Source organism: Parabacteroides sp. An277 (assembly GCF_002159645.1).
Lineage (GTDB): Bacteria > Bacteroidota > Bacteroidia > Bacteroidales > Tannerellaceae > Parabacteroides.
Genome location: NZ_NFJB01000004.1, coordinates 1 through 115343 on the forward strand (window position 1 = coordinate 1; position 115343 = coordinate 115343).

The 115343-nt window shown below is 45.9% G+C and carries 84 protein-coding genes and 1 pseudogene (1 of these 85 running past the window's edge); 52 read left to right on the forward strand and 33 right to left on the reverse strand.

Annotated elements, in window-relative coordinates; genetic code table 11:
• Positions 1–665: 665 nt before the first annotated feature.
• On the reverse strand, positions 666–1559 hold the full coding sequence (locus B5F77_RS02310; RefSeq protein ID WP_087327076.1) for an NAD kinase: 894 nt from the start codon (positions 1557–1559) through the stop codon (positions 666–668).
• Entirely contained in the window at positions 1556–2221 is a 666-nt protein-coding gene (locus tag B5F77_RS02315; RefSeq protein ID WP_087327364.1) for a CBS domain-containing protein, read from the reverse strand. The genes B5F77_RS02310 and B5F77_RS02315 overlap by 4 nt, the downstream gene beginning before the upstream one ends.
• An 86-nt stretch (positions 2222–2307) precedes the next feature.
• Between B5F77_RS02315 and B5F77_RS02320 the strand changes: the two genes are divergently transcribed.
• The 8 genes from B5F77_RS02320 to B5F77_RS02355 all read left to right on the forward strand — a co-directional run bounded on the left by B5F77_RS02320 (position 2308) and on the right by B5F77_RS02355 (position 9528).
• Entirely contained in the window at positions 2308–3021 is a 714-nt protein-coding gene (locus B5F77_RS02320) for a pyridoxine 5'-phosphate synthase (protein ID WP_087327080.1), read from the forward strand.
• On the forward strand, positions 3018–3737 hold the full coding sequence (locus B5F77_RS02325) for a MotA/TolQ/ExbB proton channel family protein (protein ID WP_087327084.1): 720 nt from the start codon (positions 3018–3020) through the stop codon (positions 3735–3737). The genes B5F77_RS02320 and B5F77_RS02325 overlap by 4 nt, the downstream gene beginning before the upstream one ends.
• A 6-nt stretch (positions 3738–3743) precedes the next feature.
• Positions 3744–4151 carry a biopolymer transporter ExbD gene (locus B5F77_RS02330; RefSeq protein ID WP_087327087.1) on the forward strand — a complete coding sequence of 136 codons (408 nt, stop codon included), beginning with the start codon at positions 3744–3746 and terminating at the stop codon, positions 4149–4151.
• Positions 4152–4154: 3 nt separating this feature from the next.
• Complete coding sequence (locus B5F77_RS02335) at positions 4155–5006, forward strand: energy transducer TonB (protein ID WP_087327090.1); 852 nt, start codon at positions 4155–4157, stop codon at positions 5004–5006.
• A gap of 10 nt (positions 5007–5016) precedes the next feature.
• The gene (locus B5F77_RS02340) at positions 5017–5565 is read left to right on the forward strand and encodes a DJ-1 family glyoxalase III (protein ID WP_087327093.1); all 549 of its coding nucleotides are present in this window, start codon (positions 5017–5019) and stop codon (positions 5563–5565) included.
• A gap of 361 nt (positions 5566–5926) precedes the next feature.
• Positions 5927–6883, forward strand: coding sequence for a homoserine O-succinyltransferase (gene metA / locus B5F77_RS02345; RefSeq protein WP_087327095.1), 957 nt, complete (start codon positions 5927–5929; stop codon positions 6881–6883).
• Positions 6880–8700, forward strand: a complete 1821-nt coding sequence (locus B5F77_RS02350) for a U32 family peptidase (RefSeq protein WP_087327099.1) — start codon at positions 6880–6882, stop codon at positions 8698–8700. Before metA ends, B5F77_RS02350 begins: the two co-directional genes overlap by 4 nt.
• Positions 8701–8712: 12 nt before the next feature.
• Positions 8713–9528, forward strand: coding sequence for a peptidylprolyl isomerase (locus B5F77_RS02355; protein ID WP_087327100.1), 816 nt, complete (start codon positions 8713–8715; stop codon positions 9526–9528).
• A gap of 168 nt (positions 9529–9696) precedes the next feature.
• Here B5F77_RS02355 and B5F77_RS02360 read toward each other — a convergent pair whose 3' ends face one another.
• The 3 genes from B5F77_RS02360 to B5F77_RS02370 form a co-directional block, all read right to left on the reverse strand.
• Positions 9697–9885: a hypothetical protein gene (locus tag B5F77_RS02360; RefSeq protein ID WP_087327103.1), complete on the reverse strand. Its 189-nt coding sequence runs from the start codon at positions 9883–9885 to the stop codon at positions 9697–9699.
• 27 nt (positions 9886–9912) lie between these two features.
• Positions 9913–10116: a hypothetical protein gene (locus B5F77_RS02365; protein WP_087327105.1), complete on the reverse strand. Its 204-nt coding sequence runs from the start codon at positions 10114–10116 to the stop codon at positions 9913–9915.
• A 173-nt stretch (positions 10117–10289) separates the two neighbouring features.
• Positions 10290–10691, reverse strand: coding sequence for a hypothetical protein (locus B5F77_RS02370; protein WP_087327108.1), 402 nt, complete (start codon positions 10689–10691; stop codon positions 10290–10292).
• Between the two features lie 82 nt (positions 10692–10773).
• Between B5F77_RS02370 and B5F77_RS02375 the strand changes: the two genes are divergently transcribed.
• Positions 10774–11664 carry a 1,4-dihydroxy-2-naphthoate polyprenyltransferase gene (locus B5F77_RS02375; RefSeq protein WP_087327367.1) on the forward strand — a complete coding sequence of 297 codons (891 nt, stop codon included), beginning with the start codon at positions 10774–10776 and terminating at the stop codon, positions 11662–11664.
• 230 nt (positions 11665–11894) lie between these two features.
• On the opposite strand, the gene B5F77_RS02380 is transcribed toward B5F77_RS02375, so the two are convergent.
• Entirely contained in the window at positions 11895–12695 is an 801-nt protein-coding gene (locus B5F77_RS02380) for a mechanosensitive ion channel domain-containing protein (protein ID WP_239445714.1), read from the reverse strand.
• Positions 12696–12864: 169 nt separating this feature from the next.
• On the opposite strand from B5F77_RS02380, the gene B5F77_RS02385 reads away from it, so the two are divergent.
• The gene (locus B5F77_RS02385) at positions 12865–13659 is read left to right on the forward strand and encodes a tetratricopeptide repeat protein (RefSeq protein ID WP_087327111.1); all 795 of its coding nucleotides are present in this window, start codon (positions 12865–12867) and stop codon (positions 13657–13659) included.
• Positions 13660–13764: 105 nt separating this feature from the next.
• On the opposite strand, the gene rpmA is transcribed toward B5F77_RS02385, so the two are convergent.
• The 4 genes from rpmA to B5F77_RS02405 all read right to left on the reverse strand — a co-directional run bounded on the left by rpmA (position 13765) and on the right by B5F77_RS02405 (position 15779).
• Positions 13765–14031, reverse strand: a complete 267-nt coding sequence (rpmA, locus tag B5F77_RS02390; RefSeq protein ID WP_087327113.1) for a 50S ribosomal protein L27 — start codon at positions 14029–14031, stop codon at positions 13765–13767.
• Between the two features lie 25 nt (positions 14032–14056).
• Complete coding sequence (rplU, locus tag B5F77_RS02395) at positions 14057–14374, reverse strand: 50S ribosomal protein L21 (protein WP_087327116.1); 318 nt, start codon at positions 14372–14374, stop codon at positions 14057–14059.
• Between the two features lie 173 nt (positions 14375–14547).
• A complete protein-coding gene (locus B5F77_RS02400; RefSeq protein WP_239445711.1) occupies positions 14548–14925 on the reverse strand; it encodes a hypothetical protein in 378 nt (125 codons plus the stop codon).
• A gap of 44 nt (positions 14926–14969) precedes the next feature.
• Positions 14970–15779, reverse strand: a complete 810-nt coding sequence (locus B5F77_RS02405; protein ID WP_087327123.1) for a peptidylprolyl isomerase — start codon at positions 15777–15779, stop codon at positions 14970–14972.
• A 121-nt stretch (positions 15780–15900) separates the two neighbouring features.
• Between B5F77_RS02405 and B5F77_RS02410 the strand changes: the two genes are divergently transcribed.
• Positions 15901–17574, forward strand: a complete 1674-nt coding sequence (locus B5F77_RS02410) for a putative transporter (RefSeq protein ID WP_087327126.1) — start codon at positions 15901–15903, stop codon at positions 17572–17574.
• Positions 17575–17762: 188 nt separating this feature from the next.
• Here B5F77_RS02410 and B5F77_RS02415 read toward each other — a convergent pair whose 3' ends face one another.
• The 5 genes from B5F77_RS02415 to B5F77_RS02440 all read right to left on the reverse strand — a co-directional run bounded on the left by B5F77_RS02415 (position 17763) and on the right by B5F77_RS02440 (position 26500).
• Positions 17763–18860 carry a DUF6261 family protein gene (locus B5F77_RS02415; RefSeq protein ID WP_087327129.1) on the reverse strand — a complete coding sequence of 366 codons (1098 nt, stop codon included), beginning with the start codon at positions 18858–18860 and terminating at the stop codon, positions 17763–17765.
• 1044 nt (positions 18861–19904) lie between these two features.
• Positions 19905–22094, reverse strand: a complete 2190-nt coding sequence (locus B5F77_RS02425) for a leucine-rich repeat domain-containing protein (RefSeq protein ID WP_162607940.1) — start codon at positions 22092–22094, stop codon at positions 19905–19907.
• A gap of 469 nt (positions 22095–22563) precedes the next feature.
• The gene (locus B5F77_RS02430) at positions 22564–23682 is read right to left on the reverse strand and encodes a TlpA disulfide reductase family protein (protein ID WP_087327136.1); all 1119 of its coding nucleotides are present in this window, start codon (positions 23680–23682) and stop codon (positions 22564–22566) included.
• A 19-nt stretch (positions 23683–23701) separates the two neighbouring features.
• Positions 23702–25195, reverse strand: coding sequence for an FGGY family carbohydrate kinase (locus tag B5F77_RS02435; protein ID WP_087327139.1), 1494 nt, complete (start codon positions 25193–25195; stop codon positions 23702–23704).
• A gap of 15 nt (positions 25196–25210) precedes the next feature.
• On the reverse strand, positions 25211–26500 hold the full coding sequence (locus tag B5F77_RS02440; protein WP_087327142.1) for a hemolysin family protein: 1290 nt from the start codon (positions 26498–26500) through the stop codon (positions 25211–25213).
• 126 nt (positions 26501–26626) lie between these two features.
• Between B5F77_RS02440 and B5F77_RS02445 the strand changes: the two genes are divergently transcribed.
• Both B5F77_RS02445 and B5F77_RS02450 read left to right on the forward strand, forming a co-directional pair.
• A complete protein-coding gene (locus B5F77_RS02445) occupies positions 26627–28378 on the forward strand; it encodes a DNA polymerase III subunit gamma/tau (RefSeq protein WP_087327145.1) in 1752 nt (583 codons plus the stop codon).
• The gene (locus B5F77_RS02450) at positions 28375–29139 is read left to right on the forward strand and encodes a phosphatase PAP2 family protein (RefSeq protein WP_087327148.1); all 765 of its coding nucleotides are present in this window, start codon (positions 28375–28377) and stop codon (positions 29137–29139) included. The genes B5F77_RS02445 and B5F77_RS02450 overlap by 4 nt, the downstream gene beginning before the upstream one ends.
• On the opposite strand, the gene B5F77_RS02455 is transcribed toward B5F77_RS02450, so the two are convergent.
• On the reverse strand, positions 29127–29672 hold the full coding sequence (locus tag B5F77_RS02455; RefSeq protein WP_239445715.1) for a GNAT family N-acetyltransferase: 546 nt from the start codon (positions 29670–29672) through the stop codon (positions 29127–29129). The genes B5F77_RS02450 and B5F77_RS02455 overlap by 13 nt on opposite strands.
• A gap of 362 nt (positions 29673–30034) precedes the next feature.
• On the opposite strand from B5F77_RS02455, the gene B5F77_RS02460 reads away from it, so the two are divergent.
• The 5 genes from B5F77_RS02460 (at position 30035) to B5F77_RS02480 (ending at position 36676) form a co-directional block, all read left to right on the forward strand.
• Entirely contained in the window at positions 30035–30226 is a 192-nt protein-coding gene (locus B5F77_RS02460; protein ID WP_087327150.1) for a DUF6722 family protein, read from the forward strand.
• Between the two features lie 294 nt (positions 30227–30520).
• The gene (locus B5F77_RS02465; RefSeq protein ID WP_087327152.1) at positions 30521–32260 is read left to right on the forward strand and encodes a glutamine--tRNA ligase/YqeY domain fusion protein; all 1740 of its coding nucleotides are present in this window, start codon (positions 30521–30523) and stop codon (positions 32258–32260) included.
• Between the two features lie 32 nt (positions 32261–32292).
• A complete protein-coding gene (locus B5F77_RS02470; protein ID WP_087327157.1) occupies positions 32293–33762 on the forward strand; it encodes a hypothetical protein in 1470 nt (489 codons plus the stop codon).
• A 9-nt stretch (positions 33763–33771) separates the two neighbouring features.
• On the forward strand, positions 33772–34950 hold the full coding sequence (locus B5F77_RS02475; protein WP_087327161.1) for a Xaa-Pro peptidase family protein: 1179 nt from the start codon (positions 33772–33774) through the stop codon (positions 34948–34950).
• 22 nt (positions 34951–34972) lie between these two features.
• Positions 34973–36676 carry an alkaline phosphatase gene (locus B5F77_RS02480; RefSeq protein WP_087327164.1) on the forward strand — a complete coding sequence of 568 codons (1704 nt, stop codon included), beginning with the start codon at positions 34973–34975 and terminating at the stop codon, positions 36674–36676.
• Positions 36677–37112: 436 nt separating this feature from the next.
• On the opposite strand, the gene B5F77_RS02485 is transcribed toward B5F77_RS02480, so the two are convergent.
• From B5F77_RS02485 to B5F77_RS02495, 3 genes are all read right to left on the reverse strand, one after another.
• Positions 37113–39518 carry a PQQ-binding-like beta-propeller repeat protein gene (locus B5F77_RS02485; protein ID WP_087327375.1) on the reverse strand — a complete coding sequence of 802 codons (2406 nt, stop codon included), beginning with the start codon at positions 39516–39518 and terminating at the stop codon, positions 37113–37115.
• A gap of 165 nt (positions 39519–39683) precedes the next feature.
• Positions 39684–41486 (reverse strand): RagB/SusD family nutrient uptake outer membrane protein, encoded by a 1803-nt coding sequence (locus B5F77_RS02490; RefSeq protein ID WP_087327169.1) that lies wholly within the window; start codon positions 41484–41486, stop codon positions 39684–39686.
• A gap of 58 nt (positions 41487–41544) precedes the next feature.
• The gene (locus B5F77_RS02495) at positions 41545–44874 is read right to left on the reverse strand and encodes a TonB-dependent receptor (RefSeq protein ID WP_087327172.1); all 3330 of its coding nucleotides are present in this window, start codon (positions 44872–44874) and stop codon (positions 41545–41547) included.
• 416 nt (positions 44875–45290) lie between these two features.
• Here B5F77_RS02495 and B5F77_RS02500 point away from each other — a divergent pair, with 416 nt between their 5' ends.
• From B5F77_RS02500 to ltrA, 10 genes and pseudogenes are all read left to right on the forward strand, one after another.
• Positions 45291–46232 carry a helix-turn-helix domain-containing protein gene (locus B5F77_RS02500; RefSeq protein WP_087327175.1) on the forward strand — a complete coding sequence of 314 codons (942 nt, stop codon included), beginning with the start codon at positions 45291–45293 and terminating at the stop codon, positions 46230–46232.
• A gap of 131 nt (positions 46233–46363) precedes the next feature.
• Positions 46364–47482 carry a site-specific integrase gene (locus tag B5F77_RS02510; RefSeq protein ID WP_087880204.1) on the forward strand — a complete coding sequence of 373 codons (1119 nt, stop codon included), beginning with the start codon at positions 46364–46366 and terminating at the stop codon, positions 47480–47482.
• A gap of 245 nt (positions 47483–47727) precedes the next feature.
• Positions 47728–48576: a transposase gene (locus tag B5F77_RS02520; RefSeq protein WP_087327178.1), complete on the forward strand. Its 849-nt coding sequence runs from the start codon at positions 47728–47730 to the stop codon at positions 48574–48576.
• Between the two features lie 182 nt (positions 48577–48758).
• Positions 48759–49133, forward strand: coding sequence for an excisionase family DNA-binding protein (locus B5F77_RS02525; RefSeq protein ID WP_087327181.1), 375 nt, complete (start codon positions 48759–48761; stop codon positions 49131–49133).
• A 5-nt stretch (positions 49134–49138) separates the two neighbouring features.
• Entirely contained in the window at positions 49139–50278 is a 1140-nt protein-coding gene (locus B5F77_RS02530; RefSeq protein WP_087327184.1) for an AAA family ATPase, read from the forward strand.
• A gap of 182 nt (positions 50279–50460) precedes the next feature.
• Positions 50461–51570, forward strand: a complete 1110-nt coding sequence (locus B5F77_RS02535) for a DUF6371 domain-containing protein (RefSeq protein WP_087327187.1) — start codon at positions 50461–50463, stop codon at positions 51568–51570.
• A 283-nt stretch (positions 51571–51853) separates the two neighbouring features.
• On the forward strand, positions 51854–53320 hold the full coding sequence (locus B5F77_RS02540) for a mobilization protein (RefSeq protein ID WP_087327189.1): 1467 nt from the start codon (positions 51854–51856) through the stop codon (positions 53318–53320).
• 88 nt (positions 53321–53408) lie between these two features.
• A complete protein-coding gene (locus B5F77_RS02545) occupies positions 53409–54521 on the forward strand; it encodes a PDDEXK nuclease domain-containing protein (RefSeq protein ID WP_087327192.1) in 1113 nt (370 codons plus the stop codon).
• A gap of 68 nt (positions 54522–54589) precedes the next feature.
• Entirely contained in the window at positions 54590–55297 is a 708-nt protein-coding gene (locus tag B5F77_RS02550) for a CPBP family intramembrane glutamic endopeptidase (RefSeq protein ID WP_087327195.1), read from the forward strand.
• A gap of 1158 nt (positions 55298–56455) precedes the next feature.
• A pseudogene (gene ltrA / locus B5F77_RS02560) lies at positions 56456–57861 on the forward strand (group II intron reverse transcriptase/maturase).
• A 121-nt stretch (positions 57862–57982) separates the two neighbouring features.
• Here the strand turns inward: ltrA and B5F77_RS02565 are convergent.
• The 8 genes from B5F77_RS02565 to B5F77_RS02605 all read right to left on the reverse strand — a co-directional run bounded on the left by B5F77_RS02565 (position 57983) and on the right by B5F77_RS02605 (position 71216).
• Complete coding sequence (locus tag B5F77_RS02565) at positions 57983–58585, reverse strand: Crp/Fnr family transcriptional regulator (RefSeq protein WP_087327198.1); 603 nt, start codon at positions 58583–58585, stop codon at positions 57983–57985.
• Positions 58586–58594: 9 nt separating this feature from the next.
• Positions 58595–60211: a RagB/SusD family nutrient uptake outer membrane protein gene (locus B5F77_RS02570; RefSeq protein WP_075318037.1), complete on the reverse strand. Its 1617-nt coding sequence runs from the start codon at positions 60209–60211 to the stop codon at positions 58595–58597.
• A 12-nt stretch (positions 60212–60223) separates the two neighbouring features.
• Positions 60224–62920, reverse strand: a complete 2697-nt coding sequence (locus B5F77_RS02575) for a SusC/RagA family TonB-linked outer membrane protein (protein ID WP_087327202.1) — start codon at positions 62918–62920, stop codon at positions 60224–60226.
• A gap of 1254 nt (positions 62921–64174) precedes the next feature.
• Positions 64175–65974, reverse strand: a complete 1800-nt coding sequence (locus B5F77_RS02585; RefSeq protein ID WP_087327204.1) for a RagB/SusD family nutrient uptake outer membrane protein — start codon at positions 65972–65974, stop codon at positions 64175–64177.
• Positions 65975–65984: 10 nt separating this feature from the next.
• Complete coding sequence (locus tag B5F77_RS02590) at positions 65985–69197, reverse strand: TonB-dependent receptor (protein WP_239445712.1); 3213 nt, start codon at positions 69195–69197, stop codon at positions 65985–65987.
• A gap of 211 nt (positions 69198–69408) precedes the next feature.
• Entirely contained in the window at positions 69409–70536 is a 1128-nt protein-coding gene (locus B5F77_RS02595) for a DUF6261 family protein (RefSeq protein WP_087327207.1), read from the reverse strand.
• Positions 70536–70937, reverse strand: a complete 402-nt coding sequence (locus B5F77_RS02600) for a hypothetical protein (RefSeq protein WP_140392797.1) — start codon at positions 70935–70937, stop codon at positions 70536–70538. The genes B5F77_RS02595 and B5F77_RS02600 overlap by 1 nt, the downstream gene beginning before the upstream one ends.
• A 6-nt stretch (positions 70938–70943) precedes the next feature.
• Positions 70944–71216 (reverse strand): hypothetical protein, encoded by a 273-nt coding sequence (locus tag B5F77_RS02605; RefSeq protein WP_087327214.1) that lies wholly within the window; start codon positions 71214–71216, stop codon positions 70944–70946.
• A 76-nt stretch (positions 71217–71292) separates the two neighbouring features.
• On the opposite strand from B5F77_RS02605, the gene ilvD reads away from it, so the two are divergent.
• The 6 genes from ilvD to B5F77_RS02635 all read left to right on the forward strand — a co-directional run bounded on the left by ilvD (position 71293) and on the right by B5F77_RS02635 (position 78802).
• The gene (ilvD, locus tag B5F77_RS02610; RefSeq protein WP_087327217.1) at positions 71293–73125 is read left to right on the forward strand and encodes a dihydroxy-acid dehydratase; all 1833 of its coding nucleotides are present in this window, start codon (positions 71293–71295) and stop codon (positions 73123–73125) included.
• 10 nt (positions 73126–73135) lie between these two features.
• Positions 73136–74833, forward strand: a complete 1698-nt coding sequence (ilvB, locus tag B5F77_RS02615; RefSeq protein ID WP_087327220.1) for a biosynthetic-type acetolactate synthase large subunit — start codon at positions 73136–73138, stop codon at positions 74831–74833.
• 10 nt (positions 74834–74843) lie between these two features.
• On the forward strand, positions 74844–75404 hold the full coding sequence (ilvN, locus tag B5F77_RS02620; protein WP_087327223.1) for an acetolactate synthase small subunit: 561 nt from the start codon (positions 74844–74846) through the stop codon (positions 75402–75404).
• A 73-nt stretch (positions 75405–75477) separates the two neighbouring features.
• Positions 75478–76230, forward strand: a complete 753-nt coding sequence (locus B5F77_RS02625) for an acyl-ACP thioesterase domain-containing protein (RefSeq protein WP_087327224.1) — start codon at positions 75478–75480, stop codon at positions 76228–76230.
• Between the two features lie 39 nt (positions 76231–76269).
• The gene (gene ilvC / locus B5F77_RS02630; protein ID WP_087327225.1) at positions 76270–77313 is read left to right on the forward strand and encodes a ketol-acid reductoisomerase; all 1044 of its coding nucleotides are present in this window, start codon (positions 76270–76272) and stop codon (positions 77311–77313) included.
• A gap of 148 nt (positions 77314–77461) precedes the next feature.
• Entirely contained in the window at positions 77462–78802 is a 1341-nt protein-coding gene (locus tag B5F77_RS02635) for an MATE family efflux transporter (protein WP_087327226.1), read from the forward strand.
• 306 nt (positions 78803–79108) lie between these two features.
• Here the strand turns inward: B5F77_RS02635 and B5F77_RS02645 are convergent, their stop codons facing one another.
• The 4 genes from B5F77_RS02645 to B5F77_RS02660 all read right to left on the reverse strand — a co-directional run bounded on the left by B5F77_RS02645 (position 79109) and on the right by B5F77_RS02660 (position 84085).
• Positions 79109–80653 carry a PD40 domain-containing protein gene (locus B5F77_RS02645; protein WP_087327231.1) on the reverse strand — a complete coding sequence of 515 codons (1545 nt, stop codon included), beginning with the start codon at positions 80651–80653 and terminating at the stop codon, positions 79109–79111.
• On the reverse strand, positions 80611–82119 hold the full coding sequence (locus B5F77_RS02650; protein ID WP_087327234.1) for a DUF6057 family protein: 1509 nt from the start codon (positions 82117–82119) through the stop codon (positions 80611–80613). Before B5F77_RS02650 ends, B5F77_RS02645 begins: the two co-directional genes overlap by 43 nt.
• A 29-nt stretch (positions 82120–82148) precedes the next feature.
• Positions 82149–82625, reverse strand: coding sequence for a pyridoxamine 5'-phosphate oxidase family protein (locus B5F77_RS02655; RefSeq protein ID WP_087327237.1), 477 nt, complete (start codon positions 82623–82625; stop codon positions 82149–82151).
• Between the two features lie 152 nt (positions 82626–82777).
• Positions 82778–84085, reverse strand: coding sequence for an inositol-3-phosphate synthase (locus tag B5F77_RS02660; protein WP_087327385.1), 1308 nt, complete (start codon positions 84083–84085; stop codon positions 82778–82780).
• Between the two features lie 325 nt (positions 84086–84410).
• On the opposite strand from B5F77_RS02660, the gene B5F77_RS02665 reads away from it, so the two are divergent.
• The 8 genes from B5F77_RS02665 to purD all read left to right on the forward strand — a co-directional run bounded on the left by B5F77_RS02665 (position 84411) and on the right by purD (position 94681).
• On the forward strand, positions 84411–85085 hold the full coding sequence (locus tag B5F77_RS02665; protein WP_087327240.1) for a succinate dehydrogenase/fumarate reductase cytochrome b subunit: 675 nt from the start codon (positions 84411–84413) through the stop codon (positions 85083–85085).
• Between the two features lie 21 nt (positions 85086–85106).
• The gene (locus B5F77_RS02670; protein WP_087327242.1) at positions 85107–87050 is read left to right on the forward strand and encodes a fumarate reductase/succinate dehydrogenase flavoprotein subunit; all 1944 of its coding nucleotides are present in this window, start codon (positions 85107–85109) and stop codon (positions 87048–87050) included.
• Between the two features lie 28 nt (positions 87051–87078).
• Entirely contained in the window at positions 87079–87831 is a 753-nt protein-coding gene (locus tag B5F77_RS02675) for a succinate dehydrogenase/fumarate reductase iron-sulfur subunit (protein WP_087327246.1), read from the forward strand.
• A gap of 312 nt (positions 87832–88143) precedes the next feature.
• Entirely contained in the window at positions 88144–88638 is a 495-nt protein-coding gene (locus B5F77_RS02680) for a collagen-like protein (protein WP_087327249.1), read from the forward strand.
• An 11-nt stretch (positions 88639–88649) separates the two neighbouring features.
• On the forward strand, positions 88650–89555 hold the full coding sequence (locus tag B5F77_RS02685; RefSeq protein WP_087327252.1) for a serine acetyltransferase: 906 nt from the start codon (positions 88650–88652) through the stop codon (positions 89553–89555).
• 24 nt (positions 89556–89579) lie between these two features.
• Positions 89580–91001: a THUMP domain-containing protein gene (locus B5F77_RS02690; protein ID WP_087327255.1), complete on the forward strand. Its 1422-nt coding sequence runs from the start codon at positions 89580–89582 to the stop codon at positions 90999–91001.
• Positions 90991–93195: a DPP IV N-terminal domain-containing protein gene (locus B5F77_RS02695; protein ID WP_087327258.1), complete on the forward strand. Its 2205-nt coding sequence runs from the start codon at positions 90991–90993 to the stop codon at positions 93193–93195. Before B5F77_RS02690 ends, B5F77_RS02695 begins: the two co-directional genes overlap by 11 nt.
• Positions 93196–93409: 214 nt before the next feature.
• Positions 93410–94681, forward strand: a complete 1272-nt coding sequence (gene purD, locus B5F77_RS02700; protein ID WP_087327260.1) for a phosphoribosylamine--glycine ligase — start codon at positions 93410–93412, stop codon at positions 94679–94681.
• Between the two features lie 79 nt (positions 94682–94760).
• On the opposite strand, the gene B5F77_RS02705 is transcribed toward purD, so the two are convergent.
• Both B5F77_RS02705 and B5F77_RS02710 read right to left on the reverse strand, forming a co-directional pair.
• On the reverse strand, positions 94761–95966 hold the full coding sequence (locus tag B5F77_RS02705; protein WP_140392798.1) for a hypothetical protein: 1206 nt from the start codon (positions 95964–95966) through the stop codon (positions 94761–94763).
• 425 nt (positions 95967–96391) lie between these two features.
• Complete coding sequence (locus tag B5F77_RS02710; RefSeq protein ID WP_140392799.1) at positions 96392–97843, reverse strand: hypothetical protein; 1452 nt, start codon at positions 97841–97843, stop codon at positions 96392–96394.
• A gap of 560 nt (positions 97844–98403) precedes the next feature.
• Between B5F77_RS02710 and B5F77_RS02715 the strand changes: the two genes are divergently transcribed.
• The 10 genes from B5F77_RS02715 to B5F77_RS02765 form a co-directional block, all read left to right on the forward strand.
• Positions 98404–99405, forward strand: a complete 1002-nt coding sequence (locus tag B5F77_RS02715; protein ID WP_087327388.1) for a hypothetical protein — start codon at positions 98404–98406, stop codon at positions 99403–99405.
• Entirely contained in the window at positions 99390–99839 is a 450-nt protein-coding gene (locus B5F77_RS02720) for a VTT domain-containing protein (RefSeq protein ID WP_087327270.1), read from the forward strand. Before B5F77_RS02715 ends, B5F77_RS02720 begins: the two co-directional genes overlap by 16 nt.
• 42 nt (positions 99840–99881) lie before the next feature.
• Positions 99882–100775 (forward strand): YitT family protein, encoded by an 894-nt coding sequence (locus tag B5F77_RS02725; RefSeq protein WP_087327273.1) that lies wholly within the window; start codon positions 99882–99884, stop codon positions 100773–100775.
• A gap of 40 nt (positions 100776–100815) precedes the next feature.
• Positions 100816–101640: a 3-methyl-2-oxobutanoate hydroxymethyltransferase gene (gene panB / locus B5F77_RS02730; protein WP_087327276.1), complete on the forward strand. Its 825-nt coding sequence runs from the start codon at positions 100816–100818 to the stop codon at positions 101638–101640.
• Between the two features lie 14 nt (positions 101641–101654).
• A complete protein-coding gene (locus tag B5F77_RS02735; RefSeq protein ID WP_087327281.1) occupies positions 101655–104144 on the forward strand; it encodes an ATP-binding protein in 2490 nt (829 codons plus the stop codon).
• A gap of 948 nt (positions 104145–105092) precedes the next feature.
• Positions 105093–105749: a MarC family protein gene (locus tag B5F77_RS02745; RefSeq protein WP_087327287.1), complete on the forward strand. Its 657-nt coding sequence runs from the start codon at positions 105093–105095 to the stop codon at positions 105747–105749.
• 460 nt (positions 105750–106209) lie between these two features.
• Positions 106210–109638 carry a SusC/RagA family TonB-linked outer membrane protein gene (locus B5F77_RS02750; RefSeq protein ID WP_087327289.1) on the forward strand — a complete coding sequence of 1143 codons (3429 nt, stop codon included), beginning with the start codon at positions 106210–106212 and terminating at the stop codon, positions 109636–109638.
• 16 nt (positions 109639–109654) lie between these two features.
• Positions 109655–111568: a SusD/RagB family nutrient-binding outer membrane lipoprotein gene (locus B5F77_RS02755; protein ID WP_087327390.1), complete on the forward strand. Its 1914-nt coding sequence runs from the start codon at positions 109655–109657 to the stop codon at positions 111566–111568.
• A gap of 705 nt (positions 111569–112273) precedes the next feature.
• The gene (locus tag B5F77_RS02760; RefSeq protein ID WP_087327292.1) at positions 112274–113014 is read left to right on the forward strand and encodes a DNA-binding domain-containing protein; all 741 of its coding nucleotides are present in this window, start codon (positions 112274–112276) and stop codon (positions 113012–113014) included.
• Between the two features lie 1067 nt (positions 113015–114081).
• Positions 114082–115343 carry the 5' portion of a UvrD-helicase domain-containing protein gene (locus tag B5F77_RS02765; protein WP_087327295.1) on the forward strand. 1000 nt of this gene lie beyond the right edge of the window, so 1262 of the gene's 2262 nt are visible here — the first part of the coding sequence; its start codon is at positions 114082–114084; its stop codon lies beyond the right edge, outside the window.

A 115343-nucleotide genomic window follows, 5' to 3' on the forward strand; every position in this document is an offset into this window, starting at 1 on the left:
TACTTTTAGGTCGTTTATGCAATTTCTTTCAAAGAACTTCTTCGCTTTCGCTTTTTTCGAAACGTGGCGCAAAGGTAATGACTTTTTCTTATTACTTCCAAATTTCTTCGGAAGTTTTTGCTTTCATTATCTTTTATTGCCGCATCTCTCTCGATTGCGGGTGCAAAGGTAGACACTTTTATATTACCTGCCAAATATTTTGCCAACTTTTTTGTGAGAAATTTTAATTATGCCTCATTCCAAGATAGTTACAAATCCCACTTTTTATAACTATATCCCCTCCCGTTTATAACTGGATTCGATTCCGTTTATAATTGGATTCCTTTTCGATGTTCGTTTATTTTAATCTCAAACCTATCGGCTTTCTCACCAAATGAACAAATGATTTATTTATGGATATGCTGACCTAAAAAAAATGAAGTAACAGAAGAGTATTTTTAGCCATCCACTTTTATAAAAAGAAAAAGGTTGTCATCCCGACAACCAATCTCCATTGTTAACCTTAAATCTAATACCATGAAAAACACAGTACAAAAGTATAGTTTTATGTTGTATAACACAAGTATTTCATATCCAAAAACACATTCATATAACATGAATTAACCAATAAAACACAGACAACCACTTGCTTAAACAGTCCTTTATAGTCAAGAAATAGAATTTTACTATTTCATATTCCTTTCCTTATCCATCCGGACATCAGCTCCCCACATTAATTTTTCGCGCAATGTTTGATAAAAGGTGTGTTTATGCCGCTTAATGACTTTCGTTGTATAATCCGCTTTACTGATTTCCAACCGGATACCTGCCGGAAACACTTCGGAACGTCCATCTAATGAAATCAAAAAAGTACGATTCCGGCTTTCCACTCCTAACGTGATTCGATAATCATCTGGAATAACCAAGGGACGAACATTCAACGAATGGGGAGCTACCGGACTTAATACCAAGCTATTATCCTGCGGAAGAATGATAGGACCGTTCACACTCATGGAATAAGCCGTCGAACCGGTAGGCGTAGCTACAATTAATCCATCTGCTTGATAAGAAGTAAGATATTCACCATTCAACTCAGTATGAATCGTAATCATCGACGAAGTATCGCGTTTGAGAATAGCCACTTCGTTTAATGCATAATTATAACCTTGGTAAACATGATTCTCGGTAGCCAATCGAAGTAACGTCCGTTCTTCTACCTTATAATAATGCTTGAATAATTCATCCAGTGTATCCTCAATATCTGTACTTCCTACATCGGCCAAAAAACCCAAACGCCCCGTATTAATTCCTAAGATGGGTATATTTTGTTTATTAACCCTTGCCGCAGTCCGTAAAAAAGTTCCATCCCCTCCCATGCTAATAGCAATATCCAAATCAAAGAAATCCCCCGAAAGAATACCCTTTATCGCTGGTTTATAATGAAAAGCATCCCATAAAAAATGAGCGAACGAAGCATCGACATACACATCTACTCCTTGATCGTCCAGTTTATTGAAGACACGCTTGATGATGCTTTGCTTCTCTATTTGATATTCGCTTCCAAAAATTCCAATCTTCATATATTTAAATAATGTATTAATTCATTCATTCGTTGCTGAAAGATATCATCCACAACTCCATTCTTCATAAAATGCCAAAGCACGACATAATTAAAACGGACAAACGTCCGAATAATGGCCGAGGCATCTTCCTGGTCAATTTTCAACGTCACAAGTAAACGTCCTGTCGTAGATTCTATTTGGGTAAACAAACCTGTGATATGCGCATGGTTCGATTCGACTAAATGCGCAATGTCGACCACCGAATAATCAACCGGTAATATCTCCAAAATAATAATACTACCTGCTACATCCGCTTGGCAAAAATCAGACATAGCACCAACCAATCCCTCTTGCGTCACACTACCTATATAATCATTATCTTCCGAAACGACAGGCAACACAGTTAACCGATTGCGAGCCATCAACGACAAAGCTTCCAACAAATGCGCTTCCGGACGTATCAAATCCGAACCTATAAAGTTCAAATCCGACAATGGACGCGCCAAATCCAAGCAACTCAACAATTCCCTTTCCGAAACAATGCCTCGGTAACTGGTATTATCCTCCAAAAGAGGCAAGTGCTTCACCTTATTATCGTCCATTAATGCTAACGCATACTCTCCTGTATCAAAACTTTTTAACACAGGGATTTCTTTTGTTATGAAATCTTTTACCAACATTTGCCTATTAATTTCCTGAATACTGCTAATTTTGCAACCGACTTGAGTACAAAAGTAATCAAAGAAATAAGATTTGACTATATACAATGACAAATTTAAGTGTAAACATTAACAAAGTAGCCACACTCCGCAATGCCCGTGGAGGCAATATGCCGGATGTGTTGAAAGTAGCCCAAGATGCAGAAACATTTGGTGCACAAGGTATCACAGTTCATCCTCGCCCGGATGAACGTCATATCCGCTACAGCGATGTATACGGACTAAAACCGTTAATAAAAACCGAATTCAACATTGAAGGTTATCCCTCCGATAAATTCATAGATTTGGTATTAAAGGTAAAACCGACGCAAGTAACGCTCGTACCGGATGCACCAGATGCCATTACTTCCAATGCGGGTTGGGATGTAAAAAAACATTTCAACTTCCTATCTGAATTGATTGAACAATTCACAAATGCAGGCATTCGCACCTCCATCTTTGTGGGAACTGAACTCGATAATATCGACTATGCCGCAAAAACAGGTACCGACCGTATTGAACTTTATACCGAACCATATGCTTCGCAATACCCTATCCAAAAAGAAGCAGCTATTGCTCCCTTCATTCAAGCGGCACAACATGCTAAAAACTTAGGATTAGGCGTTAATGCCGGTCATGACCTAAATTTGGAGAATCTCGCTTATTTCAAGCAAAACATCCCTTTGCTGGATGAAGTATCTATAGGACATGCCCTTATTTGCGATGCTTTATACTTAGGATTAAAAGAGACTATTAAACAATACAAACAGTGTTTACAATGAACTTACTACTTTTTTTACAGTCCGTAGCTGCCCAAGCTACCGACCAAATGCCTGATTTAACAGAAGTAACTGCTACGACTATTCCTGCTGAAGCGGAAATGAACATCATCGATCTAGCCGTCAAAGGCGGATGGATTATGATTGTCCTTCTGATATTGTCATTGATTGCCATTTACATCTTCGTACAACGTTTTATGGTCATTAAACGGGCGGGAAAAGAAGATGAAACCTTTATGAACCGCATTAAGGACTATATCCACGAAGGAAAAGTAGAATCTGCGTTAAATCTTTGTCGTACAACCAATACACCTTATGCCCGCATGATAGAAAAGGGTATTACGCGTTTAGGACGTCCAATGAGCGATGTTTTGGTAGCCATCGAAAATGTAGGTAATATCGAAGTGGCCAAATTGGAAAAAGGGTTCCCGTTGATTGCCACTACTGCGGCAGGAGCTCCGATGCTTGGTTTCTTAGGTACGGTTACAGGTATGGTACGCGCTTTCTTCGATATGGCTAATGCAGGGACAAATGTAGACGTGTCGCTCCTTTCGGGCGGTATTTACGAGGCATTGGTTACGACAGTCGGCGGATTAGTAGTCGGCATCATCGCTCTCTTCGCTTACAATTATTTGGTATCGCAAGTAGATAATGTCGTCAATAAGATGGAAATGCGTACCATGGAGTTTATGGATTTATTAAACGAACCGGCAAACTAACATATTATGGCATTAAAAAGAAGAACGAAAGTATCTGAAAACTTCAGTATGGCTTCGATGACCGACGTCATCTTCCTACTGCTCATCTTCTTTATGGTGACTTCCACTGTCGTAATCCCCAATGCCATCAAAGTAACCTTGCCGCAAGCACAAAAGCAAACGGCGGCAAAGCCGCTCACACGTGTCACAATTGATTCTCAATTGAATTACTATGTCGCATTTGGCAAACAGAAGGAAGTACAGGTCTCTTTCCAAGAAATAGCACCCTTCTTGCAGGATTGCTATGCTAAAGAACCGGAGATGTATGTCGCTTTGTATGCCGACGAAACCGTTCCATACAAGGAGATTGTAAAAATCCTCAATATCGCTAACGAAAACAAATTTAAAATGGTGCTGGCTACCCGGCCTCAATAACGCATGAAATGGAATAAAGACGATACATACGGACTCATTGGCACGCTAGCCTTCCATGCTGCCCTTTTCCTTGTCCTCTGGTTTACCGTCATCCGTGCGGCTATCCCAGAAGAAGATGGTGGCGTATTGGTCAATTTTGGCAATATTGACTCGGCAGCGGGTACATTTGAACCGCAATATACCGGTCAAGTGCTCCCGGAAGAGACAACTACCCCTCCACCACCCACCCCTGTTCCTCCCGTTGAAACACCTCAGGAGGATTTAATTACACAGGATATGGAAGAGTCTGTCTCCCTCGATGATAAACGGAAAGAGGAAGAACAGAAACGTAAAGCCGAAGAGGAACGTAAGCGCAAAGAGGCCGAAGAGCAGGAACGCATCCGCCAAGAGAAAGAGGCCGAAGCCAAGCGGCTTGCCGAAGAACGACGTAAAAAAGCAGAAGCCATTAGCAATAAAGTAGCCGGTGCATTTGGTATCGGGACAGCCGAAGGGAATAGCCAAGGTAGCGCAACGGAAGGTGAAGGAAATCAGGGAAGTCCATTTGGTAATTCTGACCATGGTGCTGACGATGGCATCGGGGGATATGGTTCTTTCAACCTCAACGGCCGTTCGCTCGGTCCTGGTGGTCTGCCGCGTCCGGCTTATACCATCCAAGAAGAGGGGAAAATTGTCATTAATATTACCGTGAATCCCCAAGGTTGTGTCATCTTTGCAGAGGTCGGACGTGGTACGAATATCGACAACGCTTCGATGCGCCAAAGCGCCTTGGAAGCAGCTCGACGGGCTACGTTCAACAGCATCAGCGGAGCCAACAACCAAAGCGGGACTATCACGTATGTCTACAAACTTAAATAATTAAACAGCAATGGAAAAAGCATTCGTATTTTTAGCTACTGGCTTCGAAGAAATGGAAGCTATCGGGACGGCCGACGTACTCCGCCGCGCCGGCATTCAAGCTGCTACAGTCTCTATCACGGGCAATAAGACGGTCGTGGGCGCACATGGCATACCCGTCTGCGCGGACTATCTGTTCGAGGAAGCTCCGCTGGCCGGAGCCGCTGCCCTCGTCTTGCCAGGCGGACTGCCCGGCGCGCATAACCTCAACGCCCACGAACCGCTCAAGGAGGCTCTCCTCCAGCAATACCGCGATGGCCGCATCGTCGCTGCCATCTGCGCTGCCCCGTTGGTTTTGGGTGGATTAGGTCTCACGAAGGGTCGCCGCGCAACGTGCTACCCTGGCTTCGAAGAGGCTCTGATTGGCGCCACGACCTGCGGCGCGAACGTGGAAACGGACGGGAACGTCATTACCGGCAAAGGTCCCGGTCTCGTATTCGATTTCGGCCTCGCGCTCGTCCGGGCCATCAAGGGTAATGCCGTAGCCGAAGAGGTGGCTGCCGGGATGCTCCTCGCTTAACAAGCCAATGCGCATACCGCATACAGAGGCGTACGGGATTTGCCCCGTGCGCCTTTCTTTATGCCTTCACAATACAGTTAATGGCATCAATCCAGTAGTGGATAATGACTCCATCCAGTAGTAGATAATAATTCAATCCAGTATTGGATTTAGACTCAATCTACTATGGGATAATGACTCCATCCAGTACTGGATTGTATGCTTTTACTGGTCAGGGAAGGGATGAGGTGCAGTACTGCATCGTATGCCTTCCCGAGCCAGTACATATGGCTTTTACGGATAAAAAAAGGGGATAAAGCGTGGGCAGTATTGCGAATCCTTCCTGATTTGTTTACTTTTGCATAATAAAATCGTTTTTATCATGCCACTTAATTTACAAAAGAACCTTCCGGCTATTGAGCTGTTGAAGAAAGAACATATCTTTGTGATGGATGCGCTCCGGGCCTCCACGCAGGACATTCGTCCGCTACATATCGTCGTGTTAAACCTTATGCCCCTGAAGGTCACCACAGAAACAGACCTTGTGCGCCTGCTCAGCAACACACCGCTACAGGTAGAGATGGAACTGATGAAGATAAAGGGGCACACGCCAAAGAACACCCCGATAGAGCACATGCGCGAGTTTTACAAAGACTTCGACGAGATGAAGAACCGATGCTACGACGGAATGATCATCACGGGAGCACCCGTAGAGCAGATGCCCTTCGAAGAGGTGACTTACTGGGAGGAGGTCGCCGAAATATTCGACTGGGCGCGGACGCACGTGACCTCTACCTTATATATATGTTGGGCAGCACAAGCGGGGTTGTACCACTTCTATGGCATCCCTAAATACCCGCTGCCGCAGAAGATGTTCGGTATCTTCCGGCATACCATACGCGAACCGTTCGTGCCTATCTTCCGGGGCTTCGACGATGAATTTTACGTGCCCCACAGCCGGCATACGGAGGTGCGGCGGGAAGACATCCTAAAGGTACCCGAGCTGACCCTCCTGTCCGAAAGCGAAGAATCAGGCGTTTACATGGCAATGGCGCGAGGCGGACGGGAGTTCTTCATCACGGGACACTCCGAGTATTCACCCTACACACTGAACGACGAATACATCCGCGATTTGAACAAAGGACTGCCCATCCAAGTGCCCAAGAACTATTACCGGAACAACGAGCCGTCGCAGGGACCGGTGGTACGCTGGCGTGCCCATGCCAACCTCCTGTTCACGAACTGGCTGAACTATTACGTCTACCAAGCGACGCCCTTCCACCGCGAGGATATTGCCCAGCTGGGCGAATTATATACGGATAATGCCCCCCGGACATGAGACAGCCCTACATCGAACTACTCTCTCCTGCCAAAGACCTCACGTGCGGCATCGAAGCCATTAACCATGGAGCCGATGCAGTCTACATAGGCGCACCAAAGTTCAGCGCACGTGCAGCGGCAGGCAACGCTATCACCGACATTGAGCAGCTCTGCGCCTATGCCCATCGTTACCGTGCCCGTATCTATGTGGCACTAAATACCCTATTGAAAGATAGCGAACTGGACGAGGCGCGACGCATGGCCTGGAGCCTCTACGACGCAGGAGTGGATGCGCTCATCGTGCAAGACATGGCCCTGCTGGAGATGGACATCCCCCCGATACCGCTCCATGCCAGTACACAGATGGACAACCGCACCCTTGAAAAGGTGCAGTTCCTGGAGAAGGTTGGCTTCACACAAGTCGTACTCCCACGTGAGTTCACGCTAGAAGAAATACGACAGATGGCTATGCAAACAAATGTCGCCCTCGAGGTATTCGTACATGGTGCCCTCTGTGTGAGCTATAGCGGACAATGCTACCTGAGCGCCGCCCTCTCCGGGAGAAGTGCGAACCGGGGCGAATGCGCACAATATTGCCGACTTCCCTATACGATGGTCGATGCCGACGGACGTGAAATCGCACAAGGAAAGCACCTGCTCTCCCTTCGCGACCTGAACCAATCTGCCCATCTGGCCGAACTGATCGAAGCAGGCGTCACCTCCTTCAAAATAGAAGGACGACTGAAAGAGGTATCCTATGTAAAGAACATAACTGCCTATTACCGACAACTCTTAGACCGCATTCTGGAAGGAAAAACCATCCGGCGCGCATCAGACGGGACATGCCGCTTCACCTTCACGCCCCAAGCCGAAAAGAGTTTCAACCGAGGCTTTACGACCTTCTTCCTGCAAGGGAGACAACGAGACATTACCGCCTTCGACACACCCAAATCGCAAGGCGAATACGTAGGGCAAGTTAAGGAACTGAAAGGAAACAGTTTCACACTTGCCGGTACATCTACATTAAATAATGGCGATGGACTTTCGTTTTTCAACACACGAGGCGAATTGGAGGGATTCCGCGTGAACCGAGCAGAAGCCAATCGTATCTATCCGCAAGAAATGCCTGCCCTCCGCCCTAAGACGAAGCTCTACCGCAATTTCGACCAAGCCTTCGAAAAGCAACTGGCCAAACCCTCGGCCGAACGAAGGATAGCGGTAGATATCACCTTTTCAGACCATGCTTTCGGTTTCTCATTAACGATGGAGGACGAAAGTGGAGCACGCGTGACGATAGCCCGACCTTTCCAAAAAGAACCGGCTCAAAAGGCGCAAACGGAAAATATACGAACACAGCTCGCGAAATTAGGCAATACTCCGTTCGATTCTCGTTATATTCGAATTGAATTATCGGGAGAATTCTTCGTGCCCTCCTCGCTCTTGGCCGAAATGCGTCGGGAGGCAGTCGAACGCTTGCTTTCGCTTCGGAAAATAAACTACCGACGAGAGGTTCGAAAGAAAGCCGAAAAGGCAGTTTATCCCCTCCAAACACTGACCTATTTAGGCAATGTATTGAACGAAAAAGCCAAGGCATTCTACCAAAAACAGGGCGTAAACCACGTTGAATACGCCTATGAACGGGAGAGAAATGCTGGTGTTCCGCTCATGTTCACCAAACATTGTCTGCGTTATAGCTTCGGATGGTGCCCACGTTTCCAGCGAGGAAAAACGTCATTCCGCGAACCTTATTACCTGGTGTGGAAACAGACGAAACTCCGCCTGGCCTTCGATTGCGCACATTGCCAGATGCTTATTTACAAAGAAGATAAATCATAAAGAGAAAAGAATATGATACAGAAGATTATGATGTGGTGTTTCCTGGTGGGATGGCTCACCTCGTGCACACAAGAATTAGACCCTAACAAGCCCGTCTATGTACGGATTGAGACTTCGATGGGAGATGTAACAGTGATGCTCTACGACGATACGCCCTTGCATCGCGATAATTTCATCAAACTTTGCCGAGAGAATGCCTATGAGGGCATGTTATTCCACCGTGTTATCCAAGAATTTGTTGTACAAGGAGGCGATCCGGCGAGCAAAGCTCACGAACCAGGCGTGCTTTATGGCGATGGAGATGGCGGCTATACGGTTCCAGCCGAAATCCTCCCCAATCATTTCAACAAGCGAGGTGCATTGATTGATGCCAAAGAAAGTGATGAAGTAAATCCCGAACGCCGTTCGGCAGGGACCCAATTTTGCTTTATCCAAGGGAAGAAATGGACAGATGAAGAACTGAACAAAATGGAAGAACGTATCAATAACACGCGCCGCACATGGCTTTATTACCGATTCCAAGCCCGGCTAAAACAAGAGAATCCTGCGCTCTCTCAAGCAGAGATGGCAGATGAACTGCACATGCAAACAACGCTCCTGGTAGAAGATACTCTGTCTACGCTTGACCCTTTACGCATTCCTGAAGCTCATCGAGAAATCTATCGGACACTCGGAGGTTCACCTCACTTAGATGGCTCGGTAACAGTCTTTGGCGAAGTGGTCGAAGGATTAGACGTCGTCGAAAAGATGTCGCTCGTCGAAACAGATAAAAATGACCGGCCAGTGAAGGATATAGTCATTCGTTCTACGCATGTCTTTCAAAAGTAAAAAAGGGAGTTGCGGAATGGCTCCGCAACCTCCCATATTCTGTACGTATGCCGCCGAAGCGAACGACTCACCTCATCCGAATATATAGCAAGTTATTAAAATAGGCAGAAAAAATAAGCATCGGACACCTTGATATCACATCAAAAGAAGACGGCATCCGCTTCAGATTTATTCGTTTACCGGCTGTTTCTTTCCACCCATAAACCGAGCTACGGCCATACACACGGCCAAAATAGCTAATACTATCATAATGATAGTTTTATTGGAGGAAGAATCAAATTCAGTCGTACCTACTAATACCAATGAAATACACGAAAGCATCAATACAGCTTCCGCCAAGTCTTTATTTATGCGCATGATTTTCTATTTTTAATGTTCATGAATTTATTTCTCGATTGCTTCTTCCGTTTCTTCTTCCGACGAACTAAGCGTCTTCATGATGCCATACAAGCCATAACCCAAAGCCACCAATACGACTACCAACTTCAAATAATCGTTTGGAATAATTGAACTACATGCTAATACACATCCTATAAGGATTAAAACAATAGAAAACCACATTTGAGCTTTATTTGATTTCTGTGCCATGATTCTTTTCTTTTTAATTGTAAACGCAATCCATTATAACTATAACGGATCGTCATTATAACTGTAAATATTGATAAAAACGAAATGGAATTTGCGAATAAAAAACGCAAAGTATGGCGGGTCGCCCATCTATCGATGAACGACATCCGCCTATTAAAAGAAAAGAGAGAGGGCTAAATCAAGAGTTTTCGAAGCGCAAAGACATGATAGCCATTGCGACATAAAAGGGTAGAATAATTCACACGATGCTGAATAGCCTCGTTTTCCCACACTTTGGTAATCAACTCGTGTTCTTTGATACGCCAGAATTGGATGTTTTTCCCTATTTGCGAATGAAAACGCGAGGTAAGATGGCACGAAAGAGGGACAAATGCCCGCCTCGGAGTAAGCAAATTACTATGCTTCATTTCATCGGAAATGGCTTTCAAGCATTGCTCCATATCGGCCTTTCCCGTTTCTACCATCACGACATCCTCTTCTTGAGGAATTTCTACATGCAAACGAGCTCCTTCCCGATTCGAACTGAATAGGAAGAAGAACAATACAATGCCGATGACATATAGAAATTGTTTCATGCCGCAAATATAGAGTTTTCTTCGTAAATGAACTACATTTTGACGAAAATAGTTTTAATTTTGCGCGAAAAATAGATATATGATGGAAAAAAAGAGGATGAATAAAGGGTTGGCATGGCTAGAAGCAGCTCGTCCACGTACGTTAACGGCTTCGGTAAGCCCTGTATTAGTTGGATGCGCATTGGCTTACCGAGAGGGGATTTTCCAATGGATACCCGCTTTATTGTGTATATGCGTAGCATTGTTAGCACAAATAGCAAGCAATTTTGCCAACGATTATTTTGATTTTAAAAAAGGAGCAGATGGCGAAGACCGCGTAGGACCTGAACGGGCCGTAGCACAAGGTTGGATATCGCCCCAAGCTATGCTCCAAGGAACATGGATTACACTGGGCGTGGCCTGCCTTGCGGGATGTGGTTTACTGGCTTATGGGGGATGGAAGTTGATATTCGTAGGCATAGCGATTGCCTTGTGCGTACTGGCTTATTCAGCAGGTCCTTTTCCGCTGGCCTATCATGGGTTGGGAGATGTGTGCGTACTTCTCTTTTATGGCATTGTTCCGGTGTGTTTCACCTATTACGTGCAAGCGTTGACATTTAGCAGTTTAGCATTGATTCTTTCATTATCCATAGGATTACTCTCCGTTAATATTCTGATTGTAAACAATTACCGAGACTACCGACAAGACAAAGCCTCCGGTAAACGGACAACGATTGTCCTTTTCGGAAGAAAATTTGGACGAGTCATTTACCTCATAAATGGATTGCTAGCCCTCGCACTAGTCTTTCCTCTCATTATTCAATTAGATGTTACTTTTCAGGTATTTTATGGTATCTTCTTCGTCCTTTTCATTGCTACTTGGCAAGAAATGAGAAGAAAGGAAGGACAAGCACTCAACCGGACATTAGGACATACCGCCCGCAATGTTTTCCTTTTCGCTCTTTTACTTTGTATGACACTCCTCTTATACTAACAAAAAAGGCCATCCTACATACGTGTAGGACAGCCTTCGCATGAATGCGTTAACATTAATATTAGTATAATAAAAAGCCCCACCAAAGGGATCATAAATTTAACCGTTCACATAGGCAAAGGTACACAATTCATCTTAATCCGATATATTAAAAAGTGATTTTCGAATTAAATGGCATTGTTTATGAACAAAACCCTGCCTTTCGTACAACCAAATCTTTTCAAGCTCAACTAATCTTTGGCTTGATGAACGGTCAGTTGCGGGAATGGGAATCCAATACCTTCTGCATTGAATCGTTCGTATACTGTACGATTCATTTCATAAAATACATCCCAATAATCCGCACTCTTAACCCATACACGCACTACATAGTTCACACTACTATCGGCCAATTGGCTCATAGCCACAAAGGGAGGTGCTGGTTCACGAAGGATTCGCGTTTCATGAGCGATAATATCATCGAGTACCTCTTTCACATGTACATACGATGTACCATATTCTACACCAAATGTCCAATCGACTCTTCGGACATCTCGATAGCTATAATTTACCACGACCCCGCTGCTCAACGAACCATTTGGAACGTAGATTATCTTATTATCTGTTGTAGAAAGCACAGTATGAAAAATCTGTATCTCTTGCACTGTACCAGAGACATCCAATGCTTCAATAAAATCCCCCACTTTATAGGGCTTGAATACAAGGATAATCAATCCCCCCGCAAAATTCGACAAATTACCACTCAAAGCCATACCAACGGCTACACCGGCCGAAGCAAGCAAGGCTGCAAACGAACTGGTTTGTACACCCAATACTCCTACGACTGACACAATCAGTAGAATCATCAACGAAACGTGTACCAAACTTCCAATAAAACTCTTGACCGATGGATCAATGTTTCTCCGCACGAGAATTCGACTCACGAGTTTATTTATTACTCCTATCAACAAACGGCCAATGATAAATACCGCTGCTGCTTTGATAAGTGTCCACCCTAATGCTTCTCCATGGCGAAGAAGCGAATCAATCATCCTGTCCAACTTCTCGCCAGACGTAATTGCATTTAATAAAAGCATATTCATTCTATTTAAGTTTTAATTATTTCCCATCGACGTGATAAATCCGTAGATTTGCAACGTCTATTTTAAACAACAATATTTTATGGCAAAAAGATTTGTATATGTCGCATTATTTCTTTCAATGGTTAGCTTACCTGCCTGCCTATCTGCCCAAACATACGAAGAATGGATAGAGAAAAGTTGTGACTTTACGGAAAAGAACGACTGGGTATCAGCGGAAGCAGCTCTCAAAGAGGCGATGCATCTCGAACCAGGGAACCCAGCTAACTTCGCCCTATTGTGCAACCTTGGTACCGTACAACGACGACAAGGCAAAAAGCAAGAAGCACTTACATCCTATACCGCAGCCCTTAGCCTTCATCCTAAAAGTACAACTATCCTGGAAAACCGAGCCTCTCTCTACACAGAATTAGGCGAAACGGATCAAGCTATTACAGATTACAATACCCTACTTGCACTCGAACCGCAACACCAAGAAGCTCTCTTCTGCCGAGGTCTGCTCTATCTCTCACAGAAGAAATTTGCCTCAGCCGAAGGAGATTTCGATCAAATCCTACAAATTAACGAAAAATCCGTACGTGCACGCATCGGCTATGCTATTTTGGAAAAGACTCGTGGCAATTACAATGAAAGTGAACGTATTTATACTTTCCTCATCGAACGGATGCCTCGTGAATGGGAACTCTACGAAGGTCGAGCGGATTTGTATTTTCTAATGGGAAAGAACGCACGAGCTATGGCCGATATCAACAAAGTATTCGTCGAAGGTACGCCCTCGGCCAGCTTATATGTTCTACGCGCAAAGGTCAAAATTGCACAATATGAAAAAGAATCTGCGCTCGAAGATTTAAAACAAGCCCGCACTCTGGGTTATGATGCTCAGGTCATTGACGAATTGGAGAAGGTGTGCAAATAATCATCCACACCTCACTCCTTGTACTTCACACAAAAAAAGTGAACCCGACTATACGAGTTCACTCATCGTAATCATGAAAAACACGGCATTATTCCGTTTTTCTTATCAAGCTTCTGCTGTAATCTCTTTTACCGATACGTACGAACGATCTTTACGTCCTTTGTGGAAAGTGACAACACCGTCAATCAAAGCATAAAGTGTATGATCCTTACCCATACCTACGTTCATACCCGGATGATGAGCTGTACCACGTTGGCGAACAATAATATTACCAGCCTTTGCAACTTCACCACCAAACAATTTTACGCCCAAACGTTTGCTTTCTGATTCGCGACCGTTCTTCGAACTACCAACACCTTTTTTATGTGCCATTTTTCTATTCTCCTTTAACTAATGTTTATGCAACTACTTCTTTAATCAAAACCTCCGTAAACTGCTGGCGATGACCATTCAGCTTGCGGTAACCTTTTCTTCTTTTCTTGTGGAATACCAACACCTTATCTCCTTTTACGAGCGGAGATACGACTTCGCATACCACCTTTGCACCTTCCACTATAGGAGCGCCTACGGTCACTTCTTCGCCTTTGTCTACCAACAATACGCGATCGAATTCAACTACCGCACCGTTTTCAGCATTCTGGATGTGGTGCACAAACAACTTCTTTCCTTCTTCGGCCTTAAACTGCTGGCCATTAATTTCTACTACTACGTACATCTGTCTTTTTATTCATTTTAAACAGGTTAGGTCCGGAGGGTGAATGCCTTCGCGCATTACTTGTCTACCCTTTGCGGAAAAATCGGGGCAAAGATAGGCATATTTCGGGAAATTTACAACTATATTTCTCCTTTTTTATGCCTATATTTTTCTTCGATTATGCCTATAATTATTTACGAAAGCCTTTTGATTTCCACTTCAATATCTTGCAAGAGCATCATCCGCTCGAGCGAGAAAGCCGTATCGTGTATCTGCAAATAATACAACAACTCTTGTGCTTTATTCAACAAAGGCAACGGGACGGACGAGAGATAACTTTCTTCTATCAAAAGTTTAGCCGCCAACTCCATCCGTTCGAGGCCACATCCATCCTCACCATTCAATGCCAATTCAATCTCATCCGGTTCATGATTCAACAAAAAGGCCGTATCCGTCTTAAGCGAACGAAAAGATTGGCCGATAATCTCCGGATTCTTATCCGGGCCATTCCCTGCATTCCGATTGAACACCAACTGGGCAATTGCCTTGCCAAGCTCTTCAATCTGAACCATTATAAAGTCTCGTTTTAACACGTCGTATAGATTAATATGTATGATTATTCCAATATTTTCACATGGAGGATTTGGATATCCTGCTTCGGACGGTCGTATTTATCCGTCGGTTGGCGGGAGATTTTTTCCAATACATCAAATCCCTCCGTCAATTCGCCATAAACGACATATTGCCCATCCAAATGATGGGCGCCGCCCACGGTCGTATACGCCTCGCGCTGCGCTGGCGTGAATATCAAATGTCCCGGAGTAGCTCTTACGACCGAATCGATTTGTGCCGTAATACGGGCAGCCCGCTTGTTAAATTCGCGAGGATTATTCGTTCTCAACTCCGTAAGTTCTGCCTTTACAGGGTAATAATAGGCATCCAACGCCTTTTTTCGTGCCTTTTGGTTGGCTATGAGTTCGAGTGTATCCAATTCGCCGCTTCGATATACCCGCCCTTGCACAATAAAGAATTGAGACATATCCGATTTACGTTTCGGATTGATATCGTCGTTTTGCCGAGGTGCGGCCAGGGCGCCTCGTTTATGAAAGTGTTGGGGCGTCGCTTCGGGGAGTATCTCCGCACTCCGATCTCCGAATCCAACTCGCTGACCGGGAGCCGCTCCTCGCGAATCAGGTGCTCCACCCTGAATCATAAAATCGCGGATGACGCGCGTAAAAAGCGTCCCATCATACGCACCAGCCTTTGCCCTTTCAACGAACGTTTGCACATGATGCGGTACATCCTCGTAGAGTTTCGCCCGCATCACCCCTACATTGGTCGTAATCTCCACCTCCTGTCCTGACACATAAAGAGGCATCCCGATGGCCAATAATCCCAAAAACAAGCTATTGATTCGCTTTTTCATCTTATACCTATTATTATTAATATAAAGTTCCCCTATCATTCGTTTGCGGAACAAAAATATATATTTAACTTTGCACCTCGATTGACCATTAATAAGAAATTAGTCATTTTACATATTATTTATGGATTGGTTAAATGAATTGATATGGGGGAAAGGCATTGGGCACTCCATATTATTAATGTCGTTTGTGATAGCGGCGGGTATCCAGTTAGGGAAGGTGAAAATCTTCGGGGTATCGCTGGGTGTCACATTTGTGTTGTTCGTAGGAATCATCATGGGCCACTTTGGCATCACCATCGATCCGAGCGTCATCCACTTCTTCCAAGAATTTGGATTGATTTTGTTCGTCTATTCGGTCGGTATGCAAGTAGGTCCGGGATTCTTTTCATCCTTCAAGCAAGGAGGCGTAACGCTGAATATGTTGGCTTGTGGGATTATTCTGTTGGGCGTCGTTACGACGGTAATTATTCATTTTGTAACGGGAATCCCGATGTCTACCATGGTAGGTATCCTTTCAGGTGCAGTGACCAATACACCGGGTTTGGGTGCAGCGCAACAAGCTTATTCGGACATGTACGGGGTAGCCGACCATACGATTGCGACGGGCTACGCTGTTGCTTATCCGTTGGGTGTGGTAGGTATCATCCTCTCGACCATCATTATCCGATATGCCTTCAAAGTCTCTTTCCAGAAAGAGAATGAGCAATTGGAAAAAGAAGAAGCTGCCCATACACACGGCGCGATTCCTATCTCGCTTATCGTCAAGAATCCAGCCGTATTTGGGAAAAGCGTAGGCGAGCTCTCGACCCTGCTCGAACATCGCGAATTCGTTATTTCGCGTATTTGGCGGGACAGCGACAAGAAAATTGACATCGTCTCTTCCTCGACTGTCTTGCACGAGAATGACAAGATTTTCGTCATCACAACCGAAACGGATGCTGAAACGTTGAAGACCTTCATTGGAGAAGAAATCAACATGGAACGCAAACAATGGATCCGTATGGAGAGCCAATTCATCAATCGACGTATCCTGATTACCAAACCGGAATTGAACGGCAAGCGATTAGGGGATTTGCAACTTCGCAAGCTTTATGGCATCAACATTACGCGCGTCAACCGTGCGGGTATGGACCTCGTGGCTCGTCCGAACCTCACCTTGCAAGTGGGCGACCGCGTGAACGTTATCGGTACGGAAGCTTCGGTGGCTAATGTCGAAAAGGTATTGGGCAACTCGATGAAACGACTCAACGAGCCGAACCTTATCGCCATCTTCGTGGGCATTGGTTTAGGTATCATCCTCGGAAGCCTTCCTATTTGGATTCCAGGCATCCCGCAACCGCTGAAGTTGGGTTTGGCCGGCGGACCGCTCGTCGTATCCATCCTCATCAGCCGTTTCGGATATCATTACAAGCTCATCACCTATACGACGCAGAGCGCCAACTTCATGTTGCGCGAAATCGGTATCACCATGTTCCTCGCCTGCGTAGGTTTGGGTGCGGGCAACGGATTCGTCGAGACGATTGTAAACGGTGGTTATGCGTGGATTGGCTATGGCTTTATCATCACCCTCTTGCCGCTGCTTATCATCGGGTTCATTGCGCGTAAATTCTGCAAGATAAACTATTTCACCCTCATGGGTATGATTGCCGGAAGTACGACCGACCCCCCTGCTTTGGCTTACTCAAATGCTACGGCGGGAAACGATGCGCCGTCTGTCGGCTACGCTACGGTCTATCCGCTTTCCATGTTCCTGCGCGTCGTCACAGCCCAGTTGCTGATACTCTTCTTCGCGTAGGGGTGGGCATAAATTAAATGATGTCGAAATAGGAAATGGCACACCAAACACAGATTTAACAGATAACCACAGATTGATTTAGTTATAAATCAACAAAAAGAATCTGCAGTCGTCTGTTAAATCTGTGTTCGGTGTGCCATATTTTCATTCCGGCACCCCCTACAAGCATATTAATTGTCCATTGTCAATTACCACAACGTGATGGGCTCCGGATATTCCACTACCAGCGGACTTCCGCCATCATACGTCTCAATACGGACTTTATATTGTCCTTCTGTCAAGTCCGGCACCATGGTAAATTCGAAACTGTTTTCCGTGACGTTGGTGATAGTCGCCGGTTTAATCCATTCCGGATAATCCTGGTCGTTGATAAGCGCGACGACATGATCCAGCGTGCCGTCTTGTCCCTTCAAGGTGAAGCCTTGATATTCCACGCCGGTTTGCTCGCCTCGCTCGATGCGGTTCGGATTCTCCGGGTCGCCTCCTTCCTTCTGGTAGACGGCAGTGATGGCCGGGGTGACGGGTTCGGGCTCTTCCGGATTGGAGACAGTCGGGTCTTCTTCCTTTCCGCCCTTCGTGCCCGTCCGCAAATTGTAGGCCTTTTTCGCACTGTCTATTAACAGGTTGGTTTTCTGGATGAAATTATCCAATTCCTCCGACGGCTCGGCTACGCTGAACGCAAACGCGACGGTCGTAATATAGTCATACTGTTCCACCAACGAGGCGCGAACCTTCTTAGCCATCCCCACGTTCTCGGCCTTCCCCTCTTCCCGCTGCGTCAGCAATGCGGCATATTGGTCCACGCTTTCCGTCAGCGCTTCAACCAAATCGTCCAGTTTCAGCGTCGCTACATGAGCCGCTGCCTTCTCTTTCGCCAAATCCGTCAACATACCCCGAACGGCCTGTACCTCTTGTCGTTGTGCCAATTGGTAACATCCCGTGTAGGGTTTCAACACATTGTAAAGCTCCGTCGCAGCTGTCTTCCGTGCGGCCAACGGGGATTTTTTGTTACTCCGTACCGATTCGAAAATAGCGATAATCAAATCGTCCGTTTGGGCGTCGATATCCGCTATTTTGGCGGTTTCGTCCGAAATGCGGGTCTGCCGCGTGAAATCCGTAAACAGAGCCGTATCCGCCGCCAAGGTATCTACCACATTGGGAGCGACGTGCAGTTTTTCCGCCGTAGTAGCTTTTACTAAGGAAAGAAATTCGGTGGCAAAATAGGCATACTCATAGTTGTTCAACCTATCCGAATAAAAATCTTTGATTTTCGTGATTGTTCCCATAATATTAACGTTTTTAATTATACAAAATAGATATCGGTTTCGAAGGTAAACATTTTCAGCTAAACGCCTTCCTTTTGGTTTTGTTTTTAGATTTTATTAAGAAATTTGGCCTTCAAAAACGTTGGAAATGCCCTTGCGTCCACGCAAAAGGCTTCCAATCGCGTTGGAAATGGAATTGTGTACACACAATGGCCTTCCAATCACGTTGGAAATGGAATTGTGTACACACAATGGGCTTCCAACCGCGTTGGAAATGGAATTGCGTCTACGCAATGGCCTTCCAATCGCGTTGGAAATGGAATTGCGTTCACACAATGGGCTTTCAATCACGTTGGAAGTCAAATTGCGTCCACGCAATACCATTTCCAACGTTTTTCTAACTATTTTCTGTCTGCCTGCAAGTACTTTGAAACACGTGAAAAGCCCCAAATCCCGGAGGAAATGGGGCCACATTCACTAATAAAACATATTTCGGGCGATTCGCATCGGCCTTTTTTCTTCAAATAAGTTGCCTCGTCAGACCTCGAAGAGGTCTAACCATGCTTAACCGGCTGTGTGGCGCGAAGCGGCACCTGCGGTCAAAGTCCGCCCCACGGTCTCGACCTCGAAGGGGTCGAACTTCTTCGTGTCCGCCTTGTTCGACCCCGGCGGGGTCGGGAGAGAGGAGACATCGGCTACCGCAGGTAACGCTAACGCGTCACCCGCGGTTAAGCATGGTGGGACGGCTTTGCCGTCCCTCGTCTACTTGAGTTCCTTCCGCGTCATGCTAGACATATATATACGTCATGCTGAGCGAAGTCGAAGCATCTCAGGGTATTGCAATCGAACCTCAAAGAGGTTCAATCATGTTTAACCGCTGCGTGGCGCGCCAGCGACACCTGCGGTCAAAGTCTGCCCCAGGGTCTCGACCTCGAAGGGGTCGAACCACACCCAGTTTGCTCCTGTTCGACCCCCTTGGGGTCGGAAGAGGGGGGCATCGGCTACCGCAGGTAACGCTGGCGCGTCACCCGCGGTTAAGCATGGTTGGACGGCTTCACCGTCCAGTTAGTTCTTCAGTTTGAATACTTTTTCGCCTATACGGACAATATAGATACCGCGATTTACGGCGTAAGATTGCCAGCCAACCTGCTCTTCATGCTTGAGGATGGCGCCGCTCATGCTGATAATCGTTACCTCCTCGCGATTCGGCGTGTAGACATAAATGCTGCCCTCCTTCGCGTAGGCTTGGATGCCTTCGAGGTCGTCGAGGCCAGTCGGTTCCTCTTCGGGCAACGTCGCGTCGAGGGCGCGAATGTAAATATCCGTGTAGATATTCTTGATAATGTATTCGCCCGGCTGCACACCCTCCAATTCTTTCAAATCTTTCCAGTATCCGAACAGGCCGCGCTTGTATTCGAAGCGCATGCCCGTGGTATCGCATTCGGCTTGAATGGTGAGATAGGCACTGACTTGGTGGCCTTCCTGGACTACGTCTTTACTTACTTCTACGTTTAGACCTGGGCAGATGGTGTCTACATATATATTGTAGTATTTGATTGGGCGTTGGGGTTTGTGGATGCCAGTGTTGCCTTGGTCTTCGTCGTCATCGCTTGGTTGCTCTGGTTCTACGAAAGTTACATTTGTAATTACTACATCTGCTTTTGGCATATCGAAAGTATTTCCGGTATAAGATTCAACTTTTGTCTCGCCATCTTCTTCGTATGTGATTTCAAATCCTGCTATTTCCTTTTCGCCTTCATTGGAAGTAAGCGTGATGGTTGTACCGGCAAAAGCCATACTTTGAGAAGAAGATATTCGCTCGTCGTAAGGTTCTTCTATCGAAATTGAATATTCTTTCGCAAATTGGGCCGTGATCGTTACCGGTTCATGAGGCATAATAAATGAATTATTTTCATCCAACGTTATATTTGCTTCACCAAAGTCCCAGCCTTGGAAAATATATCCCTCTTCCATTTCATATGAGAGCGTGATGGTTGTTACTTCTTTTCGGAAATAATCATTCGTTTCGTCTTCGCCAATCGTTATTTCCCTTTCATTTACTATGGCTTTGGCACGGATAGTCCCGCCTTCTGTTTGGTGTAATTTTACTTGGTGGGGTTTATTGATTGGAACGGTTCCAAATTCATCATCTCCCGTATAATCTTTTCCCACATAAACTTCTAAGCCTTCATTGTCTGGGAAAGTTACATAATTAGTATCTGTTAAAGGTTCCGTTGTTCCTGCATAATAAATCCTTGTCAAATTGTCACAACCTACAAAAGCCAAACTTCCAATTACTTCTATATTACTTGGTAATATTACCTCTTTCAAATTCTTACAACTTTGGAAAGCATAAGCATTTACCATATTTAAGGCACCCTCTTCAATAGTAACCTTCTCTAAATTATCACATTCTGCAAAAGCACTCATACCCATAAATGTAACAGTACCTGGTATAACGAGTTCTTTAAACTCACAATTCATAAACGCGCGTCGGTCTATTGTAGCCAATGTACTCGGAAATGTTATCTCTTCCAGGTTACAACCATAAAAAGTGTTCCAACCTATAGACGTCACACCTTCTGGTATTGTGACTTTTTTTAAAGAAAAACAACTATGAAAAGCTTTATCGGCAATCTCTGTAACGCCTTCCGGTATTTCTATTTCCGTCAAACTTGAACAATATGAAAAAGTTTCTTCATCTATAATTGTTATACCAGCAGGCAATTTGACTTTTTCTAATGAACTACAATTGTCAAATGCACCAGTCCCTATACTTGTTACTGTATTTGGTATTTCAACTTCTGTTAATTCTGAGCAACTAAGAAAAGCACTATTTCCGATAGTTGTTAAACCATCAGGAAGTTTAATTTCACTTATTTTGGTAGTATAGAAAACACTCTTCTCTATTGTTTTTAAAGTGCTGGGTAACGTCACTTCTTTTAAGTATTGGCAGAAACTAAATGCGCTGGTACCGATTGTTTCAACGCCATCTTCTATAACTACTTTTTCTAATTGAGTATCATATACACTATTAACGGCAAAGATTCTATCTGGTATTTCTGTACCCGCATTTTCTTTTACAATAAAAATCTTTACCTTTTCTTTATAAGGTACTGGAGAAGGTAATGATTCTAAATCTGTAACGGTTAATGTTTGTGTCTCTGCATCCCACGTATAACCTTCATCATTTCCCCAAGCATTCCCGGCTATTGCCAGAAACACTGCTAATAGCATAAAAACTTTGCGTCTCATATATCTATAAATTTTTGTTGTTAATAAATTGCTTAATCCGTGCATTTACCAACAACCAAACAGGCATAAAAAAAGTGCGGGTATGTTGTCTATTATCGGATCTGAAGGCATCGCCAAACGCCCATCCTACCAATAATAAAACAACAGCCCGCACCCTATGCTATTGGATATACTTTCTCCTTCTGAAAAAAGTTTATAGCATGAGTGCAAGCATTTATTGTTTACTATTCCGGTAGGATAAAAAATTTGGCGATTTTTCAGATCCAGAATAATATCGTAAATGCTTTAACTCAATATGTCATCCGCTAAGATTCCGCTGAATCCCACCCGGAATGGCGCAAAGTTAGAAAGGATATTTGGAATATCCGCCAAAAAGTGAAAGAAATTTCAAATGGATATAAAAAAACGGAGGCGAGAGCCATTCCCTATGAAAAGCTCCGTGCCTCCGTATCTCTGTATTCAAAAGCGATTACTTCAACGCCTCGGCTACCTTTTCTTTCAATTCATCCCCATGCAGGTTCTTGGCGAGGATGACGCCATTGCCATCTACCAGGATAGTATGCGGAATGCTGTTGACGAAATACTTCGCTGCACCGGCATTCTGCCAACCGGCCAAGTCGGACATCTGCGGCCAAGTGATGTGCAAATCCTTTACGCCCTTTTCCCATGCCTCCTGTTTGCTATCGAGCGACACGCCCACAATTTCGAAGCCCTTTGATTTATACTCCTTGTAGAGCGCGACGAGGTTCGGCATTTCCCGGCGGCAAGGCGGACACCAGCTTGCCCAGAAATCGACGAGCACAACCTTGCCCTTTCCTACATAGTCTGAAAGTTTCACGGGATTGCCCTTCATATCCTTCAGTTCGAAATCGGTAAACTGTTTGCCTACGGCCACGGTCTTCAGATTCTCGAGGCGCGTCAGGATTTTATCAATTCCCGGCACAGCGCGGAACGTAGGCGTCGAAACAGCCGCAATCTCGTTTTGTGCCGCTTCCGGAATATCATAACGGAAGTCGAAGAAGAGTTTCCCAGCCAAAGGATTATCCATATTCGCCCGAATAAACGCATCGGCCTTGCGGGCGATAGTACGGTCTGTTTCGTCGTATTGCTGTTCAGCCGCCCGACGTACAGCTTCATCCTCCGACTTCAAATCCGCCGCCAGTTTTTGCTGCGCCGCACGCAAGGTACGGAACTCCGCCTTCAACTGCTGAACAGCTTCGTTCATCGGCGTACCGACTGCATCCGAGAGCGTATCGAGCGTCAACTGAATCGGCGCGTTCGACAAAGCAAACGTGACCGCAAATGGCGCATTCTCTCCAGCAGCCGCATAAGCCGAAGGCACCACGCCCGTAGCAAAACGAACTGTACGGAGTACCGTAGAATCCTGAGAGCCTTGGAAAGTAAACGTACCACCAGATACCAACGCGCTATCCAAAGGAGCCGCCTCGCGCTCGCCGTAAGGATAGAGATAGACATATTGCCCGTCAAGCGACGGATTGTTTACACTACCGGTAATTGTATAGCCCGGTTTTTCATTGCAGGCAGCCAACGTACAAGCCATTGCTGCCCATACCCACATTTTTTTCATACGAATAAAGAATTTATGTTTATGATTTTCCAATCATTTTATTCAGACAATCTTTCCAGACATCGAATGCGCCGCAATAACGGTCCGCCTTCAATCCATCCGGTTCGACCTCCTCCAAACGACGGAGCGAAGCGAATGCCTCCTGAGGAGAACTGTAAATTCCGGCACCCACACCAGCCGCTTTGGCAGCACCCTCGGCACTGCTCGTATCATACACCTCAATCAACGTTCCCGTGACACCCGCCAAAGCCTCTTTTAAGATAGGACTCTGGAACATGCTGGAATTGCAGACACGGATAATATCGATATCGATGCCCATCTCGCTCATAATCTCCATACCATATTTAAAGGCAAAGACAATGCCCTCTTGCGCGGCACGGGCGATATGAGCCGCTCCATGCGTATTAAAATTGAGCCCAAAAACTGCACAATCGATTTGTTTGTTCTGAAGCATGCGCTCGGCTCCATTACCAAAAGGAAGAATCGAGACACCCTCCGAACCAATAGGAACACTTGCCGCCAACTCGTTCAGTTGGTCGTACGTGAAACCTGCCGGAGCAATCGTCCGCTTCACCCAGGCATTCAAAATGCCCACACCATTCACACACAACAACGCGCCCAAGCGAGGTTGAGCCTTGGTGTGATTGACATGCGCAAACGTATTGATACGCGAAAGCGGGTCGCACTTCAACTGGCTATTGACACCATAAACTACACCAGAAAGACCCGCCGTAGCAGCCACCTCACCCGGATTAAGGACATGGAGAGACAAGGCATTATTTATCTGGTCGCCCGCACGATAAGTAATCGGTATCCCCTTCTTCAAGCCCAATTCCGCCGCCACCGATGCAAGTAACTCGCCCTGAATGCCGAACGTCGGGCATACCGTAGGAATAATATCTTCGGAAAAACCGAAATAAGAGAAGATATCCTGCGATAATGCATCTGCTTGAAAATCCCAAAAGATACCCTCCGAAAGCCCGGGCACAGTAGTAACAATATCGCCCGTCAAACGCATGGCTATATAATCACCCGGAAACATAATCTTATAAATAGCACGATAATTCTCAGGCTCATACTCTTTCACCCAAGCCAATTTGGATGCCGTGAAATTACCAGGAGAATTAAGCAGATGCGCGAGACATTGTTCCTCTCCTATCGCATGAAAAGCACGCTCACCATACGCTACCGCCCGACTATCACACCAAATAATAGACGGACGAATGGCATTTTTGTTCTTATCAACCATGACGAGGCCATGCATTTGATAAGCGATACCTATAGCACTAATTTCATCACCCGGAATTCCGGATTTAGCGAGCACGCCCATAACGGCATTCTTGAAATACAGCCACCAATCCTCCGGATTTTGTTCTGCCCATCCCGGATGAACAGCCATAATCGGCGCTTCCTCTTTGGGATAACAATCTACGCCAATAGCCTCGCCACTCTCCGCATCGACAATCGAAACCTTGACCGAAGAGCAGCCAATATCACAACCTAATAAATACATATTATTAATGATTGATTATCCTCTATCTTCCGTCGATTGAGAAATCTTACGCACCAGCACTTTGTCTATGCGCGCACCATCCATATCGACAATTTCAAACTCAAAACACATCCAAGTGAGCTTCTCACCTGTTTTGGGAAGACGCTCCAGAATATCAAGAATTAAGCCACTAAGGGTATTATAATCATGCTCTGAATACAAGTCTTCCATATCAAAATAGGCCAGAAAATCATAAAAAGAATACTGCCCATCGACAAGCCATGTACCATCAGCACGCTCTACCATTTCAAGCTCTTCATCCGCTTCCGGTACTTGTCCCACCAATCCTTCCATAATATCTTTCAAGGTAACGATACCTTCGATACCTCCAAATTCATCCGTCACAATCGCATATTTCACACGCGCCTGCTTGAATTGTTCCAAAGTAGAATAAACACTTTGGTTTTCAGGAACAAATTGAGCAGGTTTCACAATTTTCCGAAGCGAAAATCCTGGTGTATGAATATAAACAAACAAATCCTTTAAAGATACAACCCCCAAGAAATCATCAAATTTCCCGGAAGCCACCGGATAAATATCAAACAAGTTAGCTTCTACTTTCCGATTAATCTCTTCCGCTGAATCCATAACATCGAGCCATACCAAATCGCCCCGATGCGTCATGATAGAATCTACCCGCCGATCACCTAAATTAAATACGCGTTCTACGATATCATGCTCCACTTCCTGCACCTCGCCATCATCATATCCTTCTTTTACGATAGCTTTAATTTCTTCTTCCGTTACCTTCGAATCTTCCACTTTATCCAATCCTATCATTTTCACCGTCAGTGCCGTACTTTTCGACAACAACCAGACGAAAGGAGACGCCAATAACGACAAGAAATGCATAGGACGCGCTATTAACATCGAAGCACTTTCTGAACAACTCATGCCGATACGCTTCGGGACTAATTCTCCGAATATCAACGTCAGATAAGTAATAATAACTACAATAAGCGTCTTCGAGATAATCAACGCGTAAGGCTGAAGAACAGGAACATAAGCCACCCATACAGCCAGGTCGTCTGCCAACGCCTCGCCCGAATACAAACCGGTCAAGATACCAATCAAAGTGATGCCAATCTGGATGGTCGATAAAAAACGATCTGGCTCTTCAGCCAATTTTAATGCGGTCTGTGCCGAACGATTTCCTTTTTTAGCTTCTGTTTCAAATTTACTTTTTCGGGATGACACCAATGCGATTTCCGACATGGCCAAAACCCCATTCAACAAAATTAAAATTACAATTATAACTATTTCCATTGATCAAATTAACCTGATTCGGACGCGAATATAAGTATAATTTGTGAACAACCTAATTACAATCACAAAATATTTTCAGAAAAATCTTATCTTTGCAAACAATTAAGGCTAGAAAGCACATCTTTAATGGACAATTATATTGTATCGGCACGAAAATATCGCCCCTCTACATTTCGCGACGTAGTAGGGCAAAAGGCTCTGACTAAGACACTTAAAAATGCTATTCAAAGTCAGAAGTTAGCGCATGCTTATCTATTCTGCGGACCGCGCGGTGTAGGGAAAACGTCGTGTGCCCGCATCTTTGCCAAAACGATTAATTGCATGAATCCAGCTGCCGATGGAGAAGCATGTAATGCTTGCGAATCATGCCATGCATTTAATGAACAACGTTCGTTAAATATTCATGAATTAGACGCAGCATCCAACAACTCGGTAGACGATATCCGTTCACTTATTGAACAAGTCCGTATCCCGCCTGCCATCGGCAAATATAAAGTATTCATCATCGACGAGGTACACATGCTGAGTACAGCAGCCTTCAACGCATTTCTCAAAACACTGGAAGAACCTCCGCACCATGCCATTTTCATTTTGGCCACGACCGAGAAACACAAAGTACTTCCTACAATTCTTTCTCGTTGCCAAACATACAATTTTGCACGCATTACGGTGAATGACATTGCCGAACATTTACAATATGTAGCTCAATCAGAGCAAATCAAGGCAGAAATCGAAGCACTCAACATCATCGCTCAAAAAGCAGATGGCGGTATGCGTGACGCTCTTTCGATATTCGACCAAGTGGCAAGCTTTACAAATGGAAATATCACGTATCAAGCTGTTATCGATAACTTAAACGTGCTGGATTATGATTACTATTTCCGCTTGACCGATGCTATTTTGAATGGAAATATCCGAGCATCTCTTCTTCTTTTGAATGATATATTAAACAAAGGATTTGATGCGCAAAATGTAATTAACGGATTGGCCAGTCATTTCCGAGATTTACTTGTTTGTAAAGATACTGAAACATTGATTCTATTTGAAGTAGGCGCTTCGATTCGTGAACGATATAAAGAAATGGCACAACGTTGTCCGGATGCTTTCCTTTATAAAGCTATTGAATTAGCCAATACATGCGACCTCAACTATCGGGCAAGTCGTAACAAGCGATTGCTGGTCGAATTGACACTTATCCAACTCTGTCAACTCTCTCATCCGGCAGATGAAACTAAAAAAAAAGCACAGTTAGAACCTATTGAAGCATCTGTTCAACCAACGACTTCTACAACACAACCCGTGAAGCCGCAAGTAACGGAAACGACACATCCCGTTGGAAACACACAAACATTCGTTTCCCATACACCGCATATCACGCCACCATCGGCTACAGAGGTAACCTCGGCAAAACGAACTGGCAGGCCACCTATGGCAGCTTCGCTTAAAGACATTGCGCATCCAAAGGCATCAGCTCCTATACAATCCGCTTCCAATCCTTATCAAAAAGTGAAACGAGATACACCTTTCACTCAAGAACAATTGGAAGCTGCATGGAAAACGTATGCCGAAACGATTGATAAGAAAGTCTATCTAAAGAACATCATGCTTAACAATACGCCGCATTTACAAGATCATGCGCTCTTCGAAGTAGGCGTACATAATCCAGGTATGCAAGATGAATTGGCGAATAATGCCACAGAGATTCTTTCCACCTTGCGCGAACGCCTTCAGAACGACCATATTCAAATGCGTGTTCGCATTCTTGAATCCAACGAAAAGCATCTGGCTTATACAAGCCAAGAAAAGCTTGAACACATGCTGGAGATTAATCCTTTATTAAATAAACTTATTACAGATTTCAAATTACGTACCGAATGAGCAAGATACGATTACATATCCTCGCTTTCCTGTTTTCTTTTTGCACCCTATCGCTTTGGTCGCAAACCTCGGAAGAGGCAATTTCCGTAGCAGATACGATTCCTCTCGTTGAATACCACTTCCAACCGAAATCGCTTATCCTACCTGCTTCATTGATCACCGTAGGAGCTATCGGCACGGCTATCGACGGGATGAATGATTTCCACCTTTTTTCCAGAAAAGATTCCGTCAAGCAAATCAAAGTGGATAATTATTTGGAATGGGGCATGCTCGGCTGGGTGTTTGTCTGCGACTTGATGGGCAAAGAGAAACACTCATGGGTAGACCAGCTTTGCCTTGTCGGGTTGGGCGAAATCATTAATGCCGGATTAACCCGCGGCGTAAAGCATCTTGTCAATGAACGACGTCCGGACGGAGGTATCCATTCTTTTCCCTCTGGACACACGGCCAATGTTTTCCTCGGTGCCCATATCGCTTACAAGGAATTTAAAGACTCGAACCCTTGGTTGGCCTATTCGGGTTATGCCGTTGGGCTGTTTGTGGCTGGTTCGCGGGTATATAACAATCGGCATTGGGTAGCCGACGTCATCGCAGGTGCTGGATTTGGAATCCTTGCCGCCGAACTTTCCTACCTTATCTACTTTCCCATTCGAAATGCCATTGCCGAAAAGATAAACCTTAAACGGAATAACAAACTTATTGTTAGCCCTGTTTTGAATACAGACGGTGGTGCCGGGCTTTATTTCTCCTATTCTTTCTGATAAGCATCATCGATTCGTCTCTTTACATATAAGTAATGAGGCATATCGACACCCCGGTAATGCTTCGTCCAAACCTCCTTTTGCAACACCATTCCATTACGAAGGGCAACTCGTTGGGAAAGGAGGTTCGTATCGCGGATAATAGAACCCACCTCATCGGCATGCAATACCTGAAAAGCATAATCCATACAAGCCCGTGCCGCTTCTGTAGCATATCCTTGATGCCAATGTCGACGTTCGAACAGATATCCGACTTCCAGCAGACGACGTTCCTTCCACATCTGCCACGTCAAGCCGCATTGACCTATCATATCGCCCGTATCTTTCCGAACCACAGCCCATAAGCCGATACCATCTTCCCGGTACCTTCGTAATTGTTTCTCTAACCAGGCCCGCGTTTCTTCATCGGAAAAAGCACCCTCGTAGGCATACATCACCTCCTCGTCCTGCAAAATACGACTCAAAGCTTCGTAATCAGCCCACGTCATCTCCCGTAACTGCAATCGCTTTGTTTCCAAAATCATCTTCATAATCCTTTCTTTTTCGCACAAAGGTATGCGAAAAAGAGAAAAGAGAAAAACACTTTCCGGCGTTCTCAAACCTTAAAAAAGCCAAAACGTCCTGCTGAATCCTTTTTGAATGGAAAGCAAACTCCCATACAAGGCGGAGATTCTTTCGAAAGCAATAGGAAATTCTTTACGTATCGACGATGTTTGTATAAATATCATCGATATTTGTATATCTTTAGGCTAAAGATAAAGAAATATCGACGATACGTAAAGAATATATAGGCAAGAAAACAAGTTTCTTTCGGATAAAAGGAATTTTCTACCGTACTATTTCTTGTTTTATTTTAAATCTGTATATTTGCATGTCAAACTAATTACCGGATGCTATGTGGAAAGAAAAATTAGAAAACTATTTGATAGATATTTCAAAATACTTTTTGACAGGTGTGTTTATCACCTCTTTAATAAAGGATTTGGATGGCATGCAATGGTTGATTTATACAATCAGCGGTTCCGTCTCTACAGTATTGCTCATTGCAGGATTAGTATTAACCAGTAAAAGACAGGAGGAACAATAAATGGGTACATTAATTATTTTAGGATTCGTCGGTATACCGTGCGTCGTATTTCTCCTTTGGTGCTTGACGCCTCCAGGGAAAAGATGGCTCAAAGCCAACAAGATGATTTGAAGGTTCGCTTGATATTCCTTTGGGATTATGCTTGATTTCGTATTTCGATTGCAAGCATAAAGAGGCGCGTATGTATTATGCAAACGTCTATTTTGAAAGAGGAACAAAAGAAAAAGAACGGAAAAGGCGGAATATCCCGATTAATTCCGTACCTTTGTCCAAGTTGAATGAAATATATAAACTATGAGCGAAATCATTACGAATGAAGCCGAAGGCAAGAAGAATTTGAATTTTATTGAAGCCATGGTCGAGAAAGACTTGGCAGAAGGTAAGAATGGCGGACGAGTACAAACCCGTTTCCCGCCCGAACCGAACGGATACTTGCATATCGGTCATGCCAAAGCGATTTGCCTGGACTTCGGAATTGCCGAACGCCATGGCGGGATTTGTAACCTGCGCTTTGACGATACTAATCCGGTAAAAGAAGATATGGAATATGTAGACGCTATTGAGGAAGACATCAAATGGCTGGGTTTCCATTGGGATAACGTCTATTATGCGTCCGATTATTTCCAACAATTATACGACTTTGCCATCCGTCTGATTCAAGAAGGAAAGGCGTATGTAGACGAACAAAGCTCGGAAACAATTGCCCAGCAAAAGGGTACGCCTACGCAACCCGGCGTGGAAAGTCCGTATCGCAATCGTCCCATAGAGGAAAGTCTCGACCTTTTCCAACGGATGAATGAGGGCGAATTTGAAGAAGGAAGCATGACGCTTCGTGCCAAAATAGACATGGCCAATAGCAATATGCACTTCCGTGACCCGATTATCTACCGCATCCTCAAGACTCCTCATCACCGCACCGGAACGAAATGGAAAGTTTACCCGATGTATGACTTCGCACACGGACAGAGTGATTACTTCGAAGGTGTGACCCACTCGCTTTGTACGCTGGAGTTTGTACCTCACCGTCCATTGTATGACCTCTTCATCGATTGGTTAAAGGAAGGAAAAGACCTAGATGATAACCGTCCGCGTCAGACGGAGTTCAATAAGTTGAACCTCAACTACACATTGATGAGTAAACGAAACCTGCTTATCTTGGTAAAAGAAGGACTGGTAAACGGATGGGACGACCCGCGCATGCCAACCCTTTGCGGATTCCGAAGAAGAGGATACTCGCCGGAGTCTATCCGGAAATTTATCGATAAGATTGGTTATACAACGTATGATGCATTAAACGAATTCTCTCTTTTGGAAAGTGCCGTACGGGAAGATTTGAATGCCCGGGCTACACGTGTATCGGCTGTATTAGATCCAGTCAAGCTCATCATCACCAACTATCCGGAAGGACAAGTGGAAGAGATGGAAGCCATCAACAATCCGGAAGACGAAACGGCCGGAAGCCATACGATTGAGTTTAGCCGCGAACTCTGGATGGAACGCGACGACTTTATGGAAGATGCGCCAAAGAAATTCTTCCGCATGACCCCCGGACAGGAAGTACGCTTGAAGAATGCCTATATCGTAAAATGTACGGGATGCAAAAAGGATGCTGAAGGCAAAGTAGTAGAAGTCTATTGCGAATATGATCCGAACACAAAGAGCGGTATGCCCGAAAGCAACCGGAAAGTGAAAGGAACACTCCATTGGTTGAGCTGCGCCCATTGCTTGCCCGCCGAAGTACGTTTGTACGACCGCCTCTGGGAAGTGGAAAATCCGCGTGACGAATTGGCAAAACTGAAAGAGCAAAGACTTTCTTCGTTGGAAGCCATGAAGCAGATGATGAATCCGGACTCATTGAAAGTGTTGACGAATTGCTATGTAGAGAAATACTTGGCTGAGCAGAAGCCTCTCTCTTACTTCCAGTTCCAACGCATCGGTTATTTCAATCTGGATCCGGACAGCACGCCAGATCATTTGATTTTTAACCGTACCGTCTCATTAAAAGACACGTGGAATAAAATCAAAAACAAATAAAAGATCCACTAACGAGGTAGAGGTATATCTTCATGAAAGGAAACCAAGCTATTGCCTTACTAAACAAATACGAAAAGGCTAAACAAGAGAATACAAATCTCTTTTTTAAAGAGTCGGAAATCAAATGTATGGTTGAAAAGCTCAATAACGAAAAGAATTTCCCTTATGCAGAAGAGATTCTTGACATGGCGGAAAAGATGTATCCGAACAGCCTTTATATCCAGCGAGAACGATGTTTAGTCAAATTGCAATTGAACAAAGTAGAAGAAGCTCTTGCTATTTCCGAAAGATATGCTTATGCGGAAGACTTAGAGTTAAATTCTTATCATATTGAAGCATTATATTACCTGGGGGAAAACGAACAAATGGAAACTTATCTGGATTGGCTTACCCAAAAACGGGTAAATTATCTGGAAGACATCTATATTTCGTTTTTGGAAATGCTTTATGTAGAAGAAGACGACGAGGAAATGCTTTATTATAAAGATTTAGTGTTCGAGCTATTCCCCCGCTCGCCTCAGTTCGTCGAACTCTATGCAGACTTGTTTGCTCAAATGAACGACTATCCGTTAAGCATTGCTTATTGGAAAAAACTCCTTTCGATGAAACCGCATGAAGCTACCTATTGGTTAGAAATCGCCAATTGCTATTACCTCGATGAACATCACGAGGAGGCAATCCAAGCAGCAGACCAATCTTTACGCCTCAATGCTGGAAAAGATAAAAGTATCGAATGCGAAGCGTTGCAAATCAAAGCCTATGCTTATATGGGAATGGGGAAACGGAAGAAAGCGCTCCAATTATTGGACGAAATGATACGTTTCTGTTTACAATTTGAACCTTTCCGCTATCGGTTAGTACGCTTCTTTTTAGCTGAAGGGCTTTACAAACGGGCTTATGTATTGATGACCTATTGCTATCATCAACTCCCTATACAAGAAATGGACGAGTGTTTTTATCGACTATATATCCATTGTTGCCTCTGGCTGGATAAATACGATGAAGCACTAAAACTAACCAAAGAAGCATTGCTTTTCTTCCCAACAGATCGGCACTTAAACCGAATCCAAGCGCAATTGAATCAGAATAAATTATCTCGCCATTGTTTTAATGACCAGAATTATGTCTTTTCATACGATAAAGATTATGATTTATTGCTCGACTTAGATAAAGGAGATACATTTCTCCGGCTCGGAGAGGAAGAGAAGAAACGCGGAAATTATCAAAAGGCTTTAAACTTCTTCAAAAAAGCACTCAAACAAAACTCTTTCAACCCCAAAACTCTTGTGTCGCTCATATGTTGCCTGACACATATAGAAAGTGATGAAGAGAGAAAGAAGTTGCTTGCTTTGATTCAACAAGGAATGCTCAATACCTTATCCAATAAAAAGTTCAAAATGCCAGAAGGCTGTTGGAATAGTCCTACGCACGTATTAAACAAACGAGTAAAGAACGACCAACTCATAGATGAATTCCTTTATAAAACAAACTATCGCAATTAATAAACTAAGATGATTACATCAGAAAGAATACAAGATTATCATATAAAATGGAGACGTCTGCAAGAAGCCATGCAAAAGAATGAAGCAGATGGTTGTCTCGTAGCCTCAGGCATAAATCTGTTTTACTTAACAGGCGTTTTCTATAGCGGCTATTTCTATTTACCAGTTGAGGGAGAACCGTGGTTCTTCGTAAAACGACCTAATGGCTTAAACGGAGATCGTCTTATCTATATCCGAAAACCCGAACAATTGCCCGCTATTTTCCAAGAGAAAGGTATCCCATTACCCGAGAAGTTAATGTTGGAAGCAGATGAACTGACTTACACGGAATATGTCCGTTTACAAAATACTTTCCAACCTAAAGAGACGATGAATGCAACGACTATGTTGCGTCTCATTCGTCGGGTAAAGACGCCTTGGGAAATTGAACAGACACGCCTTTGTGCACGTCAACATGAGGCCGTATATGCAGAGATTCCATCTTGCTATCGTGCTGGCATGACGGATTTACAATTTCAGATAGAGATAGAGCATCGTATGCGTCTGCATGGCTCTATGGGATTATTTCGTGCATTCGGTCCTAATATGGATATCTTCATGGGTAGTATCTTAGCAGGAGAGAATGCGGAGGCTCCTTCTCCTTTCGACTTCGCACTCGGAGGAGCAGGTATGAATGCTTCTTGTCCATTGGGTGCAAATGGTACGCCCTTAACAGATGGAATGGCTGTGATGGTAGATATGGCGGGTAATTATAGTCCCTACATGACGGATATGACCCGCGTCTTCTCGGTGGGGACGTTGACAGATGAAGCATATCGGGCACATCAAGTCTCTATCCATATCCATGAAGAGATCGCGAAGGTAGCACGTCCGGGCACGGCTTGTGCGGATCTCTATCAGCTAGCCCTCCGCATCGCGACCGACGAAGGGTTGGAGGCAAACTTCATGGGGACCCGTCAGCAGGCTAAATTCGTGGGGCATGGCGTAGGTCTTCAAATCAATGAATTGCCGGTCCTCACGCCTCGTTCCAAAGAGTCATTAGAGGAGGACATGGTCTTCGCCCTTGAACCTAAGTTCGTCCTACCCGGTATCGGTGCCGTCGGTATAGAGAACACCTATTTAGTGACCTCCCATGGGGTAGAGAAACTCACCAACGCCCCTGAAGAGGTCATTCGTTTAGATGTATAATTCCATTTAATTAAGACATACAATGAAGAAGATTTTAGCTTTAGGATTGATGTTGGCTTACCTCTGCATTCCTGGAGGTAAGGCAGCCGACGTGCAGGGTGTTAAACCTACGAAGAACGTCATCTTGTTTATTAGTGACGGTACCTCACTCGCGACCCTCTCTACTGCCCGATGGGTACAGTGGTATACGAATCCTGATAGACCGAACTTGTACCTCGACCCATACCTTTGTGGGACCGTACGAACACATTCCTCGAATGCTCCTATAGGGGATTCGGCGCCAACCACGTCGTGCTACATGTCGGGTCAGCCTAGCATCACAGGGTTTGTCTCTACATACCCGTATGCTTGTGGCAAGGATGATATCTATCCCGTCGACTCGACCCGGGCGTATCAACCCACGATGACCGTCCTCGAAGCCGCTAAAATATTTAAAGGAAAGGCTACGGGGCTTGTCTTTACCTGTGAATTTCCACATGCTACTCCGGCTGACTGTGCAGCGCATAGCTACAATCGCGGGAAGTATGAGTGGATCATTCCACAGATGGTACATAATGGCATTAACGTGGTGATTGGCGGGGGTGCAGGCCTGTTGGGCGACTCCTACGTGGATTACCTCGAAGGGTCTGGATATGCTGTATATAAGGATGATTTAGGAGGGATGCGGAAGGACACGAACACCCGCATGTGGGCTCTCTTTGATGAACGGGATATGTCCTACGACATGGACCGTGATACCGCTAAACAACCCTCTATCGAAGAGATGACGCGCACGGCTATACAGAAGCTCGCGACCTATGACGAAGGGTTCTTTTTGATGGTGGAAGGCAGTAAAGTAGACTGGGCGGCGCATGCCAACGACCCGGTGGGTCTCTACTCTGACTTCCTGGCGTTCGACCGCGCCGTGGGGGCTGCCCTCGAGTTCGCGAAGAAAGATGGCAACACCACGGTGGTGATTACTTCTGACCACGGTAACAGTGGCGTTAGCATCGGACGAGAGTCTTGTAAAGGGTATGATAGGCTCACCAAGGACCAGCTTTTTGGACAGTTGGCACGGTTCGAAATGACTGCTGACGGCTTTGCTAAAGCAGTCAACTCGATACCTCACGATAAGGTGCAACAGCTCTTCCTTGATAAGGCAGGGTTCGAACTCACGAAGGAGGAGATGGATGCCCTTAACAACTGTCATGACTATAAGTATAGTCCGATTCCAGAGGCGGATCGCAAAGAGAAGGCGAAGGCATCCCTTTACAGTAGCTCCCTCACCGGGCTTATGTCTCAAATCATTACTCAACATACTTGTATGGGCTTCACCACGAGTGGTCATACCGGCGAGGATGTATTCCTCGCGGCTTACCATCCTCAAGGAACGCGACCCATGGGCATGCATACCAATATCGAACTGAACCATTACCTCTGTGCGCTCTATGGCTTTGACCCTTCGTTCCTCAGCACGATGAGCAATAAGTATTTTGCTAAGCATACGGATGTGTTCCGCGATTATGACTGCGAACTTATCCCCGCGAAGGAGGGCGAATTGGCGCCTACGTTGGTCGTCACGAATCCGCATAATAAGAAAAAGAAACTGACCATTAAGGCTTTTACCAACGAGGTACGGGCAGGCAAGAAGGCGGATGAAGTTATACAGCTGAACTCGGTCATCGTGTATGTCGATAAGAATCATTCATTTTATTTGCCGGAATCTCTTGTAGAGTTTCTGCAATAAGCCATAACTCTTTATTTTTATAGGTTGGCGTGGCTCGCTGTCTGAAAGGATAGTGGCCACGCTTTTTTATGCTTCGTGGGGTGTGGTGATGATGCATCGTGGGGTGTGACGGAAGGTGTATTTGAGGTTAAGTCATTGGTACGTTTGGTCTTATGTGTATCTATTGTTATATAGTTATCATATATATTCATGGATAATGGTTACCATCCACGAAGGATGGATATAAATAGTCACTGTGACTATTACTCATTAGTCACTGTGACTATTTGTCATTAGTCACTGTGACTTTTTATGATGAGTCATTATGACTATGGAATGTCATTCTTCGTGGATATAAAAAGAGACCCATAAAGAGGTAAGGTTTTACCTCACTATGGGTCTTTTTTATGATCCACTATGAATGTGGGTTAAGGGTCATGATGGATGTTGTCATCTCTTATTCTTGCTCCGTAGGTAGGGTGAATGAATAGACGTTTCCACTGTAATCTGCTACGTAGAGATGCGTTCCATCGTGGGTGATAGTACCGAAGATAGGTGCACCGGTCTTGTGTTTCCACGTAACCCGTCCTGTCTGGGCATCTATACCATAGAGGATACCGTCTGAACCTCCTACATAGATAGTATTATTGACCAAGATAGGCGAAGCATCTACAGTAGCGACTGGATGGCGCGAATAGGGTGAAGTGTATATCAATGCAGGACTGGTGGCTACACTCCATTGTTCCTCGAAGGTCTCCCTATTTAAGGCTACTACCCCACGTCCTTGTGTACCTATGATGATGAGTTCTTTAGTAACTAAAGGCGTAGCATTCGTGTTTACGCTATACGGGAGTTCTTTACTCAGGATGATATGTCCTGTTGAGGGTTCAATGAGGTAGAAGGCATTCCCTGAAGCCAGGTATAAAAGACCGTCTACATAGGCCGGCGATGCCCCACGTTCCCGGATATTCGCGATTTCCCATTTCCATCGTAATGTGCCATCCTGTCGGTCGTTACCATAGAGTCCGCTCCATTGTGTACCAGACACGACTACATCCCCCGCGATGACCGGATGAGACGTAGCCCCTTGGTTCTGGTTCCATCCCTTATTAGTCCAGAGGGGACGACCCGTCGTGACGTCGTAAGCTCCAAAGCCGCGACCCGTACCGGCAAATAATGTATCACCTTGGGCAATCACCCCCTCAATGATAGAAGGCAGTCCATCTACATCCAGTTTCCGCTCCCACAGTAGCGTGCCGTCGTCGGCCTTAATGCCATAGAGGTACCCCTCTACATCTTGTGCCATGACGACCCCTTTTGCATAGGCAATGGTGTTCTTAATGGAGTTGCGCACAGGGTAACGCCAGAGCAGCTTGCCACTCCCTTTATCCAGTGCAAAGAGAGCCGCTTCGCCTCGCAGGTCCTCGTCTAAGGTAGCCATAAAGAGCTTCCCGTTAGCTACGACAGGATGAGTATAAAGGATATTCCCCTGCAGGTTCGTTATCCAATCGGTGCGCATCATCGTGGGGGATGGTTGAGGGAGAAAAGAGGTCGTCTCCTTTGTGATAGAACCATCGTTACAATAGGCCGTAGCGGTCACGAAGATACGTTGATTAAGGACCGTTTCGGGCAATGTAAAGGAGGCTTGCCAGTTCCAATCCGTCTGGGCTGTGAGCGGTCTATTAGAGAACAGCTCCTTCCCCGCTTCGGTCCGGCATGAATAGGTAATGCGGGTCACCGGTGCTGTTGTATTATAGGCATTGATAGAGAGCCTATAGGCCCCTGATGGCTCCTGCGCACAGTTGTCGTTGGCAATCGAAGCGAACTGCAAGGAATGGTCTATATAAGTATAATGCAACCGTGTAGTAAAGTCGCCCTTGCTATCCACGCTTGCGACGCGGAAGGCAGACGCGGCATGGTCGATACCTCCCTTATCGAGAGTCGAGGTAGAGACTGTTCGTATCTTGCCCTGCTGACGCACGTAATGGATATGCCAATGACCATAGAACCATCCCTTCACATTGTAATCATGAAGGTCGAGGGTCTCTCCATTACCCATATCGAAACGAAACTCGTTGGATGTGCTCAAGAGGTCATGATGGAAGATGACGACGGGTCTATCGTGAGGTTGGGCATCGAGGTCATTCTTCATCCAACGGAAGATATTCGTGCGCTTAAACCCAGGGGCATGGTCACCTCCCAACATGGGTATAACGATATAATGAGTAGAACCCATGTCGAAGGAATACCACGAGGGACCGTAGATGCTCTCAAAGAGCTCTTCACCATAAGCACCCTTTACCAAGTCATGGTTGCCCAATGCATAAAATACAGGGCAATCCATATTCGACGTATTCATCAAGTGGATATGGTTCTTGAGTCCATTCTCATAACATATATCACCCGTATGGATGATGAATGAAGTTTCATTGTTATGGGTGTAATCGCGTACCTCATTCGCCCAATCGTCCTGGTTGATGGTGTTGAATATTTCGGTATCGGCCACTTGCAAGAAGGAGTGACTTCCATCCCCTTTAATACGTCCCTTGTACTCCTGTAATCCAAAGTCGTAAGACTTGTTCGTGCCTTCGGCCCGAAGGTAATAGCCACGGTCCGACTTGAACCCTGAAGGAGTCGTAATGAAGATGAAGCGTGTCCCCTCATGACCAGGCAAGGTAAAACGCCCCTGGCGGTCTGTAGTGACTACATTCAATCCATCCGATACACATACATTAGAGAGTGTACGTTCACCCTTGTCATACTGCCCGTTGCGGTTCGAGTCTACATATACATGACCCTCGTAGGCAGCCTGCCCAGACAACGCACAGCCGAGCATACATAAGATTAAATTTACTTTACTCATGAATTTGATAAGTTTGCTATTAATACTCTTAAAACAGGTGCAAAGATAGTCTTTCTTATACATTATATATATAAGGAAGGAAGGAAAATGAAGAGGAGGCTATTCCATCCAAGAACAGCCTCCCTATCTAAACAAAGTCACCTGTGAACAGGTACATTCGTCCTATTATTCCCACCCATAAGGTTGCTTGAGGTTGGGGTTCAGTGTCATCTGACTTAAGGGTATAGGTAGATAGTAATGTTTAGGACTAATGAAATGCCGTGGGTTCTGTAAATAGGAGGTGAAGTTGATATGCCCAGACTCTCCCTCAGAGAGGTAAAAGCCATCATCCGTGCCATCTTCTTTCTCCAGATAGTAGAGTGTTAAGTTACTACGAACGTCGGCAGGCAGACCCTGCAAGCGAAGTGTATTAGAGGGATTAGCCAGAATCGCTATGTCTTCCCTATCATCTCCCGTTATATCGAAGGCACCCAAGCTAGGGAAGTAAGCCCCCTCGTTATTTAAGGCAAACAACTCTCCTACTGCCCAACATTGGATATCGTTCCATCGTAACCCTTCGCAAGCAGTCTCTACGCGTCGTTCCCGCCGAATCTCAAGGATGACCCCACGGTTCGTACCAGAGACGTTAGGATACTGCTCAATGAGCCAGGCATCCGGATGCGCGTTGGCATCACTCAGACTCATCGCGGGCATTTGTACAAGGGCACGAAGGAGGTTGATGCTACGGTCTAAATCCTCTTGAGTAAGCGTCCCTAACTCTGCCTTTGCTTCCGCATAATTGAGGAGCACTTCACCATATCGGAAGATAGGGAGCGAAGTGTAATCCATGTCCCATCCTTCCCGTAAGCTCTCATCCCTGGGATAGAATTTAAGCTGATCATAACATCCCGCCGTGATCTTGGGTATATAGGGTGAGCCACTCTCCGTGCGCCTAAACCCTGGATAAGTAAAGGTCTCCTTAAAGCGAGGATCCCGTCCCTCAAAAACATCCTTGAAGCCCATCCTATTGTACCCAGGCTGGTCAGTGAAGCGTGACCCATCTGCCATAAGATAAGTCTCCATCAAGCTACGGCTAAGTGACCATTGCCAGCCCTGCACGCTACTGGTATTGTTGGAAACCCCTAAGCTCTTGTCTGATGCCCGTTGAAGGATGACCTCTGGATTGCTATCAAGGGAAGGAGAGTTAAATAGTAAACCATAGTCAGCTCCACTATTACCATATAGTGAGAATTGGCCACTCGACATGATGGTTTCGCAGGCTTCTACAGCCTTCTCAAGGAACCTCTCGTAGTCTCCCTGCAGACCTATCTCGGCATGGTATTTACGATATGTACCTTCATACAAAGCTACCCTGGCTTGGAGGGCAAGCGCCGCCCATTTGCTAATGCGCGTACGCGTCCCTATATCTTCGCTGATATGGTCTACGGCGTATTGCAAGTCATTCATAACAGAGTCCATGACCATCGCCCGTGGGTCACATGCCTTATACATCTCTTCGGAGTCTGCAGACAGGGCTTCATTATACCAAGGTACATCTGAATAGCTTTTGACCATGTCCGCATAGAAATAGGCACGGAAGAACCTACCTATGCCTATGTAATGGGCTATCTCTTCATCTGTCGTATCCAGCAATTGTGCATGTTGGAGGAAGTAGTTATAGCTTCTTAGCTTTGCCCAATCACCACTCCAGGTCCATCCCGGCGCATTAGCAGAAGTAAGGGTCCCTGTGACCACCTGGTTCATGGTAACTTGCCCATTGAGGTTGATCGCGTCATTGTCTGTCCCTGGGTCTTGATAGGAGGCATTGATATCCTCATAAAACCCATTGGAATAGATCTCTAAGTCTGATGCTGACTTGAAGAAATCAGTGTCGGTTATCTCTGTTAAAGGAGCTCTGTCTAAGAAGTCTGTCTCGCATGAAGCCAATCCTAAAAGAGCCATGCTGATGAGTATATAATTCCTTTTCATATTCCTGTTTATATATTATAAATGTAACTGTTTAATAGGGATAACTATACCCCATGAATTAGAAGCCTAAGTTAAAGCCAAAGGAGAATGTACGCTGCATAGGATAGGACTTACCCAAGTTCCCGGTGGTTTGTGTCTCTGGGTCTAATTTCTCGTCCAGATGGTTCCATGTCCAGAGGTTCTCGGCACTAAAGTAGAAGCGCAGGTTCTCTATATGCCACTGGTTCACCAACGCCTTAGGTAATGTATAACCCAAGGTCAAGTTCTTCAAGCGTAAATAGGACGCGTTCTGAAGATACTGGGTCTGAGGCATACCCAACTCACTATTACCTTCAGCTGCGTATGCCTTCACTCGTGGGAAGTAAGCATCTGGGTTCTCGGCTGTCCAATGGTCCATATTAAGGACGGTGACATTGGTCCATGGTTGCGCATAGATGCCCCAGAAGTAGAAGTTACTTGCTTCCGGATACCAATCCCTCTTGCCAACTCCTTGGAAGAAGGCACTTACATCAAAGCCCTTCCAAGCAGCATCCAATGTAAAGCTATAGGGCAGACGAATAGAGCTATTCCCTATTATCTTACGATCACCTGGGTCGGCCAGTGTTCGTTGCCCCCGGGTAATACGCCCGTCTCCGTTCAGGTCTTTGTATTTTGTATCTCCTACATAGAAGCGATATGACTGGTCATCTTCCCCCACTTCGGATTGGTCTAATGCATCTACTTCCTCTTGTGTAGCGAACCTTCCGTCATTGATAAAGCCCCATATTTCGCCTATCTCCATGCCTACATAATACTGGCTATTCAAATTACTATTTTCAATGGCAGAAGTGACACCTATCTTGTTTCCATTCTCATCAAATACATCTACATAGTTGTCATATTTAGTAATGAAAGAACGACTATCCGAGATGTTGGCCTTGATGCCATATTGGAAGGGAGAACCAACCAATTCGAACTGGTCACGCCACTGCAAACTAAGCTCCCAACCACGAGTCTTCATGTCTGCCGCATTCTCTCGCGGAGCCTCTGCACCTACGACTGCTGGTAACTCTTTACTGGGTCCCAACATGTTCTTCGTAATACGTTTATAAATATCGAATGTGGCCGTCAATTGGTTATTGAGGAAACCAAGGTCCATACCAAAGTTCCCTGTGTTTACCGTCTCCCAAGTAAAGGATGCTGATACCAAACCAGGCTGATACACGGCGATAGGCAGTTCTCCATCTAATATCTGTCCAATCTGCCCCGACGACATGGCAGCGATAGAGGGGTAATACACTTGGTTCCCATTTGAATCAATCACCACCTGATTACCTAATGAACCATACGAACCACGAAGCTTTAAGTTACTCATCTGTATCTTCTCTGCAATCGGCTTGAAGAACTCTTCGCTCGTCACAGACCAAGCCACAGATCCTGACGGGAAGAATCCCCATTGGTCATCATGTGGGAAGCGTGAAGACCCATCGTAACGACCATTAAATTCCAAGATATAACGGTTATCATAGATGTAATTGATACGTCCGAAGAAGCCTTGTAACGCCAATTGATGACGGGTATTTGTCGTAGTTTGTGTACCGGTAGAGAGACCTATTTCTGGTAAGTTACTCGTGATAATACCTTCGCGATACATATAGTCTTCGCGATAGTCTGTATACTCCGAGTTGAACCCTGCCATGATATTAAAGAAATGCTTCTCATTGAATGTCTTGACGAAGTTAGTATAGATATTATAGACTGCATACCGCGTGTCATAAGCACGGAAGGAGGTATAATCGTTAGACCCGAACTCGCCTGTCTCGTATTGGATCGGTTCGTTCGGCCCTGCCTTATAAGGAACACGTTGCCAATAAGCATCTTTATTTTCGTTCGTGAAGCGGAAGTTCGCATCGGCATTAAGCGTCCAGACATCCTTTATGAGGTCAAACTTGCTGCTAATGGAGACGGAGGTTTCATTCACTTGGTCGTTCGTACGTCCTCCCTCTTGGAGCATTCCCAAACTGCCAGCACCTACGCTGGTCCATGTTCCGTCCGGATTACGCGGAATATCCAACGACGGCTTACGATTAATCTGATGGAAGAAGCTCACACCCGTATCGAGGACTGTCGGCGAACCATAGTTACTGTTCGTATATGCTATATTTAATCCGGCTTTCCACCATTTCGTGATTTGCAAGTCCGCATTCGAACGGAAATTGAAACGTTTCAATTTATCATTACCATAACGTAATAAACCATTCTCTTGATAGTATCCACCCGATACATAATAAGATAGTTTATCGTCCTTCTTCGCTATATTAAAATCGGCTGAATAGGTAGATGTTGTATTTCGATATGTTTCGTCCATCCAGTCTGTTGAACCATAATAAGCCCACTTGTTCGGATCTGCCGGGTCAAGTGCGACGATAGGTAACGAAGGATCCTGTTCACGTTGTAACGCATAATCGATTTGCTGTTGACTATAAAGGTAAGCACGAAGCGGTTGGGCGGCAGCGTTCTTCATCTCCATCACCGTCACCGGGTCGGTAATATATTCTGGATGTTCCCCCCGCGTACGGATACCGTAATTGCCGCTGGCACTGATTTGCAGCTTATCACTTTTCGCCCGCTTCGTCGTCACCAATACTACGCCAAAGGCCGCACGTGCACCATAAATAGCGGCTGCTGATGCATCCTTCAAGACAGATATATTCTCGATATCAGCCGGGTTGATACGTGCCAACTCTTCTGCGCTGACCGGTACATTGTCCACCAGGATAAAGGCATCGCCACCGTTTGAACCCGCATTGATAGAACCCATACCACGGATGTTCATCGAAGGAGCTTCGTTCGCCCGTCCGCTGCTTCGAGTAATGTTTAAGTTCGGCACCGCGCCTTGCAAACCCGTGTTCACATTCGTAATCGGACGGTTCTCCAAGACTTCTCCTCCGACGGCCTGCACTGCGCCTGAAAGGTTCACTTTCTTCTGTACACCATAACCTACCACCACCAGTTCGTCCAGCGACTGCGAATCTTCCTTCAAATCGATTGTAAATTCCGTCTGGTTGCCTACCGGGATTTCCTGCGTCGTATATCCAATGTAAGAAATCTGCAAAACAGCGCCTGCCGGTACATCATTTAACATAAACTTACCATCCAAGTCGGTTATCGTACCCGTCGTCGTGCCTTTGATAACGACATTCGCACCCGTCACGGGTCCATATTCATCCGACACCGTCCCCGTTACGGTCTTTCCATCTTGCATTGTACTTGTTAAACCATCCGCATTGGCATTCGTGAACGCGGATACACCACTTTTAGAAGTGGCTTGAGCTACGCTCGCCGAAAGCAACATGACTCCAAGCAACGAGCGTCCTACCCAAATTGTCAATGTGTTTCTTTTGTCCATTTATGCTATTTTTAAAAATCGCAGCAAAAGTAAAAGTCGTTTTTTACAAATTCATTGCATGTATTTAGAAGCGTATAACAACCAAAAACAATCAGAAATATCCAATCGTAAATCTCTATTTATCAGTGTATTCTAAAAATCAACACTTTTCGGCTGCTTTTTGATTCTTCCCAAATTTCCACATATTTTTGAGACGTATTTCTGACGTGGAGAATTTGCGGAGCTTGTTTCTTGTCACATCGTGCAGACAGTTTACAAGGGTTTACAACCGTTTACGACAAGCGACAGTAACCGCTCCTACTTGCAGCGATGGTAACATCGTGCAGAAAGGCGACAACGGTTGACTGCCGTTTACTTCCATTCACCATTTCAGGGATACACGATTGAAGGAATGAACATGTAAACGATAAAGCAGCATGAAAGCAACAAGAAAATGCAGTTTTTGCGGCAAGTCATTTGTAACCTGGAGCGGGGTGCAGAGATATTGCAGCGAGGCTTGTCAGGCGAAAGCCAAACGAGCCAGAACGGAACAGAAGAACAACCTCTTCAAAGCCGCCAAACCCTTGATGGAGATACAGCATCAGGAGTATCTCACCTTTTCCAAAGCAGCCACACTCATGGGCTGTTCCCGGCAGTATGTTTATAAACTTGTAGCCCTCGGCAAGCTGAAAGCCTCACGTATCAGCAACCGCATGGCATTCATCCGCAAGGCGGACATTGAGCGGATGCTGGAGGGCAACCCCTACCACCGTGTCCTGCCCGGCAGCACTTCCGCATCGAGAAAATCCGCATCATCGTCCTTACCAGCCAAAAGAGAAAAAAGGGAAAAAGAAATTGATGAAGTTCTGGATTTCTATTCGGGCGAGGAGGTGATGTCGCTCTTCAAGGTCAAGCAGTCGTGGCTATACACCACCGCCAAGCGTAACCGCATACCTATCTGCCGCATCGCAGGGAAGAACTATTACAGCAAAAAACACATTGACGAGTTCTTCGGTGTGGCTGTAGATACAAGCAATATCACCGACTGGCTCCTGATTGAAGAAGCGGAAGAACTGTTCGGCATGAAGCCGGGCGCACTCCGGGCATACGCCCACCGTCACAGGATACCGACCAAAAGAGAATACGGGCGCACTTACTACTCCAAATTCCATCTGGACGAACTCCGCAGGACAGACCTCGTGAACGATGAACGCTACTACACCGTGGAGCAAGTCCGGCAGATTTACGGGCTTTCCTCCGCCAACATCAGCCATATCGTCAAGGTGAAGCGCATCGAAAAGATAAAAGTAGGCATGAAAAACCTGCTTTTGCGCTCCGATGTGGAGCGTGTCATGGCTGAAAGGGAGAAACAACCATGAGCAACCGACATTACCGGAAAATTATTTCAAAATGATTGCCGTGGAGGTCTTCACGGTTGTTTCACGTTGTTTTTTTGCCACCGTAAACACGGGGACACCCCCGAAAATGTACAACTTAAAACATCATCGATATGAGCAAATGCAAGACAGTTACCTTGCGCAAGCGCAAGATTAAGAACGGTACACAGTATTCGCTGTGTCTGGATTATTATCCCGGCTACCGTGACAACACCACCATGAAAGTGATTACACGTGAAGCTTTGGGAATTTACATCTTCGCCAAACCAGCCAACCAGCAGGAGCGTGACTTCAACGCACGCATGATGAAAAAGGCGGAGATACTTCGCAACAGACGTTACGAAGCCATCTTCAACGAGAACAACGGCTTCTTTGACAAAGCCAGGATGAAAGGGGATTTCCTCGCCTACTTCAAGGAACTGGCAGATAGGAAGAATATCAAGTGGCAGCACGTCTATAAGCACTTTAAGCGGTTTGTAAAGGGTAAATGCACCTTTGAAGAAGTGGATGTGGACTTGTGCCGCAAGTTCATGGAATACCTGCTTAATGCACCCCAATCCATACACACCAACCAAAAGCTGCATATCAATTCTGCGGCAGGCTACTGGTCGGCATTCCGTGCAGTACTTCACACCGCCTACCGGGACAGGAAGATAAAGGAAAACCCCAACGGATTCTTAGACCGCATCGAGAGTATTCCCACCATGAGGGAACATCTGAGCCAAGAGGAACTGATACGGCTTGCCGAAACCCCTTGCGAGGAAGAGGTCTTGAAAAGGGCGTTCCTTTTCGCCTGCCTGACCGGACTGCGGAAGAGCGACATTAGGCAGCTCACTTGGCAGCAGATACAGCCGTACACCAACGGCAAGATGTTCGTGACCACCCGTATGCAAAAGACGAAGCAGATTGTACACAATCCCATCAGTGATGAAGCCTACGGACTGCTCGGGGAACGGCATGAAGGGCTTATCTTCGAAGGATTCAAGGATAAGATGCTGCAGGGTCCCCTAAAGCGTTGGCTGTTGGCGGCAGGCATAACCAAGAAAATAACCTTCCATTGTACCCGGCATTCATTCGGAAGCCTGCACGTGGAAATGGGTACGGACATGGCTGTCATACAAGCCTATATGGGACACAAGAACATTACCACCACACAGATTTATTCCAAGATGGCGGCACAGCAGATGTGCGAGGTCGTGGACAAGATAACCCTGAAACGCAAGGAGGCATAAGGCATCCTCAAATTCCGGGATATTCAGAGGGAGCGGTTATTGCGTGGAGCTTTAACCGCTCCCTCTGTTTTTTGCCCACCATTCCTTAAAAAGTCCTTAAAGTACGATAATCGGGTGCGATTCCGGACATTTGGTGAAAAACATTGAAAAAGAAACCGCTAACCAAGGATAATGAGTAATAATTGGAAGAAGACTATTAAATTTGCAAAAACAGCAACAAGTAACAACCGAATAAGACAAAAAACATGGAACCGTCCGTAAAAGACAAACATATCATTTTAGGATTTGTCGGCTTTGCCATCCTCCTAATATCTTCCATAGCGACACTGATTGTCGCAGAGAAATTCAATCAGGACAACTTTGTACGCCTGATAGTTTTTGTATGCAGCAACCTCCTTGGCTGGCTGCTCTATCTCTCTTTCCAGACAGTCATCTTCGACACATACGAAATCTACCGAATCAAGTTCGGCAAGAAAAAGACACCTGCCGAAATTACAGAGATTCGGGAAGACCAGCCCCAAGATGCACACAAGCCTGTAACCCCGGCATCAATGGCGACAGGTGGAGAAGCAACCCCGGATATAAGACCGGCAGAGATTGCCATATCTCCGGAGCTTCACGAGAAAAACCGTGCTGATTACGAGGACAGGGAGCAGCGGGAAAATGAAGAGCGCATCGCTATGGTCATGGAATACATCCATTTCATCATGCCCCGTATCGCAGACAAGGAGACCGTGAACCACATCTGTGGCGAGGTCAACAACTGGATGCGGCTTCACAGCTACAAGCCCAAGCCGATAAAAGGACGGCTGACCAAAGACATTTCAAACATTCCGCTCCGCCATTTCGTGTGGAATATCTCCGAGCGTTTCATGTACAAGAAATACTACACGGGGGACAACCGTGCCCGCTTCATCAGCACCCTTTTTCCACGGGAGTTTGCCGATACAGACATAGCGACCATCAAGAACTTCAAGGTAGAGCCGTTAAAGACACTGATTCCCATTGACGAGCCTGAAAACAGCAGACTGGATTTCCATTATCCGGCAGATTATGTACGGGAAAAGTATAACCAGCCTTTCAACAACCAATAATCACGGGTAATCAATAACAGATAACTGTCTGTATCACATCGTTTCCCGAATAACTTTACCCGTCATTCACGGTTAGGCATCGTTATTCGGGAATTATTTTGCAATGACCTTTCGTGGAGGTATTCACGGCTGTATCATTCCGGTCCTTTGCGCCATGCCTTACAAAAGAGGCGAGTACGCAAATGGAAAAAACAATGATTACATTCAACGACCTCCCGGAGGTCGTGGCTCAGCTTCGGGACGAGGTGATGAGCCTGAGAAGCCTGCTTACCGAGCAGCGCAGTGTGAACAATGCAAAGGCGGTGGACACCCATGTCCCCATGTCAGTGGAAGAGGCAGCGGAATATCTGGGCATTCCCAAAGGCACGCTCTATATGAAGCTGTCGGAGGGAAGCATTCCCGCCACCAAGCCCGGAAAACGATATTGTCTTTACAGGGACGAACTGGACAAATGGCTGGAATCCTCCCGTAAGAATCCTGTACCCCTGTCCGATGAGGAACTCTGCGAATCCATATCCTCCTCCCACCGCCGCAAGCCCGGTCAACGTAATTGGTAAACGTCATGGAAGAGGACAAGAATTATATCAGTCTGATACATGGCGACCTGACGAGGGCAACCCAAGTGCAGCACGGAATGCCGGACTGCATCGGCGTGATGAGTATCAAGACCGCCAACCGGACGATACTCGAAGCATCGCTGCTGCCCACGCCCCGTGCGTTGTGGGACAGTTCCTGGTATGAGGGGGAACTGTCCTGCCTCTTTGCGGATTCCAATGTAGGCAAGTCCATCCTTGCCTTGCAGATAGCCGACCGTATCGCCCGAACGGACAATGTGCTGTATCTGGATTTTGAACTGTCCGAAAAGCAGTTCCAGCTCCGCTATACCAGCGAGCATGGGAAGCCCTACACTTTTCCCGAAAGGCTGTACCGGGTTTCGCTTGACTGCAATTCGTTACTGGAAGCCGATTTCGAGGAAGCCATCATGGGAGGCATAGAGCAAATGGCTCTGCAAACCGGGTGCAAGATTTTCATCGTTGACAATCTTACTTATCTATGTTGTGCTATGGAGAAAGGCGATGCGGCAGGACGGCTGATGATACAGCTCAACAACCTCAAAAAGAAATACGGGTTGTCCGTCCTTGTGCTGGCGCATACCCCCAAACGCTCTTTGGACTGCCCCATCACTTCCAACGACCTTGCCGGCAGCAAACGGCTCTACAATTTCTTTGACAGCGTGTTCGCCATCGGGAAGAGTGCGCAGGACGGAGGGCTTCGCTATGTGAAGCAGCTCAAAGTCCGTTACGGGACATTCTCCCACGATGCGGACAATGTAATCATCTACGAGATTGAAAAGGTGGACGCTTTCCTGCAATTTGTGTTCAGGGGCTATTCAACGGAAAAGGAACACCTGAAGAAACTGGGCGACAATGAATCCAGCCAGAGAGACTGCCAAATATTGCAATTGTCCCGGTCGGGAAAGTCCGTCAGGGAAATAGCCTCACAGGTAAATTGCGGAAAATCCACTGTCAGCCGGATAATCCAGAGCAACAGGAAAGTGGAGGAATCAGCCGTTCCAAGTGTCCCGCTGTCCCAACCCGAAGTAAACGGGACGGTGGGACAACATGGGACAGATGGGACAATGGAGGACACAAAGCAGGTCGGGTTGTTTGCCGGACAGGAAAGAGAGGAGGACAAGCCATGAAACAGCCTGTACATATCTGTATAAAGAATAACCGCCTTGTTTATCGGAGCGGTAACGGAGCAAACGGAAACTTGATTTCCCAGAGTGTCCCAAGATGTCCCACTGTCCCGACCCACAGGACGTGGGACAATGGGACAGGACAACAACAATTTCATGAAAGAAAAGAATAGAGGAGGCTAGCAATGGGCAATTATACATTACAGAAATATAAAGGAACGGCAACACGGCATACCTGCCCGAACTGCGGGGACAAGCGTTCTTTCACATACTATGTGGATGAAAGCGGTACGCCCCTGCATCCGTCTGTCGGCAGATGTAACCATGAAAGCAGCTGCGGGTATCATTACACTCCAAAGGAGTATTTTCATGACCACCCCAAATGCCGTACTGCCAACAGTTTCTCTTTTGACAGGCAAAAGTCGGAACAGAAGTCCATACAGAAACCACGGCAAGCAGCCATAGGCTACATACCGCCAAAGTATGTGGAGAGGTCGCAAAGCGTGCATAGCAATTTCTTCCGCTTCATTTCATCGCTTCTTTATTCCTATTACGGCAGCAAGGCAAAGGAAGTGTTGAAGAGGTTGCTGGAAGAGTACCGTCTGGGGGCTACTCGCGACGGGGCTGTCATCTTCTGGCAGATAGACCGCGCAAACAGGGTACGCACGGGCAAGGTGATGCAATACAATCCCAATGACGGACACCGTGTCAAGGACGGACAGGCATCGGCAGTGGACTGGATACACAGCCTGCTTAAAAGGCGGCATGAGCTGGCAGAGGAATGGCAACTGTCCCAATGCCTGTTCGGAGAACACCTGCTGGGCACTTATTCCGACAAGGTTGTGGTCTTGGTGGAATCCGAAAAGAGTGCCGTTATCGGCTCTGCCATCTTTCCCGGCTATGTATGGCTGGCGACAGGCGGCAAGAGCCAGTTGAGAGAGGAAAAGCTCCGTGTGCTGACCGGGCGCACCGTGCTTCTCTTTCCAGATGCGGACGGATATGCGGAATGGAAACAGCGTGCCGAAAACATGACTTTTTGCAAGACGGTCGTGTCCGACATCATTGAGAAGAATGCCACCCCGGAGCAGAAAGCTGCACATATCGACATAGCTGACTGGATTGTCTTCCAGATACGGGAAAGCAAAATAAATTGTACAGCCGACCACTTGGTAGAGGCGGAAAGAATCCTCCGGCGGATGGTAGAAAAGAACCCCGTCCTGCAAAAGCTGATAGATGCTTTCGACCTTGTACTGGTCGGTGCATCCCCAAGCAACAGTGATGAAAACCCTCCATAGCGGAGGAGAGCGGAAGCCGTAGGCTGTGGGTAACGGACAATGGCTTGCCATTGATATAGCCCACTATAACTACACGCTCCGCTTCCGTAGTTGTGGGCTCTCCCGAGGGGATTAGGGCAAAGCCCTAATGACCCACTCAGGGCGTTTCACCCCTGAGAACCCAGAGCAAAGAGTGACCCTCTCTTTGCAATCTCCGCTTATGGGTTGCACCCCTAAGAACCCCGTGCGATTATGAGCGGACAACAATAAGTTTAATCAACAACCCAAATCAAGTTTTAAGAATATGGCTACAAAATCAAGCATACATATCAAGCCCTGCAAAGTCACATCAAGTGGGGCTCATAACCGGAGAACAGCCGAGTACATGCGTAATATCGGCAAGTCCAAAATTTACATCGTGCCCGAACTCACTGCCAATAATGAGCAATGGATAAACTCCGGCTTCGGCAATCCCGACCTGCAAGCGCACTATGACAACATCAAACGGATGGTCAAGGAAAAGACCGGTCGTGCCATGCAGGAAAGGGAACGTGAACGCAAGGGCAAGAACGGAAAGATAACTAAGGTGGCGGGATGCTCGCCAATCCGTGAGGGTGTGTTGCTCATCAGACCTGACACGACACTGGCTGATGTGCAAAAATTTGGCGAGGAGTGTCGGAGGCGTTGGGGCATCACACCGCTCCAAATCTTCCTGCACAAGGACGAGGGACACTGGCTGGGTGGGCAACCAACCCCGGAGGACAAGGAGAGTTTCAAGGTAGGCGAAAAATGGTTCAAACCGAACTACCATGCACACATCGTGTTCGACTGGATGAACCACGAAACCGGGAAGAGCCGCAAACTTAATGACGAGGATATGACCGAAATGCAGAGTCTGGCATCCGACATTCTCCTGATGGAGCGTGGGCAGTCAAAGGCTGTTACAGGCAAGCAACATTTGGAGCGAAACGATTTCATCATTGAGAAGCAGAAAGAGGAAATGAAACGTCTTGACGCTACAAGGCAGTACAGGGTACACCAATTGGAAATGGCGAATAAGAAGATGCAGGAAACGGAAACTATAACCAATGCCCTTATCGAAAAGGCAAATGAAAAGGAACGGCAGAGCGAAGACCTTGACAGGGCTATCAGCGAGAAACGCTCTAAGCTGAACAGGGAAAAAGGGAGCGAACTTCTGAATGCCGCTGTCGGCTGGGCTACCGGGAAATCAAAAGCACTGAAAAATGAAATAGAGGATTTGCGCAATGAGATTTCCACGCACGAGGAAACCATTGAGCGGTTACAGGGTAAAATACAAACCATGCAGGACAACCATCATCGGGAACTGATGGACTTGAAAGGCAAGCATCAGTCCGAACTGAGCCGCAAGGAAACGGAACATGCACAGGAAACCACAAGGCTTAAAAACCGGATTGCATGGCAAAGCCATATTATCGGCTGCCTCAGTTTCCTGCTGCTAAAAACAAGCGATATCTTTCGTAAGGCTGTTCACTGTATTGTCCGTTTTGCCCGTGATTATTACAAGCCCCGTTTTGACACGGAACAGGTATCGGACATCAAGAGTGCCCTTAGTCTGTTCGGGGAGGACAGACAATCACATCGGGCGGCAGGTGATTTCCTGTATTTCACAGCCAAGCAAAAGGGCGGGTTTGACAATCGGGAGCAAATTAAAGCCAGACGGGAGGTTGACAATGTGGTGGAAGGAAATTATGACCAACAGCAGAAAAGAGGTTTCTCAATGAGAAGATAGCCCATAAGGGGTATAACTAATAATATTGTAAGAATTTGATGTACAATCGAATAAAAAGCGTAACTTTGTGGAAATATCAACGAAGATTATGACTAAAAATACAGATAAACAAGCAATTGATAATTTGGCAGATAACTTCAGTGGTTATGCGACACTGCTTCGTAAAATCAAGCAACGGGTACTGATAGCCCAACAACGGGCGATTTATGCCGCCAACGAAGAAATGCTCCGAATGTATTGGGATATTGGAGGCATGTTGCAGCAAAGTCAAAAAGCAGATGGTTGGGGCAAGAAAACCTTGCAACGCTTGTCCGTGGACTTGAAGAACGATTATTCCGAAATAAAGGGGTTCTCTGTGCGCAATATGCAGTGCATGATACAGTTTTTCAACGAATACAATCAAGAACTTACGATGGTGAAAGGTGCTGATTCTTCAATTGCGCAATCAATGATTGCGCAATTAGGCGAATATAATTTTTCCCTCCCTATCAAGCATTTGGGCTGGACGCATAACCTGATACTCTTACAACAAGTCAAGGATATTCGCGCACGGTATTGGTATATGGTGCAAAGTATTACATCGCATTGGAATACACGCTATCTGCAAGAAGCCATCAAACTTGATGACTATGGAAAGCATGGTGCGTTGGCAAACAATTTCACCGCGACCCTGCCTGTTCCCGAAGCAAACGATGTGAAAGCCATGCTCAAAGACCCGTACATTTTTGATATGCTTACCTTCACAGAGCAATACAATGAGCGTGATGTAGAAATCGGTTTGGTGAAGCATGTAGAGAAATTCCTCGTGGAAATGGGGGCTGGCTTTGCCTTTATGGGGCGGCAGTACCATATCAATGTGTCAGGAGATGATTACTACATTGACATATTGATGTACAACACCTTCCTACACCGCTATTTAGTGATAGAGTTGAAAGATACGGAGTTCATGCCGGAATATATCGGTAAACTGAACTTTTATTGTTCCGCAGTGGACGACATCCTTTGCCGGGAGGGGGATAACCGAACCATCGGACTGCTACTTTGTAAGAGCAAAGACCGTATCAAGGCAGAATATGCCTTGCGTGATATTCAGAAGCCAATCGGAATCTCTGATTATGAGTTAGGACAAGCCTTGCCAAAAGACTTCCGTGGCAGTTTGCCTACGATTGAGGAAATTGAGAAAGAGTTGGAATCTCATTAATTGTAAATAAGATATGTAATACACTTCATTTTTGATAAAATTTAATCATCTTCTAAATCATTACAACTATGGACACTAAAGCAAATCAACGACTTCCATTATGGTGGATTCTGATACTGGCTCCTCTTGGATATGCAGGCACGAATCTTTTCCATTGGCTTGCTTCGCCTGAAATACAGGAGCTTACAGGCATAGGGCAATACAGGATATTTTCATTGCTGGTCTATACACTTGCAACTGGAATTGCGGTAATTGTCTATATGGTTCTTCTGAAAAGCCGGGGAATGACAATGAAGGCTGCAGGTTATCGCAGCAGGCTGACATGGAAAGGAGCAATGGCAGCGGTTATTGCAGTCGTTATCGTATCGTTCATTATCTATCCGTTGATAGAAATGGGATTGAGAGCCGCAGGTGTACCAATGTACTGGACAACAGGACAAATCACACCTGTAAGCCAAAATACTCTGCAGGATATGTTGCTCGGCATACTCATCACGGTTATTCTCGCTCCATTGACAGAAGACACGATATTTAGGGGTTATGTATATCAAGCTTTTGCTCAACGTATGCACAAATGGGTGGCGATTGCAGGGTCTTCACTGATATTCGCATTACTGCATATCCAGTTCTTCGGACCCGGAATGGCGATATGGATTCTATTTTTCGGAACGGCATCAGCATGGCTTTACAGCAGGTTTGACAATATATATCCGAGTTTGCTGTTCCATGCCCTCAACAATCTGTGGGCATATATCATACTGCCGATGATTTTTTAATAAATCATTTCAACGCAACGAAGGAACGGAAGCGATTCCCAGCTATTACAGGCAATCTGGGAACTGTGCCGGATACATAATGAACAAAAGACTTACGGAAAAATACACGTGAATACAGAGCTATAAACCAAAATAATATGAGGACAAAATAAGAGAAGGGAGAACCTGACGGTAATACACCGAAGGATTCTCCCTTTTCTTTTACTCTTCAAAAAGCAATAGATATTCTACCTTCCTTTTGCGTTCGATACTCGGAATTATTTTATCTTTTTGCATCGGAAAGAAATATTGAACAATGTAAGCAAAATATGATATCTTTGTAGCGGGTTAAACTATGAGCTAAAACAGGAGTGGAATATTGGAAACAAATTGCATAGAAAAAAGAAGAAACCGCCTATATTGTTACCGCAAGTGAGTTAATAATCAATAAAAGCGTTAAATCTTCACCCTTTAGAATGTACTATTAAAGATTATGACCATATTTCTGACTTATTACTTGTAAACTATTGAGTAATAATCGGCTGTAAATACTGACAGAAAAAAGAACTATCATTTTGATTTAACAGGAGCTTTTAGTAACATTATTGAAGAAAGTGAAGCAATAGAATATGATGATGACGACGATGAGGATGAATTCGATGATGATGACGATGACTAACATCTCATTAATCCATAGCCTTTAAGTTTATTAAAGAAACAGGTCAGGACGCTATATCCTGACCTGTTTTTGATGGTTCGCCCAGCACGAACATACTCTAACCGGTGCAAGTCCGTAACACGCCCGATAGCGGGAAGTGTATAGCCAAGAGCAAGGGTGTCCATCGTGAGATGGAATCTGAAGGAAGCTGGCGGCAAACATCTGGCCTGACGTACAGAAACTTGATATAAGGCTAGTGGGCATGGATAAGACTACCAAACAAGTCAAAGTCCGATAGCTATACGGAAATGCCCAAAGTAAATCAAGCAGGTATAAGATGGAAAGAGCATGTCCTTAACTGGGGAGGTCTCATGGACGTGTGGAGGATGGATTTCCGAATCACGGAGTAAAGCCTGCCATGAGAAGTCAGCCGAGGCCATAGTACCCGATATATTTTTTTCTACTCAACTCGGGGAAGGGCTGAACCATTAGTCAATTGAGCAGTAAATGAAAGTCACTCCATGAAGGGAAGAACGCAGAAAATAACGATGTCAATCGGTAGCCGCCCTCAAAATGATAGCACGGAATGCGAAAGCTATGAGGGGGTGCAGACTTTCATGGACATGACTGAAAACAACCTCAAGGAAGTGCAATTTGAACGTGGAAACCTATTGGAGTTCATCCTCTCGCCGTCGAACCTTAACCTTGCCTACCTGCAAGTTAAGCGGAATCACGGCAGCTGTGGAGTAGACGGATTGTCAACCGAGGAATTGTGTGATTATCTGAAAGGGCACAAAGATGAACTCGTGGAATCCTTGAAATCGGGCAGCTACCGCCCGAACCCCGTCCGTCGGGTAGAAATCCCGAAGGGTGGGGTAAGAACCGTCCGCTAGGAATCCCGACCGTAGTGGACAGGTTAATCCAACAAGCCATCAGCCAAATACTGAGTCCCATCTATGAACGCCAGTTCAGCGACAACAGCTTTGGCTTCCGCCCCCATCGAAGCTGCCACAAGGCATTGAAACGGGCGCAGGAATATATCACCCAAGGCTATACATACTGCGTGTCCCTTGACCTTGAACGCTTCTTCGACACGGTAAACCACGCCATGCTGATAAGGATACTGTCCCACACCATACGTGACGGACGCGTGATATCGCTTATCCACAAGTACCTTACGGCAGGCGTCATGGTCAGACGCAGCTATGAGGAAAGTGTGGAAGGTGTTCCCCAAGGCGGTCCGTTAAGCCCTCTGTTGGCAAACATCATGCTTAACGAGCTTGACAATGAACTCACCCGCAGGGGTCACAAGTTTGTCCGCTATGCAGACGACTGCATGATACTAGTCCGTAGCAAGCGTGCTGCAGAACGTGTCCGTGAGACCATCTCCACTTTTATCGAATCACGGCTTCACCTTAAAGTTAACCGGGAAAAGACAGAAGTGGCCTACGTTGGCGGGGTGAAGTATTTGGGTTATTCCTTCTATATGATGAACGGGAAATGCGGTCTGCGCCTGCATCCCCAATCGGTTGCTAAGATGAAAGTGAAACTGAAAGAGCTGACATCAAGAAGTAATGGTTGGGGTTACGCAAAACTGAAAGACAAGCTGAACCAATTCATCAATGGTTGGATGAACTATTTTAAATTGGCTGATATGCGTAACATCCTCCAAACAACGGATAAATGGCTTCGTCACAGAATCCGGAGTTATGTCTGGAAGAGTTGGAAGAAAGTCGGCGCAAGGTTCAAGAATCTCGTGAGATGTGGCATAGACAGGTGGCGAGCTTGGCAATGGGCCAATACTCGTGGTGGATATTGGAACACGGCAGGAAGTCCGATCCTATGCCGAGCCATGAATAACGAGAGGCTAAAACTTCAAGGCTACCCTTGCCTTGTGGACTTATATGTCAAATTGCATCAGCACTAAGGAACCGCCGTATGCCGAACGGCACGTACGGTGGTGTGAGAGGTCGGAAAACGAAAGTAGGAAGAAAACTACTTCGTTTTCCTCCTACTCGATTTAGTTAAGTCCTAATAGTTAGTTTGCTTTATTTGCTCTCAGCATTAGCTATTGATGCACGTACTCTGCTTAATGTTTCCAATGTCATCTGAAGATATGAAGCAATCATTGTCAAAGGTGCTCTTCTAGTTATTTCAGGAAAATGTTGCTGTAATCTAGCGTATCTGTCATTTGCTGATTCGAAACGTAAATTGTCAGCCTTTAATTGTGATAACATTAATGAATTTTCAAAAAAACTCCGATATAGATAAGCTATATCACCATTAGCATCAGAAAGTTCTTCCATTATATCACGCGGAATTTCCCATAAAACACTGTTTTCTACAGCATCCATCATAAGATGTGTTGGCTCTCGGTTAAAATAGCTGTCAATACACCAGACAACATCTTTTTCACATGCTAAATGTTCTATCACATCCTTATCATGCTTTAGGTAGTGCTGTCTAATAAATCCCTTTTCTATATAAAATAGGCAATTACAGATATCACCTTCATTTAGAATTATATCACCTTTTTGATATTTCTTAGGCTGAATAATATCTGCAAAAAGGCGAATATTCTCCAACTTAAGTTTGCGATTAGGGCATGTTTCAGCTATAATCTGTTTTGCAATGTCAAATTGAATACTCATAGGCTAAAGTTATTTATATCCAACATTTTGTTTCAATTTTGGGTTCAAGTCTATACTTTTTTGTGGAATAGGAAAAACTGTGGTATACCCATTTTTCTCATCAGCCAGTTGGACTCGCTGATCGTATGATTTGTGATAAACTCCAAAACGCACCATATCTTGTCGTCGCCAGCCTTCCCATACTAACTCCAACAAACGCTCTTTCAATATGTTCTCAAGCGTAGCTTCTCGATATGGCATACCAACACGACCTCGGACTTCGTTCAACTCCAACGAGCCATCCTCACCATTACGTACCTTTGCCTCGGACTTCATCAGGAGAGCATCGGCATAGCGGAATAGCACGATGTCGTTATCCGGTTGTCTACCGTCGGAATGTGAGGTCCTATCAACCTCATATTTTGCCATACGAGCACCAGCTGTCTTGACATAGGAGCTTCCCGTAAGATTCAACTTTAGCTCCAATGGGAAATACTCCAACTGCTGTCCATTGTCCATCATTACAGGCTTTCCATCAACCTCTACGATGCCGGCATAGAAGTTCTTTTCAAAGCGAGCATCTACATCATCTGTGCCGTATCCGTTGGCTAAGACTGTTGAGATATTGGCACTGGTACCATTTTCCGATGAGCCACCCAACGCACCGCCATGGTTGTAGTGTCGTGATCGGAAGAGATACCAGAACTGCGCAGCATAGAGGTTCTTATCCAACGGAATGGTGAATATGTTTTCGTTGGAGTTCTCGTTATGCACAGAGAAATTATAGCTATAATCGTCCTCCAACCGATAACCTACCTCGGCAAGTTTATTGCAATATTTGATACAGGTCTGCCAAGCGTTGAGTTTCTCACCATCGACGGTGAAAAATATCTCTTTACCGTTCCGTGGAACGCCATCAGTCCAATTATCATCACAATATATCTCGGCATTAAGAGCCAACTTAGCCAAAAGGAAATTAGCTACAGGTGTTGTTATACGACCATAGTAGTTACCCATCTTATTACTACGCTCATTTGGCAACAACTCGGCAACCTCCTGCAACTCATTCACGATAAAACGGAAAACCTCGCTACGCTCGCTCTGCACAACTTCATCCTGCGGTTGTTCATAGGATGTTACGATGGGCACTCTGCCATACATATCCATAATGTAGTAGTAGAAAAGTGCTCTCAGAGCTCGCACCTCAGCTTCGTAGGCCACTCTCTGCTCCTCAGATAGGTTATGGCTATACTTATCGATGATATGCAGAGATTTGTTCGATAACACAACAACCTTGTAGAGGTATTTCCAAGTATTGTAGAGTGGTAAATCATTAGGACTCCACTTATGCTGATACATATTCGCCCACAAACCTCCATCGTACCAGTCGCCACCACGAATAGGTATCATGGCTTCGTCTGTAGTAAGTGTGTTATAGTCATAAATCCCACGACAGGTCCCCTGTAAACCCTCACTGTCTGCACTGCCACCAATGTAATTGTAGAGCACAGCCACTGCATTAATATATATGTTGTTGGCATTGTTGTAAATGTCTTCTTCATAAAGTTGATCTCTAGGGTCTTCAGTAAGACAAGAGGTCATCATCGTTGCCAAAGCAACCATCAATATGTTTATATATCTTTTCATAACTGTAAGCGGTTAGAATTGAATACTAAGACCTAACGAATAGGTACGATATAAAGGATAGGTGCGTTTGTCGTCAATGCCCAAAGTGTTGCTTACTACATAACTGTTTATCATTGGAGTAAGACCGCTATAGCCTGTGATTGTTGCAAGGTTGCTAATGCCTGCCGAAAGACGCAATGACTTCACAGCCTTGGATTTCATTGGAATATTGTAGCCTATGGTAATATGTTCAATATTTACATAGTCACCTTTTTCCAACCAATAGTCTGAAACATTCTGATCAATAATATTTTTTTCAGGAGCACCCTTCAATACATTGTAGTCAGGGAATATAGACATATTGGTATAAGCCAAGCCCGTGCCATTGAATATCTTATGACCGAAAGCACCATTTATCTGCATGGCAATATCAAAGGACTTGTAACGGAAACTGATGTTTGATCCAATAGTTACCTTGGGGGTTGCCTGACCTGCTATATACCTGTCTCCGCCATCGCTAAAATCAATCTCGCCATCATCATTCAAATCTTCAATATCGTAACTGTAGCCACCAAGTTCATTTTCTTTAAGCCCTTTGCAGTGAGGTAGATAGAATACCCCCAATGGCTGACCTACAATCTGATATACTACATTATTATCTCCACCGTTCTGACCTGCACCATAAAGCGAGCCAATCGGAGTAATATCTGAAGCTGTCATATGCATACCATTATACTCTCCACTAAGCGAAAGTAACTTATTCTTCTGGTAGGACATATTGAAGTTGATATTCATCTCCATATCCTTTCGTTGAATGGGAACTACCGAGATTCCTAGTTCGACACCCTGGTTAGACATCGAGCCGATATTTGCCATCAGTTTATCGAACGCAAAGGTCGGAACGGGAACATCATACTCATAGAGCATATCCGTTGTCTTTGAGTAATATAATTCCGAGGTAAGCATCAACCGATTATCCCATATACCTAAGTCAAAACCGATATTAAATGTTGAACGAGTCTCCCACTTAAGGTCCGGATTCGTGTTGCGTATACTTCCCATTGTTACGGTAGGTGTACCGTTGATGGATACGATACCATTCTCCTTTACGGTATTAAGTGTTGTATAGGATGTTATACCTCCAAGATTTCCTGACCGACCATATCCGGTTCTTAGTTTCAATATTGTTATAAAGTCAGTATCAGAGAGGAAGCCTTCTTTTTTTACATCCCAACCCAGTGATACTGATGGGAAGAATCCGAAAGTATTGTTATCGCTTACCATTGAAGAGCCATCTCCACGGAGTGCTGCCGCAATAGAATATCTATCCTTGTAACTATATGTGACACTACCCATTATTGAAGCAAGTGACGGGTCTTCATAGCTACTGCTCGTACCACCGAAAGGACGCGATGATGTTGCTCCGATGTTATTATAGGAGAAATCATTTGTTGTTATTCCTTTTGCCTGCACCCATAAACCAGTCCTTACCTGTTTAAGATATTCTGCGCCAACAACAGCATCAAGGTGTGAGTCTCCCCAAGCATTGTTATATGAGAGGGACACATTTGTAAAGTAGTCTTCACCCTTGAACTCTCCACGATAAACATTGCCTTGCGCCCACACCCATGTAGGACAAAATTGAGCATTTCCCGTAGATGAATATGAATAAGAGCCGAAAGCCGACAATATCAAATTGTCAAGGATATTAAATTTCAGCCCCAAATGTGTATTGAAATTCCGTTCTTCGGAGTCATTTTTCTCATAGAGGAGTGCTCCGGGGTGGTTGATGTGTGATGCAGCCGAGTTCTTCACCCAGTTGCCATTAACATCAGTTCCTGCTGGATATGTAGGATTCTGTGCAGCTGCCGAGTAAAACAGCATTCGTGTATCGAAAATGTCGTGTATCTTTGACGAGTAGCCATATACACCAAAATCGCCAACTAAGCGACCATCGAAAGCCTTTTGTGTAGCATCAAGTTTTACCACTAAATTTCGGTAATCGTTAACTTTGACAATTGTATTATGATCCATAAAACCGAACGATGCTCGATAGTTTGAGTTTTCCGAACCACCGCTAAAAGCCAAGTGATGCTGATGTATCAAGCCCGTACGAGTAATTACATCGTGAAAATTGGTGTTGTAGCCACCATTATTGTAATCTAATCCAAGTGCCTCTGCTGTAGCTATATACTCCGGGCCGTTGAGCATTTGCAGATGTTTATACATTGACTCGAATCCGTAGTTGCCATCATATGATATTTCGAAACCTCGCCCCGTTCCTTTCTTGGTCTTAATCTCAATTACACCTGAAGCACCACGGGAACCGTACATTGCCGTTTCGGTAGCATTCTTCAAAATAGTGAAACTCTCGATGTCTGCGGGATATATGGTAGATAGCGTAGCGATGTCAGATGTCACTCCGTCAATAATTACTAACGGGTCATTGCCACCCATAATGGATGTGGTACCACGCACACGGATACTATTCAGCATAGCGAGCCTGTCAGTCCCATTAGTGGTGACGTTCACACCGGCAGACTGACCACTCAATACATCCAAAGCATTATTCAATGGTCCCTTCTTGATATTCTCGGGCCTGATATGCTCTAATGATTTAGTCGCCGAAATGGTATCTTGTTTCTCTCTGATATTCTGTACTTGTGCATCAATTTTTTGAGCACTACAGATGAAGAACATTATGACAAGACAAAGACCGACTCTTCCCATCTTGATTCGTTAAATCTCTGTAGATTCCCCAGACCAGACAGTTAATAAATCTTATACGCAATGTATTATAAAGAGGGGGATTGGGAATCTGTACTATTTCCCTGCCTGTCCGTCCGCTTAGCCATTGTATATTTTTTTCTGTTATTTCATATCAGTGATGCTGATAATCCAGGCAAGAACAGAGTAAACATCTACCTCTTTTATACATAAATCCTTTCCAAGGACTTTATAAGCGCAACCATTAACTACATTACATTACAAAGGTAACAATAATTTGTCATTTGAAGAAATTTAGAAAAAAGAAAAAGTCATTATGCGTGATATTTTTTATTTAATTACGACATTTATCAAATACAAAAAATCATAGAAGGACAAAAATCTTTAAATGATTTGATTATAAACAAACTTTAAATAGTTAAATTGCAATAATACTATACCATGGTTGTTCTTTACCTTAATGTAATACTACTGTTATATATCTGGTCATTTATCTCCTTTTGTCGGATGCAAAGGTTGCCAAACCTCTTTTAGAAAACGAAAAGTTCAAGCGGTAAACCATTTGGAGCAGTTTCGTCCTCCGTTGGAGAGTAAACAGCTCCAAAACCTTTTCTTATTCATCGGCTTGGCTGAAAACTGCATCCGGCAACGGAGATAAACGACTGACGAAATAATAGCATAAAACAGCATAGCCCCCCTTAATAAGGCAATTTTATCAATGCTGTTTTCATTCTTTTCAGAGGACTATTATTTTCGACAGAGAGAAATTTGGCAAGCGGCAGATTTCACTCCCTCAAAAATAATAGATTTGAATTGCTGTCCTCTTGCCTTTATTGGAAATTGTAGTACCTTTGTAGTGGCTTGTGCGAACGAGCCAAGCAATGTGGAAAGATGGGAACATCGAACCATCAATAAAGTACCGAAAAGAGGGAAAATACCCTCTACCACCGCTCTTTGAGTGTTAAGAAATAATAAAAAGGTTAAATCTTCACCTTTTAGAATGTACCCCTAAAGGTTATGCCCATATTTCTGACTTATAACTCACAAAATATTGAGTAATAACTGGTTGCAAATACTATGATTAAATCCTCATTAATCCTACATAATGATTACATCATAATTACTAACGTTCTCTCTTTATAGACAATTTTTTCATATTAATCTTTCCTTCCTGACTAATTCAAAAGGGTCCGTTCCTTTTTGTTAGGAACGAACCCTTTACTTATTTTTATATTACACTTTTACAACCAGTAACTACTATTCTGACCAATATGGGTTTTGAACCAAATTAGGATTCAAAACAATATCCTGTTTTGCTATTGGATTATAGTAATATTTAGGTTCAATGAAGTTCCAAGCATTTATTTGTGCAATCATCCGCACATAGCCTTTATCCCCTTCCGTTAATTCATAAGTATTACCATCCAAAATTTCAACTGTCAATTCATACTTTTGCTTATCTTCTTCCGGAATAGCATCAGCTTCTGCTTGGGTCGCTACTAAAGCGTAATCAGGCTCACCATCTCCTGTTAAATCAATATAACCTAATTGTCCTATATACATTCCTTCTGGAGCCTTTTCCAATAGCTTACCACATCCCCACCGCATTAAGTCATCATAACGAAAACCTTCGCAAACCAACTCTATGCGTCTTTCTCTACGTATTTCAAAAACAGCCCCTCGTTGTGTAGAATTTACATTTGAATAACGCTCTGCCTGAACTGGGTCAATATTACTTAACCAATCCGATAAGGTAGCACGAGGTACGCCTGCACGATCACGAATCAAATTAATCGTGTTATCTATATCCTCTTGCGTTAGTTCTCCCAATTCTGCTTTTGCTTCTGCATACATTAAAAGAATTTCGGCATAACGAATCACCGGTAAATCCGTATAAGACAATCCCCAGCTAATCTGATCATACGTACGAGGCTCAAATTTTACTTGTGGATATCCTCCATTAGAAATTTTTTGTCTATGAGGTTCATTCTCTGTTACACGCGTAAAACCTGGCGTCATGAAAGTTTGAGACATACGAGGATCACGGTTTTCAAAAACCTCTGTAAAAGTTTTTGTTTCATATCCAGGTATATCTTGGAATCGTTTAGTTTTTCCATCTTCTATAACCAAATAATCCTCCATCAAATCCCGAGAAAGGCTTGTTTGCCAATCAAGTACAGCTTGAGCATTATGATATCGCCCTAATGATTTGTCATAATCTTCATAGAAAATCATCTCTTTGTTGGTAGAAAGATCTTCGCTGCAAAAAAGGGCTTCATAGGCAGGAATGTCACCCGAAGGCGTAGTAGATAAGCTATAAGAACCTGTATCCATTATCTTTTGGCAAGCTTCAATTGCTATCCGATAAAAACGTTCTGCATCACTTAAGCCTAATTCCGTATGATACTTTCTCCATGAGCCTTCCGACAATGCAATGCGTGCTTGCATCGCTAATGCTCCATCCAACGACCAAACCGTACGGCTTGTTTCTTTATTCTGCATGTGATTCACTGCAAAGTCCAAATCTGCCATAATCGAATCAACAACCATGGCACGAGGATCTTGTGGTTTATAAAGTAATTCCTCGTCTGTTGTTTGCAAATCACGGCTGTACCAAGGAACATCCGAATAAGAGAGCACTTTATCATAATACAATTTGGCTCTAAACATACGTGCTAACCCAACGTAATGGTCAATTTCTGCCTGATCTCCTTCCGCCTGTCCAGCTCTTGCTAACATAAAGTTAACGGTACGGATATCCTCCCAGTTCCATACGCTGGCATTATCCGGATTTAATTCACCACGCATTTTGGTATAAATGCTCGTATTATCAATATAGATCATATTATCTGTTCCCAAGTCCCAATAACTGGAACCGATTAACCCATATAATCCATTCGTATATAGCTCCAAATCCGTCGGATTTCGAAAGAACATCTCTTCTGTAATTGATGTTTCCGGATATTTATCCATAAATTCATCATTACAGCTATTCAAACTAAAAAGGCCAATAACGCTTAATCCAAACGCCTTTATTATATTTCTTTTTACTATCATAATTTCTATTTTAGAACGTTACATTTAAACCAAATGAATAAGAACGTTGCAATGGATACATTTGCCCACCCAAACATTCCGGGTCTATCTTATAATACTTGTACAAACCCGTTATTTCACAAAGATTATCTCCTGAGAAGAATATGCGTAAACGATCGATGTTCATCTTATCAGTCCAAGCTTTAGGTAATGTATAACCTACCGACAAATTTTTCAAACGCGCATAAGTGGCATTCTGTAAATAACGAGTCTGGGCAATTCCTGCCTCATAACCGCTTTGTTCTGCTACATAAGCTTTGAAACGAGGGAAATAACCATTCGGATTTTCTTCGGTCCAACGGTCATAATAATTTCCTTCCGTTATATTCGTCCAAGGTTGTGCATAAATACCCCAAAAATACAAGTCTCCGCTTGGATTATAATTCTTTTTCAATACACCTTGTATAAACATATTAAAGTCAAACCCATTCCATTCAGCATTGAGATTAAAACCAAAAGCATAACGTGCACGGTTATTTCCTATGATGGTATAATCTCCATGGTCTTCACGCGTCCAAGCTCCTTTATTAATTTTGCCATCACCGTTCAAATCCTTAAACTTCAAATCGCCAGGTTCTATCGGTCTGGTTCCAACGTAAGAAGTGACTTCCGTTTGGTCTGCATGATTATCTATATCCTCTTGTGAAGTAAAGAAACCTTCTGTAACTAATCCCCAAATGTCACCAATTTCCCAACCTACATAATAATCATCCAACGTTCCTGTTTCATTCGCAAATTTAGTAATCCATGAGCGGCTATCACCTATATTAAAGCTTAAACCATAATTCAAGTCTTTGCCTGCCAGTTTAAACTGATCGCGCCATGTTACGGTTAAATCCCAGCCAGTTGTTTTTAAGTCGGCTGCATTAGCCAAAGGAACGCTCGTTCCTAATACGTTAGGCAAACTAGCTCCAGCTGTCAACATATCTTGTGTACGACGGATATATCCATCAACAGTCGCCGTTAAACGATTATTAAACAAATTGATATCCATACCCCAGTCGGCTGTCGTAACCGTTTCCCAAGTTAAATCCGAAGAAACAAGTCCTGGAGCACCCACATAAACAGGTTGTTCCCCATTTATTATTTGAGAAATCTTGCCTGAACCCATGGTTGCTAAATACGCATAATAATTTTCCCTCAAATCTTGGTTTCCTAAGCTACCGTAAGAAAAGCGGAACTTTAAAAAATCGATTACATCATGAACGGGTTCAAAGAAATCTTCCTCCGACACGACCCAAGCAATAGAACCGGATGGATTGAATACATATCGAGAATCATGCGGGAAACGGGATGTTCCGTCGTAACGCCCATTAAACGCAACGATATACCTATTATCATACGTATAATTCAAACGTCCAAATCCGCTTCGTAAAGCTATCGTATAAATGTTTTGCCCGACGCTCATATCTCCTGTTGCCAAATCCACAGATGGCAAAGAGGAAGTAATTAATTCTTTACGACTTGCAGATGTATAATTCTCCCGCCAATTTTCTTGATTGTAACCGACCATCGCGGTAAAATCATGCTTATCGTTAAATACTTTATGGAAAGTTGCATACGCATCAAATGTCAAGGTCCGGGCATTTGTGTTATTAAAATAAGCTTGGCTGATTTCGTCTAATACAAATGCTTGTCTTTCCGGTCCATCATAATATTCTATGGGGAGCGAGTAGCCCTCTTCTGCATTCTTTTGTGTCGAATAATTAAATGAACCATTTACCCATAATACATCTTTCAAAATGTCGATTTTGGTCGTAAACTGAGTCGTAAACGTGGTCTTTTGCTGGTTCCAGCGCCCGCCTTCTGCCATTCGGCCAAACACAGACGCGCCGCTTTCTGTCCACGTCCCATCCGGATTGTAAATAACATCCAACGGGTTAATTCGGTTTACTTCCCAATAATAGGAATCTCCTAAATAATTGGGCGAATCATAATCCGAAGTTACATAGCTTGTATTGTTGGCCACATGCCACCAATCCGCCAATTTAAAGTCTAATTTGGAACGTAGATTATAACGGTTGTATTTATCTGTCCCATACTTGACCATACCATCTTGGAAATTATAATTGGCAGAAAAATAATAATTCAATCGATCCGTCTTTCCCGAAATATCAATTGTATGGTTCGTTGAAAAGGCTAAGTTCTTATAGGCTTCTTTGAACCAATCTGTACTTCCGAAATAGGAATATGTTCCGTCTGGATTCAAATAGTAAGGAGACAACGAGGGGTCTTCCGAACGTCTTTGCGCATAAGCCAATTGATCGGCATTATAAAGGTTATACCAAGGATAAGACATGGTATTGCGCGTCGAAGCCACCAAATAGGGATCTGTTATCACATCTGCCATGCTACTCAACTTGCGCATGGCAAAGTTATTATTGTAATTAATCGTCAATTTCTCTTGCCCGGCCGTCTTGGTCGTGACCAAAATGACACCGAAGGCAGCACGAGAACCATAAATAGCTGAAGATGCCGCATCTTTCAAAACGGAAATGCTTCCTATATCGGTCGGGTTCATTCGGTTCAACTCTTCTGCTGTCGAAACGACACCGTCTATTACAACCAATGGATCGCCTCCATTCAAAGAGGTCGTACCACGTATGTTAAACGTAGGGGAATCCGTTGCTTGACCACTTCCTATCGTCACATTCATATTGGCTACCGAACCTTGCAACGCCTGGCCGACGTTCAACACAGGACGGTCGGCCAAAACTTCGGTAGGTACTGTAGCTACCGCACCCGATAGGTCCACTTTCTTCTGTACACCGTAACCTACCACCACCAGTTCGTCCAGCGACTGCGAATCTTCCTGCAACGATATATCAAGGTGTGTTTGATTTCCTACCTTGACTTCCTGCGTCGTATATCCAATGTACGAAATTTGCAAGATAGTTCCTGCCGGCACATTTTCTAAGGTAAAGTTTCCATCCAAGTCGGTTATCGTACCCGTCGTCGTGCCTTTGATGACGACATTCGCGCCTGTCACGGGTCCATACTGGTCTGTCACGGTACCCGTTATACTCCTTCCCTCTTGCTGAAGAATGGTAAGGGCATTGGCATCCGCGTCGACAGACGTGGATGCGCCGCTTCCGGAAGCGGCTTGAGCCACGCTTGCAGAGAACAACATACCTCCCACCAACAAGCGTCCTACTGAAATTGTCAATGTGTTTCTTTTGTCCATTTATGCTATTTTAAAAATTCGGCGCAAAGGTATCCGCTTTTCTTTACAAGAACGTTTCATAAATATTCATAAACGCTACATTATGGTTACATAATAATTACAGCACTCCTCGGCTCTTTCAGTTAAACGCAGATTGATGGAAAAACAATCGAACACAAAAAGGGCGGACACGCGTGTCCGCCCCTGTTAATTATTCATTGTTAATTATTCATTACCACAGCGTGATGGGCTCCGGATATTCCACCACCAGCGGACTGCCGCCGTCGTAGGTCTCGATACGGACTTTATATTGTCCTTCTGTCAAGTCTGGCACCATGGTAAATTCGCAACCGGTCTCTGTGACGTTGGTGATGGTCTCCGGGTTAATCCATTCGATGTAATCCTGATCATTGACAAGCCCGATGACGTGCTCCAACGTACCATCCTGTCCTTTCAATGTGAAGCCTTGATATTCCACGCCGGTTTGCTTGCCTCGCTCAATGCGATGCGGATTCTCCGGGTCGCCCCCCTCTTTTTGGTAAACGGCGGTGATTTCCGGAGTGACGGGAGTAGGTTCGGGTTCGGATTCCGGCTCCTCCTCTTCTTCGTCGTCCGTGCCGGGCTTCACGCCGCGACGCTCCAAGACGTCTTCCAGTTGGGCAATCAGTGAATTGATTTCATCGATGACGGCACCCAGTTCCGTACGCGTTTCTTCGTCTTGCGTCGCGATTTCGTTGGCCAGATAAAGCGCATTAATGGCGTTTACCAAAGACACATACGCGTCGTCCACCTTCGGGCGGATGGTCTTCATCGTCTCTTGTTCGTCGCGCTTGCGTTTCTCGCGCGAACGCGCATTCAGAGTCTCCTTGAAATCCTGGTTCGCCTCGTCCAACTTCGCCACAGCCTCGTCCAAAGCCAGCTCCGTCACAGCCAGTGCGTAAGTGTCCGACTTCAAAACAGCCACCCACGCGTTGATTTCCGCCGTATTTTCCGCATACGACTTGTTGTGGGCATCGGCATAAGGTCTCATGGCATGTTCCAGCAGCTTAGCAGCCGCCTTCTTCGCCTCGATAGGACAATATAAATTACTCTCTATCTGTCCCTTCAAGTAGAGGGCAATCTCATCACGAATACGGTCTTTCGCTTCGATATCTTCCGTCTGTTCGAATCCCGTATTCGGTTTGTAAATGAGTTTTTCCTGCCCAAACCATCCCGTATACGTAGAATATTGCTTCGAAATTTTATATTTCTCCGCAAATTCCGGCGTGATGGCCTCGGTCACGTTCGTATGGTAATCCACATGTTCGCCATTGCGAGCGTTACTTCTTAATTTCCGGGTTATTCCTTTTATCTTTTTCATTATATGTATAATTTAAATTTGTATTCAAAATACTTTCCAGCATGCTGGAATCCTTCGCGACGTGGTCGGCATGCTTTCCAGCATGCTGGAATCTTTCGCGACGTAGCCGGCACGCTTTCCAGCATGCTGGAATCTTTCGCGACGTGGTCGGCACGCTTTCCAGCACGCTGGAATCTTTCGCGACGTGGCCGGCACGCTTTCCAGCATGCTGGAATCCTTCGCGACGTGGCCGGCACGCTTTCCAGCATGCTGGAATCTTTCGCGACGTGGTCGGCACGCTTTCCAGCACGCTGGAATCCTTCGCGACCACGTTTTTTTACCTCCTTATACGATTGCATTCGTGGGCAAAGATAAAGGAGTAAAAGATAAAAGTCAAGACTTTTATTTGTGTTGTTCAACATGTTTTTCTATTTTTCCTGTCCGATGAACGCGCCGGATTCAGACAAACGCGCTGCAAAATTATCATCCACACCCCCGATTTGAATTATTATTTGAAAGAAAAATGCAGAATTTCCTTTTAAATTCTTTGCAAATTGGAAATATTGCCTTACATTTGCAACCGAAATAAAAACAAAAAGCATGTTGAACGAATGGTTGCATATGATTCTTGTCGTGAACTTGTCTGTCGTGAGCCAAGCAGGAGAAAGGTATGCAAGACGTTGAGACGTGCCGCCAATCATGCAAACAGCCTTTCTCCCCACAAGAAGAGAAAGGTTTTTTTATTAATAGAATATGGTAACTGAAAGGAAGATAAAGATGAAGAATCCGTTAAGAAGCGCATACAGCACCGAAGGCCGACGCATGGCCGGGGCACGCGCCCTCTGGTGTGCCAATGGGATGAAAAAAGAACAGTTCGGCAAGCCGATTATTGCCATTGTCAATTCGTTTACCCAGTTTGTGCCGGGGCATGTCCATTTGCATGAAGCCGGACAGCTGGTGAAGGCGGAAATCGAAAAACTGGGATGCTTTGCCGCTGAATTTAACACCATTGCCATCGACGACGGCATCGCGATGGGGCACGACGGCATGCTTTATTCGCTTCCCTCGCGCGACATCATCGCGGATAGCGTAGAATATATGGTAAACGCCCACAAGGCAGACGCGATGGTGTGTATCAGCAATTGCGACAAAATCACGCCGGGCATGCTCATGGCAGCCATGCGGCTCAATATCCCGACGGTGTTCGTCTCGGGCGGCCCCATGGAGGCGGGCGAATGGAACGGGCGGCACCTGGATTTGATTGACGCCATGATTGAAGCCGCCGATACGTCCGTCAGCGACGAGCAGATTGCCGAAGTAGAGCGCCACGCCTGTCCGGGCTGCGGATGCTGTTCGGGCATGTTCACCGCGAACTCGATGAATTGCCTGAACGAAGCCATCGGGCTGGCCCTTCCGGGAAACGGGACGATTGTAGCGACGCACAAGAACCGCGTCCAACTGTTTAAAGATGCCGCGAAACTCATCGTCGAAAATGCGTATAAATATTATGAAGAGGGAGACGCCTCCGTCCTGCCGCGCAGCATCGCCACACGGCAAGCCTTCCTGAACGCGATGTCGCTGGACATTGCCATGGGCGGCTCGACGAACACGGTGCTCCATCTTTTAGCCGTGGCGCACGAAGCGGAAGCGGACTTCACGATGGACGATATCGACCAGCTCTCGCGCCGGATTCCTTGCCTCTGCAAAGTAGCCCCCAATACCCCTGTCTACCATGTGCAAGACGTGAACCGCGCAGGGGGCATCCTTTCCATCATGCACGAACTCCTGAAGGCGGGCTTGGTAGACGGCAAGACGAAACGGGTAGACGGGAAAACCTTGGCCGAGGCCATCGATGAATATGCCATCACGTCGCCGCACGTCACCGCAGCAGCCTTGCAGAAATACAAAAGCGCGCCCGGCCATCAATTCTGCATCCAAATGGGCGCACAAGAAAATTACTATCAAGAATTAGACACCGACCGGACAGCCGGTTGCATCCGCGACATTGCCCACGCCTATTCGAAAGATGGCGGATTGGCCGTATTGAAAGGAAACATCGCTGAGGACGGATGCGTAGTCAAGACGGCAGGCGTAGATGAAAGTATCTGGAAATTTACAGGACCGGCAAAGGTGTTCGATTCGCAAGAAGCAGCCTGCGAAGGCATCTTGGGCGGGAAAGTCCAGGCGGGCGATGTGGTAGTCATCCTCTACGAAGGACCGAAAGGAGGACCTGGCATGCAAGAGATGCTCTACCCTACCTCCTATATCAAGAGCCGTCATTTAGGAAAAGCCTGCGCGCTGATTACGGACGGACGTTTCAGTGGAGGGACATCAGGCCTCTCCATCGGACATATCTCTCCCGAAGCGGCCGCGGGTGGAAACATCGGCCTGGTGAAAGAGGGCGACCTCATCGAGATAAACATTCCGGAAAGAAGCATCCGGGTCCAGCTCTCCGACGAAGAGCTGGCCAAACGACGTCAGGCGGAAGAGGCACGCGGCCCGAAAGCCTTCACGCCTCCTGTTCGCCAACGGGAAGTATCCAAGGCATTAAAAGCCTACGCAAAAATGGTTTCGTCGGCCGACAAAGGCGGTGTTAGAATAATCGATTAAAGAAAAAGTTATGGAAAAAGAAATGTTAACAGGAGCGGAAATATTGATGCGCTCGTTGGAGCGTGAAGGGGTACAAACACTCTTTGGGTATCCGGGCGGAGCTATTATCCCCGTGTTCGATGCCTTGTATGACCATCGCGAAAAACTCCACCACATATTAGTACGCCACGAACAAGCGGCTGCCCATGCCGCACAAGGATATGCGCGCTCGTCGGGCAAGACAGGCGTTTGCTTGGTCACCAGCGGACCAGGTGCGACCAATACTATCACCGGTATTGCCGACGCCATGATAGATAGCACGCCGATTGTCGTCATTGCCGGACAAGTAGCCACCGGATTTTTAGGAACAGACGCATTCCAAGAGGTCGATTTGGTAGGCATTACGCAACCTATCTCGAAATGGAGTTACCAAATCCGCCGGGCAGAAGACATCGCATGGGCTGTCTCACGCGCTTTTTATATTGCACGGAGCGGACGGCCGGGTCCTGTGGTATTGGATTTTAGTAAAAATGCGCAAACCGAACAAGCGGAATATGAACCGGTGACCGTCGATTTCATTCGTAGTTACGACCCCGACCCTGAGATAGATTACAAACAAATCGCAGAGGCCGTGGCACTCATCAACGAAGCGAAGAAACCTTTTGCCTTGGTAGGACAAGGCGTAGAATTGGGAAACGCCCAATCAGAATTGCAACAATTCATCGAGAAAACAGATATTCCATGCGGATGCACTATGTTGGGGCTTTCTGCCTTGCCTTCCAACCATCGGTTGAACAAAGGCATGCTCGGAATGCATGGAAATTTAGGCCCGAACATCAAGACCAACGAATGCGATGTACTTATTGCTATCGGCATGCGTTTCGACGACCGTGTTACAGGTAAATTAGAGACCTATGCCAAGCAAGCTAAAATCATACATTTGGATATAGACCCTTCGGAAATTGGAAAAAACGTGCCGGTTACAGTTCCTCTCTTAGGAGATTGTAAGAAGACATTAGCGCTTTTGACCGAGCTTGTCCAAGCCCATAAACATACCGACTGGATTGAAAGTTTCCACTCCTACGAAGAAACCGAGTTCAACCAAGTCATTAAGCGGGAAGTATATCCGACGGAAGGACCGCTCAATATGGGCGAAGTTGTTCATGCCGTAAGCGAGGCAACCCGCCATGATGCGCTCCTGGTAACGGATGTGGGACAGAACCAAATGATGGCGTGTCGCTATTTCAAGTTCTCACGCCAGCGGAGCATTATCACTTCGGGAGGTATGGGAACGATGGGATTCGGACTCCCGGCAGCTATTGGGGCTACCTTCGGACGTCCCGACCGTACAGTATGTTTATTCTTAGGCGACGGCGGACTTCAAATGACTCTTCAGGAATTCGGTACCATTATGGAGCAACGAGCCCCGGTTAAAATCATTCTCTTAAACAATAATTATTTGGGGAACGTACGTCAGTGGCAAGCGCTGTTCTATGCGCATCGTTATTCTTTCACGCCCATGATGAATCCGGATTATCAGCAAATTGCAGCAGCGTACGGTATCCCTTCGCGACGCGTCATGAAGCGAGAGGAATTGGAAGAGGCTATCCAGGAAATGCTCACGACCGACGGTCCCTTCTTCCTCGAAGCGTGCGTAATAGAAGAAGGCAATGTGCTGCCCATGACTTTGCCGGGTAATTCTGTCAATCAAATGTTATTAGAATGTTAATGTAAAGCGTATGGAAAATAAGACATTATATACCATCATCGTCCATTCGGAGAATATTGCCGGTATCTTAAACCAAATCACGGCTGTATTTACCCGTCGGCAAATCAACATTGAAAGCCTGAACGTATCGGCTTCGTCTATCCAAGGCGTACATAAATATACGATTACCTGCTGGACTACGCCCGATATCATCGAAAAGGTAGTGAAGCAAATCGAGAAAAAGATGGATGTCATCCAGGCTCATTACTTCACTGATTCGGAGATTTTCCAACATGAAGTGGCTTTATATAAAGTATCGACGCCAGAGTTTCAAAACAACCCGATGGCTTCTCACATCATTCGCCGCTATAACGCGCACATTGTCGAGGTGAACCCGATTTTCTCGATTGTGGTCATGGCGGGATTAAGCGATGCCATCACGTCGCTCTACCAAGAATTGCAATCGGTCAACTGTGTCCTTCAGTTCGTCCGCTCTGGAAGGATTGCCGTATCGACCAGTTGCTTTGAGCGGGTCAATGAATACTTAGCGCATCGTCTCGAACGATACCAAAAGGAGAGGCAAACGAAATAAGTTAGAATCAAAATCGTTTATCGTTAGAATCAAAAACGATTATAGTTTACATCGCAAGGAATGACAAGCAAGAATGGAAACAACTACAACGCTAAATAAAATAGGTTCTTATTCATTTGTCGCGGAACCTTTCCACGTGGATTTTACGGGAAAGTTAACGCTCGGCGTGCTGGGTAACCACTTGTTGAATTGCGCAGGGTTTCATGCAGAGGAACGAGGTTTCGGCATGGCTACCTTAAACGAGCAACATTATACATGGGTCCTTTCCCGTTTGGCGATAGAAATGGAAGAGATGCCCTATCAATATGAACCGTTTACGATTCAAACATGGGTAGAGAACGTGTATCGCCTCTTCACCGACCGTAATTTCGCGATCTTGAATAAGGAAGGAAAGGCGATAGGATATGCCCGTTCGGTATGGGCGATGATTAGCATGGAAGATAGGAAGCCCATCGACCTGTTGAGCTTGCACGGCGGGAGTATTACAGATTATATCTGCGATAAGCCTTGTCCCATCGACAAGCCCGGGCGCATCAAAATTTCCGTTCAAGAACCCGCCGCCCTGCATCAAGCAAGGTATAGCGACATTGATGTGAACGGACACGTGAATAGCATTAAATACATCGAGCACATCCTCGATTTATTCCCGCTTGAACGTTTCCGCCATCAATTCGTCCGTCGTTTTGAGATGGCGTATGTGGCGGAAAGTTATTACGGCGATACGCTCTGTTTTTATCCGGAGCAGAAAGGGGAACTTGAGCAGGACATAGAGGTTCGTAAGAACCACGCGGACGTGGTAGTCCGAAGCAAAATAATTTTTGCGTGAAATAAGAAGAAACATGTTTATTTTTAAAATAAGAAGAAAATGGCAATTATGAATTTTGGCGGGGTCAATGAAAACGTAGTGACCCGCGAAGAATTTCCTTTGGAAAAAGCAAGAGAAGTGTTGAAAGATGAAGTAATCGCGGTCCTCGGATATGGCGTCCAGGGACCCGGGCAGAGTTTAAACCTCCGCGATAACGGTTTCAACGTGATTGTCGGACAACGTCCGGGCAAGACTTATGACAAGGCCGTGGCGGATGGTTGGGTTCCGGGCGAGACGCTCTTCGGCATCGAAGAGGCGTGCGAACGCGCTACCATCATCCAGGTATTGCTCTCGGATGCGGCACAAATCCAGTGCTGGCCGACGATTAAGAAACACCTGACGGCCGGGAAAGCTCTCTACTTCTCGCACGGTTTCGCCATCACGTATAGCGACCGTACGCACATCGTACCGCCCGCAGATGTGGATGTGATTATGATTGCGCCGAAGGGTTCGGGGACTTCGCTCCGTCGTATGTTCCTTCAGGGACGCGGGTTGAACTCCAGCTATGCTATCTACCAGGATGCGACAGGCCGCGCGTGGGAGCGTGTCATTGCGCTCGGTATCGGCGTGGGCTCCGGCTACCTGTTCGAGACGACTTTCAAGAAAGAGGTTTACTCCGACTTGACAGGCGAGCGGGGTACCTTGATGGGCGCTATCCAGGGCTTGCTGTTGGCGCAGTATGAAACGCTTCGCGAACATGGCCACGAGCCGTCGGAAGCTTTCAACGAGACCGTGGAAGAGCTGACACAGTCGCTGATGCCCCTCTTCGGGGAAAACGGTATGGATTGGATGTATGCCAACTGTTCTACCACCGCTCAGCGCGGCGCGTTGGATTGGATGGGCCCGTTCCACGATGCCGTCAAGCCGGTCTTTGAGAAGCTTTACAACGAAGTAGCTTGCGGAAACGAAGCGCAACGTTCGATTGACTCCAATTCGCAGCCAGACTATCGCGAGAAACTGAACGCCGAGCTGAAGGCTTTACACGACAGCGAGATGTGGCAAGCCGGAGCGGTAGTGCGCAAACTGCGTCCGGAGAATAACTAATCCAATTTTTTTCCCTACCTTTGCCCCGCTTGGGGCAAGATAGTGTTTTGTAATCCTCATCGGAGGGCAACAGGTGCCGGATAAGATGACTGGGTAAAACCATTCAGCTTGTCCGGCATTGTTATGTTTATTACCAAAGGAATGTTTTATGAAGAAAGAATTGGATTTGACAACGGGCAAGGTCCCGAAGGTGCTGCTTCAGTTTGCGGTGCCTTATTTGTTGGCGAATCTCCTGCAGGCGTTGTATGGAGGGGCGGATTTGTTTGTCGTGGGCATGTATGATGATGCAGCCAGTGTGGCGGGCGTGGCGATTGGAAGTCAGGTGATGCAGACCGTCACGGGCATTATCTTGGGGCTCACTACAGGCGTGACGGTGCTTATTGGTATTGCGACAGGCGCGCGCAACGAGCGGGATTTAGCGTCTATCATGGGCTCCTCTATCTGGCTTTTCGCAGGGTTGGGATTGTTATTGACGGTCTGCATGACGGTGTTTCACAATGCCATTGCCCTCTTGATGCATACGCCCGTCGAGGCGATGCGCGATACGCAACATTATCTCCTCATTTGCGCGCTGGGTATCCCTTTCATTATTGGCTATAATGTGGTGTGCGGTATTCTGCGCGGTTTGGGGGATTCGCGGACGCCGCTCTACTTCGTGGCGTTGGCTTGTGCGATAAATGTCCTGCTCGATTTTCTATTGGTGGGGGGATTCCACTTGCGGGCTATGGGTGCCGCTATCGCGACGGTCGCTTCGCAGGGGATTAGCTTTGCTACGGCTTTGGGCTTTCTCTATCGGCGCGGATTTCATTTCCCCTTCTCGCGGCGCGATATCCGCTTGAATCCTCAACATGCCAAACGCATCTTGCTGCTGGGTGCGCCGATTGCTCTCCAGGATGCGCTTGTCAACGTATCGTTTCTTATCATTACAGTCATTGTCAACCAGATGGGCGTGATTGCGTCGGCGGCACTGGGCGTAGTCGAAAAAATCATTGTCTTTGCGATGTTGCCTCCGATGGCTATCTCGTCGGCCGTGGCAGCCATGACGGCCCAAAACTACGGGGCGGGACTGACCGAGCGGATGCGGCGTTGCCTCTGGTCGGGGATAGGCATGGCGCTGGTGTTTGGTGTTTCAGTTTGTCTCTATTCCCAATTCTGGCCGGAGACTTTAACGGGTATTTTCACGCGCGACGCGGATGTTATTGCCATGGGTGCGACCTATCTACATGGCTACAGCCTCGATTGCGTCATTGTCAGCTTTGTATTCTGTATCAATTCCTATTTCAGCGGGCAAGGCAATTCTTGGTTTCCGATGATACACAGTCTCATTGCCACCTTCCTTTTCCGCATACCCCTCTCGTGGGCTTTCAGTCATATCGACTCTACTTCGTTGCTATGGATGGGCTTTGCGCCGCCACTCTCCACGATGGTATCGCTCCTCATCTGCTTCTGGTATATGCATAGACAAGCCAGAATAGAACCTAAAATTTAGGATGCGGAGACTTTCGGGACACTCCCGAAATCTTCCCGCAACCTGCGGCGGACTTTCGGGACACCCCCGAAACCTTCACGCAACCTGCGGCGGACTTTCGGGACACCCCCGAAACCTTCTCGCAACTTGCGGCGGACTTTCGAGACACCCCCGAAACCTTCACGCAACTTGTGGCGGACTTTCGGGACACCCCCGAAACCTTCCCGCAACCTGCGGTGGACTTTCGGGATACCCCCGAAAAACACACGTAGCCAATGGGAGGCGTGTATTATAATAGGGAAACCTTCCGCTCCCTACGTGCCTGAATTATTCTTCGTAGATAACCTTCCGGAAGGTTTCGGGAGCGATGCGCACTGGCTCACGCGTCAGTTCCGGGACGTTGTAACTCTTCAGGAGAAGCAGGTTTTGCGCCGGGTCGCATTGTGGCAAGAGAAATGCCTTATGCGCCTGTCCCGCAGCGTCGAAATAGGCTATATAGAGACGTGTATAGGAGCCATCATCGCGCCTCGAACTAAACACAATCCACCGCCCGTTGCTGCTCCAAGCGTGATAGCTGTCGGCATCGTTGCTATTCGCTTCGCGGAGCGGATAAGTCTCACCCGTCTGCAAATCCTTCACCCAGAGGTCTGCGCTTTTGTGCCAAATATGGAATTGCCCGTAATTGCCCTCGGTGTAAAGCAGGTAACGACCGTCGGGACTCACGCGGGGCAGCGTGGCGCTCTTGCCGCGAGACGCGCTATCGACTACCCGCTCCGGCGAACCCCACTTTCGCGTGCGGATATCAAACGGCAGGCGCAGGATGTCGTACCGGATGGATGGATAATGCAACAACAGGTCGCCCGTCGAAATCGAGTCGGGATGCGCATTCACCCGGCGCGCATCAGCCGCAGCATAGTATAGATAATCGCCCGCCGGAGACCACGCGGGGAAGGTTTCCCACAGGCTATCCGTGCGGCAGACCCATTGGATACGTCCCTGCGCCGCGTCATACAAAAACAGGTCGGATGCCCTATCCATGACCTCCACCTTCTCTTCATGCTGCATGTGGAAAGCCTGCCCGGTACGGTTCGAAGAAAACGCAATCCAATCTTGCGTGGGATGCCAGGCCGGATAGACCGCCCCCATCGGGACAGAATCCGCCGGGAAAGTGAGCTTGCGCACCTCGTCGCCCTGCACCAAGACCGTGCCGGCATGGTTGGTCCGGACGTGAAACAGCATCCTATCCGTACCATATTGCTGGAACGAATGGCAATTCACGCAATGATTCTCGTCGTAATGAAACCGCCGGTTGTTCTCGTAGAGGGTAGACACGTCGAAATTCTCCATACAACGCTGATAGAGGCCCAATTGGCGGTAATAAGAATAGCCCGGCTCAATCAGGCGGTAAGCGACATAAGGGTCCATCTCCTCGGGCGCAACGAAAAAAGAGCAAGCCGGATAACGCACCCAGCCCGCCGACGAACGGGCGTAGACCGTCAGCTGGAGACTATCCCCCCGATGCGCGTCCAGCAAGCGATGCCAGGCCTCCACCTCGAACTGAATCGTCTGGGAGGCCTTGGCCGATGCCACCAGCTCGGCCCCCTCCTTCCCCACGACAGCGACATAATTGATACCCGGAGACCGTACCAGGAAATTCAAGGGGGCGATATTGGGCGGCACCGTCACGCTTCGGTAATCGGGATAGATAGAAAGCGGTTCCGACGTCGCGGTATAATTTTCAGGGATATCTAACGACTTTTCTACACAAGAAAGGCCGCAGCAAACGGCCCAAACAAATCCGAAAATGCGGCACAGCCGGGAGGACTTTCTCAATTCACGCCCCCACTTCGCCGCGGTTGGTATCTTTTCCATTGCGTTTCATCTACTTGATTCTGATAATAATAATAAAAAGGATAGAAATGACGGTAAGTCTCGCGCAACGACTCGATATCCTTCGGTGGCTGCGAGACATATTGCTGCACAAAACGGTGCACCTCCTGCACGACTTGCGGACGTATCTGAAAATGAGCGAGCACCTCCGGATGCTCCAACGCATACAAAGCAATCGCCTGCTCTACGACCACGGGAAGCTGTTTACCCCGATATACCTGCGCCCGCTGTACCACGGAGGAAAGCTGCTTTGCGTACAGGCACGCAGCCAAAGACACCTCGAGCGCCGCTGCACTCCGCACCTGGTTCGTCTGTACATTGTACCCGATAAAAAGCGGCGCACGGTACGCCTGCTCGAACGAGTCGGTCATCGGCGCCAACTCCAGCACGCGGTGGAAATACGGGTCGGCCCACACCCGCTCCGGATGCGCCACCATCGCGCCATACCGCCGCACAAACGCGCCCTCGAAAGGATGTTGGGATAATTGGTAAAGGTACTTGTTCGCCAATGCATATTCACCATTGAGCAGGGCCGCATACGTGAGCAACTTCAGCGTGTAGCAAGAGGGACCCTCTATGACCATACGCTCCATCGCCTGGTGATAGGCGGGATATACCAATCCAGCCGTGAGACACGCTTCGGCATAGTAGAGGTCGGAACCATCATCCGGCAAACCGCCCCAATCTACCAAGCCCAGGTCCGGATACTGGTACGGGATGTCGAGCCAATGATTTAATAACTGTCCGGAATGCACCCACGCGATAGCGTGATAAGCCGCCACCGCACGAGTAGGGTGAGATGCCTTTCGGGCAGTTTGCTGCATCGATTGCCAATCCTGCCGCAAATAATCCCGCTGCAGAGAGGCCGTCAAGCGTTCGTTCTCCTTTCCCCACCAGGCATACATCCCGAGCGAAAAGAAAAGCACGACCGCCATGACACAGGAAAAGGCATCGCCCCGACCTCGCTCCGCTCCTTGGAGGAAGAAAAAACGACCCAATGCAAGCAAAAACATCCCCGCGAACAAAGCCAAGGGAACCAGAAAAACCCACGAAGGCTCCGATTGATAATACAGGTTCAACCCCCGATGCAAGAACCCCAGCCCCACGAGGCACACGGGCAATACCGACAGCCACTCATACTTTCCCCGCAGATTCGCACCATATTGAAAGAGACATACGCTGCCCGCCAAAAGTAACGCCCAGACGAATCCGCCGAGCCACGGCTCGTGAAACAAGCATAAGAGGAAACGCCCCACGACATAAAACCATCCACCCGGTTGTTCGCGTACGAAATGCATCGCCTCCTCTTCGAAAGAGAAGAAACTATACTGTGCTGCCATGTAAAAGACATCGCCATAAAGCCAAGCCGCAAAAAACCAACAACCCACCAAGGTTATCACCGGCAATGACCATGAACCGAGGGAAGAGAGACAGAATGTGTGTTTCATCAGGTATTCCTTTCTTGTTTTAGGCAAAGTTACGCTTTCTTGTAAGGAACGCCAAACGCTTTACCGCTCATTGATTCGATTTCTACCCGCCAAACCTTCACATTCCGCACCGCGGGAGCTCCATACGTAAATGTCCGTCCGCTGTATTGACGCATCAAGATGTCCAATGCCTCAACCTTCCTCTCAAAATCCTCCACAAACACGACCTTGCCCCAACAAATGACACTCGCCGAACGCATCCGATAGCTACAGGCCACTTCATCGTGTTGGGCAACCAATTCGGCCGATGGACAGAAGGTAATACATACGCGCGGATTCCGGCCGAGCGTCTCAATGCTTCGCCCTTCCTGCGCCGAATGAAGGTATATTACGCCATCCTTATAACCAAAATTCATAGGCAATACATACGGTACGCCGTCCGTATCCGCCATCCCGACAAAGCAAATCCGGCAGGATTGCAGGATTTCCTCCATCTGTTCTTTTTCTGTATAAACTACGGTTTTCATCTTTCTTACTTTCTATACATTATTATATAAAAGGAAAACTCCCCGTCAATCTTCTCCATTTTCTCCGACTTCTTTCCGCCCAGATATAAAAAGCGGAGCCCTCTTATCTTGCGACAAAAGAACTCCGTATCCATTCATTTTCAACAAAAATATTAATCTATTTCCTCATCAGCTTCGTATCCGCCCATTTCGCGAAGCGCATTCTTCAGCATGACATACTGCTGGAAGAGGTGGTTGATAGGCACTTCGTTCTGCGTATAGTCGTGCATCGGGCTCTTGAGGAAGAAACTCAAGAAACGCTGGATACCATAACGACCCGCACGAGCAGCCAAGTCGCTCAACAAAACCAAATCCAAGCAAAGCGGAGCAGCCAAAATGGAATCACGACACAAGAAGTTAATCTTGATTTGCATCGGATACCCCATCCAACCGAAGATATCGATATTGTCCCAACCCTCCTTATTGTCATTGCGAGGCGGATAATAGTTGATGCGGACTTTATGATAATAATCCGTGTACAAATCCGGTTGGTTTTCCGGAACTAAAATAGATTCCAAAGTAGAAAGCTTGCTGACTTCTTTCGTGTGGAAGTTAGCCGGTTCGTCCAATACCAAACCATCGCGGTTTCCTAAAATATTCGTAGAGAACCAACCCGAAAGACCTAAGCAACGTGTACCGATAATCGGAGCGAAACCAGACTTAACCAATGTTTGTCCCGTCTTGAAGTCTTTTCCTGCGATAGGCAACTTCGTTTTCTCTGCCATTTCCCACATGGCCGGAATATCAACCGTTGTATTCGGAGCACCCATAATAAACGGAGCGCCCTCGGCTAATGCCGCATACGCATAGCACATAGACGGTGCAATATGTTCGCGATCATCCGCCTTCATAGCCTCTTCCAACGCCGCCAATGAGCCATGTATTTTTTCATCCACTGGTACATAGATTTCCGTCGAAGCAGCCCAAAGCACTACGATACGTGCACATCCATTCTTTTCCTTGAATTCACGGATATCTTTACGTAATGCTTCTACCATTTCCCAACGGGTTGCACAATCTTTCACGTTATTTCCTTCAAGGCGTTTTGCATAATTATGGTCGAAAGCCGCTTTCATCGGGACGATCTTCTCCAGTTCGTCCTTTACCGGATTGATGTCTTTCTCTTTCAATACTTCTGCATTGATGGCCGATTCATACGCATTGGCTGGATACACATCCCAAGCACCAAATACGATATCATTCAAATTAGCGATAGGAACTATTTCATTATAATGAAGATATTTCTTATCCTTACCCCGACCAACACGAATCTTATCGTATTGAGTCATCGATCCCACGGGCTTTGCCAATCCTTTACGCGTCATCAACACACCCGTCATAAACGTAGTCGCAACGGCTCCTAAACCTACACACAGCACCCCGAGCTTACCGGTTGCCGGTTGTACATTCATTTTTCCCATTTCGTTTTCTTTTCTATTATTGATCATTTAGTTTTACATATTCTCATCGATAATTGCGCAAAGGTACGCTTTTCTTTGAATACAGAGATAGAAAAGATTCGCTTTTTGTGGTCTAAATGCCCAAAATCTCTGAAAACATACCGTTAGTAGAGCCTATCATAGGGTGATTAGAAAGGGAAATCTATATCCGAAAAGAATTATTTGCAGAAATATTTCCGTATTCTTGTTGTTTGGTACATAGATTTAACCTACCTTTGCATTCATAATTAAACAAGCGATTGAGGATAATTTATAAACACAATTAAATAACTTAAACTATTATCTTATGTGGTTACTTAATTCTTCTATCGGGAGGAAGCTGATAATGAGTATATCAGGACTCTTCCTAATTTTGTTTCTGTTGTTCCACCTGTGTATGAACATCGCGGCGGTATTCTCCGGCGAAGCTTACAACATGGTTTGTGAGCTGCTGGGTACGAATTGGTACGCTTTGCTCGGCACATTGGTGCTGGCTGCCGGTGTGGTAATCCACTTCGTGTATGCTACTATCTTGACGTTGCAGAACCGTAAGGCTCGCGGAAACGACCGCTATGCAACAAGTGCTCGCCCCAAAGGTGTAGAATGGGCTTCACAGAACATGTTCGTTCTGGGTGTAATCGTCATTTTAGGATTGATTCTCCATTTGAGCCATTTCTGGGCGGAAATGATGTTTGCTGAATTAGCCGGAATTCACGGAGATATTGCTCCGACAGACGGCGCAACGTTTATCAACTTCTATTTCCAGGGCAATATCGTAAATACGGTATTGTATCTCATCTGGTTTACCGCTTTGTGGTTCCACTTGACGCATGGTTTCTGGTCGGCTATCCAAACACTGGGTTGGAACAACAACATCTGGTTGAGCCGCTGGGAATGCATCTCTAAATGGGTAGCAACCATCATCTGCGGTTTGTTCGCTATCATTACAATTATCTTTTATGTAAATGGTGTAGGAGCATAAAACTTAAAAACTAAAAAGAATATGGCAGAAATTAATTCTAAAATACCTCAAGGCCCGTTGGCTGAGAAGTGGACAAATTATAAAGCTCATCAGAAATTGGTGAACCCTGCTAACAAGCGTCGTTTGGATATCATCGTTGTAGGTACTGGCTTGGCTGGTGCTTCTGCGGCTGCATCGTTAGCAGAGATGGGATTTAACGTATTGAACTTCTGTATACAGGATTCTCCTCGTCGTGCTCACTCTATCGCTGCTCAGGGAGGTATCAATGCAGCTAAGAACTATCAGAACGATGGTGACTCTGTATACCGTTTGTTCTATGATACCATCAAAGGTGGAGACTATCGTGCTCGCGAAGCAAACGTATATCGTTTGGCAGAGGTTTCTAATAACATCATCGATCAATGTGTAGCACAGGGTGTTCCTTTCGCTCGCGAATATGGTGGATTATTAGATAACCGTTCATTCGGTGGTGCACAAGTATCCCGTACGTTCTATGCCCGTGGCCAGACCGGTCAGCAATTGCTTTTAGGTGCTTACTCTGCATTGAGCCGTCAAATTGGCAAGGGCAAAGTAAAAATGTATACACGTCACGAAATGTTGGACGTTGTTTTGGTAGACGGTCGTGCTCGTGGTATCATCACGCGTAATCTAATCACCGGTAAGATTGAACGCTATGCCGCTCATGCTGTAGTAGTCGCAACAGGTGGTTATGTAAATACCTTCTTCTTGTCAACCAATGCTATGGCATCTAATGGTTCTGCGGCTTGGCAATGCTACAAGAAGGGCGCTTACTTTGCTAATCCTTGTATGGTGCAGATTCACCCGACTTGTATTCCGGTGAAGGGCGACTTCCAGTCCAAACTGACGTTGATGTCTGAGTCTTTACGAAACGATGGACGTATCTGGGTTCCCAAGAAACTGGAAGATGCAAAGGCATTGCAGGCAGGTACAAAGAAAGGAAAAGATATTCCGGAAGAAGACCGCGACTATTATTTGGAACGTCGTTATCCAGCATTCGGTAACTTAGTTCCGCGTGACGTAGCTTCACGTGCTGCTAAAGAACGTTGCGATGCAGGTTATGGTGTAAACAATACAGGCCGTGCCGTATTCCTCGACTTTTCGGAGGCGATTGGTCGTCTGGGTAAGGAAGTAGTTAAGCAGAAATACGGTAACTTGTTCGATATGTACGAAGAAATTACTGATGATAATCCATACGAAACTCCGATGATGATCTATCCGGCATTGCACTATTCGATGGGTGGTCTGTGGGTTGACTATGAATTGATGACGTCTATACCTGGTTTGTTTGCCATTGGAGAAGCGAACTTCTCTGACCATGGTGCTAACCGTCTGGGTGCTTCTGCCTTGATGCAAGGGTTGGCTGATGGTTACTTCGTATTACCTTATACGATTCAAAACTATTTGTCAGATCAGATTCAGGTTCCGCGTTTCAGCACAGATTTGCCAGAGTTTGTTGAAGCAGAAAAGAAGATTAAGGATCGTATCAACAAGCTGATGAACATCAAGGGTAAGGAAACCGTTGACTCTATCCACAAACGCTTAGGACATATCATGTGGGAACATATCGGTATGGCTCGCGATGAACAAGGGTTGAAAGAGGCTATCCAAATGTTGAAAGACTTGAAGAAGGAATTCTGGAGCAATGTCTTCATTCCAGGTTCGGGCGAAGACCAGAACACGGAGCTTGAAAAGGCCTTGCGTGTGGCTGACTTCCTTGAAATCGGTGAATTGATGGCTCGCGATGCCTTGAACCGTGCTGAATCTTGTGGTGGTCACTTCCGCGTAGAGCATCAAACGGAAGAGGGCGAAGCTCTCCGCCACGACGACAAGTTCATGTACGTAGCTTGCTGGGAATACCAAGGCGAAGACAAAGACCCGGTTATGTTGAAGGAAGATTTGAACTATCAGTTCGTCACTCCGCAAACACGTAATTACAAGAAGTAATAACATCAATTTCAAAACGTAGAAAAATATGGATAAAGATATAAAAGTCACCCTAAAGGTTTGGCGTCAGAGAGGTCCGAAAGAAAAAGGACAATTTGAGACTTACCCGATGGAAATCCACCAAAGTGTTTCTTTCCTCGAAATGTTGGATATCTTGAATGAGCGTTTGGTGAAAGAAGGCAAAGAGCCCATCGTATTCGACCACGATTGCCGCGAAGGTATCTGCGGTATGTGCTCATTGTATGTGAATGGCCATCCACACGGACCGGCAACTGGTGCTACTACTTGCCAGCTCTATATGCGCCGTTTCCACGATGGCGAAACAATTACGATTGAACCATGGCGTTCGGCCGGTTTCCCGGTTATCCGCGACTTGATGGTCGATCGTTCGGCTTACGATAAGATTATGCAGGCCGGTGGTTTCGTATCGGTGAATACAGGTGGAGTTCCTGATGCCAATGCGATTCCCATCCCTAAGAAGGATGCCGACTTAGCTATGGATGCGGCCGCTTGTATCGGATGTGGTGCTTGTGCTGCTGCTTGTAAGAACGGCTCAGCTATGTTGTTTGTCTCTGCGAAAGTTAGCCAATTGGCATTGCTTCCGCAAGGTCGCGTAGAAGCTGCCCGTCGCGCGAAAGCTATGGTTGCCAAGATGGACGAACTGGGCTTCGGAAACTGTACAAACACTCGCGCTTGTGAGATGGAATGCCCGAAGAACATATCGGTTAGCAATATTGCACGTTTGAACCGTGAGTTCCTGAAAGCTAAGCTAAAAGACTAATCACATAAGATTACTGATAAGCGAAAGCCTTGCCTGCGTTATGCAGACGAGGCTTTTTTATTTTATATACCTGATAATCAAGCCAACGATCGTTGGCAACATTCCCAAGCCCTTGGACGACCCGCCAACGATCGTTGACAACATTCCCAAGCCCTCGGACAACCTGCCAACGATCGTTGGCAACATTCCCAGGTCCTCGGACAACCTACCAACGATCGTTGGCTAAACAAAAAATAATCCACGCATTTTGCCTCTCTTTCTCAAAACTTTTTTTACATTTGCAAAACTATATAGAAACGATAAAGAAAGACAATGAAAAAGATTATTGGATTATTACTTTTAGCAGTTGCTTTTGCTTCGTGCGAAGGACCGATGGGACCGGAAGGGCCAATGGGTCCAGAAGGACCACAGGGACCGGCAGGTAGTAGTGGAGATGGTGTGATAGAAGGTTGGCGATATGCTACTTTTTCGGTAAACAGCAACGATTGGCAGGAAATTGCCAACGTAGATGGAAATCCTTGCTATATGTGCGAGTTCGAGTGGGATGACATCACAGATTATGTTTACAATGAAGGATTGGCTATTGGAAGTATCTATACGACAGTAGGTGAAGTGGAAACCTTATCGCCCCTGCCTTACGTATTACACCGGCAAGGAACAGATGATGCGGGCAACCCGATTTATTGGACAGAGACTTATACATTCGACTATAATCCTGGATACGTTGCCTTTTATGTAACTTACAGTGATTTCTTTATGGATCAGCGACCGGGTAACATTGATTTTCGCGTATCCATTCTTTGGTAAAACCAGCACAAATGGAAGCAAACATTTTGAGGCAGACGGTCGAGAAGCTGTCGGATGAAGCGTCATACGGACGGTTGTTTCACAGCAGCCGCGACGAAGAAGCACTTCCTTCTGGTAAGAACTTGAAGCAAATCATCCATCTTTGTCGTGCGATTCTTTTCCCAGGATATTATGGGTCTGCACGTATCAACAAACAGACCATAAAGTTTCATACCGGTGTATTGATTGAAACACTCCATTCGCTTCTCGTCCAAGAGATCCATGCCGGAATTTGTTTTGCCGACAACGATTGTCTGGCCTGCTCGGAAAAAGAACGGAACGAACAAGCCGTACGACTCTCTGAGCAATTCGTCGCCTCATTGCCTGAGCTACGGCATATGCTTTCCACAGACGCAGAAGCGACTTATAATGGAGACCCTGCCGCTCGCGACTTAGGTGAGGTTATCTTTTGCTATCCCGGGTTCCGAGCCATCTGTAACTATCGGATAGCTCATCAACTTTTTCTGGAAGGCGTGCCTTACATTCCACGAATCATTACGGAATTAGCCCATTCCGAAACAGGCATCGATATCCATCCCGGAGCCTGTATCGGACATCACTTTTCGATAGACCACGGAACCGGTACCGTCATCGGTGAGACCAGTATCTTAGGAAATTACGTCCGTATATTCCAAGGCGTCAGTTTAGCAGGAGAAAAATTCCCGCCTGACGAGAATGGAAACGCCATCCGGGGTATCGCACGGCATCCAGTTGTAGGTAATCATGTGACAATCTATTCAAATGCGACCTTGCTCGGCCATATCCATATCGGAGACGGCGCAACCATCTATGGAAACGTCTGGCTGACACACGACGTAGCAGCAGGCGAATCTATCGGCCAACCACAAAGCACAAAACAAAAATACAACACGAAATAACATCAAAATAGTATCAATATCACAATGGGAGAGACATTCGAAATGGTGGCTAAAACCCTATACGGGTTGGAAGAAGTCCTGGCAGGCGAACTGACCGCCTTGGGCGCAAACGACATCCAAATAGGCCGCCGCATGGTTTCCTTTACAGGCAACAAAGAGTTACTGTATCGAGCAAATTTCTGCTGCCGTACTGCCCTGCGCATCCTCATGCCGGTCTATCACTTTAAGGCGAAAGATGCCGATACAGTCTACACGGAAGTCAAAAAAGTGGAATGGGAAAAATACTTGACACTCGACAAGACTTTTGCCATCGACTCAGTCATTTACTCGGAAGACTTCAACCACTCGAAGTTCGTAGCCTACCGTACCAAGGATGCTATCGCGGATTACTTCTTCGAAAAATACCAGAAACGTCCATCTGTACGGGTAAACAATCCGGACTTATACATCAACATCCATATCTCACACAATGACTGCACGCTTTCCATAGACAGCTCTGGTGAAAGTCTCCATAAGCGAGGTTATCGTGTAGGGCAGGCGGAAGCGCCCCTCAACGAGGTACTAGCTGCCGGTATGATTCTGATGACCGGTTGGAAAGGCGAATCCAATTTCATAGATCCGATGTGCGGTTCCGGTACTTTGCTTATCGAAGCCGCCATGATTGCCTTGAATATCGCTCCTGGTATTCACCGCAAGGAATTTGCTTTTCAAAAGTGGGTGGATTACGACGAAGAGCTGTTCGACCACATTTACAACGACGATAGCCAAGAACGGGAGTTCACATTCAAATGCTATGGTTCGGATATCTCGCAACAAGCCATCGATATCGCTACCGAAAATGTACGCAGTGCCGGACTCCGAAAGTACATCGAACTGGAAACAAAACCGTTCCAACAATACACGGAAGCACCGCAGCCGGGCATCCTCATCACCAACCCTCCTTACGGAGAACGCATCTCCAGCCGCGATTTGTTAGGATTATACAGCATGATTGGAGAACGATTGAAACACGTTTTCATGGGATACAACGCTTGGATTCTGAGCTATAAGGAGGAATGTTTCGATAAGATTGGTCTCCATCCCTCGGAGTGTATCAAGCTGATGAACGGTTCGTTGGAATGCGAATACCGGCAATACGAGATGTTCGAAGGCAAGAAGAAAGAATTTAAAAAGAAGGAAGAATTAAAAAACAAGCAAGAAGAAACCCGCACGCCCCGGAAGGAAAACGGACAACGTCCGGCAGGACCACGTATCAAGAAGGTAGACAAACCCGAACGACGCTTCGCGGCTGCCCATCGCAACGACGAAGATTGGAACGGTGGACGCTCGTTTGAGAAAGGCCCTGCCAAGATGCGTTATCGGGAAAACAACGACCGCAAGCGTTTCGACCGGCGCTCTTCTTCGTTTGATAATAAGAAAAAGAAAGGACGTTTCTATGAAGATTAAGCATGTTTTAGCCAGTTTATTCTTATTGTTTCCGCTAAGTTTGATGGCACAAGAGAAAGAGTTGACGCTGCAGGATTTGATTCCGGGTGGCAAAAACTACGCGAAATTCCAGCCCGAGAACCAATCAATTATCTGGGTGGGCGACGATATGTACCTCACGCAAGAGGGGAAAGATTCCTACCGGGGTGCGAAGCCGGGACAATATCCTGAGATTCGCGTCAGCCGCACAAAACTGAACGAGGCTCTGCTGAAAGCCGGGTTGGACACGGTTTCCCGCCTGCCGCATTTCACGGTCCCGTACCGAGGCGAGTCCATCGTAGCCTTCACCAGCCGCAATCACCGTATACATTATAATATAGATACGCGCGAGGTGGTGGGCGATTATGCCCTGCCTAAAAAGGGAACGAACCTGGATTTCTGTCCCGCGAACCGCTACACAGCCTTTACCGAGGGGCAGAACCTGAAGGTCATCTCGCCGGAAGGAAAGACAATTGACGTCACGAACGAAACTGCACCGGGTATCGTATGTGGGACGTCGGTACACCAGAATGAGTTCGGTATCTATAAAGGAACATTCTGGTCACCTAATGGAACAGCACTCGCCTTCTACCGGATGGATGAGAGCATGGTAACGGATTATCCTTTCGTGAATATCGACAAGCGTGTAGCGACTGCCGAGCCTCATAAATATCCGATGGCAGGAATGAAGAGCCACCACGTAACAGTAGGTATCTATAACTTACAATCCGGCAAAACAGTATGGCTCAAGACCGGAACACCGAAAGAGAAGTTCCTCACGAACATTGCATGGTCTCCGGATGAGCAGCATATCTACATCGCTGAAGTAAACCGCGAGCAGAACGAAATGAATCTCGTCTCCTACTCAGCCATCACAGGCAAAAAAGAGAAAGTGTTCTTCACAGAGAAAGATGATAAATATGTGGAACCGCAACACCCTGCACTGTTCGTCCCTGGCAAACCTGACCAGTTTATCTGGCAAAGTGAACGGGACGGCTTCAATCACCTCTATTTATATAACACAAACGGTGAGCTCTTGAAGCAGTTAACTCAAGGTGAATGGGTAGTTCTCTCCGTAGAAGGTTTCGACGAAAAAGGTGAGCATCTTTTCTTCACTGGCACGAAACCACATCCGCTTAGCTCCTACAGCTATGGAACTCCGCTTTGCATCACGAACTGGAAGCTGAACCTCAAGAAGGGAGACGCTCAGTGTCTGAACCACGAAGCCGTCATAGGGAGCGGCGTACACTACGCTTCAGTCTCGCCTTCAGGACGGTACATCATTGATAACTATTCCTCATGGGACATTCCCCGCAAGATTGTCCTGACCGACACCAAGAAGAATAAAGAGCTGACCACACTCCTCGTGGCAGAGAATCCCTACAAGGATTACGATATGCCGGAGGTAGAACGAGGGAAAATCAAAGCCGCTGACGGCGTAACAGACCTGAATTATTTCTTGGTAAAACCATTAAACATGGATTCCACAAAGCAATATCCTACGATCGTTTATGTCTATGGCGGCCCGCACGCCCAGTTGGTAACAGGTTCGTGGATGGGCGGCGTCAGCGGATGGGACATTTACATGGCACGGCGCGGATATGTAATTTTTACGGTAGACGGACGCGGGTCGGCCAACCGAGGTCATGCTTTCGAAAGCGTCATACACCGGCAATTGGGCGTAAACGAGATGGCAGACCAAGTAAAAGGCGTCGAGTTCCTGAAGACGAAACCGTATGTCGACCCCGACCGCATCGGTGTGCATGGCTGGAGCTTCGGTGGATTCATGACTACCAACCTGATGTGTTCCTATCCAGACCTCTTTAAGGTGGGTGTGGCCGGAGGGCCGGTTATCGACTGGGAAGAGTACGAGATTATGTACGGCGAGCGTTACATGGACCGTCCGCAGGAGAATCCCGAAGGATATAAGAATTCCAACCTGAAGCTCAAGGCGAAAAACCTGAAGGGGCATCTGCTCTTGATACACGGGGATATCGATCCCGTCGTGGTATGGCAACACAGCCTGGGTTTCCTCAAAGCCTGTGTAGACGCAAATACCTATCCGGACTACTTCGTCTACCCGCGCCATGAGCATAACGTAATCGGACGGGACCGTCCGCACCTCCACGAGAAGATTACGCGCTACTTTGACGACTATCTGAAAAACAGCCGTTAAAGCCCTACTCCAGAAGCTGCCCGAGAGGGGTTTTAATATCTCGGGCAGACCACCTCCGACATCTGCAGCAGACTACCTCTGCTATCTCGGGCAGATGTCAGTACATATCTGCGGCAGATGTCGGACCCCATCTCGAGCAGATGTCGGAACACAGTAGACGAATATCAATAAAACATTAATTAATAACGAATTACATTTAAAACATAAATTAGATATGAATATACTGCTATTAGGTTCAGGTGGACGCGAACATGCGATTGCCTGGAAGATTGCACAGAGTCCGAAAGTGGACCATTTGTTTATCGCGCCGGGCAATGCCGGAACAGCCCAGACGGGCACGAACGTGGACATCAAGGCAGACGATTTCGATGCCATCCGATCGTTTGTGCTGGCAAACGACGTGCAGATGGTCGTCGTAGGACCGGAAGACCCGCTGGTAAAGGGCGTGTACGACTTCTTCAAACAGGACGAGGAACTGAAGGAAATACCGGTCATCGGCCCTTCGAAAGCCGGCGCGCAACTGGAAGGAAGCAAGGACTTTGCCAAAGCCTTCATGCAGCGTCATCACATTCCGACGGCACGCTATAAGAGCATCACGGCCGAGAACCTGGAAGAGGGATACGCCTTTTTGGAATCGCTCGCAGCACCGTATGTATTGAAAGCCGACGGACTGGCAGCGGGGAAAGGCGTGCTCATCGTTGATTCGCTGGAAGAGGCGAAAAAGGAATTGGGCGACATGCTGGGCGGTATGTTCGGAGAAGCAAGCCGGACGGTGGTCATCGAGGAATTCCTCGACGGCATCGAATGCTCTGTATTTGTAGTCACAGATGGGAAAGACTATAAGGTCTTGCCGGTGGCAAAAGACTATAAACGCATCGGCGAAGGTAACACCGGGCTGAACACCGGGGGTATGGGCGCCGTATCACCTGTCTCTTTTGCCGACCACGACTTCCTGCAAAAAGTTGAGGAGCGCATCATCCGTCCGACGGTAGACGGCCTTCGCGAAGAGGAATTAGACTACAAAGGTTTTATCTTCTTCGGCCTGATTAACGTGAAAGGCGAACCGATGGTGATCGAATATAACTGCCGTATGGGCGATCCGGAGACGGAGGTTGTGATGCTTCGTATCCAGAGCGACCTGGTAGAACTGCTGGAAGGTATCGCAAAGGGCAACCTGAAGGAGCGTATTCTCCTGCAAGACCCACGCTACGCTACGACGGTTATGCTCGTCAGCGGCGGTTACCCGGAAGCCTACGAGAAGGGGAAAGTCATCACCGGACTGGACAAAGTATCACCCGAAAACATCCTCTTCCACGCCGGGACCAAACAGGAAAACGGGGAAATACGGACGAACGGAGGTCGCGTCATCGCCGTCAGCTCCTATGGCGCCACACAAGACGAAGCCCTGGCGAAGTCGTACGCCGGAGCCCGCGCCATCCAATTCGACAAAAAGTACTTCCGTACCGACATCGGATTTGACCTGTAAACCAATATAAGCATAAGAACGCGGAGGCACAGCGGGCGATTTGCCCCTCTGGCCTCCGCGTTTTTTATGCCTTACTTCGTTATTTAACGACGACTTTATACGTCTCCTGCTGGCACTTTACGATATAGATGCCTGTGCTCAACGGAATTGTCTGCTCTCCCGCTACCTTTGCGTGGTAACGGCATACGCCCTGGATGCTATATACTTGCACCGGTACAACCTCCGAAGTAGCGACGGTCAGTGCACCGTTCGAGGTCCAAACCTTGCAGATTGATGCTGCATTGGGCTGGATGGATTCGTTGGCTACGCTGCTGCCTTGCGGAAAGTAATAGGTATCGCGATAGGATATAGACCACGCATCGCCTTCTGCGTTCTTATATGATACAGTCTGTACGCGCGGATTTCCCTCCGTCATTTCATACTTGACCGCGTAGCAAGTCGTTTGGCCATTGTCCGTTGTTATCTGTTCAGCTGTGTAATTTAAGTCATCATCGCCGGTATAAGCATAAGTAATATCACGTGTATAAGTTATGACATCACCGTCCATCCAGAAATAATGGGAGGAATGCATCCGATTCAAGGAATCATACGTGATATTCTCCTCGCCGCGTTGTATCCACATTGTCTCATCGCCCTTCCATTCATCGAAACCTAAGTAAATAATCTTGGTTACATCTCCTGCCTCATTCAAGGTACGTTCTTGCATACCAATTGTACGTCTAGCATAAACGCCTTCTGTAAAAGTAGAATCGATGCTCATGTAATTGCAAGTGCCGTCTTCTCTATAGAAATAAGACTCTGAGCTGTGCATTTCGTCCGAGACCGTATAAGTATCCGTCAATCGGCCTTGCGTATCGTAGATATTGGTGGTTGTTTCTGTCGATGCCTGACCGTCGTTTATTGTTTCATACACAGTACGGATCCGTTTTCCATTCTCATCATACGTATAGACATAAGAGTAATACTTCTCATTCGCCCAATTCGAGGTGGAAACATCCCACTTATAACCTTCAATACTTGCAACTTGTCCATTTTCTGTGTATGCATACAGATATTTGTACATCTTTGCACCATTTCCATCCGTTCGGATTACGCTGTCGATTTGGTTCGTCCCTGCGCTACGCAACAAACTGACCGGATTTTGTACAAGGGTAGGATTACTGAGAGATTCCGCTTGAATCTGAATACCGAGTTGCGGTCCAGATTGCGATGTTACCTGCTGCGCCTGTACGCTCATTCCACATACTACGCTGGCCATGAGAGCCAAAAAGTAATGCTTTTTCATGTTATTATGCTCCTATTCCGCAGTGTTCCCCTTCCCGCGGGTTAATTAATAATGTAAAAGAGGCGTAGGGAACTGTCGTTGTTACCGCATCGAGGCTCTGGACTGCCCACCGTAAAGTAATAAACGACAGCCCTACGCCGAATGCAGTTATATAACATCCCCTTAAGGGATTGGATATAACAAACATTGGCGCAGAAGCCGTACCTTTTATCCTTTACGGTGAAATTGTCCAGATTTCGACGCAGGATAATATCGAAACGCTTCTACGTTAATTCTTCAATACGAGGGCAAATATCGGAATTATCTTTTAAAATGCAAACGAAATGCAAATTTATTTTCTCAAAATGAAAACGCGGAAACGAGAAGATTATATTGTCATCTCCGGCTTCCGCGTCTCTTTACCTTAGTACGCCTTCTTGATTAGTTTACCAATCTTCCCACTCCGATTTCTGAAGTCCATATTTCTCACGCAAACTCCGCATTTGGCCTTGGATATATTCCTTTTGGGAGTCATTATAGTCATCCATGCCTGTATCCATCCTACGAAGTTGGTTCTCGTAATCGCGATAAACCCGATCCATATCTTGCTTTTGTCCTAATTCTGATAAAGACGTTCCCTTTTCACGGTCAGCACTTATATTCGAACTTCGAACCGTACTTGGGTCACCTCCTTCTTCCATTACTCGAATCCGCTCCCTACACGTCAAAATCCTCTTTTCTATATTCTTTAACCTCGCAGTATTAGTCGTTGTAGCTTTCAAATTACGTTCTGCAGCTCCTGTTCCATAGTTGCCTTGCCCTGCGCGAACTTGCCCACGATTTAAGCGAAGAGAAGTCCCTGCACGAGCGACTTGTTTACTTCCCGAACTGGATATCGTTTTACGAATGCCAGCCCGTTGTTTGATTAGACGTTCACGCTCGGCATAAAGCTGTTGCAATTTCTGTTTTTCTCTCGCCAACTCGGAAGCCCATGGATAGTTGGAAGGAACAGAGTTCACACCATTCACCATTTCCACAGATTCTACAACACTACTCTGGCTGTTTGCTTGTGCTTCCTCGAGCGCTACACCTGTAGCAGTCAGTGCCGCACCAACCTCATCCAGTGTGGAAAGAGCTTTATCCCAACGCTCTTCCTTTTCTTTTACTTTCTTATTATGTCCATCGACATATGCTTGCAATTCGGCAACTTGATACCTCAAATCATAAGAAGGAACCATCCGCTTCAAATCTTTCAATACCAAATAAGCATTATGATATCTTCCTTCTTCCATTTCCAAAGCAGCCAGCTCTTCCAATGCCAAGGCACATATGCCTTCTTCATTTCGATGGTCCTGTGCTATCGCTTTCCGAAGGTATTCCCTTTTCATCTTGCTCTTTTCGGCATTATAAGCCATATCCATATATTCATAACAATCAGATTCTGATTCATCCCATAAATAGGCATTGTTTACCTTCTTATCATTCAATACACGGGCATGGTCAAAGAAGAAGGCTACAGGGAAAATAATATCGGCCAGAAAAGCCGTATTAAACTTCCGGCTAAGTTTGAAATGAGCCGGTTCATATCCTGTCTTTATGGCATAAACCCGGCTCTTCCCTTGTTTATATTGCTTTGTCGAGAGTGTCAACACACCATTCCCTTCCGCATCCGTAGAACCGACATAAGTTATTACATCATCGGTTTTATACGCATTTAATGCGCCCATTTCCTTTTCATAACCATCAAAACTCGCATTCGACTTTTGATTAACCAAATAAAAGTCTGTTTCAGGAATACCTTTAACCTTCACATAGCGCGACGACTCATAATTATGAATACCGCACGACGTCAAAAAGCAAGCTATTGCTCCAAGACAAATAACACCAAACCGTCTCATCTTTAAATCACTTTTGTTCTCCGTTCCCAAAAAGAATTTAATAAAACAAAGAAGCGCAGGAACCATCGCTTACTACTACTGCACCCAAACTCTTGACTATCGCCTGCAAACAAGCGCAGAAGCCTTGCTTTTCTATCCTTTACAGTAAAATAATCCAGATTTTGATACAGGATAATATCGAACGCTTCTACATTAATTAATTCACAATTACAAGAACAAAGTTCGGCATTTTCTTTTAAAATGCAAACGAAATGCAAATTTATTTTCCTTTATCCCCTATCTAAACTTTCCAACATGCTTAAGAAAACTTCTGAAGATAACTACTTTTCTGCACGCATCGTCGATGTTTCTTTATCTTTAGCCTAAAGATACACAAATATCGACGATACGTATACAAATATCGACGATATTTGAAGAAAATGTAGTTACCAATGGAAGTTTTCTCGCCGTGTAAGGAAGTTTTCCCCAAAGGATATACGTTTTTCCTCCAGCAAAATGTTTTGGAATCTAAAAATTGCGTACCTTTGCGCGTCTTTATAAAAACAAGCACAAACGAGCGTATGTTATATTCCAACCAGCGAAATGGATTGATATCTGCAGGGACACTTTTATATATCCTTGCGGGATGCTTGGCATGTTGGGGGGCATGTTATGTCCGTTCGATGGGTTATCCAATTCAAGAAGAAGCGGGTACGCCTCTCATCTGGCAATTCTTAAGCCGGCAATTTTCGAGCGTGACGCAAGCCTATATCATAGGGTTTGTGCTGATGGCCGGCGGTGCTTTCCTGGTACACCGCGCCAATTACGCGCTGATGCTGATTCGCGAAAAGACATTTCTGCCCATCCTGATTTACGTATTATTGGTGAGTACGAACGAAGACTTCCTTCCGCTGAAGGCCACTTCGTTTGGGGTTTTTTTTACAATCCTGGCCATTTACGAACTATTCACAGCCTACCACGACGCGCATAACCGGCGGAATATCTTCAACGCCGCGTTGCTCATTTCGCTGGGCAGCCTGATATGGGTCCATATCCTTTGGCTCATCCCGCTGCTGTGGTACGGGATGTATCTTTTCAGAGTGTTGAGTTTCCGGACCTTTCTCGCCACATTGCTGGCACCAGCGGCCATCTATTGGATTGTAGGAGTCTATGCACTGGGGCAACAAGACTTGGGATTGTTCACACAACCATTCGAGTCGCTCTTTACCTTCCACCCGCTTCGCATAACCGGAAACACCCTGTGGGACTGGATAGCCATCGGTTATCTTATCGGACTGACCCTTTTAGCATCCATCCACATCCTGACGCACGAATACGAAGACAACCTGCGGACGCGCGAGTTTTTAGCATTTCTTATCTTGCTCTCCCTCTCGTCGTTCGCCCTATACTTCCTTTATGAGCAATCATCCGAAGAGTTTTTACAGATAGCCTGCTTCCCGGCATCTATCCTGATTGCGCATCTTTTTACCGTCGTACGGAACCGTTGGACGCAAGGACTGTTCCATTTCACTAATTTATTATTTATTATTTTATTTATTCTTCGCATATGGAATTTCTCATAGAATATGGATATATTGGCGTCTTTGTTGCGGCTTTCCTGGCAGCTACCGTATTACCTTTCAGCAGTGAAGTCGTACTAACGGGTGTCCTTTTGGCAGGAGCTACTTATTGGCCCTGTATGATAGCCGCCACGCTGGGCAATTTCTTAGGAGGCATGAGTTGCTATTGGCTGGGGATGCTGGGCAAAATAGAATGGATAGAGAAATACCTGAAGCTCGATGCAGCGAAAGTATACAAAGTGCAAGATTGGATAAAGAACAAAGGTTCGTGGATGGGGTTCTTCGTTTTCTTGCCGGGCGTGGGAGACTTTATCGCGGTCGCGCTGGGTTTCCTTCGGGCAAACGTATGGATTGTAGCCATCTCCATGTTTGCCGGCAAAGCCATACGCTATTGGGTATGGATGGAATTTGTCTATCAAGTACAATCGTATATATAACAAAAAAACATTATATTTGTATTCCGTTTAAGTTAAAAAGAAATGAATGTAAAGCTATCAAGAACACCTAATCGGCAATTCGTTTTGCGAGAGTTAAAAGATTATCTCATGATTGCTTTGTCCATGGTCATCTATGGAATCGGATGGACGCTTTTCCTCCTGCCCAACGACATTACGACAGGCGGCGTCCCAGGTATCGCCTCCATCGTGTATTTCGGCACCAAGTTGCCTGTACAATACACGTATTTCGCCATCAATGCCATCTTGCTCCTTTTGGCACTGAAAATCTTAGGTTTCAAATTTACCATTAAGACCATCTTTGCGGTCTTTACACTGACGGCTTTTTTGGCCATTATCCAAAAGTTTACACCTGAAGAGCCGCTTTTGCAAGACCAACCTTTCATGGCTTGTTTACTGGGTGCTACGTTCTGTGGAAGTGCGATTGGGTTGGCTCTTTCCTACAACGGAAGTACAGGAGGAACGGATATTATTGCCGCGATTATCAACAAGTACCGTGATGTATCATTGGGTACGGTGGTTCGGATGTGCGATATGGTCATTATTACCTCCAGTTACTTCGTGCTGCAAGATTGGGAAAAGGTAATTTATGGTTATGTAACGCTCTATGTCAGCAGTTTTGTACTCGACCAAATCGTCAACGGCAACCACCAATCGGTTCAATTCTTTATCATCTCAAAACATCACGAAGAAATTGCCCGACATATCACAAAAGACATGCACCGAGGCGTGACAATCCTTAACGGCACCGGTTTTTATACCGGAAACGACGTTAAGATGCTCTTCGTGCTGGCCAAAAAACGCGAATCGAACTACATTTTCCGCCTCATCAAAGACATTGACCCCAATGCTTTTGTGACGCAAAGCAACGTAAAGGGTGTCTATGGAGAAGGGTTTGACCATATCAAAGTAAAATAAAATTCGTACTTTTGCACCGTACTAAAAAAGGAATAACAATATGTCTGTAGCAAAAAGAGATGATGAAATAAAGAAGGTAACGGCATCGAAATTACAAGAAATGAAGCTGAAGGGCGAAAAGATTTCGATGCTGACCGCGTATGACTTTACCATGGCTACTTTGATAGACCAAGGAGGTGTAGATGCTATCCTGGTAGGTGATTCGGCTTCGAACGTCATGGCTGGTTATGATACGACGCTGCCCATCAAGGTAGACGAGATGATTTACCATGCCTCTTCCGTAGTACGAGGCGTGCGCCGGGCGCTGGTCGTATGCGATATGCCGTTTGGTTCCTATCAAATAGAAGCGACGGAAGGCGTACGCAACGCAGTTCGCATGGTACAACAAAGCGGATGTGATGCTTTGAAATTGGAAGGTGGCATAGAGATTGTGCCCACGGTACGACGCATTATAGAAGCCGGTATTCCCGTGATGGGCCATTTAGGATTAACGCCGCAAAGCATCCATAAATTCGGGTCGTATGCCGTACGGGCCAAAGAGGATGCCGAAGCTCAAAAGCTAATGGACGATGCACTTGCCCTCCAAGAGGCGGGTTGCTTTGCAATCGTGCTTGAAAAAATTCCGGCAACCTTGGCTAAACAAGTTACCGAACAACTCTCTATCCCTACCATCGGCATCGGAGCAGGTAATGCTACCGACGGGCAAGTCCTCGTCGGGCAAGACATGTTAGGGATGAACCAAGGCTTCAAACCGAAGTTCTTACGCCGATATGCCAACTTGGCAGAAAATATCATGCAAGCAGTCCACGCTTACACGGAAGATGTCAAGCGCGAAGACTTTCCCAACGAACAAGAGCAATATTAAAAGAATGATACGGAATGGACGAGAAAAAGAGCCATATTACGCGGAAAGTCGTATGGGGCTATTTGCTATTACTTTTGATTGCAGTCTGTTCCGTATCTTATATTTATAGTATCATTCAACAGTTAGCTGTTGAGGAAGCGCCTGATACCACGGTTCGGCAAAAAGCATACTTAGTCACCAACACCCTTTCGCTCCTCTACGAAAGTGAAGCCTTAGGACAACTGGTCGGACGACCGGAAAACGACTTGCGGAACTTCAACCGCACCATGCGCAAAGCACAAGCGAACCTTGATTCGCTCCGCGTATTGCTATCGGATTCTATCCAACAGCTCAAAGTCGATACGATTCAAGACCTTTTGCGCCAAAAACGATGGAACACATTAAGCCTTTTGGAAACGTTGACAGAGTGGAATGCCGGACGCCTTTACCGGGAAAATATCGAACGAGTCATTGCTGTCCAGGATTCCGTCGTGCAACAAGTAAGGGATACCATTGCGCAACCGACTGTCCGCGAAATCGTAGAAGTAAAGCAAGATACCGTTATCATCCCGAAGAAAAAGAAAGGTTTTTTCCGCCGGTTGGCAGACGCATTTTCTTCCAAGCACGAAGAGGATACAAGTTTTGTACTCAAGACCACACGCCAGTTGGTAACCGATACCATACGTGTCGCCTACAACCCGTCGGATACCATCGTGCAAGTATTGCGCAACCTGCAAGATACCGTAGCCGACCAAAGCAAGCAACTGGCGGATGTCCTTTGGCAACGAGCTGCCAATCTCCGGTACAACAACTCCATCGTATCGAATAAAATCAATCAAATGTTGCGCGACATCGAAGAGGAGGAGGTCGAACAGACCTTGGAAAGGGCTCAACATAAACAAGCTTTGTTGCGCGAAACGACCCGTCTCATCGCCAGTGTCGGTTTGATTGCCGTCATCGTAGCCGTCTTCTTCTTGATTATTATTATCCGGGATATTTCCCGAAGTTATTATTATCGCCGGCAATTAGAGAAAGCAAAACAGTTTGCCGAGGATTTGCTACAGAGCCGCGAACAGTTGATTTTGACCATCAGCCACGATATACGTGCGCCTTTATCGTCTATCATTGGTTACATCGAATTGCTTTTGCGCCGCCATCCCGACGAAAGGCAACGTTATTACCTGGACAATATGAGCAGTTCGGCGCAGCATATCCTTTCGTTGGTAAACGACCTATTGGATTATCATCGATTGGAATCCGGCCAAATGGAAATACATCCTGTCCCCTTCTCGGTTTCAGCGCTATTGAAAGAGATTTACGTAAGTTTCAAGCCTTTGGCGGAAGCAAAAGGACTGGAGTTCGTCTTGGATGCCAAGCCCGACTATATGGAACAGACCTATTGGGGCGATACCATCCGGCTGCGGCAAGTCGTGAGCAACCTCTTGTCGAATGCCATCAAGTTTACGCCGGAGGGGAAAATACGGCTACGGGCCGCTATCGAGTTCAAGCATGAGCGCATGTTCGAATTGGATGTAACCGTATCGGATGCCGGACCAGGTATTCCGGTGTCGGAACAGGAGCGTATCTTCGGGGACTTTACCCGTTTGGAAGGCACCTCGCAAGTCGAAGGTTTTGGATTGGGGCTTTCCATCACGCGTCGTTTGGTGACGCTCTTGCATGGGACGTTGGCCGTGCATAGTGTTGTTGGTACCGGGAGCGATTTTATCCTCACGCTTCCCCTTCCGTTGTCCGATAAAGAGGTAAAAGCGCCGGCTGCCGAAGAAGCGCCCCTGTCGCTTTCAAACGAACGGACCGTTTATTGCTTACTGGTCGACGATGATGCCATCCAACTGGCGCTCACCGAGGAATTGCTTAAGCGAAGCCACGTCGAAGTGGTATGCGTTTCCAACCCACATGTCGTATTGGAGGTGTTGCGGAATTCGCGCTTCGATGTTATTATCACCGATATCCAAATGCCGGGCATGGATGGCTATCACCTCTTAAAGCAAATCCGCCAATCCGGCATTCCCGGTACCGACCGCCTGCCGGTTGTCGCGCTCTCGGCCAGTGTGGCCAACGAACATACGCATTACATCGAGAGTGGCTTTACGGACTTCCTGAACAAACCCTTCACGGCGGCCCAACTGATTGAATTGCTGAACCGCCTCCTGACGACACACCTCGAACCGGTAGCCCAACTCAATTTTGCCGGTTTAACGGCTTTTGCAGGTGATGATGCGGATGCGTCTGCCTCTATTCTCCGTACCTTTATCGACGAGACTTCGCATAGCATCGACCTTTTGCACCAGGCCGCTGAAGCGAAAGACCGCACGGAAGTTTCCCGCCTTTCGCATAAGTTGATTCCGTTGCTCACGATGTTGGGTGCCAATCATCTGGTACAAAAACTACGCATCTTGGAAAAGAATGATGCCGAACTGACCGAGTCGGGTTGGGAAACGCTCCTCGGCGAAGTCATCGATGCGCTGACCGACATCGTTTGTCAAGCACGCGAAAAGGCCCGGTGAGGAATAAAATTGGGGAATTATTCCACACCTTCCACACTTTCGTTCCACACTTCCACACTTCACAGGCGTCATTCTTCCTTTCCACAGGTATAATTACAGCCGATTATAGGCGTTTTTCCCACTTTTTACAGGCATAATCCCTGTTTGGCTAAGTTTGGCACGATATTCGTATATAGAATAAGCGACATACATAATAAGTGTTTCTACATTTATCCGTTTTTATAGGTTAAATCTTACTCTAAGGTAAAAGAGTAGTAAGTTAAAGTGTTTTTTTGATTAAGTCTGCTAATGAGAGGCCTCCTCGGGAGAGTGAGCCTCTTTTTTTATGCCCTGTTCCCACGTCATGCGCGAACAAAAAATAGGAAATGCCACGCAGATACCCATTATGCTACACACCCAAATTCCAAGGGGAAAAACGAGCCCCTTGTGTGGCTGCAGGCCTCGCTTCGCTTCGACCGCGCAGCTATGCATTGAAGCCCTCTTCGAGGACTCTTTTATATCCATACCGATGGTGTAGTAAAACAGGAAAATAGGATTAAGAAGTAACTGAAAAGCTCCCCTGCTTTGATAGGGGAGCTGGCGAAGCGATAGCTGAGACTGAGGGGTTCATACACACAAAAAGAATATCAACCCCTCACCCCTTCGGGGAGCTCCCCTATCAAAGCAGGGGAGCTTTTCAGTTACTTCTTAATCCTATTTCCTTATTCTGATACACCATCCATCTTCAAGTAACCGTAGGTCGAAGCGAAGCGAGGCCTGCGGTATCGTATAGGCTCGTAGGGTCGGACCCACGCGTGTCCGCCTTTATATTCCGTTCTGTGTATCTATCTTATTCGAAGGTATAGTTCCATGTGCTGAAGGAGGCAGAAATTATCCCTTGTCCATTATCCATTGTCAATTTATTTTCCTACCTTTGTCCTGCTGCTTTAAAACAAAAACAAGAAAGATATGAACGATACTGTATTTCCTTTTGCGCTGTTGTGCTTCACCTCCTTCTTCACCTTGATTAACCCGTTGGGCACCATGCCTGTCTTTTTGTCGATGACAACCGGCATGTCGGCGAAGGAACGGGAAAAAATCGCCCGCAAAGCGACGGCTGTCGCCTTCTTTATCATGATTTCCTTTACCATCTTCGGGCCTTTCCTTTTCCAACTATTCGGTTTATCGACCAATGGATTCCGCATTGCGGGCGGGATTGTCATCATGAAGATTGGCTACGACATGCTCCAAGCGCACTACACACATGTGAAGTTCGATGAAAAGAGCCTGCAGCAGACGGCCGACGATATCTCTGTCACCCCGCTTGCCATCCCGATGCTATGCGGCCCGGGCGCGATTGCCAATGGCATCGTGTTGATGGAAGATGCCGGCACTTGGGTGAACAAGGCTGTCCTCATAGGGGTGATTGCTTTGGTGTTTGTCCTGACTTTTTTCATCCTCAAAGCCTCCACGCGGTTGGTGCTCCTAATGGGCGAGACGGGCAACAACGTCATGATGCGCCTCATGGGGCTTATCTTGATGGTCATTGCGGTGGAATGTTTCGTGAGCGGAGCCAAACCTATCTTAGTGGATATCCTCCAGCAAGGGACTGCCTCAGATTCATAAGGAATCTGTGGTCATCTGTTAAATCCGCATTCTGTGCGCGGAAGGAGGCGGAATAGAACGGCCGGCTCCTAATATAATATAGGTATAGAGATTCCTTACGCTGAAGGAGGGGAATGAGTCTTTGAAGTTGTCTTATCAAGACTACGTCAGTTTAACCGTGATTCGCGTTAGAAACGCTACAAATGTAGTTATTCTTTTCTTAAAATCAAGTATAAAATAGAAAAAATATTATCTCAAAGTGATTTTTTTCTTTGAGACTACTCTTTTTATACCTAACACTGTTCTATTTTAACGCTTCAAATGTTAAAATCGAGACCTTAATCACGCCCAAGACCCGGAATTTACTCAAAACTGACGTAGTCTTGATAAGACAACGTCAAAAAACAAAAGGCGCAAGTAAGCTAACCCCGCTGATTCTGTTACAACAAGGACATATTTTAAACTAACTAAATTAATATTTATGCCAAACAAGACAACAAATTCCATTTGTTTGCTATTAGTGGCAACTGCATTGAGCATCACAGGTAATGTGTACGCAGAAATTGCCCCGGCAAACCCGAATGCCCTCCGTGCACAGCAGGACGGCACAGTGACGGGAAATGTGGTGGATGCTTACGGTCCGGTCATCGGTGCATCTGTAATCATCAAAGGTACAACTACGGGTAATATTACCGACATGGACGGTAACTTTACCTTGGAAGGTGTGAAGAATGGCGACGTCATTCAAATCTCTTACGTGGGATACACGACGCAGGAAATCGTTTACAACGGACAGCCCTCTATTAGTGTGACTTTATCTGAAGACTCCGAGCAATTGGAAGAACTCGTGGTAACGGCGTTGGGTATGAAGCGTTCTGAAAAGTCGTTGGGTTACGCCATGACGGAATTGAAGAGCGAGGATTTGAACAAGAACGTTATCAACCCGGTTTCCGCTTTGCAAGGTAAAGTAGCCGGTGTGGAAATCTCCGGGTCTGATGGTGGTATGTTCGGTTCTACCAAAATCTTGATTCGTGGTGCTTCTACCTTGGGTAAGAACAACCAGCCGATTTACGTAGTCGATGGTGTGATTCTGGATAATGGTATCAAAGATGGTGATCCAGATTATACACAGACCGATGCCGACTACGGTAATGAATTGAAGAACTTGAACCCGGATGACTTCGAAACGGTATCTGTCTTGAAAGGTGCTGCCGCTACCGCCCTCTACGGTTCGCGTGGTTTGAATGGTGCCGTCGTGATTACGACCAAGAGCGGTAAAGGCATGGACGGTTTGGGTATCAACTTCTCGCAAACCGTAGGTATAGACCACATGCGTAAACAACCTAATTTGCAGTATGAATATGGTCCTGGCCAGTATTCAGGTAATGTTTCTTATGGTCAAACTGATGCGAATGGCAACTATTACAAGTTTGATAACGCGGGACAGTTTATGTTGAATAATTCCGGACAACATACGGTACTTGGTATGACGGGACGCCATTGGGGACCGAAATATGATGGTTCTACTATTGAACTTTGGGATGGTAGTACTGGTGTATATAGTCCGTATGAAAACAACATGGTAGATGCGTATGATTTGGGTGTCAACTCGAATACAAACATTTCAGTAAGTGGTTCGAATGAAAAGACATCGTTCTATACATCATTGTCCTATAAATATGCAAATGGTACGTTGCCTAACAATAGTTTTCAACGCCTTTCGTTTTTAGGTAAAGCTACACATAAGATTACAGACAGAGTGGAAATTGAAGCTTCTATGAGTTTTGCTACATCTAAACCAAGAAATGCACAAGCAAACTTAGGTGAGGCCTTCATTGATACCAATATCGGTCCGTTCGGAGGTTTGTATGATACTCGCTATTGGAGAACTCGCTATAAGGGTTCACACGGAGGTTTGGCAAGTTCTGACTATGGTGATGAATATGCAAACGTTCCGGGTATCAGCCAGTGGTGGAATATTTTTGAAAATGATTACCGCCAGACGGAAACTTCGGTTCGCCCTGCGTTGATTTTGAATATAGACCTCTTCGATTGGTTAAAGTTCCGTGCGGAAGGTAACTACAATAATTATAATAAACGATTCGAAAGTAAGCAACCTGGTACAGGATATGCGAATACCAACTCCGGTTATTATGGCTTAGGTCTGTATGAAAAGGAACAGACGAATTTCAACGCTACCTTTACGTTGAATAAGACTGTAGGTGATTGGACATTTGGCGGATTCTTACGTGGTGAATATTTCAATAACTACGAAATGAATATGTCGATGAATACGAATGGAGGTTTAGTTGTACCGAACCAATATTTCATCGAAAACTCCCGTAATGCGATTTCTTACACAGGTAAGTTGCAATACGAGAAGCGTATGCTTTCTATCGCATTCCAAGCTAGTGCCAGCTGGAAAGACCAAATCTTTATGGATGTAACCGGACGTAACGACTGGTCTTCTTCATTGGTTTATGCAGATACGCATGGTAACTACTCTTATTTCTATCCGTCAGTAAATGGTTCTTGGTTGATTACTTCTACGTTCCGCGATCAATTGCCGGAATGGATTTCTTTTGCCAAGATTCGTGGATCTTGGGCGCAGGTAGGTAACGATACAGAGTCTTATATTATTAACTCAGCTTATTCGTTGAATACTTCTACGATGGCTAATGGTAGCAGTGTATATGCGTTGTCTCTGCCTTCAACCGCTTATTCTACGGATTTGAAGCCGGAACGCAAGAATGCTTGGGAAATTGGTTTGGACTGGCGTTTCATCGAGAACCGTATTGGCATTGACTTTACGTATTATAAAGAAAATACGAAAGACCAGATTATGTCAATCTCTGTTCCGTCTGTTTCAGGTATTAGCAACCAGTTAATCAATGCGGGTAATATCCAGAACAAGGGTGTTGAAATCGCGTTGAACACGACTCCGTATCAAAATAAGGATTGGACTTGGGATTTGAACTTTACCTATACCAAGAATACCAGTAAGATTGTTGAGTTGCATGAAAATGTAGCAGATTACATCTTGTTGGAAGGTGATCCTGCTTATGGTAACTATCGTATTGGTTCTGTAGCCAAGGTAGGTTCTGAATATGGTTTGTTGATGTCTGACTCAAAAGTAAAAGTTGACGAAGCAACAGGTCTTCCTGTATTGGATGCTACTTCTTACTATTCTGATATGGGTGCCATGTATTACCAGCGTGCTGGTACGGCTGAAATCATCGGTTCTATCCAACCGGACTTCTTAGGTTCTGTCAATACAACTGTAAGTTACAAGAACTGGAGTTTGAGTGCTTCATTCGATATGCGCTTCGGTGGTTATGTAGCATCTTACGGTTCTCGTTATGGTACAGCTTATGGTTTGACGGAAACATCATTGGCTGGACGTGATTCAGAACATGGTGGTATTACTTATACCTCTATGTGGGATGGCAAGACTTATAATGACGGTGTGATTCCGGTAGGTATCATTGAAGGCGGAACGACTTTGACCCGTCCGGATGGTGTAACGTATACGGTCGCAGAAGGTGGTGAAACATTCCAGCAGTTGTATGACAAGGGTATTGTAGAACCGTTGCATGCTTCATCTTGGACTTATTGGAATAATGCTTGGTCTACAGGTACTATAAATGATAATTGGTTTAAGAAATTGAACTATATTGCTTTCCGTGAACTTTCATTGAGTTACCGTGTGCCGAAATCGTTCTGCGAGAAGTTCCATGCAAAGAACTTGAACTTGTCGTTTACAGCTCGCAACTTAGGTTATTTGTTGAACTCGATGCCGAATAAGGAAAATCCGGAATCAGTTCGTGGTACTTCTGCTTCTGAGTTCCGTGTTCGTTCGTTCGACGGTCTTACTACCAGCTATATGTTTACTTTAAATGTTGGATTCTAATAAAGATACAGACACAATGAAATCTAAAAATAATTATAAGAAAATATTGATTGCCTCCTTGATGGGAGCCGCAGTCTTGGGTACGACCAGTTGCCGGGATGATTTCGCGGATATCAATACCAGCCCGTCGCAGGTAACTACTCCGCAGCCAACCTATTTGTTCGCGCAAGCTGTGTTGGATTTTGAAAACTCAGGTTATACTTATTGGTTCTACAATGCGCCTATGATGTTCGAATGGGCTCAGATGGCGACGCCGACAGATAGTTATACGGCTACATTTACCACGACAACGGCCAGTGGAGACCAAGGTTCTCAATACCTGAGAACATTGAAATATGTCAATGAAGTAAAGTATTACCAGTCTACCTTGAGTGAAGAGGAAGCTGCGCAATACAACCAGATTCTGGCTTGCCTGAATATCATGACTGCTTATCTGGGCATCTTTGACTCGGATATGTATGGTGATCTCCAATTTACAGAAGCTGCACAAGCTTTACATGGTGGTACATTAACACCTGCTTATGACACATTGGAGAGCTTGTATGATTTGTGGTTAACTCAATTGGATGAAGCAATCAATACATTGACTACAGCTACAAACCAAATTGAGTTGAATACACAAGACGTAGTCTATGGTGGAGACATGGCTAAATGGGCAAAATTGGCTAATTCAGTTAAACTGAGAATCGCATCCCGTTTGTTAATCAGAGACCGTGCTCGTGCTTTACAGATTGCACAACAAGTAGCCACAGCTTCTTGTGGGTATATTGACACGATGGACGATGCTATGTTGTTCAATAAGTCAACGCATAATACCAGTTCGGATGATTACGCTTTCCATTGGAGCAATGGTTTTATGGATGGTACAGCTGCCAGCCAGCGTGTCATGAATTTCATGGTGGAAAATCAAGACCCGCGCGTTCGTTTCTGTTACCAGAAAAACGAATGGAACTCACGCATTGTGCAGGCATTCTACGACCAAGACCGGGAAATCCCGTCTTACATCGAAGAAAACGTAGAATATACGACAGATGCCAATGGACATAAGCAATTTGTAGCTTGGAAAGGATTAGGCGAACCGTGGGTACGCTATTATGGTATTCCAGTTGAGTTTAATGCGCGCGATAATGCTGCCCAGTATGGTGACTACTTCAACTACGATACCCAGTATATGATTTATGAAGTAGGAGGTACAAACTACAAATCTTACCGTCCGTACTCTATGTTCCAGCAGCAAATGATTATTGGACGTTATTATACAACTACTATCCCGACAGTTCCAGGTGGTCCGGTTATCGAACGTACTGAAAACCGTCCTTGGTATGGTTTGTATATGGGTGCTGCAGAAGTAAACCTCTCATTGGCTGAGTTCGCTTTATTGGGTGCTGCATTGCCACAGTCGGCTGAATATTATTACAACCGTGGTCTGGAGGCTTCTGTCCGGGAATATGACCGTTTAGCAGGTTTGAACCAGATTGCTTATTATGGCACTACATACGATTATGACCCGAATGAAGTTTCTATCGAACTGAAAGACGGTGAAATCGAAGCCATGATGGCAAACGAAGATTATCAATTGACAGGTTCTCAGGCAGAGCAGTTGGAAAAGGTATATATCCAACAAATGTTGAACTTCACGCTTTATCCAAATGAGCAATTTGTAACTGCACGTCGTACGGGTCTGCCTAAATTCAATTCGAATTTAATTGCTCGTGAAAACTTCACAGTAGTTCCGGTAACGCAGATTCCGCGTCGTTTCGATACAGGTATTCCTTTGGAAACGGAATTGACTTACCAGATCGAATTGGATGCATTGGCTCGTCAAGGTCTCACACCGACATCTGCAGGTCCTAACGGTCAAATCTTACACGACGAACGTTTGTGGCAAGATGTAGGTGCTCCGGAATGGGGCGCAGGTCCACAATTATAATCAATGGATTATAGAATATCTCTCTAAAAGCCGGGGGCGTAAAAGCCCTCGGCGATATAAACAAAACATATATAGGTGCCTTGGTTGGCATTTATATAACAACGGGGAAACCCGAAGAGGTCTTTATTTAATGAAAGACAAATGGCTAAGTGGGAATCAGAGGACGGTGAAACCGTCCCACCATGCTTAACCGCGGGTGGCACGTAGTGGCACCTGCGGTAGGATAGTCCATCTGTTCCGACCTCGAAGGGGTCGAACGGGGATTGTGATGTAGTTCGACCCCTTTGAGGTCGAGGTTCTTGGGTGAGACGGTGTCCCGCAGGTGTCGTTTCACGCCACCCACGGTTAAGCATCGTTAGATGGCGCTGCCGTCTGCTGCATCTATATAACCAACGGGGGCAACCCGAAGCGATCTTTATTTCCTGAAAGGACAAGTGGAAGCAGGACGGTATAACCGTCCAACTATGCTTAGCTGCACGGTCGAAGCGAAGCGAGGCCTGCAGAGTTCTCGCATACAATGCTCCGCTTTGAAGAAAACTTCTACTGAAGAATGCTTATTCGGCCGCAGGGATTGCGCCCTTTAGGTATTATAAAATGTGTTTTTAGAGGGGGCGGAATACGCATCCCGCCCCTTACACAAAACGAGTAAGTATTCCTCAGCGAGAGATAAAAATGAGTATGGTAACTTTTTAAAATAGAATAATTATGGCAGAAAAAGAAAAAGAATACTTATGGAAGTTTGGTATTCGAGACAACACGATGACTCCAGACGATACCACCGATTACATTGCAACGGTAGACAAAAATCAGACATTGAGTATTGAAGATATTGCCAAGCGCATTGTTAAAAAGCGTACGGAATATCGGCCCGATACGATTGCCAATATTGTCAATATGTTCGAAGAAGAAGCCCGATATGCTATTGCAGAAGGAAACAATCTGATTATGAACAATGTCCGTTTTCAAATAGCCATTTCAGGCATATTCGATGCGGAAGGTATAATCGACCCGGAAAAGAACAAACCGGAAATCAATGTCATTCCTTCCGATACGTTGAAAGCGGAACTGGATAAAGTAAGAATTGAATATAATAAGCAGAAATTAGCGCAAGGCGGGGCTGAAATTGTGAAGGTGACCGATTTGACAACAGGCGCTACCAATGGCGAAATCGGACGGGGACATCCTATAGAAGTATCGGGCTATAAAGTCAAAGCAGTGAATGCAGATGGAACAGGAATAGGCGAAGTTTCCTTGGTAAATGATGCAGGATATAAAGAACCTATTACCTCGTTGATATACAACGAACCATCTTATTTCACTTTCATCTGTCCAGACGATTTGACCGAAGGGCAGTATACGTTGGAAGTAGTGACGTATTATACTACGAATAGTACAAAACTATTGAAAACACCGCGGACGTTGACTTATCCTGTCACTTTGGTATAGGTTCCTATCCTGGCAAGGATACGGTCCTATCCTTATAAGGATACAGTGCTATCCTTGTAAGGATACGGTGCTATCCTTATAAGGATAGGATGCTATCCTAAAAAAGGATACAGGGCAACCAGATGAAAAGACATTAAAAAGAACAGATAAACACTTAATAGCTACGGCCGCAGCGATGCGCCCAAGGCACTTTATTTAGATTTTTTTCGGAAGGCGGTTTCACGGCCGCCTTCCTTTTAAACAGGACTATTAGCTTTATATGTCTACCCCGAAGGCCGCAGCGATGCGCCCAGGTAGATAGTTATTAATTACAACTATAAATCGGAGCGGCTCCGCGCGCGGGGCCGCTTTTCCAAAAAGACGAAAGAGCAAACAAAGATATGGCATCTACAGACAAGGCATGCAGCGATGCACCCGAGTAGATGATTCTTTATTGTTAAATTAAACTTTGGAGGGCGGCGGGGTAACACCTGCCGCCCTTTTTCATTGAAAATGAGGAGCGTTCTTTGACATGATGATTGTGGCAAAAAAAATGGGAATCTAAAGACATATAGAAATGGAAACAGGGTACGCATTTGAAAAGAGGAGCTATAAAAACTATCTGAAAAGCTCCCCTGCCCTTAGGGGAGCTGGCGAAGCGATAGCTGAGACTGAGGGGTTCAATATCTCATAATAAGTAATAACCCCTCACCCCTGCGGGGAGCTCCCCTAAGACAGGGGAGCTTTTCAAAGCGAGGCCTGCAGCCACAAGCGTTCCGAAATACGATTTGAAAAGAGGAGCTTTTCAGATAGTATGCCCCCAACATGAAAGATACACCGAATGGAATATAAGGGCGGACACGCGGGTCCGCCCCTACTATCCTATACGATACCGCAGGCCTCGCGCCGCTTCGACCCACGGTTACCTGAAAATAGGACCTCTTCGAGTGTCTACAAAGATAACCGTTTTTGATGACCTAACAGCACGGACGTTTTTATAAATTTCGCAGTACAGTCCATCCGTAATTCCAAACGGAAGCCATTTTTTCGTACATTTGCACCTCGAAAAGATAAAGATAAGACAAATTGTGGAAGAATATTTGGCAGAATTGAACGAAAGCCAACGCGAAGCGGTGGTATATTGCGAAGGTCCCCAACTGGTTGTAGCCGGTGCGGGGTCGGGCAAGACGCGGGTATTGACCTACAAGATTGCTTGGCTGTTGAAGCAGGGATTACGTCCATCGTCTATCCTGGCTCTGACCTTTACCAACAAGGCCGCCCGCGAGATGAAAACCCGCATCGCAGCCATCGTAGGCGAAAGCACAGCCCGAGGGTTGTGGATGGGCACCTTCCATTCCATCTTTTCGCGCATTTTGCGCCGGGAAGCTGCCGCCATTGGATTCCCGGCCCAATTCACGATATATGATGCGTCCGATTCGAAGAACCTTCTCCGTACGATTATCAAGGAGATGCAGCTGGACGACAAAATCTATCGCCCCGGAATGGTACAAAGCCGCATCTCGAATGCTAAAAACGCACTTATCACATGGCGAGCTTACGAACAAAACAAAGAACTTATCGAAAGCGATATCCGTTGTAAAGTCCCGGAATTACGGGAAATTTACAAACGATACCAGAACCGCTGCCTCCAAGCCGGCGCGATGGATTTCGATGATTTGTTACTCCAGACAAATATCCTTTTCCGCGATTACCCGGAGATATTGGCACGTTATCAGGATGCCTTCTGCTATGTGTTGGTAGACGAATACCAAGATACGAACTTCGCCCAACACCTCATCGTTAAACGGCTATGCGAAAAGCAGCCACACCTGTGTGTAGTAGGCGATGACGCGCAAAGCATCTATTCCTTCCGCGGAGCAAACATCGACAACATTTTGCAATTCCGAAACGCATACCCGGGCTGCAAACTCTTTAAGTTGGAACGGAACTACCGCTCGACGCAAAACATCGTGAATGCCGCCAATAGCTTGATAGACAAAAATCGGGAACAAATCCCCAAGCATGTCTATTCGGAAAAGGAAGAGGGCAACAAGATTCGCCTCCTCGCCACCTACTCCGACTACGAAGAGGCCTACGCCGTGGCGGCCCGCCTCCAAGAAATGAAGCGGACGGAACGGGACCGATACCAAGATTATGCCATTCTTTACCGTACCAATGCGCAATCCCGCCTGCTGGAAGAGGCCTTGCGTAAGCGGAACATTCCTTATCGCATTTACGGGGGATTATCGTTCTACCAACGCAAAGAGGTCAAAGATATGATTTCCTATTTTCGCTTGATAGTGAACCCACACGACGAAGAGGCGTTCAAGCGGGTTATCAATTATCCGGC

Excerpts from the sequence above, each read along its gene's own strand:
- B5F77_RS02325 (WP_087327084.1), top strand. The coding sequence starts at position 3,018 with ATGAACTTACTACTTTTTTTACAGTCCGTAGCTGCCCAAGCTACCGAC.
- B5F77_RS02330 (WP_087327087.1), top strand. The coding sequence starts at position 3,744 with ATGGCATTAAAAAGAAGAACGAAAGTATCTGAAAACTTCAGTATGGCT.
- B5F77_RS02490 (WP_087327169.1), bottom strand. The coding sequence starts at position 41,486 with ATGAAAAGGAATTATATACTCATCAGCATGGCTCTTTTAGGATTGGCT.
- B5F77_RS02365 (WP_087327105.1), bottom strand. The coding sequence starts at position 10,116 with ATGGCACAGAAATCAAATAAAGCTCAAATGTGGTTTTCTATTGTTTTA.
- B5F77_RS02710 (WP_140392799.1), bottom strand. The coding sequence starts at position 97,843 with ATGAGACGGTTTGGTGTTATTTGTCTTGGAGCAATAGCTTGCTTTTTG.
- purD (WP_087327260.1), top strand. The coding sequence starts at position 93,410 with ATGAATATACTGCTATTAGGTTCAGGTGGACGCGAACATGCGATTGCC.
- B5F77_RS02485 (WP_087327375.1), bottom strand. The coding sequence starts at position 39,518 with ATGAGTAAAGTAAATTTAATCTTATGTATGCTCGGCTGTGCGTTGTCT.
- B5F77_RS02380 (WP_239445714.1), bottom strand. The coding sequence starts at position 12,695 with ATGATTGATTCGCTTCTTCGCCATGGAGAAGCATTAGGGTGGACACTT.
- B5F77_RS02585 (WP_087327204.1), bottom strand. The coding sequence starts at position 65,974 with ATGATAGTAAAAAGAAATATAATAAAGGCGTTTGGATTAAGCGTTATT.
- B5F77_RS02660 (WP_087327385.1), bottom strand. The coding sequence starts at position 84,085 with ATGGGAAAAATGAATGTACAACCGGCAACCGGTAAGCTCGGGGTGCTG.
- B5F77_RS02355 (WP_087327100.1), top strand. The coding sequence starts at position 8,713 with ATGATACAGAAGATTATGATGTGGTGTTTCCTGGTGGGATGGCTCACC.
- B5F77_RS02470 (WP_087327157.1), top strand. The coding sequence starts at position 32,293 with ATGAAAGGAAACCAAGCTATTGCCTTACTAAACAAATACGAAAAGGCT.
- B5F77_RS02435 (WP_087327139.1), bottom strand. The coding sequence starts at position 25,195 with ATGTATTTATTAGGTTGTGATATTGGCTGCTCTTCGGTCAAGGTTTCG.
- B5F77_RS02400 (WP_239445711.1), bottom strand. The coding sequence starts at position 14,925 with ATGGTTCAGATTGAAGAGCTTGGCAAGGCAATTGCCCAGTTGGTGTTC.
- B5F77_RS02635 (WP_087327226.1), top strand. The coding sequence starts at position 77,462 with ATGAAGAAAGAATTGGATTTGACAACGGGCAAGGTCCCGAAGGTGCTG.
- ilvD (WP_087327217.1), top strand. The coding sequence starts at position 71,293 with ATGAAGAATCCGTTAAGAAGCGCATACAGCACCGAAGGCCGACGCATG.
- ilvC (WP_087327225.1), top strand. The coding sequence starts at position 76,270 with ATGGCAATTATGAATTTTGGCGGGGTCAATGAAAACGTAGTGACCCGC.
- B5F77_RS02350 (WP_087327099.1), top strand. The coding sequence starts at position 6,880 with ATGAGACAGCCCTACATCGAACTACTCTCTCCTGCCAAAGACCTCACG.
- B5F77_RS02475 (WP_087327161.1), top strand. The coding sequence starts at position 33,772 with ATGATTACATCAGAAAGAATACAAGATTATCATATAAAATGGAGACGT.
- B5F77_RS02665 (WP_087327240.1), top strand. The coding sequence starts at position 84,411 with ATGTGGTTACTTAATTCTTCTATCGGGAGGAAGCTGATAATGAGTATA.
- B5F77_RS02445 (WP_087327145.1), top strand. The coding sequence starts at position 26,627 with ATGGACAATTATATTGTATCGGCACGAAAATATCGCCCCTCTACATTT.
- B5F77_RS02670 (WP_087327242.1), top strand. The coding sequence starts at position 85,107 with ATGGCAGAAATTAATTCTAAAATACCTCAAGGCCCGTTGGCTGAGAAG.
- B5F77_RS02655 (WP_087327237.1), bottom strand. The coding sequence starts at position 82,625 with ATGAAAACCGTAGTTTATACAGAAAAAGAACAGATGGAGGAAATCCTG.
- B5F77_RS02690 (WP_087327255.1), top strand. The coding sequence starts at position 89,580 with ATGGGAGAGACATTCGAAATGGTGGCTAAAACCCTATACGGGTTGGAA.
- B5F77_RS02310 (WP_087327076.1), bottom strand. The coding sequence starts at position 1,559 with ATGAAGATTGGAATTTTTGGAAGCGAATATCAAATAGAGAAGCAAAGC.
- B5F77_RS02440 (WP_087327142.1), bottom strand. The coding sequence starts at position 26,500 with ATGGAAATAGTTATAATTGTAATTTTAATTTTGTTGAATGGGGTTTTG.
- B5F77_RS02535 (WP_087327187.1), top strand. The coding sequence starts at position 50,461 with ATGGGCAATTATACATTACAGAAATATAAAGGAACGGCAACACGGCAT.
- B5F77_RS02370 (WP_087327108.1), bottom strand. The coding sequence starts at position 10,691 with ATGAAACAATTTCTATATGTCATCGGCATTGTATTGTTCTTCTTCCTA.
- B5F77_RS02430 (WP_087327136.1), bottom strand. The coding sequence starts at position 23,682 with ATGAAAAAAATGTGGGTATGGGCAGCAATGGCTTGTACGTTGGCTGCC.
- rplU (WP_087327116.1), bottom strand. The coding sequence starts at position 14,374 with ATGTACGTAGTAGTAGAAATTAATGGCCAGCAGTTTAAGGCCGAAGAA.
- B5F77_RS02340 (WP_087327093.1), top strand. The coding sequence starts at position 5,017 with ATGGAAAAAGCATTCGTATTTTTAGCTACTGGCTTCGAAGAAATGGAA.
- metA (WP_087327095.1), top strand. The coding sequence starts at position 5,927 with ATGCCACTTAATTTACAAAAGAACCTTCCGGCTATTGAGCTGTTGAAG.
- B5F77_RS02705 (WP_140392798.1), bottom strand. The coding sequence starts at position 95,966 with ATGAAAAAGCATTACTTTTTGGCTCTCATGGCCAGCGTAGTATGTGGA.
- B5F77_RS02530 (WP_087327184.1), top strand. The coding sequence starts at position 49,139 with ATGGAAGAGGACAAGAATTATATCAGTCTGATACATGGCGACCTGACG.
- B5F77_RS02320 (WP_087327080.1), top strand. The coding sequence starts at position 2,308 with ATGACAAATTTAAGTGTAAACATTAACAAAGTAGCCACACTCCGCAAT.
- ilvB (WP_087327220.1), top strand. The coding sequence starts at position 73,136 with ATGGAAAAAGAAATGTTAACAGGAGCGGAAATATTGATGCGCTCGTTG.
- B5F77_RS02410 (WP_087327126.1), top strand. The coding sequence starts at position 15,901 with ATGGATTGGTTAAATGAATTGATATGGGGGAAAGGCATTGGGCACTCC.
- B5F77_RS02425 (WP_162607940.1), bottom strand. The coding sequence starts at position 22,094 with ATGAGACGCAAAGTTTTTATGCTATTAGCAGTGTTTCTGGCAATAGCC.
- B5F77_RS02315 (WP_087327364.1), bottom strand. The coding sequence starts at position 2,221 with ATGTTGGTAAAAGATTTCATAACAAAAGAAATCCCTGTGTTAAAAAGT.
- B5F77_RS02600 (WP_140392797.1), bottom strand. The coding sequence starts at position 70,937 with ATGTTGAACAACACAAATAAAAGTCTTGACTTTTATCTTTTACTCCTT.
- B5F77_RS02480 (WP_087327164.1), top strand. The coding sequence starts at position 34,973 with ATGAAGAAGATTTTAGCTTTAGGATTGATGTTGGCTTACCTCTGCATT.
- rpmA (WP_087327113.1), bottom strand. The coding sequence starts at position 14,031 with ATGGCACATAAAAAAGGTGTTGGTAGTTCGAAGAACGGTCGCGAATCA.
- B5F77_RS02750 (WP_087327289.1), top strand. The coding sequence starts at position 106,210 with ATGCCAAACAAGACAACAAATTCCATTTGTTTGCTATTAGTGGCAACT.
- B5F77_RS02590 (WP_239445712.1), bottom strand. The coding sequence starts at position 69,197 with ATGGACAAAAGAAACACATTGACAATTTCAGTAGGACGCTTGTTGGTG.
- B5F77_RS02565 (WP_087327198.1), bottom strand. The coding sequence starts at position 58,585 with ATGAGTATTCAATTTGACATTGCAAAACAGATTATAGCTGAAACATGC.
- B5F77_RS02510 (WP_087880204.1), top strand. The coding sequence starts at position 46,364 with ATGAGCAAATGCAAGACAGTTACCTTGCGCAAGCGCAAGATTAAGAAC.
- B5F77_RS02605 (WP_087327214.1), bottom strand. The coding sequence starts at position 71,216 with ATGATTGGCGGCACGTCTCAACGTCTTGCATACCTTTCTCCTGCTTGG.
- B5F77_RS02755 (WP_087327390.1), top strand. The coding sequence starts at position 109,655 with ATGAAATCTAAAAATAATTATAAGAAAATATTGATTGCCTCCTTGATG.
- ilvN (WP_087327223.1), top strand. The coding sequence starts at position 74,844 with ATGGAAAATAAGACATTATATACCATCATCGTCCATTCGGAGAATATT.
- B5F77_RS02685 (WP_087327252.1), top strand. The coding sequence starts at position 88,650 with ATGGAAGCAAACATTTTGAGGCAGACGGTCGAGAAGCTGTCGGATGAA.
- B5F77_RS02465 (WP_087327152.1), top strand. The coding sequence starts at position 30,521 with ATGAGCGAAATCATTACGAATGAAGCCGAAGGCAAGAAGAATTTGAAT.
- B5F77_RS02725 (WP_087327273.1), top strand. The coding sequence starts at position 99,882 with ATGAATGTAAAGCTATCAAGAACACCTAATCGGCAATTCGTTTTGCGA.
- B5F77_RS02460 (WP_087327150.1), top strand. The coding sequence starts at position 30,035 with ATGTGGAAAGAAAAATTAGAAAACTATTTGATAGATATTTCAAAATAC.
- B5F77_RS02405 (WP_087327123.1), bottom strand. The coding sequence starts at position 15,779 with ATGAAAAAGCGAATCAATAGCTTGTTTTTGGGATTATTGGCCATCGGG.
- B5F77_RS02540 (WP_087327189.1), top strand. The coding sequence starts at position 51,854 with ATGGCTACAAAATCAAGCATACATATCAAGCCCTGCAAAGTCACATCA.
- B5F77_RS02650 (WP_087327234.1), bottom strand. The coding sequence starts at position 82,119 with ATGAAACACACATTCTGTCTCTCTTCCCTCGGTTCATGGTCATTGCCG.
- B5F77_RS02545 (WP_087327192.1), top strand. The coding sequence starts at position 53,409 with ATGACTAAAAATACAGATAAACAAGCAATTGATAATTTGGCAGATAAC.
- B5F77_RS02625 (WP_087327224.1), top strand. The coding sequence starts at position 75,478 with ATGGAAACAACTACAACGCTAAATAAAATAGGTTCTTATTCATTTGTC.
- B5F77_RS02335 (WP_087327090.1), top strand. The coding sequence starts at position 4,155 with ATGAAATGGAATAAAGACGATACATACGGACTCATTGGCACGCTAGCC.
- panB (WP_087327276.1), top strand. The coding sequence starts at position 100,816 with ATGTCTGTAGCAAAAAGAGATGATGAAATAAAGAAGGTAACGGCATCG.
- B5F77_RS02415 (WP_087327129.1), bottom strand. The coding sequence starts at position 18,860 with ATGGGAACAATCACGAAAATCAAAGATTTTTATTCGGATAGGTTGAAC.
- B5F77_RS02520 (WP_087327178.1), top strand. The coding sequence starts at position 47,728 with ATGGAACCGTCCGTAAAAGACAAACATATCATTTTAGGATTTGTCGGC.
- B5F77_RS02680 (WP_087327249.1), top strand. The coding sequence starts at position 88,144 with ATGAAAAAGATTATTGGATTATTACTTTTAGCAGTTGCTTTTGCTTCG.
- B5F77_RS02385 (WP_087327111.1), top strand. The coding sequence starts at position 12,865 with ATGGTTAGCTTACCTGCCTGCCTATCTGCCCAAACATACGAAGAATGG.
- B5F77_RS02550 (WP_087327195.1), top strand. The coding sequence starts at position 54,590 with ATGGACACTAAAGCAAATCAACGACTTCCATTATGGTGGATTCTGATA.
- B5F77_RS02360 (WP_087327103.1), bottom strand. The coding sequence starts at position 9,885 with ATGCGCATAAATAAAGACTTGGCGGAAGCTGTATTGATGCTTTCGTGT.
- B5F77_RS02675 (WP_087327246.1), top strand. The coding sequence starts at position 87,079 with ATGGATAAAGATATAAAAGTCACCCTAAAGGTTTGGCGTCAGAGAGGT.
- B5F77_RS02745 (WP_087327287.1), top strand. The coding sequence starts at position 105,093 with ATGAACGATACTGTATTTCCTTTTGCGCTGTTGTGCTTCACCTCCTTC.
- B5F77_RS02760 (WP_087327292.1), top strand. The coding sequence starts at position 112,274 with ATGGCAGAAAAAGAAAAAGAATACTTATGGAAGTTTGGTATTCGAGAC.
- B5F77_RS02500 (WP_087327175.1), top strand. The coding sequence starts at position 45,291 with ATGAAAGCAACAAGAAAATGCAGTTTTTGCGGCAAGTCATTTGTAACC.
- B5F77_RS02735 (WP_087327281.1), top strand. The coding sequence starts at position 101,655 with ATGGACGAGAAAAAGAGCCATATTACGCGGAAAGTCGTATGGGGCTAT.
- B5F77_RS02525 (WP_087327181.1), top strand. The coding sequence starts at position 48,759 with ATGGAAAAAACAATGATTACATTCAACGACCTCCCGGAGGTCGTGGCT.
- B5F77_RS02645 (WP_087327231.1), bottom strand. The coding sequence starts at position 80,653 with ATGGAAAAGATACCAACCGCGGCGAAGTGGGGGCGTGAATTGAGAAAG.
- B5F77_RS02595 (WP_087327207.1), bottom strand. The coding sequence starts at position 70,536 with ATGAAAAAGATAAAAGGAATAACCCGGAAATTAAGAAGTAACGCTCGC.
- B5F77_RS02575 (WP_087327202.1), bottom strand. The coding sequence starts at position 62,920 with ATGGGAAGAGTCGGTCTTTGTCTTGTCATAATGTTCTTCATCTGTAGT.
- B5F77_RS02720 (WP_087327270.1), top strand. The coding sequence starts at position 99,390 with ATGGAATTTCTCATAGAATATGGATATATTGGCGTCTTTGTTGCGGCT.
- B5F77_RS02375 (WP_087327367.1), top strand. The coding sequence starts at position 10,774 with ATGGAAAAAAAGAGGATGAATAAAGGGTTGGCATGGCTAGAAGCAGCT.
- B5F77_RS02715 (WP_087327388.1), top strand. The coding sequence starts at position 98,404 with ATGTTATATTCCAACCAGCGAAATGGATTGATATCTGCAGGGACACTT.
- B5F77_RS02495 (WP_087327172.1), bottom strand. The coding sequence starts at position 44,874 with ATGGACAAAAGAAACACATTGACAATTTGGGTAGGACGCTCGTTGCTT.
- B5F77_RS02570 (WP_075318037.1), bottom strand. The coding sequence starts at position 60,211 with ATGAAAAGATATATAAACATATTGATGGTTGCTTTGGCAACGATGATG.
- B5F77_RS02695 (WP_087327258.1), top strand. The coding sequence starts at position 90,991 with ATGAAGATTAAGCATGTTTTAGCCAGTTTATTCTTATTGTTTCCGCTA.
- B5F77_RS02450 (WP_087327148.1), top strand. The coding sequence starts at position 28,375 with ATGAGCAAGATACGATTACATATCCTCGCTTTCCTGTTTTCTTTTTGC.